Annotated in this window: 68 protein-coding genes and 2 pseudogenes; 36 read left to right on the top strand and 34 right to left on the bottom strand. The window is 42.3% G+C overall.

Annotated elements, in window-relative coordinates; translation table 11 throughout:
• Positions 1–641: 641 nt before the first annotated feature.
• The 5 genes from AC5590_RS10050 to AC5590_RS10030 all read right to left on the bottom strand — a co-directional run bounded on the left by AC5590_RS10050 (position 642) and on the right by AC5590_RS10030 (position 6,712).
• Complete coding sequence (locus AC5590_RS10050; protein ID WP_169263794.1) at positions 642–1,736, bottom strand: Gfo/Idh/MocA family oxidoreductase; 1,095 nt, start codon at positions 1,734–1,736, stop codon at positions 642–644.
• A 141-nt stretch (positions 1,737–1,877) separates the two neighbouring features.
• Positions 1,878–2,870, bottom strand: a complete 993-nt coding sequence (locus tag AC5590_RS10045; RefSeq protein ID WP_169263793.1) for a nucleotide-binding protein — start codon at positions 2,868–2,870, stop codon at positions 1,878–1,880.
• Positions 2,871–2,974: 104 nt separating this feature from the next.
• The gene (locus tag AC5590_RS10040) at positions 2,975–4,081 is read right to left on the bottom strand and encodes a precorrin-8X methylmutase (RefSeq protein ID WP_169263792.1); all 1,107 of its coding nucleotides are present in this window, start codon (positions 4,079–4,081) and stop codon (positions 2,975–2,977) included.
• A 6-nt stretch (positions 4,082–4,087) separates the two neighbouring features.
• Positions 4,088–5,158: an NAD(P)H-dependent glycerol-3-phosphate dehydrogenase gene (locus tag AC5590_RS10035; protein ID WP_169263791.1), complete on the bottom strand. Its 1,071-nt coding sequence runs from the start codon at positions 5,156–5,158 to the stop codon at positions 4,088–4,090.
• Between the two features lie 18 nt (positions 5,159–5,176).
• Positions 5,177–6,712 (bottom strand): FGGY-family carbohydrate kinase, encoded by a 1,536-nt coding sequence (locus AC5590_RS10030; RefSeq protein WP_169263790.1) that lies wholly within the window; start codon positions 6,710–6,712, stop codon positions 5,177–5,179.
• A gap of 122 nt (positions 6,713–6,834) precedes the next feature.
• On the opposite strand from AC5590_RS10030, the gene AC5590_RS10025 reads away from it, so the two are divergent.
• From AC5590_RS10025 to AC5590_RS10010, 4 genes are all read left to right on the top strand, one after another.
• Positions 6,835–8,823, top strand: a complete 1,989-nt coding sequence (locus tag AC5590_RS10025) for a heavy metal translocating P-type ATPase (protein WP_169263789.1) — start codon at positions 6,835–6,837, stop codon at positions 8,821–8,823.
• Positions 8,824–9,086: 263 nt separating this feature from the next.
• Complete coding sequence (locus AC5590_RS10020) at positions 9,087–9,311, top strand: hypothetical protein (protein ID WP_169263788.1); 225 nt, start codon at positions 9,087–9,089, stop codon at positions 9,309–9,311.
• 312 nt (positions 9,312–9,623) lie between these two features.
• Positions 9,624–9,881 carry a hypothetical protein gene (locus tag AC5590_RS10015; RefSeq protein ID WP_169263787.1) on the top strand — a complete coding sequence of 86 codons (258 nt, stop codon included), beginning with the start codon at positions 9,624–9,626 and terminating at the stop codon, positions 9,879–9,881.
• A 407-nt stretch (positions 9,882–10,288) separates the two neighbouring features.
• Positions 10,289–10,588, top strand: coding sequence for a ferredoxin (locus AC5590_RS10010; RefSeq protein ID WP_169263786.1), 300 nt, complete (start codon positions 10,289–10,291; stop codon positions 10,586–10,588).
• 450 nt (positions 10,589–11,038) lie between these two features.
• Here AC5590_RS10010 and AC5590_RS10005 read toward each other — a convergent pair whose 3' ends face one another.
• Complete coding sequence (locus AC5590_RS10005; protein WP_169263785.1) at positions 11,039–12,634, bottom strand: SpoIID/LytB domain-containing protein; 1,596 nt, start codon at positions 12,632–12,634, stop codon at positions 11,039–11,041.
• A gap of 440 nt (positions 12,635–13,074) precedes the next feature.
• Here AC5590_RS10005 and AC5590_RS10000 point away from each other — a divergent pair, with 440 nt between their 5' ends.
• The 4 genes from AC5590_RS10000 to AC5590_RS09985 all read left to right on the top strand — a co-directional run bounded on the left by AC5590_RS10000 (position 13,075) and on the right by AC5590_RS09985 (position 15,212).
• Positions 13,075–13,338 (top strand): ParB N-terminal domain-containing protein, encoded by a 264-nt coding sequence (locus AC5590_RS10000; protein ID WP_169263800.1) that lies wholly within the window; start codon positions 13,075–13,077, stop codon positions 13,336–13,338.
• 68 nt (positions 13,339–13,406) lie between these two features.
• On the top strand, positions 13,407–13,892 hold the full coding sequence (locus tag AC5590_RS09995) for a Dps family protein (RefSeq protein ID WP_169263784.1): 486 nt from the start codon (positions 13,407–13,409) through the stop codon (positions 13,890–13,892).
• A 92-nt stretch (positions 13,893–13,984) separates the two neighbouring features.
• Entirely contained in the window at positions 13,985–14,659 is a 675-nt protein-coding gene (gene grpE / locus AC5590_RS09990; protein WP_169263783.1) for a nucleotide exchange factor GrpE, read from the top strand.
• Between the two features lie 217 nt (positions 14,660–14,876).
• Positions 14,877–15,212: an STAS domain-containing protein gene (locus tag AC5590_RS09985; RefSeq protein ID WP_169263799.1), complete on the top strand. Its 336-nt coding sequence runs from the start codon at positions 14,877–14,879 to the stop codon at positions 15,210–15,212.
• On the opposite strand, the gene AC5590_RS09980 is transcribed toward AC5590_RS09985, so the two are convergent.
• The 4 genes from AC5590_RS09980 to AC5590_RS09965 form a co-directional block, all read right to left on the bottom strand.
• A complete protein-coding gene (locus AC5590_RS09980; protein ID WP_169263782.1) occupies positions 15,209–16,354 on the bottom strand; it encodes a SpoIIE family protein phosphatase in 1,146 nt (381 codons plus the stop codon). The genes AC5590_RS09985 and AC5590_RS09980 overlap by 4 nt on opposite strands.
• 72 nt (positions 16,355–16,426) lie before the next feature.
• Positions 16,427–17,200 (bottom strand): DUF1350 family protein, encoded by a 774-nt coding sequence (locus AC5590_RS09975; protein ID WP_169263781.1) that lies wholly within the window; start codon positions 17,198–17,200, stop codon positions 16,427–16,429.
• Between the two features lie 445 nt (positions 17,201–17,645).
• Positions 17,646–18,434 carry an ABC-2 family transporter protein gene (locus tag AC5590_RS09970; RefSeq protein ID WP_169263798.1) on the bottom strand — a complete coding sequence of 263 codons (789 nt, stop codon included), beginning with the start codon at positions 18,432–18,434 and terminating at the stop codon, positions 17,646–17,648.
• 141 nt (positions 18,435–18,575) lie between these two features.
• Positions 18,576–21,737, bottom strand: coding sequence for an MFS transporter (locus AC5590_RS09965; protein ID WP_169263780.1), 3,162 nt, complete (start codon positions 21,735–21,737; stop codon positions 18,576–18,578).
• Between the two features lie 1,366 nt (positions 21,738–23,103).
• On the opposite strand from AC5590_RS09965, the gene AC5590_RS09960 reads away from it, so the two are divergent.
• The gene (locus tag AC5590_RS09960) at positions 23,104–23,535 is read left to right on the top strand and encodes a CAAD domain-containing protein (RefSeq protein ID WP_169263779.1); all 432 of its coding nucleotides are present in this window, start codon (positions 23,104–23,106) and stop codon (positions 23,533–23,535) included.
• A 304-nt stretch (positions 23,536–23,839) separates the two neighbouring features.
• Here AC5590_RS09960 and AC5590_RS09955 read toward each other — a convergent pair whose 3' ends face one another.
• Positions 23,840–25,036 (bottom strand): sensor histidine kinase, encoded by a 1,197-nt coding sequence (locus AC5590_RS09955; RefSeq protein ID WP_169263778.1) that lies wholly within the window; start codon positions 25,034–25,036, stop codon positions 23,840–23,842.
• Positions 25,037–25,757: 721 nt separating this feature from the next.
• Positions 25,758–26,258 carry a hypothetical protein gene (locus AC5590_RS09950; RefSeq protein WP_169263777.1) on the bottom strand — a complete coding sequence of 167 codons (501 nt, stop codon included), beginning with the start codon at positions 26,256–26,258 and terminating at the stop codon, positions 25,758–25,760.
• A gap of 442 nt (positions 26,259–26,700) precedes the next feature.
• Here AC5590_RS09950 and AC5590_RS09945 point away from each other — a divergent pair, with 442 nt between their 5' ends.
• The 3 genes from AC5590_RS09945 to tal all read left to right on the top strand — a co-directional run bounded on the left by AC5590_RS09945 (position 26,701) and on the right by tal (position 29,091).
• Entirely contained in the window at positions 26,701–26,910 is a 210-nt protein-coding gene (locus AC5590_RS09945; RefSeq protein WP_169263776.1) for an acetyltransferase, read from the top strand.
• A gap of 700 nt (positions 26,911–27,610) precedes the next feature.
• Positions 27,611–27,940 (top strand): hypothetical protein, encoded by a 330-nt coding sequence (locus AC5590_RS09940; RefSeq protein ID WP_169263775.1) that lies wholly within the window; start codon positions 27,611–27,613, stop codon positions 27,938–27,940.
• 2 nt (positions 27,941–27,942) lie between these two features.
• Positions 27,943–29,091: a transaldolase gene (gene tal, locus AC5590_RS09935; RefSeq protein WP_169263774.1), complete on the top strand. Its 1,149-nt coding sequence runs from the start codon at positions 27,943–27,945 to the stop codon at positions 29,089–29,091.
• Between the two features lie 147 nt (positions 29,092–29,238).
• Here the strand turns inward: tal and AC5590_RS09930 are convergent, their stop codons facing one another.
• Positions 29,239–30,171 (bottom strand): DUF1338 domain-containing protein, encoded by a 933-nt coding sequence (locus tag AC5590_RS09930; RefSeq protein WP_169263773.1) that lies wholly within the window; start codon positions 30,169–30,171, stop codon positions 29,239–29,241.
• Between the two features lie 383 nt (positions 30,172–30,554).
• On the opposite strand from AC5590_RS09930, the gene AC5590_RS09925 reads away from it, so the two are divergent.
• The 8 genes from AC5590_RS09925 to AC5590_RS09890 all read left to right on the top strand — a co-directional run bounded on the left by AC5590_RS09925 (position 30,555) and on the right by AC5590_RS09890 (position 40,670).
• Positions 30,555–31,106 carry a hypothetical protein gene (locus tag AC5590_RS09925; protein WP_169263772.1) on the top strand — a complete coding sequence of 184 codons (552 nt, stop codon included), beginning with the start codon at positions 30,555–30,557 and terminating at the stop codon, positions 31,104–31,106.
• Positions 31,107–31,490: 384 nt separating this feature from the next.
• Positions 31,491–31,811, top strand: a complete 321-nt coding sequence (locus AC5590_RS09920; protein WP_169263771.1) for an NfeD family protein — start codon at positions 31,491–31,493, stop codon at positions 31,809–31,811.
• An 87-nt stretch (positions 31,812–31,898) separates the two neighbouring features.
• Positions 31,899–33,239, top strand: coding sequence for a flotillin family protein (locus AC5590_RS09915; protein WP_169263770.1), 1,341 nt, complete (start codon positions 31,899–31,901; stop codon positions 33,237–33,239).
• A 42-nt stretch (positions 33,240–33,281) separates the two neighbouring features.
• Entirely contained in the window at positions 33,282–33,518 is a 237-nt protein-coding gene (locus AC5590_RS09910) for a hypothetical protein (RefSeq protein ID WP_169263769.1), read from the top strand.
• Between the two features lie 87 nt (positions 33,519–33,605).
• Complete coding sequence (locus tag AC5590_RS09905; RefSeq protein ID WP_169263797.1) at positions 33,606–34,877, top strand: SPFH domain-containing protein; 1,272 nt, start codon at positions 33,606–33,608, stop codon at positions 34,875–34,877.
• A 129-nt stretch (positions 34,878–35,006) separates the two neighbouring features.
• On the top strand, positions 35,007–35,729 hold the full coding sequence (locus tag AC5590_RS09900; protein ID WP_246163166.1) for a sigma-70 family RNA polymerase sigma factor: 723 nt from the start codon (positions 35,007–35,009) through the stop codon (positions 35,727–35,729).
• A gap of 17 nt (positions 35,730–35,746) precedes the next feature.
• The gene (locus AC5590_RS09895; protein WP_169263768.1) at positions 35,747–36,904 is read left to right on the top strand and encodes a DUF1822 family protein; all 1,158 of its coding nucleotides are present in this window, start codon (positions 35,747–35,749) and stop codon (positions 36,902–36,904) included.
• A gap of 34 nt (positions 36,905–36,938) precedes the next feature.
• Positions 36,939–40,670 (top strand): ABC transporter substrate-binding protein, encoded by a 3,732-nt coding sequence (locus tag AC5590_RS09890; RefSeq protein WP_169263767.1) that lies wholly within the window; start codon positions 36,939–36,941, stop codon positions 40,668–40,670.
• Between the two features lie 98 nt (positions 40,671–40,768).
• Here the strand turns inward: AC5590_RS09890 and AC5590_RS09885 are convergent, their stop codons facing one another.
• From AC5590_RS09885 to psaK, 3 genes and pseudogenes are all read right to left on the bottom strand, one after another.
• Positions 40,769–41,359 carry an alpha-ketoglutarate-dependent dioxygenase AlkB gene (locus tag AC5590_RS09885; RefSeq protein ID WP_169263766.1) on the bottom strand — a complete coding sequence of 197 codons (591 nt, stop codon included), beginning with the start codon at positions 41,357–41,359 and terminating at the stop codon, positions 40,769–40,771.
• A 183-nt stretch (positions 41,360–41,542) separates the two neighbouring features.
• Positions 41,543–42,739, bottom strand: a pseudogene (locus tag AC5590_RS09880) (site-2 protease family protein).
• 381 nt (positions 42,740–43,120) lie between these two features.
• Positions 43,121–43,378, bottom strand: a complete 258-nt coding sequence (gene psaK, locus AC5590_RS09875; protein ID WP_169263765.1) for a photosystem I reaction center subunit PsaK — start codon at positions 43,376–43,378, stop codon at positions 43,121–43,123.
• A gap of 181 nt (positions 43,379–43,559) precedes the next feature.
• On the opposite strand from psaK, the gene AC5590_RS09870 reads away from it, so the two are divergent.
• Positions 43,560–44,192 (top strand): phosphoribosylanthranilate isomerase, encoded by a 633-nt coding sequence (locus AC5590_RS09870; RefSeq protein WP_169263764.1) that lies wholly within the window; start codon positions 43,560–43,562, stop codon positions 44,190–44,192.
• Between the two features lie 150 nt (positions 44,193–44,342).
• On the opposite strand, the gene folE is transcribed toward AC5590_RS09870, so the two are convergent.
• The 4 genes from folE to AC5590_RS09850 all read right to left on the bottom strand — a co-directional run bounded on the left by folE (position 44,343) and on the right by AC5590_RS09850 (position 48,842).
• Positions 44,343–45,053: a GTP cyclohydrolase I FolE gene (folE, locus tag AC5590_RS09865; protein ID WP_169263763.1), complete on the bottom strand. Its 711-nt coding sequence runs from the start codon at positions 45,051–45,053 to the stop codon at positions 44,343–44,345.
• A 688-nt stretch (positions 45,054–45,741) separates the two neighbouring features.
• Positions 45,742–46,725: an acetyl-CoA carboxylase carboxyltransferase subunit alpha gene (locus tag AC5590_RS09860; RefSeq protein ID WP_169263762.1), complete on the bottom strand. Its 984-nt coding sequence runs from the start codon at positions 46,723–46,725 to the stop codon at positions 45,742–45,744.
• A 109-nt stretch (positions 46,726–46,834) separates the two neighbouring features.
• Positions 46,835–47,854 carry a long-chain acyl-[acyl-carrier-protein] reductase gene (locus tag AC5590_RS09855; RefSeq protein WP_169263761.1) on the bottom strand — a complete coding sequence of 340 codons (1,020 nt, stop codon included), beginning with the start codon at positions 47,852–47,854 and terminating at the stop codon, positions 46,835–46,837.
• Between the two features lie 295 nt (positions 47,855–48,149).
• Positions 48,150–48,842, bottom strand: coding sequence for an aldehyde oxygenase (deformylating) (locus AC5590_RS09850; protein ID WP_169263760.1), 693 nt, complete (start codon positions 48,840–48,842; stop codon positions 48,150–48,152).
• 187 nt (positions 48,843–49,029) lie between these two features.
• Here AC5590_RS09850 and AC5590_RS09845 point away from each other — a divergent pair, with 187 nt between their 5' ends.
• Positions 49,030–49,293 (top strand): hypothetical protein, encoded by a 264-nt coding sequence (locus tag AC5590_RS09845; RefSeq protein WP_169263759.1) that lies wholly within the window; start codon positions 49,030–49,032, stop codon positions 49,291–49,293.
• A gap of 99 nt (positions 49,294–49,392) precedes the next feature.
• Here the strand turns inward: AC5590_RS09845 and AC5590_RS09840 are convergent, their stop codons facing one another.
• The 3 genes from AC5590_RS09840 to AC5590_RS09830 all read right to left on the bottom strand — a co-directional run bounded on the left by AC5590_RS09840 (position 49,393) and on the right by AC5590_RS09830 (position 53,400).
• Positions 49,393–51,261 (bottom strand): WD40 repeat domain-containing serine/threonine-protein kinase, encoded by a 1,869-nt coding sequence (locus AC5590_RS09840; protein WP_169263758.1) that lies wholly within the window; start codon positions 51,259–51,261, stop codon positions 49,393–49,395.
• Between the two features lie 97 nt (positions 51,262–51,358).
• Positions 51,359–51,871, bottom strand: a complete 513-nt coding sequence (locus tag AC5590_RS09835; RefSeq protein ID WP_169263757.1) for a hypothetical protein — start codon at positions 51,869–51,871, stop codon at positions 51,359–51,361.
• A gap of 497 nt (positions 51,872–52,368) precedes the next feature.
• Positions 52,369–53,400, bottom strand: a complete 1,032-nt coding sequence (locus AC5590_RS09830) for a hypothetical protein (protein ID WP_169263756.1) — start codon at positions 53,398–53,400, stop codon at positions 52,369–52,371.
• 291 nt (positions 53,401–53,691) lie between these two features.
• Here AC5590_RS09830 and AC5590_RS09825 point away from each other — a divergent pair, with 291 nt between their 5' ends.
• The 8 genes from AC5590_RS09825 to AC5590_RS09790 all read left to right on the top strand — a co-directional run bounded on the left by AC5590_RS09825 (position 53,692) and on the right by AC5590_RS09790 (position 60,402).
• Positions 53,692–55,230, top strand: coding sequence for a DEAD/DEAH box helicase family protein (locus tag AC5590_RS09825; RefSeq protein ID WP_169263755.1), 1,539 nt, complete (start codon positions 53,692–53,694; stop codon positions 55,228–55,230).
• 134 nt (positions 55,231–55,364) lie between these two features.
• On the top strand, positions 55,365–56,966 hold the full coding sequence (locus AC5590_RS09820) for a GMC family oxidoreductase (RefSeq protein ID WP_169263754.1): 1,602 nt from the start codon (positions 55,365–55,367) through the stop codon (positions 56,964–56,966).
• A 192-nt stretch (positions 56,967–57,158) separates the two neighbouring features.
• Positions 57,159–58,373, top strand: a complete 1,215-nt coding sequence (locus AC5590_RS09815) for a DUF790 family protein (protein ID WP_169263753.1) — start codon at positions 57,159–57,161, stop codon at positions 58,371–58,373.
• Positions 58,374–58,437: 64 nt separating this feature from the next.
• The gene (locus tag AC5590_RS09810; RefSeq protein ID WP_211178317.1) at positions 58,438–58,581 is read left to right on the top strand and encodes a hypothetical protein; all 144 of its coding nucleotides are present in this window, start codon (positions 58,438–58,440) and stop codon (positions 58,579–58,581) included.
• A gap of 77 nt (positions 58,582–58,658) precedes the next feature.
• Entirely contained in the window at positions 58,659–58,895 is a 237-nt protein-coding gene (locus AC5590_RS09805; protein WP_169263752.1) for a hypothetical protein, read from the top strand.
• Positions 58,882–59,331: a type II toxin-antitoxin system VapC family toxin gene (locus tag AC5590_RS09800; RefSeq protein ID WP_169263751.1), complete on the top strand. Its 450-nt coding sequence runs from the start codon at positions 58,882–58,884 to the stop codon at positions 59,329–59,331. Before AC5590_RS09805 ends, AC5590_RS09800 begins: the two co-directional genes overlap by 14 nt.
• Positions 59,332–59,662: 331 nt before the next feature.
• Positions 59,663–60,079: an element excision factor XisH family protein gene (locus AC5590_RS09795; protein ID WP_169263750.1), complete on the top strand. Its 417-nt coding sequence runs from the start codon at positions 59,663–59,665 to the stop codon at positions 60,077–60,079.
• Positions 60,067–60,402: a XisI protein gene (locus AC5590_RS09790; RefSeq protein ID WP_169263749.1), complete on the top strand. Its 336-nt coding sequence runs from the start codon at positions 60,067–60,069 to the stop codon at positions 60,400–60,402. The genes AC5590_RS09795 and AC5590_RS09790 overlap by 13 nt, the downstream gene beginning before the upstream one ends.
• Before the next feature lie 441 nt (positions 60,403–60,843).
• Here AC5590_RS09790 and AC5590_RS09785 read toward each other — a convergent pair whose 3' ends face one another.
• Positions 60,844–61,761 (bottom strand): methylenetetrahydrofolate reductase, encoded by a 918-nt coding sequence (locus AC5590_RS09785; RefSeq protein ID WP_169263747.1) that lies wholly within the window; start codon positions 61,759–61,761, stop codon positions 60,844–60,846.
• Positions 61,762–61,823: 62 nt separating this feature from the next.
• A complete protein-coding gene (trpS, locus tag AC5590_RS09780; RefSeq protein ID WP_169263746.1) occupies positions 61,824–62,834 on the bottom strand; it encodes a tryptophan--tRNA ligase in 1,011 nt (336 codons plus the stop codon).
• Positions 62,835–63,156: 322 nt separating this feature from the next.
• Between trpS and AC5590_RS09775 the strand changes: the two are divergent.
• Positions 63,157–65,747 (top strand): annotated as a pseudogene (locus AC5590_RS09775) (chloride channel protein).
• 70 nt (positions 65,748–65,817) lie between these two features.
• A complete protein-coding gene (locus AC5590_RS09770) occupies positions 65,818–67,080 on the top strand; it encodes a cytochrome P450 (protein WP_169263745.1) in 1,263 nt (420 codons plus the stop codon).
• A 77-nt stretch (positions 67,081–67,157) separates the two neighbouring features.
• On the opposite strand, the gene AC5590_RS09765 is transcribed toward AC5590_RS09770, so the two are convergent.
• The 8 genes from AC5590_RS09765 to AC5590_RS09730 all read right to left on the bottom strand — a co-directional run bounded on the left by AC5590_RS09765 (position 67,158) and on the right by AC5590_RS09730 (position 80,284).
• Complete coding sequence (locus AC5590_RS09765) at positions 67,158–67,445, bottom strand: protealysin inhibitor emfourin (protein WP_169263744.1); 288 nt, start codon at positions 67,443–67,445, stop codon at positions 67,158–67,160.
• A gap of 257 nt (positions 67,446–67,702) precedes the next feature.
• On the bottom strand, positions 67,703–68,782 hold the full coding sequence (locus tag AC5590_RS09760) for a M4 family metallopeptidase (protein ID WP_169263743.1): 1,080 nt from the start codon (positions 68,780–68,782) through the stop codon (positions 67,703–67,705).
• 1,127 nt (positions 68,783–69,909) lie between these two features.
• Positions 69,910–70,962 carry an N-acetylmuramoyl-L-alanine amidase gene (locus AC5590_RS09755; RefSeq protein WP_248277162.1) on the bottom strand — a complete coding sequence of 351 codons (1,053 nt, stop codon included), beginning with the start codon at positions 70,960–70,962 and terminating at the stop codon, positions 69,910–69,912.
• A gap of 1,167 nt (positions 70,963–72,129) precedes the next feature.
• On the bottom strand, positions 72,130–72,801 hold the full coding sequence (locus tag AC5590_RS09750; protein WP_169263742.1) for a PEP-CTERM sorting domain-containing protein: 672 nt from the start codon (positions 72,799–72,801) through the stop codon (positions 72,130–72,132).
• Between the two features lie 77 nt (positions 72,802–72,878).
• A complete protein-coding gene (locus tag AC5590_RS09745) occupies positions 72,879–75,635 on the bottom strand; it encodes a DUF8508 domain-containing protein (RefSeq protein WP_169263741.1) in 2,757 nt (918 codons plus the stop codon).
• A gap of 335 nt (positions 75,636–75,970) precedes the next feature.
• Positions 75,971–78,475, bottom strand: coding sequence for a type I secretion C-terminal target domain-containing protein (locus AC5590_RS09740; RefSeq protein ID WP_169263740.1), 2,505 nt, complete (start codon positions 78,473–78,475; stop codon positions 75,971–75,973).
• An 839-nt stretch (positions 78,476–79,314) separates the two neighbouring features.
• A complete protein-coding gene (locus tag AC5590_RS09735) occupies positions 79,315–79,935 on the bottom strand; it encodes a WD40 repeat domain-containing protein (RefSeq protein WP_169263739.1) in 621 nt (206 codons plus the stop codon).
• On the bottom strand, positions 79,871–80,284 hold the full coding sequence (locus AC5590_RS09730; RefSeq protein WP_169263738.1) for a hypothetical protein: 414 nt from the start codon (positions 80,282–80,284) through the stop codon (positions 79,871–79,873). Before AC5590_RS09730 ends, AC5590_RS09735 begins: the two co-directional genes overlap by 65 nt.
• A gap of 192 nt (positions 80,285–80,476) precedes the next feature.
• On the opposite strand from AC5590_RS09730, the gene rseP reads away from it, so the two are divergent.
• The 3 genes from rseP (at position 80,477) to rpsN (ending at position 82,670) form a co-directional block, all read left to right on the top strand.
• On the top strand, positions 80,477–81,580 hold the full coding sequence (gene rseP / locus AC5590_RS09725; protein WP_169263737.1) for an RIP metalloprotease RseP: 1,104 nt from the start codon (positions 80,477–80,479) through the stop codon (positions 81,578–81,580).
• Positions 81,580–82,269, top strand: a complete 690-nt coding sequence (gene nth, locus AC5590_RS09720; protein WP_211178316.1) for an endonuclease III — start codon at positions 81,580–81,582, stop codon at positions 82,267–82,269. The genes rseP and nth overlap by 1 nt, the downstream gene beginning before the upstream one ends.
• 98 nt (positions 82,270–82,367) lie before the next feature.
• The gene (gene rpsN, locus AC5590_RS09715) at positions 82,368–82,670 is read left to right on the top strand and encodes a 30S ribosomal protein S14 (RefSeq protein ID WP_169263735.1); all 303 of its coding nucleotides are present in this window, start codon (positions 82,368–82,370) and stop codon (positions 82,668–82,670) included.
• Between the two features lie 188 nt (positions 82,671–82,858).
• Here the strand turns inward: rpsN and AC5590_RS09710 are convergent, their stop codons facing one another.
• A complete protein-coding gene (locus AC5590_RS09710; RefSeq protein ID WP_169263734.1) occupies positions 82,859–83,188 on the bottom strand; it encodes a DUF8822 family protein in 330 nt (109 codons plus the stop codon).
• Between the two features lie 179 nt (positions 83,189–83,367).
• Between AC5590_RS09710 and AC5590_RS09705 the strand changes: the two genes are divergently transcribed.
• Positions 83,368–84,072, top strand: a 705-nt coding sequence (locus tag AC5590_RS09705) for an RNA-guided endonuclease InsQ/TnpB family protein (protein WP_169263733.1), incomplete at its 3' end; no start/stop codon positions are given.

Genomic DNA, 84,072 nt, shown 5'->3' with positions numbered 1-84,072 from the left:
TTATAAAGGAGAGGGGTGCCCGACAGGGCGGTTTTGCCAAAATTTAGGGTGATTCGATGAGTTGTGTATACACCGTAGAAATTACCTCACCCCTGCCCCTCTCCTTATAAAGGAGAGGGGTGCCCGACAGGGCGGTTTTGCCAAAATTTAGGGTGATTCAATGAGTTGTGTGTAAATACAACTATATCCAAAAAAAACCCCGATTTTGTCGGGGTATGCTGTGCTTTTATTTATGCAGCGTATTCCAGTGTTGTATTGTATTTTCATTTGAAGAAAACAATTTCACACCATCCTAAAGGAGTAAAACGTAAATATGTAACTGAATATACATATTTTTTTCAAGATGAAAGTTTAAGAAAAAAGCCGAAATTGTTTACTAAAAACTGGATTCAATTTTCAAAAATAGCGGGAATGACTAAATCCTATCAATTATAAAAAACCCCGAGCAAGTCGGGGTGAAGGTCTTTGCCAAAACAGGTTTCCTGTGACGTTTCTATTTTGATCTACAAACAAGCTCTCGCACCCCATCCAAAAGATAGAAAGCTGAAAATCGTGATGGTGTATACATGCTGTTAGTTTATAATTTTTTATTTAATAAGTCATGAAGTAAGGTTTACGATGAAACGTTAATTACCCTACTATTAAGCAAGAAATTCTTCCAAGCTTGGTACATTTACCCAACTTGAACTGTTATTAGATTCATGGGATAAATCCATTAATAACTGAGAGTAAATCCCTTCTCGTAAGGATGGAACGATTTGTTTTTTGGATTCAATTCCTTGCACCCATTCATCTACAACTCTCATAAACGCAGAAATGCGACCATCGGAGTGATTTTCTGGAAACAATAATCGATTGGGAATTTCAATTTCAGTTAATGTTTTACCTGGTTGAGAAGACAAAACACGAAACCCATGTACGTAATCTTTTTGATTTTCACTTCCTAATACTAAAGTCGCGCGATCGCCATACACTTCTATCCAATGAGTACGCGATGCATGAACCACAGCACTGATAGAAACTTGACAAGGTGTCCCATCTGCCAACTCTAACATCAGCATACAGGTGTCATCGGTTTCTACGGGCTTTAATTTTCCAGTGTTGGAGTCTAGTCGTTCGGCGATCGCCGTAGTGAAATGGGCGTTTAACTTGCGTACAGGACCAAACAGCCAATGAATATAATCAAAAGTGTGAGAACCCAAAGATCCCAATGCACCGCCTCCTTGGTCTTTACGAGAATACCAGTTCCAAGGGCGTCCAGCATCAGCACGAGAAGAACCTAGCCAATCAATTCTAATCAAACGCTTTGAACCCACATAACCTTGTGACAACAGTTCCGAAAATAATTGCCATCCTGGTACAAACCGAAATTCAAAATCTACAACTGCAATCACACCTGCTTTTTGGGCTAACTGGTAAAGTTCTTTAGCTTCGGCTGCATTTAGAGTTGTCGGTTTTTCGATTAATACGTGTTTTCCTGCTTGCAGTGCTGCTTTTGCCATTTCGTAATGCAAAAATGGCGGTGTGGAAATGCTTACTGCTTGGACTTCTTGCAGCCTAACGATATCTGTGATGGTGTTGCAGGCGTGAGGAATATTGTAGGATTGTGCGATCGCTTTAGCTTTATTTAAATCTTGGTTATATACAGCAACGATCTGTGTCTGAGGATGAGCCAGAAATCCAGGAATATGGACTTTCTGACCAAATCCCGTGCCAATAACAGCAACGCCAATCACAGTTAAACGAGTTCCTTTTTATATTTTTCTGAGTTATTCTACCATTAACAGGGAACAGTGAACAGTGAACAAGGAGTGGAGGAGTCCGTTTCCTACCTGATAACTGATAACTGATAACTGATAACTGATAACTGATAACTGTTAAGCTGTAGCGAGTTTGTTGCTTTGAAAGCGCTCAAATGGATTGAAACCAGGTTGAATTTGTGCTGTAAAGTTGACTCCTGCCCAATCATGTGCAGTTTCTTCGTGATGGTAAAGCATTCGAGTTAGCAGATTTTCCCAGTTATGTGAGGGAAGCTGACGCAATAAATCGGTAAGGCTATAGAATGCATCCAACACCGTGAAGCTGGCTTCGCGCACATGAGGTGGACGAGACAGAACTAATGAGTCCCGTTGGACAAAAAATGCGTCGTGGGGAATGACTGCATCTACAGTTCGCATGAGATAATTTTCAATTGCTGGGACTTCCTGACGGGAACGGATGTCAGTCGCCACGACTAGCATGTCAAGACCAAAGTTTTTGGCGTGTGCGAGAAAATCTCCTGCATTGCTGACTGACTTGCGCGTTGGTTTGACAACATAGATATTTCTGTCGAACAAGCTTGGTAAGGGTGAAGCGAAAACATCTTTCCCTGCTGACATATCAACAATAATCGCCTCGTTGTGATCTTCCCAAACGTGCTTTAAGAAAATCTCAATCGCCCCTGTTTTGCTATGAAAGCACTTCTTGCGATAATCGTCTTGTGTAAAATCACCAACCCGAATCAATTCAACTCCATCAATGAGAGTGACATAGCGTTCGCGCCACTCGGCTGGTTCTCTTAACCGCAACAAACGCGATCCTTCCCCAGGCGGAGTTGTTTTTATCATGGGTAAATCAGCAGTAATTCTCGGATTGGTACCAGCAAAGTAAGAACGCAACCAATCTAAATCATTACCAATATCTCGTGCAGTTCCCAAATCTCCCCGCTGCATTTCGACGGGCGTTGCACCCAGTTCTTCAGCTAGATGCAAATTGTGATCGCCATCAATACCTAAAACTTGGAAGTCACAGAAATAGTTCAGAAATTGCAGAAGGCAGGTACTAATAGTGGTTTTTCCACTTCCTCCTTTGCCATAAACAGCTAATCTCATCGTTTAGTTTGTTTTGTCCTAGTTTTTGATTCACAACGATATTGGATCTTATTCTCAAATGTTCAATTCGGAAACAGTGCTGGGGAAACTTTTCTATACAAGTATTAAGAGTGACGTAAGTAACAATGACAATCAGGTTTTTCAATAAGTGACTCTACCAAAGAATTCAGGACAGTCGCAGCTAACAAGCCGCCTCCCAACGTTCCTTCAACTGTAATAAAAGGCACGCTAGATTGCATCAATTGTCGCTTAGCAGCGGGGGCGTGACTAAAACCAATGGGCATACCAATGACTAGCGCTGGTTGAATTTCTTGGTTTTGGATGGCTTTACATACACAAAGCAGCACACTAGGAGCATAGCCAATCACCAACACACAACCTGGGGAGACTTGCTGTAATTTTTCCTGCCATTTTTGATCCTGCCAAAATGCTTTTTCTGCTTCTGTGGCTGTCGTAATATGAGAGTTATCAATCAACGTTTCCACTGGACATCCCAAATGAGCTAACCGAGTTGTATCCAACGCAGCAGCTACCGTTGGAATATCCGCAACTATTTGACAGCCTGATTTGAGGGCTTGACGACTTGTGGCGATCGCCTGATCACTCAATCTCACAAACGACGCTAAACTAACATCTCCACAAGCTAAAACCAGGTTTGAGATCAAGTCTTGTTCAATTTCAGAACGGCTAGAAAACTCAGGTAGCAAGCGTTCCAAGGATTCTGCAAAAGCTTCTGGATGAGCATGAACTTGAGCATCCAACCCATTCCAGAGTTTTTCCAGTCCGCCGAGTCCTGTTTGAGTATCTACCTCCAGTAGCTTGAGTTGTGCTAAAACTTCAGCTTGGATGATTTCACAATCGCGATCGCGCCCCAGTAACCCTTCTAATGCAGATGCTGTTTGCCGTAGTTGAGAAATTTGCTGTATGACTGCCCGATATTGTTGCTGCAGTTGCGTCATCAAGTTAGCAGTTGTGTCTTCTTGTGGTTCAACTTCCAGTATTTGGCGGATATGGTTGAGTTGAAACCCTTGCTGCTTGAGTGCGACGATGCGTTGTAATCTGAGTACGTCAATGTCTGTGTAGAGGCGGTAATTACTGGGCGATCGCACTGGTTGAGGAAGTAACCCCAGTTGATGGTAATGGCGAACCATCCGCGGAGTCATCCCGCCTCCCACTGCTTGAGTGAATTCTTTGATAGTCAGTGTTGTCATACCCCACTACCTAAATTCTTTCGCCGCACTGGCAAAAAATTTATCCCAAGGAATATTTGCAGGTGCATCATCACAGACAATTGCAATCATCGTAAACAATAAAGGTAAAGCTTCTCGATCTAAATCTCCTCGCTTCACCATTGCTTCCACTGTTGATCCAATCGCTAAAGCTAAAGAAGCACCTTCAATGGTATCATTTGGCATATACTCAGCTTTCGCTTGACTGTAGAGCATATCCAAACCCAAAAGCCTACCCATACGGCTATTACGTCCACCTTGACAGGTTACGTATAAATCACCAGTACCAGGAAGACTATAAACACTGTGGGATTTACCACCCATTTTTTCAACTAAATAAGCTGTCTCTTGCATTCCTTGGGCAAAGATTGCAGCGGCTAGATTATGCATATCAGCACCATTAGCAGCCTTGCCTTCTTTTTCTAAGAATCCTATCACCAAGCCCACTGCCAAGGCGTAGACATTTTTGAGGGCGACACACACTTCCAGACCAATCATGTCGGTACTTGTCCAGACGTGATAGTAATTTGTACGGAACAACCCACCTAGCTTGTCTAGTAAAGTTTGATTCGTACCAGTGAATACCACGCAAGTATGACGACGTGCTGCTAATTCTTGTGCAATGGAAGGACCACCAATAGCAGCTATTTGTACATCCTTTTGATATTTGACAGGCAACCCGGCACGGAGAACATCTGGCAAAATAGACAATTTTTCACCATCTCCTGCTAATCCTTTTGTGACTGCTAGGATGGGAATTTCTGGAGACAATACGGAACTGAGGGCTTGTGCTACCCACTCGATACCATGAGAGTTAACTCCTAAGACAACTAAATCTACACCTTCTATTGCCTCAGCTAACTTGTCATAGGTATAGGGTTTAACGCTTTGGGCAACTTCTAAGCGTAATCCAGGATGGGGATAACCAGCCTGAAGCTTAGAAATAATGTCACTGTCCAGATGGGTTCCGACTAGATGAACAATATGTCCGTTATCAGTTAAAGGGAAGCTGATAGCAGTTCCCATAACACCTGCACCCAGAATAAGAATTTTTGCCATTTTGTCAAAATTCCTTGACTATAATTTAGTGGTTGTTAAATCGGTGAGCTTGTTTACCAACGACTGAATGCTAGGAAATAATGGCTTGTAAACTTCGCTATAAAGTTTAGAGTAGATAGCCTGCCTTTCCTCAGAAGGCGTAAAACGCTCAGCAGTGTGAGTCAGACATTTTGCGGCTGTACCAATATCAGGATACCATCCAACTGCAACTGCTGCGAGAATCGCTGCTCCTAAACAAGTCGCTTCTGTGGTTGTAGAACGCACTATTGGTATACCAGTCACATCAGCTAAAATCTGACACCAAAGATTGCTTGCGCTACCACCACCCATGACGACATATTCGTTAAAACGTTGGTTTGTGGCTGACATGACTGCATCCCCTACAAGTCTTTGCTCAAAGGCAATACCTTCTAAGATAGCTCGGTAAAAATGTTCTTTACCGTGGGTACCTGTCCAACCAATTGTGATACCAGTAGCATTAGCATCCCAGTAAGGATTCATAACGTTGTTCCAGTAAGGCACTAACATTAATCCTTCAGCGCCAGGAGATACCTTTGCCGCAGCAGTTTCCAGTATCTCTAGTGGACTGAGGTTAAGATTGCAGTTGTGTAAGTCGCTGGCAAACTTTTCTACAAACCAGGTAAGAGTAAAGACACCACCAAGAAGAACAGTTTCTAGAAAATAAGAACCTGCAATGGGTGCATACATGGTGCGAAATGACGGATTGACAAAATACTCCTTACTGATTATGCCGCTTGCTATTGCCGTACCTAAATTAAGATAAGCCCGACTATTGCCCACAGCATTAGCACCTAAACCTGCACACTGCCCATCACCAGCACCCGCAATGACTCGTAAACCTTTAGGTAATCCTGTAGCAACAGCACCAGTATCGTTGACATAGCCAATAACTTCTCCTGGTGGTACCAATTCAGCAAATTGTTCTTCTCGCAATTCGAGTGACGTGAGTAAATCTGTTGCCCAGCAATGAGCTTCCATATTCATTGCTCCCATTGGATCAGCACAAGCCAAACTGGTACGAAAATTTCCAGTTAGGTGATACACCAAGAAGCCATGAACATCTAAAAATTTATAGGTGCGGGCAACATTTTCTGGTTCATGTTGGGTTAACCAGATGATTTTAGATAAAGAAGGCGTCATAGAGACGGGTTTACCAGTAACTTGGTTGTATTGTCCGCCAAATTTTTCATCTAGGAAAGTAACTTGGTTACGGCTGCGTTTATCCATCCAGGCGATCGCATTGCGAACAGGTTTACCCTCCCTATCTACTGCCACAAAAGTTTCCCGTTGATGAGTGATGCAAACTGCCTCTACTTGTGATACGTTGATTTGAGTTAGTAATTGTTGTATAGCCTCGCAGGTACTATGCCACCACCGTGCCGCATCCTGTTCGTACCAATTTGCTTGCGGTTGTAATAGTGGATAAAATGCTTTTCCAAAAGCGACAGCTTTCCCTTCCTGGTTCCATGCAATGGCTTTACAGGCTGTTGTGCTACAGTCGATGCCTATGACTAACGCGTTATTTTGACTCATTTTTTATGCGATTGTCGCCTGAATATGATTTTACATCAGATGCGACAACTTCTGTGCGTGACGCTTGACATTGACATTAATGTCAAGGTTTAGCCTGAGAGAGTGTTGATAATGTCACTCTCATGCTCTACCCACAACGTCTAACTCAATTCACCAAAGAACATACAGAAGCTTTCGCCGCCATCCTTTGTGGAGTGCTGTTGTTTTTCGGATGGTTCGCCTTACATCTCAATTTTTTAGGATGGGCGCTGCTACTATTACCTGCAGCTTACGTTATTGGTGGTTATGAAAGCGCCCGTGAAGGACTGACAACGCTTTTCAAAGAAAAAGAACTGGATGTAGATTTGCTGATGATTGTGGCGGCGTTGGGTGCTGCGATCTTGGGCTTGTGGAAAAGGGAATACCATCTTATTCTTGATGGGGGAATCTTAATTCTCATCTTTGCGATTAGTGGGGCGCTGGAAGGCTACGCCATGCAACGAACCGAGCGCAGTATCCGCTCTTTGATGAGCTTGACACAAGATACAGCACGGGTTTTGCGTTCTGGAAGGGAGGAAATCATTTCCATCAGTCAGCTAAAGGTGGGAGACGAAATTGTTGTCAAACCAGGGGAACTCATTCCCACCGACGCAATGATTGTTTCTGGTTTGAGTACCGTTAACCAAGCTGCTATCACAGGTGAGTCCGTACCTATAGAGAAGACGGTGGGTGAGGAAGTTTTTGCAGGTACACTCAACGGCTATGGTGCGCTCAAGCTTAGAGTGCATCAACCACCAGAAAGCAGTTTACTTCAGCGTGTGATTCGTCTGGTAGAACAAGCACAAACAGAAGCACCTCCTTCTCAACAATTTGTTGAGCGATTTGAACGGAGATATGCGCTGGTTATTGTGGTGGCTGGGTTGTTGCTGGCAATTTTACCGCCATTTGTCTTGAATTGGGACTGGGAAACGACGATTTATCGTGCTCTTACCTTTTTGGTGGTTGCTTCTCCCTGTGCTCTGATGGCTGCAATTATGCCCACGTTGCTTTCTGGGATTGCTCAGGGTGCAAGACAAGGAATTTTGTTCAAGAATGGTGCCCAGTTGGAAATGATTGGTAAAGTTCGGGCGATCGCCTTCGACAAAACTGGTACCCTAACAACAGGACAACTGCAAGTTTTTCAAGTCATTCCTACTAGTGGATATACAGAAGCAGATGTGTTGAAGGTGGCTGCTTCTGTAGAATCTTCTTCCGAACATCCTATAGGCGAAGCTATTGTGCAGGCTGCTCGTGATTTGAATTGGTCAAGAGCAGTTGAAGTACGAGCAATACCAGGACAAGGAATTTTGGGTATGAACGGACACCAAGAGGTTATTGTCGGGAAAGCGGATTTTGTCCAACAGTATGTAACTCATTTACCAAGTGTATTACCTCACCCCGCCCTAACGGGCACCCCTCTCCTTAGTAAGGAGAGGGGCAGGGGTGAGGTTTTAAACGCGAGTGAATTGAAGGATTCAGCAGACTTGTTACAACAGGAGGGTAAAACGGTTGTTTGGGTTGCACAAGGAGAACAGGTGCTGGGTGTGATTGTCATTGCAGATGAAGTCAGAGGAGAAGCAGCAAGAGCGATCGCCCGCTTAAGAAAACTGGGAGTCGAGCAAATTGTCATGTTAACAGGCGATAATAATCGCACTGCTCACAGCGTCGCCCAAGCAGTAGGAATTGATCAAGTGTATGCAGAACTTTTACCAGAAGATAAGCTTGATATCATCCGTCGTTTACAGAAAGAGTATCAAACTGTGGCAATGGTGGGAGATGGTATCAATGATGCCCCAGCCTTAGCTCAAGCATCTGTGGGAATTGCGATGGGCAAGATTGGCAGTGATGTCGCATTGGAAACCGCAGATATTATATTGATGGCAGATCGATTGGAGAAAATAGAAGCAGCGATGCGTTTGGGTAAAAGAGCGCAGGCGATCGTCAAGCAAAATATTACTGTTGCTTTGGGTTTTATTGTTTTGCTTTTGGTTGGTAATTTTGTAGGAGGAATTAACTTACCTATTGGGGTGATTGGGCATGAGGGTTCTACGGTGTTGGTGACTCTGAGTGGTTTACGATTGCTGAGGAAGTGACAGTTGTAGGGCGATGCTGCAAACCGCGACGCACGCGAACGCTTTCTCGTTCCCTGGCTCTGCCAGGGGATGCATAACTTGAGGCTCTACATAGGCGCAAAAACTATCAAGGTCAACTCAAACAAGGAAGCTATATTGATGGTGGTGACTACATCGAAGTTCGAGACGAAGAAAAATATAAACAGCGCTTTGCCCACTTCAGCAAATTCTATGAATCCATCAAACACCAACCTTATCCTTTAGAGTATGACGAGCAAGGCATTTTGTACCACTTCCAAGAACAAAACATCCTCATCTTGGGGCTAAATTCTGCTTGGGAGTTGGATCACCACTACAAATCTCGCCCTAGCATCAACCCCTCAGCCCTCAGCAAAGCCCTTAACTCTATCCGCCAAAATCAAGAATATCAAAACTGCCTGAAAATCGCAGTTTGGCACCATCCCCTCGACAGCCCCTACGAAGACCCTCCGGGTTCGCCAGATGCCTAGGTATCTGGTGAGACCAGCGCTGCAGGAGGGTTTCCCGACCTAGGCGACTGGCGTTCGCCCTTGGCGTGCCGCAGGCATACCCGAAGGGCGTGTGTAAGGGTGTAAGGGTGTAGGGGAAAAATAGAGGATCTTGTTTATGGTACTGTTAGTAAGTGTCGGCGTTTTGTATCACAGTTTGCGTCGTAACTCGTCAGGGAATGTAGTGAGTATAGGTGGCTGAATTTGGGAGTGTAAGCAAATGCATAAGTTGCTTTGACTCACAATTATAAAAGCATTAGAAGAAACTATTCGTCATCAAATAAGGATCTATTAATGTCAGGTACTTTAACTCTCAGGAACAATACAATTTTTAAGCAAGACCCCACTTTTCAGGACAAGGAACAGGTTACACGTCAAGCAAATGATAAAATTCCATTTTCCTGGATTGAAATTAAAGATTATAAGGGGATATCGTTTGGTCAACACCAGCACTTGGAAGTGCACATTGAGGGTAATGGAATTGTATCTGACCAAGGTAACTCTAGACAAACCTGGTTCGTTAATACCAAAGATGTAGCCAGAATAGATTAAAGACAATAATTGTGGGAGTATAACAATATTGTGCTTCCACATTGTCTTTTAGGGCATCTACGGAAATATCCGCTACCGATCTTGCGGGTAAAATTCATCTGCACGTAGTACTGAAATGCATCGTTGCCTTTTATACAATATTAATGATTAAGATTTTTAACAGAAGTTTCTGTAACTTTATTTAACAATCTAGCAACCTGATGCTGATTTTTATAAGATAAATTTATCATAATTAACTCGCAAAATTTCATTACTAATCGAGTTCAATTTCTGGTTACATCCTTTTATTTTTCTCGTAGTATCAAAGGTGAAGCTAATTATAATTCGCGGCTCTTCCGATAAGAAAAGCCGTAATTTTTGCTTCAGCATAACTTATACAGTCCATTTGCAAAACAGAGAATTACGAAATGGCAACTTACAAAGTAACACTGATCAACGAAGCTGAAGGCCTGAACGAAACAATTGACGTTGAGGACGATACTTATATTCTAGACGCTGCTGAAGAAGCTGGTCTTGACCTGCCCTACTCTTGCCGCGCTGGTGCTTGCTCTACCTGTGCTGGTCTGATCAAAGAGGGTGAGGTTGACCAAGGTGACCAATCTTTCTTAGACGACGACCAGATTGGTAATGGATATGTACTGACCTGTGTGGCTTATCCAAAGTCTAACTGCACCATCGAAACCCATAAGGAAGAGGAACTTTATTAAAAGTTAGGGTTCTCAAAAATTAACCTCTTGCAAGAGTTTTTGATGTCGTAGAGACACAAAAGGAAAAGAAGCAGAACCAACAACACAAATAGCTTTGTGCTGTGTCTGCTCCAACACCTACTTTGGCATTAAGTCTAGATTCAGGTTATATAAGCAGGAGCAGCGGGTGTCCCACGTTCCTGCTTTATTTGCCTAATTCTAGCAATCCGCTACTGACAAATATAACAAAGCTTACTTTGTTAATTATCCGTAAATTATTTGACTATTTAAGGGAACGCTTAACAGGCTTCGTCGAACCTCCGAACGGGAATATCAAATGTAGTGAGTTTTTAAGCGCAGAACACAGCCACTTTCACAAAAATCAAATATGAGTCTTATACTCTACTCCACAAAAAAGCCTCAGTTACCCTGCAAGGGTAAAAGAGGAGGATTTTGAGTATAACTAATCACTCAGTTCCTTTCGGAAATCCCGTTGCCGAGAATTTGAATTTGAGTTCCAGGATAGTAGAATTGGAGAATTTTCTGATTCTCCCAACCTAGCTGAGCGAGATTCATCGCACCGACTTGACTCAAACCAACTCCATGTCCTAAACCGCCACCAACAAAGGCATATCCCCATAGTTCTGATTCACCTTTATTTAAGGGTTTTAAGTAAAACAGTGTGCTTACAGGAGCAGCAAAAGCACTGCGAACCTCATCTTTATGTAAAGAAAAGGTGCCAATCTCTGTTTTTACATCAAGTTTAAGAATGCGTCCGCTCTTGCTTCTCTCTACGACTTTCATATCTCTGATAGTTTTAAACTTTGCGTAGGGACTGTTTTTCACTTTCAGAAATTTTTGTAAATCCTTGGTAATATCTTTCAAGCTAGATTCCTTACGCCAACGGAACAAGTCTTTCTGACTTTCGTTAAATCCTTGTTTGATACTGATAAACCGTTGAAATTGGTTTTCATCGGCTAAATTCTGTCCAGACAAGTTCCATACATTATCGCTTGGAGCATCTATGATAGGTTGCAAATAAGGACGATCATCACCATTCCAAACATCGCTAAAAGAAGCAGTGACGCCACCAGTCGTAGAAGAATATAAGGCATCTACGAGATCGTTTTTGTAGGTGAGAACCATACCCCGTGTTGTTGCGATCGCCCGATCTGTGTTTGGTGTCACTCCATTCAACCCATAATACACTTGACAGTGAGTATCAGCACATAATTGATACCCATCTATTGCAAATCTATGTAAATTACGCAAAGCATAAGTCCGGGCAAGAACCGCTTGTGCTTCCATCGCTGCAGTTGGAGCCGAAGCACCAATTTCATACGGCACAACTCCACGCAAGTATGTTTCCAAAGGCACTTTGTTCACGAGAGTATAGGAACCGTAAGCATTTGGCTGCAACTTCATCTGTCCAGCGTAAAGATGTGCTTTTTCTGGTTTTTTAGTTTCGTTGACGCGAACCAAATTTTTATCGCTACTAATTTCCAAATTATCTAAGTTGTAGCGCTTACCATTCAATTGTCCAGTGACTCGCGGAACACTTTGTAAAACTTGGCTATCTACAAAAGCAGTTTTTCCACCTGCAGATTCTACAGTCGAAAGAAGCAAACGCCTGAGTAAGGGAGTGTTATACACGTCGCGCTTTGCCCAAACTTGCCAGCGTTCTGGTTGGGCTATTTCTACCTCTATTCCCTTCTCACGCCAGTGTTTCGCGCTGTCTTCGGCTGTTTCGTAGGTGCGGTAAGTCCCTAGCACAACCCTTTCGTTGACGACAGCCACGGGTATTGCTTGCATTAAGACTTCCAGTTTGACAGGCTTGGTGGTCACTACGGTTTCCTGACGATTACCATCTTGAAATTTCAGCCTCAAGCGATCGCCTTTGGTAGGTTCTAATTCTAACTGTTCTGTGGAATTATCTCCAAATCGTTGCACTATGCCAATCCTGATTTCCACATCTTTTGTGTTGCTAGCAGGACCAGAGGCTCCTGTCAGACCTAATAAACAAAATGTGGTCAGTACGGTGTAAGAAATACGCCAGATAATTTTCATAGAACCTTTGTTCTTCCGCTACAACTGTCTAGGGGTGGATGATCCGCAAAAACAGTATGAAATCAGAAGGAGAATGGTAGATTTATTTGGTTGTCAGCCCCCCAAACCGGAAAATCCTTGGAGAAAAATTTAAACCGGAGCATCCTGAATATTAAGACCCTCGTTTCTCCTTTGGGGTTCCTTGAAGGGCTTTGATCAAAAGTATGTAAAACTGGGCAACTACAGGCAACTATGTGCGCACCACGATGACTCGTGGCAGTATCGCAGTTTTACACAGGTTCAACCCAAGGTTGACTCCCTATGTAGTTTAGTAGTTTTTGGCACAAGTTATTTGAGCAAACTAATATTAGTTTTGCCAATTTAGTTGTAGACAACTCATACTCATAACGAGTATGATATATCAAGAACCACAAGACACGACTCATGAACAAAACTTATTTATGATTAAAGTTCAAGAGATTCCTTTAAATCAGATACGGCGACCTTTGCCACGTACCAACGACCCCGACAAGGTAAAAGCTCTGATGGAATCGATTGCTGCCATTGGGCAACAAGAACCAATCGATATATTAGAAGTCGATGGACAGTATTATGGATTTTCTGGATGCCATCGCTATGAAGCTTGCCAGCGTTTGGGTAAAGAAACTATATTAGCCAAAGTTCGCAAAGCTCCCAAAAGCGTTCTGAAGATGCATTTGGCATGAATTTCATTAGCTGTTATGAGCAAGTTTTTGATAAGCGATCATTAGCAATAACTAAACAGGAGAAAAATATGCAAACTCGGGTTTTCCCAGTGAATATCGGCATTGACGAAGCAAGCAGAGCTAAAATTGCTGAAGGTTTGTCTCGCGTGTTGGCTGATACCTACACCCTGTACCTGAAAACTCATAACTTTCATTGGAACGTCACAGGACCAATGTTCCAAACTCTGCATCTGTTGTTTGAAACGCAATACACAGAGTTAGCAGGTGCAGTTGATTTAATTGCCGAACGAATTAGAGCATTGGGCTATCCTGCACCCGGTACTTACAGCGAATTTGCCCAACTTACTTCTATTTCAGAAACGGATGGCGTTCCCAAAGCTACGGAAATGATCCGCCTGCTAGTGGAAGGACAAGAAGCCGTTGTCAGAACTGCGCGGTCTATCTTCCCCATAGTAGACGAGGTTCATGACGAACCTAGTGCTGATTTATTAACTCAGCGGATGCAAATACATGAAAAGAATGCTTGGATGCTGAGAAGTTTACTTGAAGAATAAATTATAGATGGGAATTATTTGTTGGTTGTCAAAAAGTACCACTAACCACTAAACTGTAGTTCTGAGGAACCAGCAGTTAGTCATTGCCGACGATGTCCCACATCGATTTCACTTCACAGTTGCATGACTTGATGCAACGTGTGGGTATTTCTAGTTTCAAAGCTCTGAGTCGCACTGCTGGCGTCTCAGAGCATCAGCTTTTGCGGCTACGGCGGCTGGGAGTTGAGCAGATGCGGGTGGATGTTCTGTTCAAGTTAGCCCAAGCACTGCAAATAACTTTCAATGAGCTAGTTACAAAATTCTCTCAAAAAAAGTTAGAAAAAAGTAAAGATATATCAACTAACGAATCTCAACAACTGTTACAAGAAATAGCAGAATTAAAAAAAGAGTACGAGCGATCGCAACAGCAAATGCAGCAACAACGACAAGTATTGCTGCAGGAGTTTCAGCAGTCTAGTTTACAATTGTTGGAATCTTTGTTGTTGCAATTTCCAACTGCAGCACACAAAGCACGAGAAAATTCCCAATTAAGCGCGATCAACATCGTACCGTTAGTGCAAAAACCCTTAGACAGACTTTTGCAGCAGTGGGGGGTGGAAGCCATAGCACCTGTAGGAGCAGAACTACCCTATGATCCACAAGTACACCAACTTCTAGAAGGTACGGCACAAGTTGGTGAACTGGTTAAGGTACGTTACATTGGTTACCATCAAGCTGATAAACTGCTATATCGAGCCAAGGTGAGTCCCATTCCACCAAAAGCCTAGGTGTTTGGCTAAAGATGATATCAAATCTTGAGGCAATTGGTGTTGTCAAAAAATGATTTAGGTATGAAATATCAAGAACTTGTCAAGATTTTGATTTGGTGATTGACTTATTATTCGTAATTTATACATACTTATGTGGCAAGTGTTTTTGAAATGAATTACGATCAGTGTAGAGTTCATTATTGTGTCTTTTTTAATACAAAACAGTGTGCATATGATGGTAGAAGAAGTAAAAGTTGTTCAACTTAGTGGTATTTTAGATGCGGCTCAATCGCAAGAGTTTAGAAAAAAAATTGATGAAATTTTACAAAAAGAAAGTAGCACTAAAACAGTATTAGTTGATTTCAAAGAAGTCACTTTTATGGATAGTTCTGGGTTGGGTGCTTTAGTGTTAGCTTTTAAAGCTCTAAACTCTGTAGATAAAAATTTTGTGATCTGCTCGATTAATGAGCAAGTCAGGATATTATTTGAACTGACAAGTATGGATAAAATCTTTAAAATCTATTCAAATCGAGAAGAATTCAACCAAGCTGTGAGTTTTGGAATAAGTTAATCAAATTCAACCTGGATCATAGATAAATCATCATCAAAAGCTTCTTTGGAGTTTAAAGAGATGATATCATTTAAAATGTGATCCAGTTTACCCTCATATTCAAGCTGTGAGGTGACAAGCATCTGAATAAAAGCGTCTAAAGTCCAAAGAGTACCATCTGATTTGGTAATTTCATAAGCACCATCACTGAAAATATAAAGAGAACTGGATTCTTCAATCTGACAAAAGTCATCTACATATTTTACCTCTGGGAACATGCCTACTGGCATACCAGGGGTTTTCAGTCTTTTAACTTTCGGGTTGGTTGGGGAATTTCTAGATACTAAGACTGCTGGTGGATGACCTGCACTTGCGTAAATTAACTGGCGCTTAACCCGGTTATAAACCCCATACCAAATAGTAAAGTATTTATCGTTTCGATAATTCATTTGAAAAGTATTATTCAACGCTTGCAAAACATCACTGGGTTGATAATAATTCAGACCTGCAAGAGCACGCGATCGCAATAAGTTCAGCACGGAAATAGAAGGAAGAGTTGCTCTGAGTCCATGTCCAGCTGTATCTAACAGGTAAATTGCCAGATAATCAGAGTCAAGCCAGTAGTAATCAAAACAATCACCACCCAGTTGACGCGAGGGAATAAATTGGTAATTAATTTTCAAAGGATGCGTCATTGGCATAGGCAAAAGGGAACACACATATTCTGCAGCTTCTGCCAATTCTGCTTCTAAAATTTGCTTTTGAGTTTGTAAATCCTTACTAAGTTGGTGTAGACGCAATCCCGCTCTTACCCTCGCTTGCAATTCATTTTGTTCAATAGGTTTAGTGATAAAATCATCAGCACCTGCATCTAGCCCTTTAACGCGATCCGCGACCGAATCTAAAGATGTTAATAAAATAAAAAATGTGGTGGATAATTGAGGATCTGTCTTGATTCGCTGACAAACTTCTAATCCATTTAACCCTGGCATAATCCAGTCACAAATAACCAGCGCTGGAGAACAAGCTATTGCTTTTGTAATTCCATCTTTACCGTTATTGGCTACCAAGACTTTATAACCCTGTTTTTCCAGCATCCTTGTAAGAAGTATCTGTACTGCTGGATCATCATCAATTACTATAATTTTAAATGCACTATTCATTAGTCAATAGTCATTAATCAATAATCATTTAAAGTATGGACTGTTCTAAAATTCTGGGTGTTTGATGATCTCCTAGCTGATAATGGGATTGGAAAGAGGGTTTAGCCAAAAGAGGATGATGCTTTTAAGCTGATTCAGATCGCGATAGGCTTGTTGCTTAAACCACTGTCCTAAAGCGTCAAACGGTGTGAAAGATTCTCCCGTTTGCCATTTAATATCTTGCCCTAAGGGTGTGGTGTGAGTCCCGTTTAGCATCTGTGCTATCACCATCTCTGGAAAGCGTTGTTTTAATAACTCAGTTAAAGCTGTTGATTGGTCAAGGGTGTCGTTGGTAAATTTGATCAGCAAGTTACGACGAACGTTATACCTGTCTTGGACGAGTTTGTTAGTTTCTAACGGTGAGGGGGTAAACTCGACTGCGGCTAAGTTAAACTGTTCGATTAAGGGAATGGCATCCCGTGCAGCATAATTGTTGAAGGATATGAGGATATTGCCAGCGCGTTCTACATTGAAGAGGCTGCCGATAAGCAAGTGGAGTTTACAACCCATGCTATGCCCGATTCCATAAATGGGAAGGTAGCGCTTGCGTATTGCCGAATTATCCTGTAAGCGTTCTAGGGCGCGTTCAAAGTTTAAGAGGACAGATTTTGCGATCGCACTATGATCCAAAGTGTTCACAAACGGTGTCGCGATCACTACATAGCCTTTGTCTGCCAGTTGTTCTAGCAACCAACGGTACGTCAGATGGGGTGCTGTTGCAACAAATGCCCCGCCCAGAAAGTGAATCACACCAACAGGATTTCGCGGAACAAGTACCCAGTTTCCAGAAATTTCTTGCCAGTCCATGTAAACAAGGTAAAAAGTTAAAGAAAAAAAGTTTAAAAGTTAATACTTTTTCATAGTAAACCTTGTTGACTGTTCTTGTGGAATGATATCAAGCTTGCAGGTGGTGAGAATTCCTTTGGGAACGACATACCAGAGCGATCCCCAGTTAAGTCAGAAATAAACTTTGTGTCCTTCATGATAAAGTCCAGATAAACACAAGTCAATTACATGGACCAGCTAAGGCAGGACTTAGCCGCAAGCATTGCTCCTTTGTATCTCTTGAGGGAGGGAGTGAGCAAGGGAGGTGTTTCTTTCATTCGTAACAGGTTGCAATAGCTACACGTGGATCGCTCCTAAAGAAAAACTGACGAATTCCAAAGTAGTATGCCCTATGGGCATATTTGAAATTTTTCCTTTGAAAGGACACTTCGCTCAAGGCGGGTTCCCCTTTTGAATTTTGAATTGTTTATGCTCCCATTCCCGAATATCGCTTCAATCCCCGTCGCCACAGCAAACGATTCAAACCCAAAAACACCAAAATCCAACCTACTATTAATGAGAATCCCCGTGTCAAATCTACGGGTGATCCAATCAAAATATTTGCCGGGAAATCAATCATATAAGGAAATGGTGTCCAAAGTACTATCGCTCGCACAGATTCAGGAAAGACCTCTACAGGTGCAATCATTCCAGATAAAAATAAATAAAACAAAAACCAAAAATTTTCTACAGCACTAGCTCGTTCCGTCCAAAAAGCAAGCATTGCAAACGAGTATTGCATGATAAAGCGTAAAACAAAAGCAAGTACACTCGCCAACAAAAATAGTAAAATGTTTGCTATTTTTGGCACCCAAAAAGCTTGTGGATAAAGGAGAAAAAAGACGACTATCAGTAACAATGTAAAAGGGAAACGAGCCATTCTTTCAGCAATATGGGAAGCAACATGATGCCACACGGGATCAATAGGTTGTAACAAGCGCGGTGAAAGTTTTCCTTGTACTATTTCATCTTCAAACTGCCAAACCACCCAAGTTACTGTGATTTGCCTAACAATGAAAACTGCAAGAAAGTAACGAGCAAAATCCACAGGTGACAAATTGAACCGTCCTCCTTGAGCCGCTTCTATCCACACTCCCATTAAAATAATTGGTAGAGAGTTTGACAGTAGCCATAAAATGACTTCTGCACGATACTCAATCGTATAAGCGTAATACACTGACAACAATGTCAGGGCTTTTCGGAAAAATCGCTTGATCATAAAGATTAGTCGCGTTCTGATTTATGAAAGTTACGCATCCTCAGATTCCCGACTTCTAAAACAAGTTGGGAATCTTGTTGTTCACTTTAACAAAAAAGCCTCTCCAGGGAGAGGCATAACCATGAACGAGTAAAAAAATTAACCTAAGAAACTTAGACCTTTTACAGCTATCACTCCAGCTATTGCTGAAGCTACTAAGGAAAGAAAAGCGGTATTAAATAACCACCAAGCAGCACCTGCAACGGCTTTTTTAGTTTCAACTGCTTGCTTTTGAGCTTGCTCTTTAACAGCATTGAGACGTTTTTGCGTTTCCTTTTGGATGCGTTCGGCTTGATGTAACACCTTATCACGCGTCCCTTCAATTCGCTCGATAATTTGGTTTGCTTGCTCTTGGGAAATATCCTCACGCGAACTCAAGACAGCAACTAGGGTTTCACGATCAAATTGACCGAGGCGATCGCGCAAACTCTCAAATCCTGCTTGTGGATCGTCAAACAATGTGGCAAAATCTTGCTGAATGCTTTCATAGTTGAGTTCGGGACGTTCGAGTGAGTTGAGATAGTCGCGAACTTTAAGCGTGGCACCGTCAATCACCGATTGTACTTTTTGCTGAACTTGCTCATATTGTTCAACCACAGAGTTACGCACAGACTCGATTTGGTCTACAATTCGGTTGGCTTCCTCTTCTGAGATATCCTCGCGCCCAGACAGCAAAGCTACAATTGTCGAACGGTCAAATTTGGCAAGGCGATCGCTTAAAGTTCCGACTCCAGCGCGAGGAGAAGATAGCAGCAATTGCAAATCGCGCTTGATTCCTTCGGGGTTTAATTCGTCTTTGTTGGTGTTGCGCAGGTAGTTTTCCAGATTCGCTTCAAAGTCCTGAACCTTTTGAGTCGTACGCTTTGCCAAGCGTTGCGGCGCTTTGACAATCTGATCAATTCCTTGTTGCAAAGAGTCGATAGTACGGTTTACTTGCTCTTCGCTCAAATCTCCTCGTTGCGTCAGGAGTTTGACTAAGGTTTCGCGATCAACTTGGGACAGGCGATCGCGTAATGCATTCGCACCATCTTTAGGATCGGCGAGTAATTTTTGCAAGTCTTGCTGAATTCCTTCAGGATTGAGTTCTTCCAGATTCGTATTGCGCAGATACTCACCAATAGCGGTTGTAGTTTGCTCGTACTGCTCTTTGGCTTTACCCGCTACTTTTTGAGGTGCTTGCAAAACATTGTCCCGGACTGCAAGTAAAGAGTCAATGTTTTGGTTTATCTGTTCTTCGCTCAAATCTTGCCGCTGACTTAATAATTTTACTAAAGTATCGCGGTCAAATTGTGAGAACCTTCCCTTTAAAGCCTCAAATCCGGCTTGGCGATCTTCTAGCAAAGTTCCAAAATCACGCTTGATACCTTCTGGATTGAGTTCTTCTTTGTTCGTATTGCGCAAATATTCTTCTACTTTTTGCCGCAGTTCATCAGCTTTCGCTTTGGCTTGTTCTTGCAGTTCTTTTGCCCGATTTAAGACGTTATCACGTGTACGTTCGAGTTGACCAACAATATTATTGGCTTCCTCTTCGTTAATATCTTCGCGTCCAGCCAGCAGCTTCACCAAGCTATCACGGTCAATATCTGAAAATCGTTGACTCAAATCTTCAACACCAGCTTCTGGATCTTCCAGCAGCTTTGTCAAGTCTTGCTCAATACCTTCTGGGTTAAGTTCTGCTTTACCAGTCGAACGCAGGTAGTCTTCTAAGCGAGTGCGGAGGTTTTGCGATTTTTCTGTCGCGTCCGCTTGGTTAACAGTTTCTAAAACTTCGGTGCGAATGCTTTCCATCTGCTCAGCAATTTCTTTGACTTTTGCTTCGCTGATGTCTTCTCGTTGCGATAGCAAGTTGGCAAAATACTCTAAGTTGAGTTCCTCCAACTCCCGTTTTACAGTTCCGGGGTTAGCGTTGTCGTCAAAGATGACTTGTTTGAATTCATCTTTGATTGTCAGAGGGTTAAAATGCCAAGGTAAAGAGTTTTGTATGTATTCTTCTACATCTGCCTTGATAGTGTTGGATTGAGAGGAAGGCGATTTACTACCTACAGAACTACCCAACTGACCAGCTTGCTCTGTTGCTTGGTCTTTAAGCTTTTGCAGTTGTGCTGTAATTTTATCAACATCTATTTCCTTAACTTTTCCTCCTACTTGTTGTAGCAGGGGTTTAATTTTCTCAATGTCTATCTGCGAGAAGTCTACCTTTTTCAAAACTGCTGGTAAAGCCGCACCCAAACCAATTTCCACAGCTTGCTTCACTATCCCACCACTGGGATTAATTTTACCTCCAGCGACTGAGGCTAATTGCTGCAGCTGTTGACTTAATTGCTCTGGCTTCAATTGTTCCGGAGTCGCAGAGTTAAGTAAATTAATAACTTGTTCTGTGGGATTTTGCCCTTGAGCAGCTTGGTTCCAAGCACCTTGCAATTGATCTACAAGCTGATTGGCGTCTTTTTTAGATAAGTCTGTGCGACTACTAATTAAATCGACAAAAGTCTGGTGATCGATATTTTTTAGCAAGTCACTATCAGCAACTGATTCCAAATCTGCGTCTTTGAGCAGCTTGTCAAACTGAGAGCGAATTTCTTTGATATCCAACTGGGGTGATTGCACACCAGCTAAAGATTTTTGCACTGTGTTTTTGATACTATCAGCATCAAAACCTGATGTGAGTTCGCGGCGGACAGCTGCGGTAATTTCCTCAGCAGTAGAAACCATTTGATTTTTAGCAACATTAGCGCCAACAGCTGTAGTTGCTGTACCCACGAGTCCTTGGAAGCCAGAAGTCGCAGTGCTGACAACAGAACCAATTAAGGAACCTACTGCTGTTGAACCAAACCAAGTTATTAAGGAGAAGTAGGTAGACCAGATGACTACACCAATTATCCCTCCTATAAGCGCACTTTCAACCAAGCTTAGTTTGACTGCTAGAAAAGAAGCACCGAATAATGCAATGGTTGCGGTAACAACCGCCCAAAGACCTGCGGCTGTTTCAACTTTACGAATTGTTCCACCCAAGCCTTCTGAATCATCAGAACCATCACCTGTTCCTAAAGATGATATTCCCACAGCTATGGAGAAGTTTGTTAATAGTAATTGAAAGGCAAATGCCATCAATACACCAGTCACTAATGCGACTAAAAATTTAGGATCAGAAAAGACAAGCGCAGCCTGTTCTGGATTTACAAGTTCCGGATTTGCTGGGATTGGTACTGCTCCAAGTTGGTTCCACAGCAAACCCAACGTCATTTCCACACTTTTAAACATGTTATCTCCTTGATCACAACTTAAGTACACATGCCAATCTAGAAATCTCTATTAATCTTTAGGCGTTTCTACAAGCAGAGCTTAAAGATTTTTCACAAGACAACCCCTAGTGTTACCGTTCAAGTTACTGGTTAAATCGTTAGGTTGATAGCAACTGCAACTGCAACTACTGGCTTTGGGATAGCTCTACTTCTTAACAAATCCACGATAAACGCAGCACCTATACAACAGCAAGCATTAACACCCACATAGAAAAAACTATCCATCCTCTTGCTATTGTCTAAGTTTAAGTACTTAATTAGAGCCAGTGATATCGTTCACTTTCTCCTTCACATGTTCTCCTATCTCTTAGATTATAAATTTCATGATTGGGAACCATCTTCCTAGAGAATGACTTGATTTTACCGAGAGAATGATTTAAAACTTTTTAATATTTTGGTGACTCACAATTAGAAAAGTGCCAAATATTATAGATTACAAGACTATATGTATATATAGTCTTGTAATCTCCAGGAGTCTTCCTCTGAAGATGCATTATCTAGCGAGCGCTAGATGTTGACTTTTGAAGTAGTTTCTCAGAACCCTGATTACCTGTGAAAATTTGTATTATGAGCTAGTAGTATTGTTCTGACTACTTTCTGGCAAAGATTGTCAAGCATTAGATTCCTAAAAATAAAGAAATGATAAGCATTTCAAGGAAATCAGCTAGACCATTTATTGAACAATAAACAACAGAGCCGTCAGTCGCGCTTGAGTCAGTAATGTTGGACAGTGCGACGTCAAGATGAGTAATGGGTTGCTCTCCCCCCACCAAAATCTTTGATGCATGTGGTCTATAATTAGATAGCGCTCACCAATCCCTACCATAAAAATTGCTAAATCAGGAATTCCAGTATAGTTGACTTGTTGTAGAAAAACATTTTATTGGACTTTATCTAAAAACGAATAATTTTTCAATTTGATAAAGAGAAAACTTATCCCAAAAGATGGGTGAACATTTCGTTAAAAAATAGTATTAATATGATTAACTTCATTTAGAAGATTCTTGTACAAATAATTTTAGCGCTTAGGAGGAAGTAAGGATGGTCTTCGGTTTGAATCAGTGTACTGTAAGCGTATTTACTCATTACTCTGTGCAAAATGTGAGCTGTATAAATTGAGAGATTCTGGTTTGCCAATCAACAGAGTATTTGTGGTTGTGCAGGAGAAAGATCGCAATCATCAGATAAAGTGGTGCTGAAATTACAGAGTGTGTTGGCAATAAAGCTGACGAATATCCTGTAGTTGCAGCAGTTTATGACATGCTAGGCTAGTACCATAAATATAAGTAGAAAAAATTGTTGTTATTTGAGAGGGAGCAAGTATTATGGACAGCGAATTACAACAAGCTGAATACACTGATGCCAAGATAAAAGAAGGCATCAAAGCACTTGAAGCTTCAGAACCAGGAACTTTGGCAATGCTACCACCTGCGACTGAAACTGAAGAGGAATTGCAGCAGTTTGGTGGACAAATTTCTACCTTTTTGGCAGAACTACCCGAATACTTAGGTAGGTTTGTCAACGAATATAAGCTACCAGTTATTAGCTTTGCTTTACTTGTAGTGACGGTGACTCTACTCAGGCTAATATTGGCGGTGCTAGATGCAATCAATGATATTCCGCTCCTAAGTCCGCTGCTGGAGTTAACAGGGATTGGTTACACAATTTGGTTTACTTTCCGCTATTTACTCAAAGGTCCTACTCGGCAAGAATTAGGTGCAAAAGTGGACTCAATCAAAAAAGAAATTATCGGCTGAAATATCTCAAAACGTTTGAGCTAACTACAGTATAGTTCCAACAAAGTTTTTTGGTACCATTTACACCCGTTGTGGTCAAGTAGAAATTGCTTTTTCTGCTTGACCACTTTTTGAATCAATGCTTATTTGCTCATCATTGCTTCACCTAGGTGAATTAATCGTAGTTCGCTCTTAACTGAGCTGGGATCGTCGTAAATGGCGATACGCACAAGCTAAAGCCAAGGGCTTATACCACCTTTAAGTTGCTCTTTGTCAAAACCACCGCAACCAAACGCAATCACGAAGTTGAAGATATCACCTCTTCCTAAGTTCTTACTTCCAATGGTAGAATGACTGTAAAAGTAGAACCAACTCCTACTAGAGATTTGACAGTGATTTTGCCTTGCAATAACTTTACAAGTCGTGTAACTATGGCTAGTCCTAAGCCTGTGCTATTGGGGGGATGAGGTCTGTGGGAGTGTTGAGCGCGAGCAAATGGCTCAAAAATGCGCTCTTGATCTTCAGGAGGAATACCAATTCCTGTATCAGTCACTGCAAACATCCACTGACTGCTCTCTATATTGTGACACTCAATCGCAATGCTACCTGTTTGCGTGTAACGAATAGCATTGCTAATTAAATTTGTCAAAATCTGTTGCAGTCGTAACGGATCTGTGATCACTTGTTTTGGTAAATCATCACAAAGCAGTACAAGTTCTAATGCCTGCGCATCAGCTAAGGGCTGCATAGTTTCGATAACTATATTAATCACAGAACGCACATCTGTAGATGCTAAGTGCAACTGCATGTTGCCCGTTTCATACCGAGAAAGCTCTAAGGCATCATTAATTAGGTGAAGCAACTGATGAGCATTGCGCACTACACGCTCAATGTGTTCTACACTGGGAATAGTATCTCTTATTTGTTGCTGAGAGGAGCGCTGTTGACGCAAGAATAATTCTGAATAGCCAATGATTGAGTTCAGCGGTGTTTTCAGTTCATGTGCTAGCAGGCTCATGTGATCTTGGCTACTAAGAACTAACCGCCTCAATTCTTCTACAGTTAAAGTTAAATGGTTTTGTAATTTCTCCAGTTCTTGGAAACGCTGTTTAACATAACTTTTAAAGCATTGGGCGATTGCTTCATCTACAACTGTATTAATTAGTGACACCGCCCGTAAAACCTCTTCAGCCGTTCCTTGCGACAATTCAGGACGCAAATGAGAAATGATAGTTACGCGCAGCAGGTGATATTCTCGTACAACCTCCGTGGGATCAAAGCCTTGTTCTGCTCTCTCAAGACCATGTTGCAAACTCGCTTCTACAATTGTCCTGACATCACTCTGTTCAGTTTGAGCCAGCACTGTGACCAAAGCAGTAAGAACATAAGGAATATGATCTTGAATTGCTGTGCGTGAAAGGTTTTCGGTACTTTTGATTTGTCTATCTTGGGCTACGATTTCCACCCAATTTTGTGCGATTGCGTTAACTTTAAGGGACAGCAATTGACTAAAATCTTGCATGGATCAGAGGTGGTGCGTTTGCTGGTTATGTTTAACTATTACCTGTATAATAATTGATCTCTAACAGTCCTGTCATAGATACTTATTCTTACCTTAAATGATTTGTAGCCAATAATGCTTAATCAGAAAAGTTTGTATGAAATTATGGTTGGAAGAAGAAAGAGACTCGCTTGAACAATTGTATATAAGAAGTCAGAAGTCAGAAGTAAAAATCCCTTTCTGCCTGACTTTTAGACAAGAGCGTTGTACCTCAATTAGTTGCAATGCGCTGTAATCAATGAAATTTTACAATACTCCAAAGTGAGAAAGTCGCGATTATACGAAAAGCATTTGTGCAGCTATTTTGAGGTCATAACAATTAGCCATCACTAATTTTTCTGCAACTTCTTGGACTTCCGTGGTTAAAGGTTCCGATTCTGCTCAAAGCGATAGCTAGCCCCTAAGGGGCAAAGCTCGCCGGGGGGAGTATCCCCCCGGCAGACTTTGGCGCTGCGCAAACGCTGCTGCCTAAGCGCAAAGCGCTCAGCATGAGCGTTCGGCAGATCGCATCTGTTCCGGCGATGTCTTTTTCTTCTTACCCTTAATAGGGAGTACAGCTTACAGTGAGCACAAAGTCCATCTCCATGGGCGGGCTGGAGATACGAATAATGCGGAAGGCACAGCCACACCGCATTTTAGATCATGAAAGGATGTATTGCACTCAACACTGGAGGCACTATATTTAGTATGGAGCGTTTGCAGGGGCTATGTCCCTAAGAGTACGACCTGTACTACGCCCGTTATAGCCTTGGAAATCTTGATACTGTTGCGCTTCAGACTCCGTAACTTCAGCTTTAATTCCTCCAGGAGGTGGAGTTACCCACTGAGGACGGCCTTGCGCATCCCGGAAGTAAACACGTCCATTCTTTGAAAGGTAGTACTTACCTTGCGCTCCCTCTTTTTCGTTATTCTTATGTCTGTTGTAGAGGTAGTATAAAGCAGCTGCACCAGCTAATGTAATTGCTACTTTCTGCCCTGTATTTAATCCCTTTTTCGGTTTGGTTTGGTTTGCTGGCTCTGGATTATTCACTGTTCTACCAACAGTATTGTCAACAGGTGGCGGTGCTGCAGTTTTTGAACCTCCTCCACAGCTAGTAAGCAGTGGGAGTGTTAGCAAAGCTGAAAGAAATATTGCAACCGGAAAGGAAGCTTTTTTGCGTTTCGAGTGTACTATGTTAGTCATATTTCTTCTCCACCCTAATTTTAGTAAATGCTGTTTCTTCGCGTCTCTAATAGGATTTTAGATTAGCAATCCTCACAATTATTTTAAATATTATTTACGACAATAGAGTAAGTTTGGCAAACGTTCTACCAGAAGACTGAGTTGATCATATGTGGACAAGACGTTCCCCCTTTTGATATACCTCTGACGTAGCAGAACAATATTGTTAATTTTTCCACTGACAGTTATTCACGAAGAATACCATATTTCCATATTTTTAAACTATCTTTTTAGAGGCGATCGCGTAGCGGTGCCCTGCTGGCACATCGCCCTTGGCGGTTCCTAAAAGAGCATCGCACGTAGCGTGTTCATTTCTATCTTAGGGTGAGTGAAACACGTAAAACAATAGGCTATTGTTAGAAGCTGTCTAGCCAACTAATTTGTAATTCAAACCATTTTCGCCATGCTTCTTCAAGACAAGCAGACTGGTCATTTAGTAGAAATACACGACTTAGAAACACTGATTAGCCCATTGAAACCTACTGTCTCTGGGCAACTTCAAGCAGGAGAAGAAGAACAAGATCCAGAAGATTATAAAAAAGAACAATTACTTTTTCCTTCTGGTGAGAGCCTGCCACGCTGTTGGATGGATGAAAATTATAAAGACTCTTAATTTTCTTTCATCTTAGCAATCATTATAAGCAAGGTTTATCATGATAAATCATCGAAAAATCTTGCTCATAATTGTTTGTATATTGGACTTCCATCTGTTTACTACACATTTTAGCTAAAAACAGAAAATATTTCATAATATTAAAAATAGTTATTTTTGATGAAGATAAAGTATTTTTTGAAATAAAAAATATGAAATCAGTAAAAAACATACTATACAGCAATTATAAACGAGTTGTGAAGTTACTCGTTGAGATTGGGAACGCTTAACGCTTAAGAAGAATGTACAAATGTACTTTGTTTTCTAGCGCAAAGCGCAGGCACTTTCACACAAATGAAATAGGACTGCTATAGCAATCCGCTCAGTTATGAGATTCTCTGATTTTCTTACTCTGTGACACGCCAGACGCCTCAACGGTCAAAGCTCGTCGCTTGGGTTGCTTCCCCCGACAGACTTTGGGGAAACCCCCCTTCGGGTATCTCCTGCATAGCGCTGGATTCACCGCATAGGGCTGGCTGCTCTGCGTTCTGGTGCGGTTCATTTCTTAGAAATCAAATAGGAGTCCTATATATAGCCAAAATATATCCCTGAAGATGTTATTGTCAGTTTTAAAGTATCTCTCTTGAAAGAGGAGTTAATGTGTTTGTTTTTTTAGGCTTGATTTAAGAAGAGTAAGACCGTTTTCAACTTATTTAAAGCTATGAAAACTCAACAAAAATCAGAAATAGACCAGCCAGTAAGTATAAGTAAACATACGAAAGGAGAACCATCAGTCAAGGAACAGAATTTAACAGTAAATCCCGGAGATGTGATTGCTGATAAGCCGCAAAGCGTTCAAGAAAAAGCAAAGCAAATTGCTGTAGATTCACCGGATATTACAGGAGACTGGATTAAGGTTCCTACCTACTTTATTGTGGAATACCCAAATGGTGAAAAAAAAGCACTTCACCATGTAAAAGATGCTAAGCAAATCTCTGATGTGATTCGACAAGCACGAGTTGATGAGAACGGAAATCGAATTTGGTGGTAAAAATGGCAAGCAACCCGCTGTTAACAATAAAAGATTACGGTCAAAGTATCTGGATGGATAATTTGACTCGGGACTTAATTCAGTCTGGTGAACTTCAAGGCATGATTTCGAGTCGGGGTATCCGTGGGATTACTTCTAATCCTGCGATTTTTGAAAAAGCGATTGCCGGAAATGTGCTCTATGATGCTGATATCGAAGCAGGAATTCAAGCAGGTTTACCTGTTGAGAAAATTTACGAATCCCTAATCTTTGAAGATATCCGCAATGCCTGTGATATTTTCCGCCCTATCTATGAAGAGTCTGGAGGCTTGGATGGCTACGTCAGCATCGAAGTTCCTCCAACTATTGCCCACGATACAAAAGCTACGATCAAGGAAGCGCAGCGATATTATCGTGAAATTGGGCGGGAAAATGTCATGATAAAAATTCCCGGTACTCTCAGCGGCTCACCAGCAGTAGAGCAGGTGATTAGCGACGGAATTAATGTCAACGTTACCCTACTGTTCTCGATTAAAAGCTATGAAGAGGCGGCTTGGGCATACATTCGAGGTTTGGAAGCAAGAGTAAATAAGGGTCAAGATATTAGCAAAATAGCCTCTGTTGCTAGTTTCTTCCTCAGTCGAATTGACATTAAAGTTGACCAAATCGTTGAGGAAAGAATTAAGACAATTGGCACTGAAGATTTAGCAATAGAAGCTCGCTTAGTTGCCCTTAAAGGCAAAGTTGCAATTGCTAACGCTAAAATTGCTTACCAAAAATACAAAGAAATTATCCAGAGTGAGCGTTGGAAAGCTTTAGTGGATAAAGGAGCGAACGTACAGCGACTATTGTGGGCTTCTACCAGTACGAAAGATCCCACCTACAGCGATGTGATGTACGTTAACGAGTTAATAGGTTCAGATACCGTTAATACTCTACCCCCAGCAACAATAGAAGCCTGCGCAGATCACTGTGACGTTGCTAATCGGCTTGAGAGTGGGGTAAAAGAAGCATATCAGTTGATTGACAGTCTTAAAGACCCAGATATCAAGATTAATCTGGATGAAGTGATGGATCTTGTCTTAGATGAAGGGATTGACAAATTTATTCAGCCCTACCAATCACTGATGGAATCAATGGAAGAAAAAGTCAAACAATTGTCTCCCGCTTAGTGACGTTAACTATAGTTCTCTCACCGCCTATCCAATATAGCGTTTCTGATGTTGGGTGCAATACACACCAGATGTAGAGACGTAGCATGTGAGTCCACCGCTGCGGGAGGGTTTCCCGACAGCCAGGCGACTGGCGAACCCGAAGGGCTACGTCTCTACATTATTCTTATTTATATTCAACCGCGTCATTTCAAATAACTGCTGGGCATTCCTTCCAAGAAAACCATCAAACAGCACTTGCTGATCTGGTTCCACTTCTACCATATAGCGCTGGGCAATTTCATAGTAGGCATAAGTCCAAGGAAGTTGAATTTCCACATCTACATTATCTTCTAAGACTGTGACAACTTCAGTAACTGCTTGAGTTGCCGTTTGCCGCAAACCACTAGCAATGTCTCCCTCAATCTCAGCTTTCATTGGCACACCCAAGTTAGCTAAACCACGAGCAGTAGTCTCAATATCTGGGTATTTTGGGGTATTCTGACGATTAACGTAGCCTGTAAAGTGATTGACAGCATAACCGTGCACCAGCACCCAAGCACCATATTGAGTTACCTTGTTCACTTCTTCCACTACAGAACGCCGGGGAGGTTGCCAAGGGGACATAAAGATTCTATGGAGTTCTTTGGCAAGGCGTTTAGTCTCAGTAGCGAATGCCTGGAGAATTGCTGAATAATGAAATAAATTTACGCCCAAAACTGTTTGTTGGATGAGCTGAACAGTCTCTTCTGGCAATTCATCAACAATCAACTCGCTGATAAACAACTTCGGCAAATCAAATTCCTCTTGCTGAGGATGGCGATAGTGACGGGCGTAAAGATGGGTTTCTGGAAAAGAGTATTCCCCAGCCGCCTCGTAGCCCAAAGCCTCAGCAAATTGTCCTAAATAGTCAATACCCAAATTAACCTTACCCTGTGGACTGTCTACCTCCATGCGTAAAGATCGAAAAGCAATGTGATCATTAGCAACAGTCCCACCAGCATCAGTGATCATTTGTGCGTAGATGCGGGCATAACTCACCCGGATGCTGTAATCTTGCCAAAGTAATTTCCAAAGATGACGAGCAATTTCGGGGTTCATGGTGTTTGTGGCGATGCATATCAAACTTTATGATAACCTCTGGGAAGGATGCGAAACAGCATAGCTTCTTTTGTTACTGAGGTGTAGCTTCATTGTGAAGTTTTGTAACAAAAAAGAAAATCTTACTCCACTCCAACTGAAGAACATATAGAGCCAACACTAATCCAAATATCACTTAGCGTGATATTCATTTTGTTGAGCTGCGTTCCGTGACGGCAGAGATATAGCATTTGTGCTATATCCTCTGTCTTACTTATCAGTTATCAGTTAGCAGTTATCACTGTTCACTGTTTGAACAGTCTTACTGTTTCTGGGGTATTGATGATAGGAATATTTTTTAACACTCCCATGCCACGCATGTGATATTGCTAAAAGAGAAAAGTATGAATAAACGCCTGATTAAACGAATCATTTTTCCATCAATCGCTTTTTTTGTTGGATTTTTTATCACGCTTACTCATGTTGCTGCACAAGAAGTGCCATCTAAGTTGCAACCAGACAACAACCCGTCTCAACCTAATGGGCAACTAGACAACTTCTTTAACTTCAATTTTTGGATCTTTGTTGTGTTTATTTTGATCGCTATTTTGTGCCTAGCTAATTTCATTAAAAATCGACACTGTCCTCAATGCAAAACGTTCAATCTTAAACGGACTCAACAAGTTTTAGTTCGAGCAACCACTAGTCATTCAGGAAGGCGTAGGGTAATCCGCCACTGTCAAAACTGTTCTTACCATCACGAGTATGAAGAAAACATTCCAGTAATTAGGAATGATTACAGTGGCGGTGGCGGCAATGATTACAGTGGCGGTGGCGGCAATGATTACGGTGGCGGTGGCGGTGATGGCGGTAGCTGTGGCGGCAATGATTACGGTGGCGGTGGCGGTGATGGCGGTAGCTGTGGCGGTGGCGGTGATGGCGGTGGCGGTGGCTGAAATAATCTCTTACTTTTTATCGGAAGAAAACTCAATTGTAAAGTTATGTAACAAGATAGATAATTTTGTTCCACTCCAACTGAAGAACATATAGAGCCAACACTAATCCAAATATTACTTAGCGTGATATTCATTTTGTTGAGCTGCGTTCCGTGGCGGCAGAAATATAGCATATCTGCTATATCCTCTGTCTTACTTATCAAGTACCAGCCGCAGTTATCAGTTATCACTGTTCACTGTTTGAACAGTCTCACTGTTTCGGGGGTATTGATGATAGCAACATTTTATGAAATTTCAACCAATAGAGTTATACCAAACCACTCTAAGATTCTCTTGAAATGAAAAGTTTTAATTCGGATTTATTCATCAACTGGACAGGGGGAAATGAAGAACATAATCCTAATCATTGCTGTAATTGCAGTTTTTGTGGGGATTTTCAGTGGTGTATTAATAGTTGGATTAATTTATCTCCAACGACGACGCCAAGTAGTAGATAGCTTGGTACGTAGTGATAATATTATCGGTTGTTTTGCTACGGTGGAAATTCCTTTGACTCACAACAGTCCTGGAAAGGTGCGTGTGAATCTTAAAGGTTCTTTAGTAGATTTCGTTGCTTTTACTGACGAAACTCAACAACTTCATCAAGGCGAGCGTGTCGTTGTTGTTGGCATGAAGGGCAATAAAGTATGGGTGGTGTCTGTGTAGAGAGGGAGGAAAACAGGAGATCAGATATAACACAAAATACCATGCACTCAAAAGTAACAAGTAACCACTAATTACTAACTACTAACTATGAAAAGTCAGCAAAATATAGCAACAGTGCCAGTCGCACAAATTAATATCGACACACCTACTAACAAGGACAACAATAGTGTTGAAGGACTACTTTTTAGCAGTATCCCCATTGCACTTTCTATCTTTAGTGCTGTTGTATTTGTATGGTTCGTTAAGTCTTTTTTGTGTATCTGTAAACCGAATGAAGTATTGGTTCTTTCTGGACGTAGGTGGCGTACTCAGGATGGACAAGAAGTCGGTTATCGAGTGCTATTAGGTGGACGGGCTATTCGTATTCCGATTGTGGAAACTGTTAAGCGTATGGATGTCACCACTATGCCGGTACGGGTAGAGGTACGAAATGCTTACGCCAAGGGGGGAACACCTTTAAATATTCAAGCAATTGCTAATGTGAAAATTTCCACAGATCCAGCGGTTGTGGGTAATGCTATTGAACGCTTTTTGGATCGCGATCGCTCAGAATTAACTCGTGTCTCTCGCGAAACTCTAGAAGGCTATCTGCGGGGTGTTGTCGCTACCCTCACACCTGAAGAACTTAATGAAGATCGCCTGAGTTTTGCCCACCGTATCGCCTCTGATGTTAGCCGCGACCTTACAAAACTAGGATTACAACTCGACACCCTGAAAATTCAAAGTGTTTCTGATGATGTAGATTATCTCAAATCTTGGGGACGCAAACAAATAGCTCTTGTTGTTAAAAATGCGGAAATTGCTGAATCAAATGCGATCGCACAAGCAGAACAAATAGAAGCCCAATGTGACGAACACGCCCAAGTCGCCAAAACCCAAGACAGAATTATTGTGCTGGAGAAAGAAAACGAACTCCGCACAATCAAAGCAAAGCTAGAACAAAAAGCCCGTTCTGAAGAAGAGATTACCACAGCTGCTGCTCAAGAAAAGAAGGCAAAAGCTGAACAAGTTCTGCAAGCACTACGTTCAGAATTAGAACGCTTGCGCTTACAAGCGGATGAAGTCCTCCCAGCCCAAGCCCAACGCCAAGCCCAAGAAATCCGCGCCAAAGGAGAAGCCGCCCCCTTGGAAGAAAATGCTAAAGCCGCAGCTTTAGTTAACGATATTCTCTCCCAAGTTTGGCAGCAAACCGGAACAGATGCTTCCAAATTATTCCTAATCCAACAAATTGAAACTGTACTCCAAGAAGCAGTGCAGATTCCCAAGCGCATTCAACTCAAGAAAGTAAACGTGATTGACAATGGTGATGGAAAATCTTTAGCCAGTTTAGTCAACGTTTATCCTGAAATCGTGCTTCAGTTCCTAGAAAGCGTCAATCAAACCCTTGGTATTGATGTCACAGGAACTCTCAATCAAGGAAAGGACTAAGGTTTTAAGTGACTCACTATTTCCAAACTCCCGAGGTTTTTTATGAATACCCTAAAAACTTTTGCTATCACCATAATTGCGGTGACTTTGGGAACGCAGAACCCATCTGCTGCATTGGTTAACAAACCAGTATCCCATCAGAATTTAGTATTTGTAGCACCTAAGCAATCAGATCTCATTTTCGTTATCCCGTTGAACGCACCCCAGCGAAACAAGTTATGGGTAAAGTCCCCCAACTCACATCTTTTGGGTACAAAAGCAAAGGAACGCAATTCCTGAAATGAGCGATTGCCTACCCAAAGCTAATAAGGTTAATTAACCTGTTTTAATGTTCTACAAATTACACTTCAATTCGGGAGAAAAATGATGGAAATAATCGCTTTACTACTGGGAATTTTTGGTACTGGAACTGCCGCTGCTTGGTGGGTGATTCGTAACTTATACTATATTTGTCAACCAAGTGAAGTATTGATTTTCGCTGGTAGTCGCACTTCTCTTGATGATGGAAATTCCGTTGGATACCGCTTAGTGAAAGGAGGTAGTAGGATTCAAACCCCGCTATTAGAGAAAACTTTCCGCATGGATCTGACAAACATGATTATTGAGTTGCGAGTATCGAATGCATACTCAAAAGGCGGAATTCCTCTGACAGTAGAAGGAGTCGCAAATATCAAAATTGCTGGAGAAGAACCGACAATTTACAATGCAATTGAGCGACTCTTGGGTAAAAGCCGCAAGGATATAGAACAGTTGGCAAAGGAGACGCTAGAGGGAAATCTGCGGGGAGTATTGGCAAACTTGACGCCAGAACAGGTGAACGAAGATAAAATAGCCTTCGCCAAAACCCTACTTGAAGAAGCTGAAGACGATTTGGAAAAGCTGGGATTAGTACTAGACAACCTACAAATTAAAAACATCTTTGATGAGGTACGCTATCTGGATTCTATCGGACGCAAGCAGCAGGCAGAATTATTGCGAGATGCACGCATAGCAGAAGCCCAAGCGAAAGCCGAGGCAATAATTAAAGTTTCAGAAAACAACCGTATTACTAAACTCAAACAAATTGAACGGGATTTAGAAATTGCCAAAGTAGACGCGGAACGCAGAGTTAAAGACGCGCTAACAAAGCGGACTGCGATGATCGCAGAGGTAGAAGCGGTTGTCAATGCCCAAGTCGCAAAGGTGCAAGCAGAAGTTGGCGTGCAAACCGAACGCATCAAAAAGGTAGAAAACCAGTTACAAGCTGATGTGGTTGCACCAGCAGAGGCAGAATCGGAACGGGCGATCGCCAAAGCAAAAGGAGATGCAGCCCGCATTGTAGAAGAAGGTAAAGCCCAAGCAGCCGGGACGCAGTATCTCGCCGAATCTTGGCAAAACGCTGGTGCATCTGCCCGAGAAATCTTCATCTTCCAAAAACTAGAACCATTGTTGCGAATGTTAGCTGCAGGAGTCCCAGAGGTACGAGTAGACAATTTGACTGTAATTGATGCTACAAATGGTGGTAGTGTTCCCAAAATGGCGTCTTTCTTGGAGCAGTTACGCCAGACAACTGGTGTCGATGTTACCAAAGTTATCAATCAACTTAAGTCTGAAGACAAAAATAGCAAGTACGAAATCAGATCACATCTGGAAAAGTAGCTTTAAAACAGTGAACAGTGAACAGTGAACAGTAAACAGTAAACAGTGATAACTGATAACTGGTAACTGATAACTGATAACTGGTAACTGATAACTGGTAACTGATAACTGATAACGTAGGGGTAAGTTATGCCAAGACTATTGCCAGGTAACCCTGAACAATCAAATCAGACTGACGATGACAGTATGGATGAATTAGAAGTACAAATCCTCCAACTTGTGAAACAAACCTGTCAGCATCCGAGAGGTAGTATTGAACGTCAAAAAGGATTGCACAAACTTTTTTTACTAATTCAAAAAACAGGAAAACTGTTGCGGGGTACGGGTGTACCTGATGCGGAGGAAGCACTACAAAAAACCTGGCTATATTTTTGCTGCAATCTTTGTGAGGCTTGTACTGCCAAGAACCCCTACAATTCAGAAAAAGGTAGTGTCATAACATGGCTCAACGGGTATTTGAAGTTTAGGTTGGAAGATCATCGTAGGGTTGGTAGTAATAATAGAATTCATCCCATACAAGATCAAAATGGTGAAGAACTAGATCCAGTAAATTTAATTCCAGCGCGATCGCAAGCACCACCCATATTACAAGAAATTCAGGAATGGTTAAAACAAGAAGGCAATAATTTGCGTCGCATCCATATAAAAGATCGCCCAGACATTAACTGTCTAGTCTTAATTGAACGTCGTTTACCACCTGAAACTCCCTGGGAAGATTTATCTCAAGAGTTTGGCAAATCCATACCCACCCTCAGCGGTTTCTATCAACGTCAGTGTTTTCCCCGCCTTCTCAACTTTGGCAATTCCCAAGGTTATTTTGATGGCGAAGGTTATTTTCATATCGAATCCTAATTTTTGAATCTACGGCTATGAGTTACTCTACCCAAGAACAAATCATCTCTATTCCCATTCCGGCTAAATTTCGAGAAACTGCTCTGGAATTTGCCCAAGAACAACCAACTCAACCAAAAGCTAAACAAGTGTATGTAAATACTCTAGCTGTACTAGTGGTCAATAGCTACTTAGAAATGCTGGATATTACGACTGAATTAGAAGCCAGTTATAGCTGGAACCAATACGGGCGCTTGATGGCAGATGTTGCAGATTTACTGCTTACCGGAGTGGGACGTTTAGAATGTAGAGCAATCAGGACAGGCGATCGCCTTTGTTATGTTCCTCCTGATGTTTGGGACAATCGTATTGGTTATGTTGTTGTAGAACTAAATAAAACCTGCACCGAAGGAAAAGTCAGAGGATTTTTACCTGATATTAAAACATCACAAATTGACATTGAAGAGTTACAACCATTAGAAAGATTAATAGAATCTTCCCATCTCGTGCATTTGCGGCAATGGCTTGAAGGTATCTACAAATCTCAATGGCAAAGTATTGAAGAATTATCCTGTAAAAGAACTCCTCAAGTAGCCTTTCGTTTTAGAGGGGTAAGAGGATTTCAGTTAGATAGTTCAGAAGAAGTTTGGAAAGTCATTGAGCAATTATTTCCCCATCGCAGTTGGGAAAACAATTTACCTTCAGAACTTTTAGAAAAAATGTCTGGTAATCAAGTCGAAGATGTAGAATCACCTCACCATAATATTAACTCTATTAGTGTTACCGATGTACTTGCTCAGCTTTTAAAAACAACTGAAGATGAAGAGAAGCGTTGGAAGCTTGCAGAAACTTTGTGGACGATAGAACCAAAGCACCCTGCTATCAGTGCTAGACGCATCATGGATTTAGGGATGCAACTAGCAAATAATCCGGTGGCTTTAATGGTAGCAATTTTATGTAAACCTGACAAAACTGTTGCTGTTCTGTTGCGAGTATATCCGATAGGAAATCAGTCCTACTTACCACCCGGCTTGCAATTAGCTGGATTGTATGAAAATGGAGAACCGTTTCTTGAAGTCAAAGCAAGAGTTGTTGATAATTACATCCAATTAAAATTTTGTGGAGAATTTGGTGAAAGATTCGGAGTTCAGGTTAGTGTAAATAATGCAAATATTACGGAACACTTTATCATTTAGCTAGGTCAATTAGTACACGGTGAGAAAAGTGAACATGCGGGTTATCTTCGAGATTGGAGAAGGCAGTGTTGAGACAGGGTTTCCTGTCAGAGTTAGAATAGGTGAACAAGGTAGACCAGATTCTGAAAATTTTTCTGGCAGGTTACCGCCCGCATTGCTAGTTAAGAGAAACTACGAAAATTGGCAAACAATTTATCGTCATTTACCAGTCAATTGGTTAATCACCCTTCCTGAAAGTCAAATAACAAATGTATCTACTATAGAAGCTTGCAATCAAGCTGCTCAAGATTTTCTATCCAGTTTCAACGAATGGTTAAATAAACCATCAGTACGACAATTAGAGCGGCGAATTTCACGAAGAGTTGATAATTGGAAAAATACCCGTTTTATTTTACAAACGCAAGATTCTCTGCTACAGCGATTACCTTGGCATTTATGGGATTTTTTTCAGTTGGACGATGATCAGCCAGAAATTGTAGTTAGTCCAGAGTATGAACTATCCAATAAGAAGTTAAAAACACAGCAGTTAACAACTCCTGTTAAAATCCTTGCTGTTCTCGGTTACGGTCATGGTATCGATATTCAACAAGATTTGCAAGCCCTCGGACAAATATTACCTGGTGCAATCATTGAACCTTTGAGAGAACCATCATGTCCAGGATTAAGAAACAAATTGTGGACTCCATCTTGGGATATTTTATTTTTTGCGGGACATAGTTGTAGCCAACAAGATGCTAGTTGCGGAGAGATTCAAATTAATGCCAACGAGAGTTTACCGTTGGATAATCTGCGCAATACTCTCAAACATGCTGTCCAAAAAGGATTAAAACTTGCAATTTTTAACTCTTGCGACGGACTTGGACTAGCACGCAATTTGGCTGATGCGCGAATTTCCTATACAATTGTCATGCGCGAGCCTGTTCCCGATATAATAGCACAACATTTTTTGGAATATTTTCTCACCGCATTTGCGGCTGGTGAATCTTTATATGCATCTGTACAACAAGCTCGTGCACGCTTGCAAGAAGAATGGGAAAATCAGTATCCTTGTGCTTCGTGGCTACCTGTTATTTTTCAAAATACTGCAGCAGCAGAACTGAAATATCCCCGACAGCATCAACAACAAAATTGGAAAAAAGTTGCTTTGCGAACAGCTATTGTTATCAGTGCAATAGTAGGTTTTGGTATGATTTCATGGCGTGTTCTTGATGAATTTCAATCTCGTGCTCGCTTTAGCGATGGCAATAAAATCTTAGTCAAAACATTCACAACTTCCTATAAACAAGAGGGTGTAAAGGCGTATAGGCAGAAAAATTACAAGCTAGCAACAAGTAAGTTTCAACAGTCTTTACAGCAGTATCCTAACGATCCAGAAACGTTAATATATCTGAATAATTCCAAGATTGGTCATGAACTAGCACTGACAATTGGCGTTCCCGTTCCTATTGGCACTAACCCGAATGTTGCCCAAGAAATTCTCCGGGGAGTGGCGCAAGCTCAACAAGAGATAAACAATCAAGGTGGCATGAATGGAAAGTTATTGAAAGTTAAAATTGCCAACGATGATAACAATCCTGATATTGCTGTAAAGGTTGCTGATAGATTTGTGCAAGATAAAGATAATATTTTAGCAGTAGTTGGGCATAACAGTAGCGATGCTAGCCTTCCAGCCTCTGATAAATATCAGGCTCGAAAATTGGTGATGATTTCACCAACCAGTAGCTCCACAAGATTAACAGATCGCCCACATGGCACCGACGGTAACTATATCTATAGGACAGTTATCAGCTTTACGACAATTGCAGATGCTCTGGCTGAATATGCCAAAACTACTGGCAAAAACCGAATAAGTACCTGTAATGATTCTAACGCAGCAGACCAGTCATTTAAAAATGATTTTGAGAAGGCAATTGCGCAAAAAGGTGGTCAATTAATTAACATTAATTGCGATTTTGCGTCCAAGAATTTTCAGCCAAAAACGATTATAAAAAATGCAAAAGATGTAGATGCCATACTTCTGAACCCTCAAGTCAACAGAATGGATAAAGCGATTGCACTTGCCAAAGAAAATCAAGGCAAAATTACGTTATTAGGAAACCCCAGTTTACAAACCAAAAACACTCTGGCTGCTGGCGATGCTGTTAACGGTATGGTGGTACCAGTTCCTTGGCATGGAAGCGTCTCCCCCGACAAAAACTTTGTCCAAAATGCATACAAACTATGGGGTGATAAAGACTTAGTTACCTGGCGTACAGCTACCGCTTTTGATGCGACTCAAGCAATTGCCGCAGCATTTAAACAAAAGGATACTAGAGAAGGAGTACAACAAGCTTTATCATCTGGTACTTTTTCCCTACAGGGAGCAACAGGTACAATTAAGTTTTTACCTTCAGGCGATCGCGTTGGTAATGCTGTGTTAGTAGAAGTCAAACGCAATCCCAAAGCCTCCACTGGCTACAGCTTTGAACCAAAAGACTCTATGGAAAGCCGTATTAGTCTGGGTGAGAAAATTTTAGTTCAAGATAACCCTAGTAACGAGAAACAATTGGGCGTGCAAGCTTTCGCAGCAGGAGATTATGACAACGCAATAGCACATTTTCAAGCATCTGTGCAAAAGATGCCCAACGATCCCGAGTCGCGGATATACTTACTAAATGCTTCTGCTGCTCGTAGTGCTAAAATCTTGAAAATTGCTGTGAGTGTTCCAATTGGCAGTAATCTCAATGTTGCTAAAGAAATACTTCAGGGTGTTGCTCAAGCTCAAGATGAAGTCAATAAACAAGGTGGCATTCGAGGACATTTATTACAAGTAGAAATCGCTTCTGACGGTAATAATCGCAACATTGCTGAAAAACTTGCCAATTCCTTAGTGGCAGACCAGAAAATTTTAGCAGTTATTGCTCATAATGGATCTGATGCTTCTGTTGTGGCTTGCCCCATTTACCAGCAGAGGAAATTAGTAAATATTTACCCCACCCTTTTTTCTTTCAAATTATTAGGATGTGGCTCCTATATATTTCGTACTGCTCCTAATATTCGTTCTATTGCTGAGGCTTTATCTAGCTACGCTATCAACAATCTCAATCAAAGAAATTTAGCAATTTGCGTAGATGGAAGAGTCATAAATCCTCAATCTCTTCAAGACGAATTTAGTTATGCTATCAACAAAGATGGAGGAAAACTTGTCAATATAACCTGCGATTTCTCAGCACTAGATTTCAACCCAAATAAAGTTATTACTGATGCTATTAAGAGCGGTGCAGATGGCTTAGTCTTAGCTCCTCATGTAGACAGAATTAACAAAGCATTAGATTTAGCCGCAGCCAATAAAGGAAGGCTGAAACTGTTTGGCAGTCCTACCCTTTATACATCCCAAACACTACAACAAGGACGCTCAGATGTCAATGGTTTGGAGTTAGTCGTACCTTGGCATCCAGAAAAGAATTTGAAAAATAACTTTGCAAAAAATGCCCAGCAACTTTGGGGTAGTCCCGTGACTTGGCGTTCTGCCACAAGTTACGATGCAGCTGTCGCTATTATTAGCGGTTTGCAGCAAAGTACAACTCGTGAGGAACTACAAAAAGTCTTGCATAATCCCAACTTTTCTCCTGATGGTGCAACGGGGAAAATTCAATTTTCACAATCAGGCGTTAAGCGTAGCTCTGCCGTAGGCAATCGTAATATCAAAAATGATGTCGTCTTAGTTAAAATTAAACCAAGTAGCACATCTCCAACTGGTTATAAATTCTTTTTGAATTCTCCTTAAATCCAGCGAACATGCATAATTTAAGAAACAACTAAGTGTCATGAAACTGATTCTACTAACAGATGGATAACAACCTATGCTAATTCTATTCCAAATTCTTACATCACATCAAAAGCTCGAAGTGTGAGCGAAATTCTTTGACCTTGATATTTCTTTGAAAAGGGAATTTCATGAGTCCAAGCTTGATTGGTTTCATAAGGTATGACAAACACACAACCATGTTTTGTCACAAAGTCTTTATAGCCTTCCCCTTTCCAAGGACGTAATCTAAATATGCGCTCTTCTCCAAATGAGATAACAACAATCGGTGCGCCACTGAGCATATTTGTAGTACTATCGCGGTGTTTTCCCATATAGTGACCTAACTTGCCATCATACCAATTGACTACCATTCCATTGAGGTGATTATTTATCTTCTCTTTACTCCATTGTCCAAGCGGTTCAAGCAATAACGGAATAGGTAAAGCTTTGTTGACTCGTCCTGTATAGTGATAATCTACTCCATAAACCTGCTGCCAACGTGGTGCTTTAACAAAACGCCCATACATTTTGATTTCATGAGCATCACATGGATGTATATCCCAGAGATTATTTAGTTCTGCTTGATTCAAATGCAATTCATCAGGTAAAATTCCTGTCCAAAATTTATGATTCTTGTCTAATTCATGACACTTCAAACCATCATACATAGGTGTTTGACTCCTGTACTTTAAACGTCTTGGCGTTGCATAGCCTCATATTAAGACCTCACAAGAACAGGAACAATTTTATCCAGAACTATAAAATTTGTTACAAAACAAGATTTTTTTTTAAAGCATACTTGAGGTGCTTTACTTTGTTGAATGGTGCACTCCAAGTATGCTAAAAACAGTTTACGATTGCAGCGATTTTGCAATAACTCCCAATTGTAAACCAGGCGGATAACTGCCTTCCTCTTTTATCCGCTTAATCTCAGCTTCGGTGATCCGCAAATTTAACTTTTGTGCTAATTCCCGCACAATATCCCCTCGATCAATCACACCAGCCACAGCACCAGCAGGAGAAAGCACCGTGATGCGGGGTAATTGTTAATTTTCCAGCTTGTTAATCACCTCTGCTATAGGAGTTGACTCAACAACAGTGGGAATTTCTGTCAGGGGATGCACTATACTTTGCACCGTGAGGGTTTCCCATTCACTTCTTTCCACAAGGCGCAAATCGTCTATGGAAATGATGCCCCGGTAACGTCCATCAGATTCGGCAAAATAAACTCCAGGAGTGTTAGTCTCCAAAAGGTAGGAGTCGGCGAAAGAACGCAAAGTCTGATTAGCATCGACGACGCGAAACTCACGAGTCATTGCATTGGCGGCAATTAAATTGAGTAAGGTTTCTTGTAATGTTGTTATGCGGTCATAGGTGGTGGCATTGCGGATACCAAACCAACCTAACAAGGCTATCCACAAACCAGTGACTAATTCCCCTGTAAAATAATCTACTGCTAGACCTAGGGCGATCGCCCCATAACCCAAAATTTGTCCTGCTTTTGCTGCTAACCGTACAGCTTGAAAGCGGTTCCCTGTTACTTTCCAAAGTGCTGCTTTTAAAACTTGTCCGCCATCTAAGGGTAAACCAGGAATCAGGTTGAACAGTGCCAAAACTAAGTTGATTCTGCCTAAATCTCTAACCATGACGTTAGCAGGACTGTTATCAGGCAAAACATTTACTAGCAGGCTGAGGAGGACAAACAGGACAACACTCACGAATGGTCCGGCAATTGCGACTTGAAATGCTTTTCCTGGGGTTTTGGATTCTTCTTCGATAGAAGCAATACCACCAAACAGGAATAGAGTAATCGAATTGACTTTTATACCTTGCGATCGCGCAACTAAGCTATGACCCAATTCGTGCAATAATACTGAACCAAAGAGCAGTAATGCCATCACCACTCCACCACTCCAAGCTAGAGTCGTTCCCCATGTTTGGTAAGCCACCCCAAAGTTAAGGGTTGCCAACCCTAAAATCACAAACCACAGGGGGTCTAAAAACAGTGGGATTCCGAATAAAGACCCGATTTTCCAATTTGTTTGCATCACATTTTCCTAAAACTAGATATTTTTAATCGCTCAGAAATACGTTTTATATGTTCTTTTTTACACATATATCCTTTTGCCTCACTAACTTTTGCTTACTGAAATTTGGAAAATCAGCAATGGCTGGTTATATAGACTCCAATTTCTAGAATAGACAATTCTGAAGAGCGAGCAAAACTCAAACTAGGGCGCAGTTATTTAAGAGTTAAAAATATAAGTGGCAGGTCTTCTCTGCTTCAAAAGATGACTTGAAAGAGAAAAAACCTGCCGCGTCAAAGTCCAGCGAAGCCGAGGCTTTGAGTTTATGTGTACGCTACGGTACTTAAAAAAGACTATGGTCGGGGATACAGAGATGTTGTCATAAAACATCTCTCTCAAAATCTAGATGCCACCGAGATTTGTCAACCCCAGAACAATGCCAATCCCTACAATATGCCCAAAACACATAGCAGCAATGAATCCTGGAAGAGTTACGGGAAGTACGGGCAGTTTGGGACCTACCTTGGGAGATTTAGTAAACGATGTCAGCAAAAGAGCTACTAAACAGCTGACGCTGATGATGATTCCTACAGTAGGATTCCACTCAGGTGTTGCGGGAACAGTGGTGGCGGCTGCTGCTAGTAAGATAGATGAAATCAAGCTTTTATCTCCTAAATAGAAAAATTGACAAGTGGTCAGTCATTAGCATATGGCTAGCTATGCGCTGACTGCTTATTGGTAAACCATAAAGATTATAGAATCATAAAGGAAAGAACTTGAAATTGTTTATACAATTTAGGTTTGATGTAACTATTACTACTATTATTTCTCAAAAATATCTATGCGGGTAAAGATTTGCGGAATAACTCAACCACAACAGGGGAAGGCGATCGCCTCTTTTGGTGCAACAGCCTTAGGATTTATTTGTGTTCCAACCTCACCGCGCTATATCAATATAGAGCAAATTCGGGCGGTTGTGGAACAACTGCCCGAAAAAATCGACAAAATTGGAGTTTTTGCCAATACTTCTGTTCCTGAAATTACTCAAACAGTAGTTCATTCTGGCTTAACTGGCGTTCAATTACACGGAGATGAATCCCCGGAATTTTGTCAGCAGTTGCGTCAATTGCTACCAGATATAGAAATCATTAAAGCTTTGAGAATCCGTAGTTTTGAAGATACTGAAAAAGCTGAAACTTATACTTCAAACGCAGATACGCTGTTACTTGATGCTTACCATCCACAGCAACTAGGTGGTACAGGCACAACTCTAGACTGGACAATGTTGCAGCAATTCAGCCCTAGCTGTCCTTGGTTTTTGGCGGGGGGACTCACTCCAGAGAACATTATACAGGCTTTGACTCAGATAACCCCTAGTGGCATTGACCTATCGAGTGGTGTAGAACGTGCCCCAGGAGATAAGGATTTAGACAAGGTAGCTAAGTTGTTTGAAAAGCTGCATTCAAAGTGCTGAGTGTAATTAACAGTTATCAGTTATCAGTTACCAGTTATCAGGTAGGAAACGGACAAAGTCCACCCCTTGTTCACTGTTTACTGTTCACTGTTCACTGTTAAGCGTTCCCTAAAAATTCGTAATGTGACACCTGAGGGTGCGGAATGTAGGTTAGAACAACGATGATTGGTGACGAATTAAGTTGAAGAATTCTTCACGAGTTTTATGATCATCTTGAAATACACCCTGCATTGCGCTTGTCACAGTCCAAGAACCAGGTTTTTGGACACCCCGCATAACCATGCACATATGTGTAGCTTCCATCACAACGGCAACTCCCTGTGGTTCTAGAATCATTTGAATTGCTTGAGCAATTTGGCGAGTGAGCCTTTCTTGCACTTGCAAGCGTCGGGAATACATCTCGACAATACGAGCAAGCTTGCTCAATCCCACAACTTTTTGATTAGGGATATAGGCAACATGAGCTTTGCCCATAAATGGCAACATATGGTGTTCGCACAAGCTAAAAACGTTGATGTCCCGTACTAATACCATCTCATTATGACCTTCATCAAAGATGGCTTCGTTGACGATTTCTTCTAAAGATTGGTTATAACCACTGGTGAGAAACCTCATTGCCTCTGCTACCCGCTTGGGTGTTTTCAGCAATCCCTCGCGTTCGGGATCTTCTCCAACACCCACCAGTAGAGTCCGCACCGCGTCCATCATTTGCTCCATTTGCTCCTCTGTTTGCGGGTGCAACTCAGCTTGCTGCCCATTGTGAGTGTTGCGATCTGGTCTTGTAGAGATGGCTTCCGTCAAGTCTGGAATCAGAGGAGATTGTTGAGAGCAATTGGTTCCGTCGGAAGGAGCAATAGTCATGGTGTCGAGTTTTAGTTAAGGTTTGATTAGGAGCAATGAGTCAGCAGTCATGAGTCTTGTATTATTAGCAAAAACTAAAGACAATAGACAAATGACTCGCTAGAGTGTGCCAGCCCCAGGCACGATAGTCAATTCATGAATAACTGCCTGTTGTAGTAGCAAAGGAAGCTCAAGAATTAACTTTCAAATTGTTTAACGGTTTGATAACCACGTCACTACTCTGTTATATAAGTCTGGTAGTGTGGATAGATTAAACAAACCTAAGAATCCGATTAACTTTCTTCGACAATTGCTATTTTGTATTGCGAAGAGATATTTACCCCATTTCACATATTCCATAGGGTTAGAAGAAACTGTAGATGACAGTTGTAAAAGTTGTACAAACCGCTAATATCTGTACAGCATAGCCGCTCGTACTGGAATAGGTAAGACATTTGCGCTCCTACTCCCTAGAAATTCATATCATAATTCAAGGGGATAGTCAGCTTAGTAGTTTAACGAGTACGCGGTTTGTACCTCCTACTAAAAACTACAAGTTTCTATATTACCCATAGGGACAGAACATAAGGCTTAGCAGTTGACTCATGACTAAAAATACAAATGCCTATGACTTAAAAGATTGTTAAAAATCTTTAAATGACATAGGCAATTATAGCATTGCCGCTATTGTGATCAAGTAGCTGAGGTCTTATGAGTGGGACAGTTCAGTAAAGACACCAATTTTCCGGAACTTTTCGTAGCGCATTTGGCGTCGTTCACTAGGAGCCAAGCGGTTGAGTTCCTCCAAATTGTCTAAGAGGGCTTGCTTGAGAGTGGTAACTGCTCCCAGAGGGTCAGAATGAGCACCGCCAATGGGTTCAGGTAATATCTGGTCGATGATTCCCAAGTGTTTCAAATCCGGTGCTGTCATTTTCAAGACAGCTGCTGCTTGGGGGGCTTTGGCAGCATCTTTCCACAAAATAGCAGCGCAGGCTTCAGGAGTAATCACAGTGTAAACGGCATGTTCAAACATCAGCAGGCGATCGCCAATACTAATACCCAATGCACCGCCAGAAAAGGCTTCACCAATAACAGCACAAACTATCGGCACATCTAAGGAAAACATCTCACGTAGGTTGTATGCGATCGCTTCTCCTGCACCTTGTCGTTCAGCTACGACTGTAGGTAAAGCTCCTGGCGTGTCGATAAAAGTTAAAATTGGCATGCCAAACTTGTTGGCATGTTCCATCAACCGCATCGCCTTACGATAGCCTCCAGGGGAAGCCATACCGAAATTACGGGCAATATTGTCTTTTGTGTCGCGCCCTTTTTGATTACCCAGCATAACCACAGGTTGTCCGCCCAAACGACCTACACCACCAACTAAGGCAGGGTCGTTAGAACCACAGCGATCGCCATGTAACTCCATCCATTCATCACTGATAGCTTGAATATAATCAAGGGTACTAGGGCGGCGCGGATGACGAGCGACTTGTAGTCGCTGAGACGGCGATAGACTACCAAATATTTCTTCACGCAGTTGCATGGCGCGTGCTTCTAGCTGACGAATTTGACCAGAAACATCGACGCCGTTTTCTTCTGCAAGTTGCCGAATTTGCTCAATTCTAGTTGCCAGTTCTGCTAGCGGCTTTTCAAAATCCAACAGTAGCGGTTTACGCTCGGTAGTAGCCATTTTTTGACGAAAAAAGTGAAGAGTAAAAATTGAGGTGTGGGGCAAGGGGATTTTCTAGACTCATGAGTCACTAGCTCATAACTAATAACTCATGACTTATGACTAATCACTAAACCAGGAGTGGTCTAAATCCATGCTTTCTTGATACCTGACCAATTTGCTCCATTTTTTCTACAGTAATCCGATTGCGCCCCCAAGAGAAGTTAGTGTATAACTTCTCAAATTCCAATAGCATTGATTCTGCAAAACAAGCAAACAACTGGCGTGCTGGAACATCCATATTGACGATGCCCATAATTTTCCAATCAATATCCAGGGAATGTTCCACAATCCCACCATTTAGGACGTGTACACCTGGATGCTGAACTTTAGTTGCGAGATTTTTTGGATAGCCACCATCAATCAGCAAACAAGGTTGCTTTAAAACTTTGGGATCGATTTCCATCCCTTTAGGCATACTAGCAACCCAAACGACAATATCAGCTTGGGGAAGTGCTTCTTCCATAGACAGGATTTTTCCACGCCCCAGTTCGTCTTGCAGCTGTTGTAGGCGTTCTTGGTTACGGGCTACTAGCAACAGTTCCTTAACATCTGTTTTTGCATCCAACCAACGACAAACAGCACTACCAATATCTCCAGTCGCCCCGCATACAGCAACCGTTGCATTTGATAGTTCAATGCCTACTTGCTTCGACGCTTTTTCTACCTGTTGACAAATGATGTATGCTGTATGAGTGTTACCTGTGGTAAAGCGTTCAAACTCTAATTTAATATTGCGGACTTGTTTGAATTGCTCTAAATTAAAGTTTTCAAAAATTATTGAAGAAAATCCGCCTAAAGCTGTAATACTTATCCCGTGCTTTTGAGCATGAGCCATAGCGTTGAGGATTTTGCGTGTTGCAGCTTTTATGCGACGAGTTGCCAACATTTCTGGCAAAAAGCCTGACTCTACATACCGCCCTTCAATTTTTTGTCCGGTAACACTGGTAACTGTAATGTTATCGACAATTTGGGGCGGAGCGCTGCACCAAAAATCTAACCCCTGATCAGCATATTCTGGGTAGCCCAATTCTTTGGCTACTGCTTGCGCGTGTTCTAAACTAGTAAGGTGTCCGATTAGACCAAACATGAACGATGTTGTGACGCGTATCCTTCGTTAGAAGGGTGGAATAGGCGGGTTAAGATATAATTAACCCTTCAAAATACTACACAAAAACTAACCACCAAATGAGAGTCTGCTCTGGCTTTTGAGAAATTCAAAAAAAGGATGCAAGCCCCACTCGCTGCTGAAAATTCAAAATTCAAAACTCAAAGTTCAAAAAAATAATTTTGAACTTTGAATGAATAATTTTAAATTCCCCCGCAGGGGTAGATCCCTAATTCCTACTCTTTCAAAAAGTGGGAACTTTGAATTTCCTGTTCTCCTATCCGGTGATTCCGTAGGCAGACAGACGCATGAGCTCGCGGGTGGAAAAACCAATATTACTAAGGGCTTCTCCGTACTGAATCATGAAATCTTCTACTAAAGCTTCTTTTTCCATAGCTAAGGTGCGGGCATCATCCTCAACAGAGTTAAGCATTTTCCACACTATGGGCAAGTTTTGGCGATTTGCTTCTTCTAATTCCGCTTTGGATTGTTCAAAGTGTTCTTTCAACCATACTTCGCCAAAGTTGAGATGGCTGTATTCATCCTTGACTACTCCTTCAGTGATTTTACGAGCAAAATCATCAGCGACTGGGATGTAAATGTTGTATGCGGCGATCGCAAAACATTCAATAATCAAAGACTGAATCAGCAAGCAAGTAACGACTTTACCTTCAGCGGCTGCTTTTTGAAAATTTTGATGCAATGGAGCAAAAAACTCTTGAGCAAATTGCATATCTGGCGTTACCTTCAGATTGCGCCCACAAGCTTCAAATCCTTTTTTGTGGCGACTTTCCATCTTAGAAAGGCGAATGAGTTCATCTTGATTTTCGCTCAGCAACTCAGCGAGTTTGAGATAATTTGCGTGGGCTTCTTGTTCGCCTTCTATCACAATCGCATTGATCCGGCTGTAAGCGTCTTTGTATACTTCGCTCTGGAAGTCAAGTTCTGGTTGATCTACAAGCTGCTGCATTGTACATTCACTCCCGTGAAATGAATTATCTTATACAAGAATCGAGTTTTGCCCGTGAAATAAGGGCAAGGGTAACTATGATTTAATTTTACTTAACAAGTCTCTATGTTATAGATTAGCTTTTGCTGGTGGGATTAGCTCAAGCTAATTCACAAAACAAGTAGGCAATAACAGAGACAGGGGATTCATGATGGATGACGAATCCAAAATCCTAAACGCCAAGCACTCTCAACATAGACCTTTAGAAGGAGACTTCAGCAAGGGTAGCCTAGCAGCTAAATTGAAAACTTCCCCAAGGCTAGGAATTCTACTGCTAGCTGCTGTTATAGTATTATTACCCTTAGTTGTCGAGTTGTTGACATCCTTTGTTCCTAATAAGGCACTATCTTGTGTTTTAGGGGAAAATAGCTGGTTTTTAGTCCATTATCACGATACCTGGGAGACAGGTTAACTTTTACTTGCTTTTGCTAATTCTAGCTTAGTGCGCGATCGCGCGTTGTGCGTCTTTCAACAGAAGAATTGAGCAATTTATAGCAGCGCCTGTTCATCGTTAGTGACATCGCCAAATCTTTACTGCACCATCATTACTACTACTGACAATGCTCTTTCCATTTGGACTGATAGTGAGAGAATGAATCAAATCTAAATGTCCGGTAAGGGTAGCAATGAGTTGCCCATTGCCCATGTCCCACAACTTGATAGTTTTATCCCGACTTCCAGTGGCGAGAATTTGACCATTAGGACTAATAGCGACAGCACTTACCCAATCAGAATGACCGACTAAGCTACGAATCATTGTGCCATTGTTTAAGTGCCACTGTTGAATAGTTTTGTCGCGACTGACGCTAATTAATGTCTTACCATTAGGACTGATAGCAATACCAGAAACCCAGTCTGTATGCCCAGTGAAAGTGCTAAGCAACTTCCCGCTTATTAGGTTCCACACCTTAATCGTGTTATCTCGACTACCACTGACAAGAGTTTGACCATCTGGACTGATAGCAAGGGCACAAACCGAGTTAGAATGCCCCATAAGATTGCGAATTTGTTCCCCAGTGGGTAGAGACCATACTTTGATTGTGTTGTCCCTACTACTACTGGCAAGAGATAGACCATCTGGGCTGATGGCGATCGCATAAACCGAGTCGGAATGTCCTTTCAAATTGCGAATGTGCTTACCACTACCCCAATCCCAAATTTTGATAGACTTATCTAAGCTAGCACTGGCTAATGTTTGACCATCTCGGCTAAACACTAAGCAAGTAAACCAAGTTGCCTCGCGTTTCAGCAAGCCTGAGTGTGATGTCAGGGTGCGAATTAAGCTGGCGCTGCCTAAATGCCACAGTTTAATGGTACTATCATCGCTACCACTAGCAATTGTCTGACCATCTGGACTGATAACAACAGAACGCACCGAGGCAGCATGACCTGTGAGAGTGTGTAAGCACTCCCATGTCTGAGTAATGGTTGATGGTGGTGTTGGGTTAGAGATAACTGTTTCTGGAATGTTAGCAGATGAAGTTGTGGCGTGTATATCTCTTAATACTTGATCAACTGATTGGTAGCGATCACCCACTCGCTCTTGTAGTAGTTTGTCTAAGACTTCCCCTAACCTTTTGCTGATGGTTACATCTGTTTTTTCCAGGTGTTCTCGCCATAACCAACGAGATTCCCAGGAACTGTAGAGATTAGAAGGGTGGATTCCTGTAATTAAATGTAAACAAGTTGCACCTAAAGCATATAAGTCACTGGCTGGATATGCTTCACCAGAGCGGATTTGTTCATTCGGAGCATAGCCTGGAGTACCCGCCATTGTACCCCGGTTCACAGACATAACAGTGCCCGAAGCTTGTTTGGAAACTCCAAAATCAATTAAAGCAAGAGCACGATCTTTCTGGCGACAGATAATATTTTCGGGCTTAATATCCCGGTGAATAACGCCGCGTTCATGAATAAACTTCAGGACTGGTAACAAATCATTTAGAAATTGCCAAATCTGACTTTCGTTGTATACTCCATATCGTTCCAATTCCTGTAATAAATTTTGCCCATCGACAAACTCTTGTACCAGATACAAGCATTTGTTCTGTTCAAAAGAGGCGAGGAGATTGGGAATGCGCTCATGCATCCCTAGTTCGTACAGCCGAATTGCCTCTTGATTAAATAATTCAATTGCCTTGTTTAACGCTTGTGAATTTCCTTGAATTTCTGGTGACGGTGAAAATTGCTTAATGACGCAGAATTCATTCATTCTGTCTTGATCGACTGCGCGGTATGTTTTACCAAATCCACCCTCACCTAGCTGACTTATGGCACGGTATCTGTCTTTCAGCAGCAGCTTTGTCCCGCAACTTATGCAGAAATTTCCATGCTCAGGATTTTGATGTTTTTGACAATTGGGATTGAGGCAGTAGCTCATACTTTTGATGGTTATTGGGGAATGGAGTACTATGAAGCCTCTATCAAAACGCTAACAATCAACGTTATTCGCTAATCACCGCTCAACGTAGATTGACTTATGTTTTATTTCTATTCAAGTAAACATAAATGTTTGATATCCATAAAATTACACCAAATACCATCCACACAATTTCTCTACCTGTGAAAGATTCGTTGACTCGTATGTTTGGCTGTTGTTGTTGCCAATAATAATTCACTGCCTTTAATACAGTTAATAATGGAATGAAGCTTAATAACCATACAAGCTGCAGTGAATTGTGAAAATCTAGCACATAAAATATCCAGTAAAAAAACGTCACCCGAAAAGGTGAAGGCTTTTCTCTATATCCTTGTTCTTCAGCTAGGGCAAATAGTTTTTGAGATAAACTGTATAAGTAAAAAGGTAAAAACCAAGAGCGAAACCAGGCACTAATTTTTGGATTATTGCGTTCTTTGAGAAATTTCCATTGTTTATGCGCCCAGGGGAGTTGATAAATACCCAAAGTAAAAATATATAAAGTGCAAAACTTCCATAAAGGCATTATGTTAGAAAGCTCACCATTATTTATTCTATGGTTATATTGATTCATCTTTTTTCACACAATATACTGAGTAGTTAGATTAACAACACTCTCGCTAACAAACTTATCTTCGCAACTTTTTGCAAACTCACTGTATGTAATGAAATATATACATAGTAGCCTTTTTACTTAGTTTTGACTAGGAAACTTAGTAAAATGTCAGTCTTGATTGCTAGTCGTAACCCTCTAGGAACAATAACAATTAACAACAATTTTTAAACCGGTTTTGATACAGGATTCATCTACATCTACAACGTCTTGGCAGTTGATTCCTGAAAAGCAAAGCCCAGAAAGCAAGTCGTGATTTATCAAACCAAGCCCTAATCTTGCAAATTAGGTTGAGCCTACACTGCAGACTTAATTTGTATAGTAGTACAAAACTGCCTATGGAGGTAACGAAGTTCTGATTGTTGTTTCAAAAGAACCAGACGAAGCAGGGGAGGACACGGTTCGTATTCAACAGCACGCGCGTATTTGTGTTTTCTCCACTCCCCACAGCCTACTTTTTAACTAGTCTCCTGTATCTGCAAGCGGATAGTGTGTTCAGTCCCACCACTCAGTTGTAATTCCATAACTTCACCGCCAAGAGGTTCCAAGCATTCCAGAAGTTCTCGCAAGCGTGGTGTACTTGCACCCGTATCCACATACAAACGGTCTGATAGATTACCAATTTTCTTCCAACTCATGTACAATTTGGCAATCATTTGCTCTAGTTGGGATGCTTGATTTACTAAGTCTGCTGCTATGCTCAGACAGCCAACTCTTTGAGCTTCTATCAAGGCTGTTTCGATGTCAACTTCTTGAGCGTTTAGCGCTTGGACTTGAGCTGCTGCTTTGAGATATTTTGCCAGATTACGAGCATCTGTGGTGACTTGCTTGATGGTATCTATGTCAGGATTTTGGGATATTTCCTTTTGAATCGCGTTTTGGTGAGACTCTGGCAATTTCTCCATCTCCTTCACCAGTGGCGCGATGTAACGGGGAGGAAGAGAATTTTCTGCTGCTTTTATCTTGACTGGTTCGGGTAGCAACTCCGAAGACATTGCTGTCCATTCGTCGTTGATTTGACGTACTTCCCGTCTGGTGATGCGATCGCCTTTTTGGGCTGCTTCACCAACCATCTGTTGAACTTCTGGCGCTGCTTTGGCTGTTTCGATAAACGCCCGTTTGCTAAAGTTATTGATGGCTGATGGTTCTAATCTTCCTTCTTCTAAAAGGGTATCAGCACTGTTGGCTAGTTGAATCAGAGCATATGCTTGACTTTTGCCAATTTCTCGTTCTTTGAGCCATTTGAGAAAACCAGCACCTCGTCCCTCACCGCCTATTTTCTCTCTGTCGCGAACAGCGCGTAAAATTCGTCCTCGCCAAATGTCGGTTTGCAAATCAAAGCGATCGCACACCTGCCAAGCCACATCTAGCTGCGTTTGAAATTCCGGTTCAGGAATTTCCTCATCTTCGGGATCAGGTAGTTCAAATTCAAAATCAGCCGGCTGTTGCAGAAGTGCAGCCAACTCATCAATAGATTCGTTATATTGCACGATTTTATAGTTTGTTAGTTGTATGACTGTATGCGCGGTTTATTATCACACATTCCGCGTAAGCTAGATTGTATGCCTGAGTGATTTGTTCCTAGCTATGTTTATTCTGGCTTGAGTACAGCCAAGAGGCTATATTTTGTCACTAACACGCTCCGATCTCGAATTCAGCCGCTTATAGCAAACCATATTATGTTAGATGTGATCATCGCGGGGTTAGTAGTAACAGCTTTTACATTAATAATAAAAAGTGAGACAAATCTTACATTTTAAAAAAAGCCGGGAAAAGCAAAAATGGCTCGCACGCCCACACTAACTTTTGATCGTGGCACATTAATTTTGCATCCACCACCACGCGGCAGGGCTTGGATGGATTTTGCTACATGGGATGACAGAGTAGAAAAATTCCGCATTCCGGCTATTCAATACCGTGCTTTGGTGGAAGCAATGCAAGCCCAAGAAATTAATTTTATCGATGAAGCCAAGGCGTTTTATCCGATAGAATTAGTTCCCAGTCTGGAAATGGAACCTTATCCCCACCAAAGTGAGGCGTTAGCTGCTTGGAAACTCGCGGGAAGACAAGGAGTCGTCGTGCTTCCCACCGCAGCGGGAAAGACGTATTTGGCGCAAATGGCGATGCAAGCGACGCCGCGCACAACGCTGATTGTCGTGCCAACACTGGATTTAATGCATCAGTGGTATGCTCATTTGAAGGCGGCGTTTCCTGATGCTGAGGTTGGGTTACTTGGCGGTGGTTCGCGAGATAGAACACCTGTACTTGTTGCCACTTATGATAGTGCGGCTATCCATGCGGAAAGTTTGGGGAATCTGTATGCTTTGTTAATTTTTGATGAATGTCATCATTTGCCAACAGATTTTAGTCGGGTGATTGCGGAATATGCGATCGCACCCTACCGTTTGGGACTATCTGCGACACCCGAACGCACTGATGGTAAACACGCGGACTTGAATTTTTTAATCGGCAGAGAAGTCTATCGCAAAAGGGCTGAGGATTTAGCAGGAAAGGCGTTAGCAGAACATGAAGTTGTGCAAATTAAGGTGAAATTATCACAAAATGAGCGGGAAAAGTACACTCAACTGATTCAAGTTCGCAATGATTTTTTGAAGGAATCAAAGATTTCTTTGGGGAGTCTTCAAGGCTGGCAGAGATTTGTGCAAATGAGTGCGCGATCGCAAGCTGGGCGTAGAGCCATGTTAGCACACCGTCAAGCCAAAGAGATTGCTTTGGGTACTGATGGGAAGATAAGAGTTCTTGCTGATATCTTAACAGAACATTATCCAGAAAGAGTTTTGATTTTTACTGCTGATAATGCGACAGTTTACCACATTTCTCAAAATTTTCTAGTTCCAGCAATTACTCATCAAACTCCTGTCAAGGAACGGCATGAAATTTTAACAAAATTTCGAGAGGGAGAGTTTAAAACTCTGGTTGCTTCTCATGTGTTGAACGAGGGTGTTGATGTTCCTGCAGCTTCTGTTGCGATTATTTTATCTGGTACAGGTTCGACACGGGAGTATATTCAAAGATTGGGCAGGGTTTTAAGAAAAGGTAAGGATAATAAGAAGCAGGCGATTTTGTACGAGGTGGTGGCGGAGGATACGAGTGAGGAGGGGACTTCGGCGAGGAGAAGAGGTGTGGAGAAGAAAAACGAACCGCCAAGACGCCAAGAGCACGAAGAAAAGAGGGAGAAGAAAGGGAATTTACAGGTTATTTATGGGAGTGGAAAGGAAAAGAGTCTTAAGGCTGCTGAGCAGTTGGAGATAAATTATAAAGTTCAAAAGAAACCGCCGATAAATACGGATGAAAGCTGATAATGTTTCAATAGTTATCTGTATTTACAGCAGATTGCAGGTAGAAAGAGTACACTAATGTGAGTGGATCAAAGCTTGAAAATAAAACCATTATCAATCGAGTTTTGAGAAAAAATAATTAAACTGAACTTAAAATGTCTCGATATGATTATATTGTGATTGGTGCAGGCTCAGCAGGTTGCGTGGTTGCCAACCGTCTCACAGAAGACCCCCAAACAACTGTGTTGTTGCTTGAAGCAGGCGCTCGGGATACGAAACCAGAGATTCAAATCCCACGGGAAGCTAGGAATTTACCTGCCTCCGAGGTAGACTGGAAATATTTCTCGGAACCTGAACCGTACCTTAACGATCGCAAAATCTTTTGTCCCCGTGGTAAAGTCTTGGGGGGCAGCAGTTCGATTAATTACATGGCGTATGTGCGGGGCAATCATCACGACTTTGACCACTGGCAGGAAGTGGGCAACCCCGGTTGGTCGTACCAAGATGTCTTGCCCTATTTCAAGAAATCTGAGCATCAGCAACGTGGTGCTTCGGAATATCACAGTGTGGATGGGGAGTTGAGCGTCACAGATATCGTGTCTCCTGCTGCGATTTCTCAACGATTTGTAGAAGCAGCGGTGGCAATGGGATATGAGTACAATCCTGATTTTAATGCAGAGCAGCAGGAAGGGGTAGGACCGGTTCAGTTTACAATCAAAGATGGTAAGCGGCACAGTACTGCTGCTGCATTTCTCACGCCGATTCTGGATCGTCCGAACTTAACAGTGCAAACAGGTGCGTTGGTGACTCGATTGTTGTTTGAGGAGACTCGCACTATCGGGGTGGAATACCTGCACTCTGGAACGCTACACCAGGTTAGAGTCAGTCAGGAAGTGATTTTAAGTGCGGGCGCGTTCGATTCGCCCAAGCTGCTAATGCTTTCTGGCATTGGGAATGCAGAACACCTGCAAGCAATGGGGATTTCAGTCGTCGTCGATCTGCCGGGTGTGGGTCAAAACCTGCAAGACCACGTTGGCTTTCCCGTGCCCTACAAGGCAACTCAGGAGGTGCACCCTGCTGCCACTGGTAATGGTCTTAGTGAAGCTGCAATGTTTATGCATAGCCAGGGAAATCTGGATGTCGCGCCAGATTTGCTGCTTTTCTTCAATGCCAATCCTTTGTCACCTCCTGGGTATGCCCAGGTTGATTCGGGGTTCACAGGCTATGTTAGTTTGACCCATCCCCAGAACATTGGCAGTGTCGCTTTACGTTCGCGAAGCGTGGGCTTTGCCCAATCGCTTGACCCCACCGATGCCCCGATCCTTCGGATGAACTATCTGCAAAGTCAATCCGATGTGCAAAAGCTAGTGGCAGGGATTCGATTCTTTCGCGACTTGTTTCATTCAACCGCCTTTGATGAGTTTCGAGGTGAGGAAATTGCTCCCGGTGTCGAGGTTCAAAGCGATGAAGCACTCGTTGCTTATGTTCGGGAGGTTTGCGGGACTGTGTTTCATCCTGTCGGCACTTGCAAAATGGGAACTGACCCAATGGCGGTTGTAGATCCTGAACTCCGGGTACATGGGGTGAAGGGATTGCGTGTCGTTGATGCCTCGATCATGCCAACGATCACCACGGGAAATACGAACGCGCCCACCATTATGATTGGTGAGAAAGCAGCCGATCTGATTAAAGCCGCAAAGCACAGTTCTAAACAACACGGTAGTGGTAAAAAGTACAGGATACGAGAGTTGTACTAAATAGCGATTTTTGTTTATGGAAAACGAAGCGCTCGTTTAGTACATTTGCACGCTTATCAGTTCAGTTTAATTATTTTTTCTCGAAAGTCGATTGATAATGGTTTTATTTTCAAGCTTTGATGCACTTACTTTAGTATACTCTATCTACCTGCAATCTGCTGTATCTGCGTTGCTCTGCGGTTCAAAATTTCAATGTTACCAACAGAATTACTAAGTCACAGACAAAATGGGGAAGAAATTATCCCGAAGAGACTGAAGATTGATGATAATCATTTGGCGATCGCCACTGAGTTAACAAGTTGTTTTCAGGAAGCGGTAGGTAAGACTCAGGGTGCGCTTGAGCGTCAATTGTCAGAGTTGGAGGGGGATACTCCAGATTATAGAGTCAAGCGGGGTTTAGCTTATATCCTCAAAAGCAGTTTCTGTACTTTTGAGGTGGTGAGTCCTTTGGAACCTCAAATGTTACGAGAAAGGGTTTTTGCTTTGGCGGCGAAGTCTCCTCCGAGTCGCGAGTTGACAGAAACGACTTTAACTCATATTGCTGATGAATTGAGTCATGAACTTGAACGTGAAGTTTTGCCGAAACAAGTTCGTGAGGGGTTATATGCGGATTTGTCTGAGAATAAAATTTTAACTGCTTTTGATGCACCAGCACCCCATGATTTATTGCATCGCTACAATTTATCTCAGGTGCAGGGGGTGTTTTATAGAGCAAGTCAGTTGGTGATAAATGCTCATCGCAATGTGCCTGGACAATATAAGCTTTTGTTTCGCTACCTCAAGTTGTTTCAATTAATGTCTTATATTGAGGGAGATGCTGACCACGGTTTTACAATTACAATTGATGGTCCGACGAGTTTGTTTACTCCAAGTACACGTTATGGTTTGGCTATAGCGAAGCTGATTCCGGCTTTACTTCATGTCACAAAATGGAGTCTTTCCACAATATTACAAATTCGTGATCCATACACAAATACATGGAAAACGGGACGTTTTACTCTCAATTCTGAATGCGGTTTGGTGTCTCATTATTCCACTGGTAAACCATACGACAGTATGTTGGAAGAGTCTTTTGCTGATAAGTGGGAGTCAACAAAAACGGATTGGGTGTTAGAGCGAGAAGTTGACTTAATTCCTATTCCTGGAAGTGTGATGATTCCTGATTTTAGATTAGTCCATCCTGATGGGCGATCGCTGTTATTAGAAATAGTTGGTTATTGGCGACCAGAATATTTACAAAAGAAGTTTTCACAGGTGCGGCGTGCAGGACGTGATGATTTAATTTTGGCTATTTCTGAGCGATTGAATCTGGAGAAAGCCGGAGTTCAATTAAATGATGTGCCTGCTAGGATTGTTTGGTTTAAAGATAAGTTGTTGCCGAAAGCAGTGTTAGCAGTAATGGAGTAAAAAGGAGGAATGATATGAAAATTATTGAAACAATTGCTACGGTTACAGAAGATGGAAAAATGACATGACAATACAGTTACGACCAGATATTCCAGTAGGTGAGCATCAAGTGGTGGTAGTGATTGATGAACAGGTTTTACCCAAAAAACCAGAGATAAAGGAAAAGCGTCCGCCTTTAAACTTCCCAGTACACAATTATGGTTCTTGACCTGAAAATCTTTCTTTAAGACGTGAGGATATGTATGATGATTGGGGACGCTAACGTCATATTTTAGGAGAAATGAGATGAAAGCGATTACGACAATTGCTACAGTTACAGAAGATGGGAAAATCACAGTACAGTTACCACCAGATATTCCACCAGGTGAGCATGAATTGGTGGTGGTGATTGATGAAAAACCTTTGGTAGAGAAGCAGATAATTAAGGAAAAACGTCCGCCTCTAAAATTTTCTGCCTATCCTGTAGGATTAGTCTCGCAAAGCGTTACTTTCCGCCGAGAAGATTTATATGCAAACGACTGATAACCCTGTCTTCATCGACATGAATATTTTGGTTTATGCCAATTTAGCTTTGTCACCGTTTCACTTACAAGCTACGGAACGACTTCAAGCTATAGAAGAACAGGGAATTGAACTATGGATCAGTCGCCAAACTCTCAGGGAATATTTAGCAGCTATGACAAGGAAAGGTGACTTAACTGGAGAAATTCCTGTTTCTTCCCTAGTGGAAGACGTGCGGTATTTCTCCAACCGCTTTCGGTTAGCTGAAGATAACTTGCATGTGACTGAAAGGTTGTTGACGTTGATGGAAGAAATTACCATTGGTGGCAAGCAGGTACATGATGCGAATATTGTCGCCACAATGCTAGTTTACGGTATTCCTCAGCTGTTAACTCATAACACTGGAGATTTTGCGAGATTTTCTGAGTTAATTACTGTGCTGCCTTTACAAGAGTAGGTCATCTGAATATATTGTACCTGTCCCAAACTTTGTAATCCTAGGTTTGCAAGATATAAACAGAATAGCTTTATTGAATTGATGGAGAATCTCAAGTTAGCTTATCCTAAAAAAATGATGTCAGCAATTCCTGCTAATCAGAATTGTGGTTATATAGCAGTCCTAAATCATTTTTTTAAAATTAGAAACCCGGTTTCTCCCAGAAACCGGGTTTCTGGACTTCAACAATTTTCACCTATCAAATAGGATTGCTATATTTTGTCTATCAAGTACACATTTAACAGTTATCAGTTCTCAGTTCTCACTGTTCATTGTTCACCGATGAAACATTATGCCTTCACGCGATATTTATCATAACACTGTTAAAAATGCTCTGCTCAAAGATGGATGGACAATAACCCACGATCCTCTAAAACTTGAGATGGGTAAAAAAGATTTATATGTTGACTTGGGAGCAGAACAACTCATCGCTGCTGAGAAAGAAAAGTCTAAAATAGCAGTCGTAATTAAAAGTTTTGTTGGTCGCTCTGATATCGATGATTTAGAAAAGGCGCTGGGGCAGTATATTCTCTACAATGATATTCTTTCAGAAAAAGAACCAGAACGAGTTTTATACCTTGCTATCCGCAATGGAGTTTACATAGACCTGTTTGAAGAACCAATTGGTAAACTGTTATTAAGCAAAGGTCGTGTCAAGCTGATTGTGTTTGACCCTAGCATGGAGGTAATTCTCAAATGGATACCCTAGACAGCTATCGGCAGATTACTGAAAAAATTCTCTCTGAATATGCTGCTGTTCCTTACGCTTACGGTGAGATTCAAACCGAAGTCGTCTTTGATCGCAAGAACGACCGATATTTGTTGGTGAATGTGGGATGGGATGGAGAACGCCGAGTTCACGGTTGTATTATTCACATCGACATTATCAACAACAAACTCTGGATTCAGCGGGATGGTACTCAACACGGTATTGCCAAAGATTTGACAGAAGCTGGAATCCCCGAGAACCACATTGTCTTAGGATTTCGAGAGCCTGAACTCAGGCAGTATACGGGATATGCTGTGGCGTAGCGATCTACGTCTTCTACTAAAACTTGAGCCATACTTGACTCTCAATGATTTGAGCAGGTTGTTGAGATTATAGCTTGCACCAGGAGAATGCCTTACGGTGCGCATTCGCGATACGCAAAGCGTCAAGCCTCCGGCTTATCGCCCTTTATGGAGATGGGTAAAGGCAGTTATACCAATTTGAAAAAAGAATGCAACACATGGAAAAAACCCCTCCCCAACCCTAAATCAAATGACTCAAAACTCCCTCTCTACCAGACGCTACGCGAACGCAACCTCACCCTGCCCTATCGGGCATCCCTCTCCTTAGTAAGGAGAGGGAAAGATTTTAGCGCAGCTAAAAGCGAGGGTGAGGTTTTGAGTGGTGGGTTGTAGAGACGTTGCATCCGAGCGTTCGTACAGGGTTTTGATGGTACACAAACCAATCAAAACTAACGCGATAGACTACTTAGTAACTACCCCAACGCCAGCCATATCCAAAATTGGCACAATCAAATCTTCACGCTTCACCGCCATCATGTGTACACCCTGACACAATTGACGTGCTATTTGGACTTGTTCCGCAGCAATTTTCATCCCTTCCTCAAGCGGATCTTTTGCTTGCGCCAATCTATCAATAATGTGGTCAGGAATATTCACCCCCGGTACACACCGATTGATAAACTGAGCGTTTTTCGCTGATTTCAACAGAAAAATTCCTGCCAAAATTGGTTTATCACAGCCTGCAGCTATTTTGTCCATAAACTTTTCTAGCCGTTCAAAGTCTGTAATCAATTGACTTTGAAAAAACTGCGCCCCCGCCGCTAATTTGCGCTCAAACCGACTTTGTAAACCAGACCAACTTGCACATTGCGGATCGACGGCTGCACCTGGAAATAAGTCTAGCGCACCATCAGTCAGAGGTTTTTCGTTACAGTCAATGCCTTGATTGAGTTTGTGAATCAGTTGCAGCAACCGCACTCCTTCCAAGTCGAACACGCCTTTAGCGTCGGGATGGTCGCCTGCTTTCACAGGATCGCCAGTCAAAGCTAGGATGTTATAAATACCTAGAGCATGAGCGCCCATAAGGTCGGCTTGTAAGCCAATACGGTTGCGATCGCGACAAGCAATTTGACAAATCGGCTCTATGCCATTTTGTAACAAAATTGCCGACGCCACGAGTGAACACATCCGTAATACTGCGCGGCTACCATCAGTAATATTGACGGCATGAACCCTCCCCTTAAGAGTCGCCGCCATTTGTATCATGTGTTCTGGATTACCGCCTTTCGGTGGTGTTACCTCGGCGGTAATCAGGAATTTACCTGTTTTCGCAGCTGTACGAAAAGAAGTTAAAGCTGTTGGAGTTATCGTATCCAGCATAAAAAACGACCATTTCTGTCTAATGGTACAGCTATAACACAAGACAACCTGATGAGAAAACCTTATAGGGGTATAGAGTAACCCATCGCAGCTTTGACTTGATTGAGAGTTTGGTTGGCGATCGCCTCTGCTTTTTGCTTTCCATCCCGCAACACAGACTCCAGATAACCTTTGTCGTTCATCACCGCCTGATATTTTTCTTGGATGGGTTTGAGGGCTTCAATCGTCGTATCCGTTAACAAAGGTTTAAATTGCCCCCAGCCCATATCCTGACACTCAGCCGCTACCTCTTCCTTCGTTTTTCCAGAAAGCAGCATATACAGAGTTAATAAGTTGTTACTTTCAGGACGTTCTGGGTTGTCAAACTCCAAACCGCGTACCGGATCAGTTTTGCAGCGCTTAATCTTTTTTGTAATCTCATCAGGTGAATCTAGCAAGTTGATCCGACTCAACTCAGACGGATCGGACTTCGACATTTTCTTAGTACCATCCGTTAAACTCATCACCCTTGCACCTTCTTTACGAATCAAAGGTTCTGGTAACTTCAGCACTGGCTGATTTGGTTTAGCAAATTGGTGATTAAACCTGTTGACGATATCTCGTGTCAGTTCCAAATGTTGCTTTTGATCTTCACCGACGGGCACTTTATCTGGTTTATAAAGCAAAATATCAGATGCCATCAGCACTGGGTAATCCAACAAGCCAACATTCACATTTTCTCCTTGTTTAACTGCTTTTTCCTTGAACTGGATCATGTCTTGCAGCCAATTCAGGGGCGTGATGCAGTTAAACAACCAAGTCAGTTCACTGTGGGCAGAAACATGAGATTGCACAAAGATAGTAGAATGATTGAGATCAAGTCCGCAAGCCAGATATAAAGTAGCTAGAGTATAGGTATTAGCTGCCAGCGTTGCTGGTTCGTGGGGCACAGTAATCGCGTGTAAATCAGCTATAAAGAGAAAATTGTCATACTGGCTTTGGATTTCTACCCAGTTGCGAATTGCACCCAAGTAGTTGCCTAAATGTAAATTGCCTGTTGGTTGAACTCCGGAAAGAACTCGTTGCCTACCCATAAACTCCAATATAGTATTTTTAAATCCGACAATGCGGCTTTACAGCATGATTTCCATTGTTGCAGAAAATTTTTGACATTTCTTTATATTTCACGCAAATATAGCCCGGATGTTGTAGATGTTTGATATGTTGCCTTATTAACCCCACAAATAATTTATCAATAAACAAAACAGGATCATATAGCAGCTATCTTCCCTGTTCCCTGTTCCCTGCACTGAGCGGCTTGTGCTGACTGGCACTGAGCGTAGTCGAAGTGTTCCCTGTAAATTTAAAACCATAACTTCTCTATAATTCATATATTAAGAAGAGATTGCCAACAAGATGCTAATCAGGGGAAAAATTCTTTGGCTCAGGCTTTATCGGCAACTTTTGCAACCTAAACGCTTTGCTATTTTTCAAGCTTGTCTGATTGGTTTAGTGTCAGCGTTAGCAGCAGTTTTGTTAAAGCAAGGCGTGGGTTATTAGGTGGCTGGCGAGTCCATATGACTCATGTACTACCAGCTTGGTTAGTACTACCAGCAATTGGCTTAGGCGGCGGATTGCTGTCTGGTTGGTTGGTGGAACGAATGGCTCCTGAGGCTTCTGGTAGTGGGATTTCACAAGTTAAGGCAGTACTTGCCAAGGTGCCAGTGTCGCTGAATTTGCGAGTAGCAATAGTTAAGCTATTTAGCGCAATGATAGCATTAGCTTCGGGTTTGCCTTTAGGTCGGGAAGGTCCAACGCTACAGGTGGGAGCTGCGATCGCCAATCAAGTCAATCGCTTATTTCCAAGTTCCCCTGATTACCGTCGCCAAATTATTGCAGCAGGTGCAGGAGCTGGTTTAGCTGCAGCTTTCGATGCCCCTATCTCCGGTTTTCTGTTTGTTGTCGAAGAACTGCTTCAAGATGTCTCTGGCTTTACTCTAGGTACAGCAATACTCGCTTCTTTCATTGGTGCGGTGATTTCCCGATGGCTCGGAGGACATAGCTTAGTTTTAGAGTTAACTGCACTACAAACCAATTTTTCACTTCCAGAAATTCCTTTCTACCTGGCTTTAGGAGTATTAGCAGGGTTGCTGGGTGGACTGTTTAATCGAGGAATTATCGCTTCTATAAAATTTAACAACCGTTGGTTACGCTTTGGATTACCTCTGCGAGTGGGATTAGCTGGGTTAATTTGCGGTATAGTAGTCGCTCTTTTGCCAGCGCCTTTTCGGGATACAGCAGGATTACGGGAAACTTTGACTGCGGGTGATCTCAGCGCTGGTGTGACTATTATTGCTTTCGTTTCTCAGTTTGTCCTGATATTAATAGCATACGGTTCGGGGGCACCAGGAGGGTTATTAGTTCCCCCAATGCTTTTGGGAGCTGCTCTTGGTTATTTAGTGGGAATTGCAGAACATAGTTTGTTGGGAATCACTTCTCCCACAACCTATGCTTTAGCCGGGATGGGGACGTTTTTGAGTGCTGTAGCTAGAGTCCCAATCACCAGCATTATTATCGTCTTTGAAATGACGACAGATTTTAATTTGGTATTACCGCTGATGATTGGTGCGGTTATTGCTTATTTGGTGGCGGAAAAGGTGGCGGCTGGTTCGCTTTACGATCATTTGTTAGAGCTTAGTGGTATTCACATAGAACAAGAGCCAAAAAAAGAGGGATTGTTATCGCGGCTCAATGCAGTAGACGTGATGCAGCATCGTGTGGAAACATTATCTAGCCAGATGAGCGTTGACGAAGCACTGCAGGCTTTTTCTCATTCACAGCATCGCAACTTTCCTGTTGTTGATGGTCGCAAAGTTGTTGGTATGCTAACTCAGAAAGATGTCGCAAATATTGCCTCACTTCCATCAGGTGGGAATACACCAATCAGCGAAGTCATGACACCCGAACCTGTAACAGTGAGTCCACAAGATACGTTGGCTTATGTTCTACATCTACTCAACCGTCATAACCTCAACTGTCTACCAGTAACAGAAGTCAGCAAACTAGTTGGAATTATTACACGTAGCGATATCATTCGTGTAGAAGCAGAACAATTGAGTGGCAAAACCTCTAAGGTGGCATCGAAAGCGAAACCTTCGTACGTCGTTTACCAAACCCGTTCTCCAGAAACAGGCAAAGGACGATTATTAGTACCGCTTTCGCATCCGGGCACCGCACAAACTCTGCTTGAGATGGCGCTGGCAATAGCTAAAGAGCGTAATTATGAATTAGAATGCCTGCAAGTGATTCTCGTGCCGCGCGGTTGCAACCCGGCTCAAACACCAGTGCAAACCACTGATAGTCATCATCTTTTGAATCAAGCGCTGCAACTTGGGCAAGAAAAGCAGATTCCCGTTCATACACAGATACGAGTTGCTGATAATATCGCCAGAGCAATTTTAGAAACTGTCACAGAACGACACATTGACTTAGTTTTGATGGGTTGGAAAGGCAAGACTTCTACACCAGGACGAGTTTTTAGCCGAGTGGTAGATACTGTCATTCGTCAGGCTACTTGTGATCTTGTTTTAGTTAAGTTGAATGGCACAATAGCTTTTAACCGTTGGTTATTGTCAGTAGCAGGAGGTCCTAACTCCCGTCAAGCCCTTCAACTTTTACCTGCGCTTGCTTCTTTAAGTTCAACGCCGGAAATTAAGGTCTGTCAAGTTTTTCAGCCCAATGGCTCTACTCCTGATACAAAGCCATTAGAAACGTCTGTCCGCTTTCTCAAGCGTAAAGTCGGTGCTCATGTCATGGCAACTCCAATTCGCGCCGATTCTGTGTGTGAAGCTGTGATTGAGTGTGCCGAAAAAGACCAAAGTGATGTTATTGTTTTAGGGGCTAGCCGTGAAAAGCTTTTGCAACAGGCAATCAAAGGAAATATACCAGAGACGATTTCTCGTAAGAGTCATTGCACTGTGATTTTGGTGCGCAGTGCTCTTGGATGAAGCTAACTTGTTAAGATGATGTTGAGTGCACAGTGACTCAAAGCAAACCATCACTGACCACCATAGAAGCATGAAGCATCTGTCGGACTACAACTTCTTTGACCCTGAACTGCTTGTGTGCCCTTATGAATTCTACAAGCTAGCACAGGAGCAAGCACCAATTATGGAGCTACCTAGTCCCAATACTGACGCTAAGCTCTTCCTCGTTACGCGCTATGACTTGGTGATAGAAATTCTTAAAAATACAAGAGTATTCTCTAGTAATTTCTCTACTTTACTGGCTGGGAAAGAAGAACAAGATGATGAGTTGCAGAAAATCTTTGCTCAAGGCTGGCCTCAGATGAACACCTTGCTCACGGCAGATCCGCCAGAACACGAGCGATTCCGATCACTGGTGAATAAGGCATTCACCTCATCGCGTGTCAACAAAATGCATAACTTGATTCAGCAGACTGTTGATGAACTCATTGACAGTTTCATCCATAAGAGTAAGTGTGAATTCGTCAGTGAGTTTGCCGTACCCTTACCGCTCAAAGTTATTGCTCAGCAGTTAGGTGTGCCGCAGGCAGATCTGCCGAAGTTCAAGCAATGGTCTGATTCTTTTATTGCGCGCCTAAGCCATATGCTTTCTAGAGAGCAGGAGATCGAGTGTGCTAAAGATGCGGTTGCTTTCCAGCATTATTTTTATGATGTCATAGAATCACGCCGAAAACAGCCTCAAGATGATTTGATCACTGACTTGGTACAGGCAAAGGTGGCTCAAGAGCGATCGCTCGACACTGCTGAACTGCTGAGTATAATTCAGCAAATACTAGTGGCAGGCAATGAGACAGTCACCAGTGCGATCGCGGGTGGAATGTTGTTGCTGACAAAGAATCCCCAGCAGATGAAGTTGCTACAAACAGATCTTTCCCTGGTAGAGAACTTTGTTGAAGAAGTTCTACGGATGGAAACTCCGACAGCGGGAATGTGGCGAGTTGTAACACAAGATACAAAACTAGGAGACGTTGATCTAAAAGCTGGGTCTTTGGTCATGATCCGCTTCGATGCTGCTAACCGCGATCCCATAAAATTTCCAGACGATGAGCGTTTCGACGTACGTCGCCATAATGCCAGCAACCACCTATCTTTTGGTTATGGCATTCATTATTGTTTGGGCGCTATGCTTGCTCGCAAGGAAATGCAGATCGCCTATGAACGGTTGCTGCTACGGATTAAGAACATCCGCTTGGCACAAGATGATTACCAGTACTTGCCGAACATACTCATGCGGGGACTCAAGCACCTCTATATTGAGTTCGACAACGTAGCAGTTGAACAAAGTGAAACGTAATATTAAAATGAGTTTTGTAATGAGTCTATTTTTTCATCTGTCTACAGAATGAAAAACAAAAATATTGTTTCTTTCTTCTACTTTTGTTGCAGCCATTCAATCAAAGGTCTTAACGTTCCTGGTAGCGCAGTTTCACTCACAGTGATTGTGTGTTCTCTGTTTTCATCTTCTACCGTGAGTTTGTACTGAAAGCGGTCAGGTTGTGTCGTAGAAGCTGTGATCTTTTCAGGTAAATTAAAGAAATCTGCGGCTTGTATTAATGAAGGTAATTGATCAGCTTCATTTGCCGGAATGCTTGCCGTATCTACAGTTTTTTTTCTACTTATCCCTGCAAAACCACCCGTGCGTTCAAATGATATCCGCATTTTGTTGTTCTCCGTCTTGCTACATCTTGCAAGAATGAATAAAAACTGGGAAGATAACAATATATTTCCCAGTTTATCAAGAAAAACAACAATAACAAGAAGTCAAAAGTCAGAAGTTTTTGAGGCTATAGCCCACTTACAGACAACACACCTGTGTGTTTACTAATTTGGTGGGTACGTTTCTGTGTAGCCCGTTGCGAGTGGATGCGTTGCAATCTGCGGATGACTCCAAATTGTTTTGTCTGTTGAATAGTTCTCTAGAGAACTCCTACCTTTTGCCAACCATTCTTCACTGCTTTTTGTTCTTTACTTCCTTGACCGTAAAGTTCTTCAGCAACTTTGATAGTGATATTAGCAGCCTGTTTAAAATTGGCTTTGGATTTGAGGCGATCGCGTAAACTAATGTACCAGATTTTCCCAGCTTTTTCCCAAGCATAGCCGCCAATTTCCATAGCCGCTAAATAAAAGGCGAGATTAGGAATACTTGAGTTGATATGTACTCCCCCATTATCATCTGTACCAGTGTATTTGTTTTTCATATGCGCTGGTTGGGGGTCTTTGCCCATTACTGGATCATCATACGCTGTTCCAGGTGCTTTCATTGAACGAATGCCTACACCTTTTGTCTTCAGTGTCAATAGACCTTCCCCAATTATCCAGTCTGCCTGATCTGCGGCCTGATTTTTGACTCGCTGTTTCACCAGAGAGCCAAATACATCAGAAAATGACTCATTGAGTGCTCCAGATTCTCCAAAATAGATGAGACCAGCTTCATGCTGAGTAACCCCATGAGTTAACTCATGCCCAATAACATCTATACATTTGGTGAAGCTCTGAAACATTTCTCCGTCACCATCACCGTAAACCATTTGGTCGCCATTCCAAAAGGCATTGTCATATTTAACGTTGTAATGGACGGTAGAATCTAAACGCAGTCCTTTGTCATCAACAGAATTGCGCTCAAAAATCTCTTTGAACAAGTCATAAGTTGCACCGGCTGCATCGTAGGCTTCGTTGACTGCTGGATCTTGGCTTGGGGGATCGCCTTCTGAACGGACGAGTACGCCAGGAAGTTGTTCAGTATTTTTAGCATCATAGATAGTACGACGCTTCTGACCTGGGGAAACCCCAAAATTCACAGCACCTACTACGTTCCGCCGTCCACGAAATTGTGCCGAAACATTTAATGTGCGAAATGCCCACTTACGCTGCTCTTCGTTACCATTGACTGCAACGTGTTCCAGCATATGAGGTGGAATAATACAACAAATGGGGCATCTAGTGTGAAGTTGATGCTCTAATTGAGACGCAACAGATTTTTTCTTTTTTTGAGCCATCTTTTAAGATATTCTCCTTTTTCAGATAAGTAATAGTAAACAGTATCTCTTACTGTATACAACAAGCTGTAGAGTCATTATTCCAAACAGGAGGGTCAAACAAAGCGATGGGGCAAAGCCCCCGCAATCATCCGATGCTCCGTTCGCCGTTCGCCCAAGCCGCGTGCGCTCTGCGCTCAGGCGTGGCGTAGCCATAGGAGCCTTCATGGGCGATCGCCAAGACTTTAGGACTTACGCATTGACATAAAGCTCGCCCGGGAAAGTTTTATCCGGCAGACTTTACAAAAATCTGATTATACGCATCAGACGATTTGCTTTCCGTTCTTCTTTTATTAAATGCAAGCAAAATCAACTTATGCACTTTTGAGATAGAAATGGGAAATTTTTGCGCTCATCTGACTATTGTAAAACTGCACAAAACTAGACACGCTAATCGTTATACACACAATAGTTGATTTGTAAAGTGCGTAAATCCTAGATTTTATGAGCGCGTTTTTCAATCTTGACCTACTCATCTAAGTAACTCCGGGCAAATATCAGTGTCAAAATTAGTATTCCTGGTGAATCTTTGTCCCCTGAATAGCTGTTCTATAAGAATTGGCACTGATGGTTCCACTTAATAATAATGCTTAATTTCAGACTTTACGCTTATTTATAAAAATATTTTTAAACATAGAAAATTGTAGACAGGAGATATCACCAGTAAAAATCTAGACCAAAATCATAAGATTGTTTAACATAATAAAAGACCCCACTAAATTGTGTGTGGTTGTGTGTTGTAAAACTTGGTTGATACATGGTCAGGGGGTTAGTTCCCTCGTGACCATTTTATTTTTGATTGCACATTCAGGGCCTTAAACTCTCATGCATCATAATTATTTAGAAAAATCATATTCAGAGTCATTAATTATGACTTGATACTGGGTAAAATGTTGCTTGAAATACACTTTTTCGGTATATTAAGTATTTTAAAGATAAAACTTCTATTTAATTTTTGTGAGAGTGCCTGCGCTGTACGCTTAAAAAACTCGCTACACTTTTATTCCTTCTTCGGTATTCTCTGTTTCGTGTTAAGCGTTCCCTACCTCAACTATGTTTCTATGTCAGCAATATATTGATATAGATTATCAATTAATATAAACTATCTTACGGAAAGAATGAAGTATCTTAAAAAACTTATTGAAATCAAAACTTCTGGGATCAATTCTTTGACCGGAACGATCCACACTTCGATGGGTCGTAATCCTCTCATCTGGAACATTACTTTGAGCCAGAAGCCAAGCCAGAGATTGGTATTGAGCCTCTGTATAGCCGGTGTGAGTAGGTTCGTTGTTCATGACGCCAGATGGTGGTGTTTCTAAACTGACGTGATAAGCGAAATTATTCACAGATGGAAAGAGCTGAGAATTTGTCTGAACAGTTTCTGCACCAAGCGCCCCATCAAACACCGAATGAGCCGCACCAAAGGCTCGCTTTTCTGGTGGGACTATGTAAACAACTGTCCCATCTAGGTTAATCATGGCGTGGTAGCTTGCTTGAATATTACTATCATCGTGAGGAGTTTGAAAAAAATTAATTACACTGGAGGCAGGTGCAGCGGTTTCATGAAGTACTATGATTGGTGAATTGTTGACTGGTTGACCATTAACGTCTGTTGCGAAGCGCTCTCCATAGTTAGTTGAGTTTGCCCAAGCAATCTCATATCTAGGTTTGTAAGCCCTAAAAGCTGCGGTAGTTTTGACTGTGGAAATACGAGCCTTCTGCAATTGGCTCTTTTGGCTGCTCTTGTGTTGAGGTTGAGACGTTGAATTTTGACCAGACAAAGGCGTCTTTGGACTTGGCGTTTTCGTTTGAGGTACGGGTTGGCTGTTTTGGTTGATTTTTTGTTGAGGTTGAGATGTTGAATTTTGACCAGACAAAGTCGTTTCCGGAATCAACGCTGGCGTTTTGACTTGGCTGGGTGATTTTGAGTTTTTACTAGAGAGATCTGTGTTTTGATTTGCTGTTAGTGCTTTAACATGAGGTTGAAAATTAGAATAGTCACTAGAAATAGTGCTTTGTGGATGTGATGTTGTCTTCTCCTGCCAAAACTCGCTTTTTCCAATAAGCAGCCCCAATAACAGACCAACAAACACCATAATAACTAGGTGCCATCTAGTTGTCTTTATCTGAAATTTCATTTTTTTTATGATTCTGATAAATATTATTTATATCAATTGAAAGTTATTTCAATTGCCAAAAATAAGTTTGAATATGGTTTATGAATACACAATGACATACAAAATATTTATCTGTCTAGAGGTTTTTTTCCTAAAAATGCTGGGATCATATCGGTTTTACAAATACAGAGCTTTGCAGGGGGCATCCCAAATGTATAAATTTATTTTTCTTTTGTAGTGCCCAAGACAAAACCGGGGTGCGTTGTGTGGGATTTACAAGCAATTAAGCGAACTTGATATAGCAGTCGTCAGGTAGATTAAGACACGAAGTAATGATAAAACACGCTCACCAAGAGACTTGAAAGTCTGTTAAGCGTTAAGCGTTAAGCGTTCCCTGCTATATAACTAAATATACTGAAAGCGAGGACAAATTTACAGGTAGAAAAAAAGAAAAGGAGCCTGTATTTGACGACAGACTCCCAGCAACTGAAAATTACACAAGTGCTAACAACTCTGATTACCGTTATGGAACCATTCGCACGACTCAAAGCATAAAGTTCGTGCTGCATATGAAAATTTGTGTCGATCCCATGATGCGATATTTGAGCTAACAGATGGGGTGACACTCAATACGGTTCGGTTAAAGGGAAAAGGAAAAGGGGAAGAAAAAACCTTTAACCCAAACCCAGTAACCTTTTGCCCAAACCCAATTCGCAAAGTGAAAAATGCTTATCACCAAGCGTATTGCGGTGACACTGACGCGCAAAGCTTACTGCTTGGCGGGGGTACCGTTTCACTTCAGGGTTGATGCAAATATACAGCACCTTCCCCCTCTCAGGGCTACGGTGTACACACAAGTTATCGAATTACCCAAAATTGTGGGAAAACCTCACCCTGCCCTGTTGGGCATCCCTCACGCCAGGTGCTACGGGCGGCACGTTATGTTCCTGTGCTTCCCCCCAAAAACTGCGAAGTCGAGCCAGCGCCGTGCCAAGAGTTGTCTGAGCGGAGAGCAGCGCTGGATTCACCGCAACGCACTGGCTCTCCTTATAAAGGAGAGGGAAAAATTTTAGGGAAGCGAAAAGCGAACGTGAGGTGAAAAGCCAGATGTGTGTACACGATAGTCTCTCAGGGGGAAAGAATTTAAGACCAATCATTTGTATCACACATTTCAAGCAGTATCAAAACTTACCGAGCCTTACCAAATCTTCGGCGCATATTCGCACCCAATCCCAGTGCTGTCAGAGAACCCAAGATTGTGAGAGGTTCGGGAACTGGCGCTACGTTTGCATTACTGACAATCAATCGTGATGAGAAAGTAGCATCAGGTAGCCCATTAAAAGGACCATCGACAACGCCAATGCCGATGGTGTAGTTGCCCGCAGTTGAGAAGGTATAGTTGAAAGTAGAATTACCAAGCGTTAGAGGGGTGATGACTGAACCCGTTGTTGAGTTAACAATCGACACAAAGGCACGGTCAATACCTGGATCATCAAAGGTTTGAAAGTTTGAGTTAAAACTAAAAACATCTCCAGCTTGGAAGTTTCTCAAAATACTGATAGCAGACCCCTCAGCAATATCAAGACCAAGAGATCCCGGACTTAGACCCAAAAAAGTTTCTAACTGGTACGGAAAAAGTGGCTGATTTCCCGAGACATTATAGTTCGTACCGCCATCATCACCGCCATCTGCGTAAGCGTTAGTGATTGTAGCTTGAGTTGGAGTTACATTACCAACATCACCTCCTCTATTGAAACTCCTTAGGTCAACACTGGCAGCAAAAGATGGTTTTGCAATCGTGATACTACTTAAGCTGAATAAGCCCAAAGCTACAGTTTTCCAAAAAGTTTTAGCTGACATTGAAAACTCCGTTAATTTAGTTGATGAACTTTGTTGGTAGATGCCAGCACAAAAATGGTAATTGCAACCTTAAGCTTTTAAAACACGAAGTTACTAGAACTGTTGAGGTTACCCGTACCCAGAAGATTAACCGTGATAAATGGTCGGAAGATGTCTGCGCCTGTAGAACCATCTGCATCAATTTGTACGCTGAAGTTATTGGAACTAGTGCCTTGGACAACTTTGACATAGTTATCGGCAATAGCGTCAGTACCACCGTAGCCTCCTGAAATCAAACTACTTAGTAGTTGGGTGAAGACAATCTTGTCTTTGCCCACCTCAAAATCATTAATAGTGTCACCTTGGTCGCGTATACTTGTGTATACAAATTTGTCGTTGCCAGCACCACCAGTGAGGGAGTCTGCACCCGAACCACCGATCAGGACATCATTTCCAGAACCTCCAGTCAATGTGCCACGACCTGTTGTTGATGTATCCTTTATAGCTGGCAAATTAAAGCGAGCTACACTTGGGTCATGGTCACTCACTTGATCTGTAAACTCTGAGTTAATGTGAACAACATCGAACTCTGAGTTATTGTTCAAATTGCTACTAGCCAGAATGTGATCCAAAACTTGGGCGTTACCTTCAAAGTTGTAGGTGTAACGTTCGTTTTCAGGCAGGTTTTCAACGAGATCTGTGAGTCCAGCACTTTTTAGGATATTGAGTGGGTTAGAGAACTGGTAATCGTTCAAGTCACCCGCTACAACCACATTGGCGTTGGAGTCAGCAGCCAGAATGTTCTGAACAAAGTTTTTCACTATTGTCGCTTGCTGGTTGCGCTGTGTCTCGCTAGAGAGGGTTGGGGGTTGATTTGGTCCAAACAGGGGTTGGTCGCCACCTTTAGAGTTGAAGTGGTTAGCAATAACATATACACTTTGACCGTTGAAGGCAAATTCCCCAACTAAAGGCTTACGACTGCTGTTGAAGGCGGAGTTGGTGGGGTCAATGAGACCGGGACTATCAGAGAGTACAGGAACACCATTGACGTTGCTGACTGTAGTGCTGGAGGTAGAAGTCCCACCAGGACGATCTATAAAAGCGACGCGGTTGGGATTGAACAGGAAACCCACCCGGATATTACCACCCGGTTCACCACCATTGGTGTCGTCTACTGGATTAATCTGGCGATATTGGTAAGTGGGACCGCCAGCAGATGCGATCGCATTGATTAAAGTCTGGTAGGTTGTGCTAGCATCTACCACACTATCATTCGTTGGTCCGTTGTTGTCCTGAATTTCTTCTACACTAATGATGTCTGGAGTCTTCAGGTTATTGACAATTGCACTAGCCAGACCGTTGAACTTAGCCGCACCATCACCAGGATCGAGGTTTTCGACGTTGAAGGTGGCAACTGTGAGTTTGTTGGGATCGACAGAAGTTAAACCAGTGACTTCTCTTGTGAGGTTGTTGGAAATGACAGTTGGTGCGGTGGTTGGCAATACTTCAAAGTTATTGAAGCTGTAGTCTAAAACACCTGTAATTGTGCTCAGTTGAGCACCAACGTTAACAGTAGGCAGGTTGACCAGGGTGTCATCAATCTGAATCCGTTCTGGATTAAAATCATTTTGACTGATGATGCTACCGCCACGCGCAGTGCGTCCTGTGGCATTCACACCATTATCCGCCAGTACCCAGATTTCACCAAAACTGTTGGTAGGGCTAACTGTTACAGGATTGTTAACCTGTACCAGCATCCCTTCCAAGCTTTCGTAAAAGTCGATGCCATCTTGGGCTGGGTCGAAAGTTCCACTCGTTTCTACGTTGCTAGCATCGTTTTCAATCACCATGTTTGGAATTGTCCTGCCGCCATTACCTAGAACAATAGGACTAGGCAAAGGATTACCAGTTGAGACTGTGGTAATCGTCGGGTTGGTAATTTCGGTGATAGTGAGGTTGTTTGCGCCAGTAGAACCACCAGGGCGAAACTCGGTTACTGTACCACTAACCAACACAGAGTTTCCGACAGCGACTGTTGGTGCAGAGTTGGTGAAGACAAAGATCCCTTCTGAGGTGGCATCATTTGTATCTGGGTTGGGGTCTTGGTAGTAAAAGCCGTTGGAACGTACAGTTGTGACTATACCAGGAACGTTACTAACCGTTTGACCGTTTAAAGGTGAGATATGTGCTGCACCTTGAATGTCATGGATGCGAGTAGAAGATGTGGGTGGTGGAGGAGGAGGGGCATTGGTTGCAGAGACAGAGAAGTCATCAATTCCCAAGCCGTGATCATTTCCAGTATCGTTTAAGTCTTGCCAGCGCAGCCAGATTTCTTGATTTGGGGCAAGGGTAAAACCACTTAAAGTAGAAGACAAAACAGTGCGACCGCCCGCTGCGTTACCATCTAATGCACCCGCAGTTGCTGTGGCAATGGGGCTGGTAAAGTCTAGTGTATTAAAGTCAGTCCAGCTACCCGAAGTGATATTGGTTGCGCCAATTTGATATTGAAAATCTAGTCTTTGTGGAGTTGTATTGCCGCCATTTCTCCACTCCTCACCCGTGTAGTTAATATTGAGTGCGTTAATTGTGTTACTGGTGTTATTGAGAAGACGAACTCCATAGTAAATCGTATCTGTGCTGCCAGACGCCACCGATCCCAAAGCACGTTCTGTACTGGCAGCATTACCAAAACTATAGAGTGACCCTGTATTGCTTGATCCAGTGCCTGCTGTGTAAGCTATTCTGTTAGAGTACCAGCCAGAAATAGTGGAGTCATCAGTCCATGTATTACTACCTGAGTTGGCTAACGAATCAAAGTTTTGAGAGTAAACACTACTCAAGTTAATTGGCGGCATGAAAAAACCTCGCTCTTAAGAGTGAATAATGGGACTTACGCAAAAACCCTTTTAAACTTTCTTACCTTTGTGCTCTTCGCGTCCTTTGCGGTTTATTTTTTTTATTAAACGAACCGCCAAGACGCCAAGGACGCCAAGAAAAGAGAGAAGAGGAAATTTCACGAATCATTTAGGACTGCGATATTAACCCAAGTTGCTAGTTATCAAAAAGCGCCTTATTTTAAGTACTAAATTCAAAAAAATGGTATTCTAAAGTACTCAAAAAGCTGCTTTATGTATCCTAACAATACGGTTTAGGATCACTAACTAGCAACTTACGTTATTAGTTTGAGTTGTTAGAAAAGGAAGTTTCTTGGATCGTTCAAAGTACCCGTACTTGTGGATGCCAAATTAACTGTAATAAAAGGTCGGAAAATATCTCCGCCTGTAGAACCATCTGCATCAATTTGTAAGCTGAAGTTGTTGGTACTACTGCCTTGGACAACTTTTACATAGTTATCGGCTATGGCGTTGGTGCCGTTGTATCCTCCAGAAACTAAGCTATCAAGCAGTTGAGTCAAAACAATCTTGTCTGTACCAACTTTAAAGTCAGTAATTGTATCGCCACTATCACGAATATTTGTATAGACAAATTTGTCATAACCAGCGCCGCCAGTGAGTGTATCTCCACCTACACCACCAATGATGGTATCGTTTCCTTCTGTACCAATGATGGTATCCCGACCGGAGGTGCCGTTGAAGACTTGACCAACGGTGTCGCCCAAGGTAACAATATCACTACGGAACTTTTTGAAATTGTTCTGCCCTAAATCTTTAGCGGCTGTTCCGTTGTTGTAGAAAACAGTATCACCGTTATCTGTCAACAACTGTAGTTGGCTGGTGCTTGTGAGATTATCGGGAACTGCAACAATAGACTCAAAACTACCACCAGTATTTAGTCCTGTTAAATTTGCACTACGCAGTTCGGGAGCATCTGTTGGGTTACCTGTCCAAGTGAACAGGCGGAAATCATTGGGAGCAGTTCCTGTGGCAGAACCAGTAGAACCAGCAATAATGACGTACTGGTTACTCGCATTGCGTTGAATCTCGCGAATCCCGCGACCACCCAAGTCAAGTAAAATGGGAGCGCCAAAGGTTGCAGATCCTTGTGTACCGCCACCAGTGGAAGATAATAAGGATGTAAAGTTTGTGACTGGAACAATCAGCGCGTCGCTGCGGTTACTTGCAGGTTCAAGGGGGGCACGAAAAGCTACGTAAGCAGTGGTGTTATCAGGTGCGATTGTCAAACCTTCAATATTGTAACCGTTTATACTTTCAGGAATCACCCCAGGCGTAGCACTGGCAGTCAGTCCCAAGTAATTAGCACCCAATCCGTGACCGTTGTTCCTATCCCATGCTGTCACGTCTTGTTCTAGAAAGTCGTAACGTCCTTGGTAGCTGAGGGTAGTATTTGCACCTGTGCCTGATATCTGCGTTGCAAATAGGCGATCGCGGTTCGGTCTATAGTCACCGCTGGAGGAGTTGCTGTTGGAACCTGTCCAGTATATTGTGTTATTCAGACGGGTTGCAGCTTCGATGTCTACTTCTCTGAGTGCACCGCTACCACTAGTATCTGTGAGTCCCAGAGATGACGTGAAGTCGAAGCCATTGAGTGCTAAACCAGATTGATTGCGATCGTACAGCCGAAGCACTTGACTTTCATCATCGCCCACAAGCATGTAGTTGGAATCAATGGCGATCGCCGTCGAGGCATCACTTGCACCCGTGTGAAAACGGGTGGTGTTAGGGGTAACTGATGTTGCCGAAGCTGCGTAATTAACTAAATAAGAATTGGTGTTAGTGCCATCGCTAACAGTGACTGTAACATCGGCAAAGCCTACACCAGTCGGATTAATCTTCAGATTGCGACTTGCACCGGTGCCACTGAGAGTTAAGTTAGCATTGATGACAACGTTTTGATTGTTGCTAACTGCTGTGACTGTTAAGTTATTGAGTGGGGTATCGGCGTCTGCAATCGTGAAATCAAGTCCCAACGTTTTTGCTGGATCTGTAGGATCTGCGATCACACCGCTTACCGCCCCAGCAATTGTTGCTGGAAGATTCACAAAAGGTGAGGCAGTTGCTTCCTGAATAGTTGGTGCTGCACCACTACCACCACCACTGGTGAGGGTAATGGCAGAGGAGTTATTAGTTGCCGGACTGATGTTCCAACTACGTGCTGTAGTGAAGGTATTTGTCGTCGTATTAAATGTACCATTAGCTACTATGACCTGGTTTGAACCAGGATCTGGTGCTAAGAAGCTGTTAGACTGAAGCTTTCCACCAGAATAGCGATCGTTCACAGGCAACTGATACCCTGCGGTACCGCCACTGACAACTGCATTACCCCCAGCAGAACCAAAAAAGATAGCGTCGGTAGGAACAGTAGAATTTGTGATGTTGCTGATATCGACATTAAACACTCCAACAGCATCAGCGTTGCTACCGCCATTACCCAGTACACCTCCTGAGTTAGCGTTACCAAAGCGATCGCCATTTGTTGTTCCCGTATTGATCGTGCGTAGTTTTGTGCCAGTCGGTGCAAGTGAGGAACCACCAACATAAACAACATCACCCGCATTCACGACACCGCTTGTAATGTCAAAGCCATAAGTAAGATTACCACCTGCGATCCAGCCACTGGAAGTAGCAGTGCCATTGTCGGCAAAAACAACGCTATAGGGATTTGCTGAAAAATCAATCGTCTGAGTTGCTAGTAACTCGACATACTCGAAAGGTGAATCGTTTCCAGACGGGTTAGTAAATATTTCCGAAATTAATAAACCTGGGTTCGACGCCATAAGTGATCCTTGTTTGGTGTGTATAAGCGGGAGCGATCGCCTTAAAAAGCTACGGTGTATACACATCTCGTTCAAAACCTCACCCTCGCTTGAATCGGCGCTAAAATCTTTCCCTCTCCTTAGTAAGGAGAGGGATGCCCGATAGGGCAGGGTGAGGTTTTGCGCGAATGAGTGGGTAATTCAAGAACTTGTGTGTACACCGTAGCCTTCCTTAAAAAGGGGATAAATAGGTAAACGGGTTGATAGCCCCCCTTTTTAAGGGGAGCCACTGCGTTGGGCGGGTTTCCCGACTTGAAGCAAGTGGCGTGGGTTGGGGGGATCTTCTAACAGGAGTTGTAATCTCCCATATCAGCAGATTTCAATCACGAATTTGCTCAGACAATGACAACAGACGCCCAAGTAGCAGCAGATGTTATCGCTGCTACAAGGCGATCGCCAATCATCGAAGAATAGTGGAATTTTGGTAGAGGCAGTCAACTGGTAGTTTCCAACTTTGCCTGGTTCTGGAGGTATAGATCCCTGTAGTTACACTAATACTTCCTAGTGTCAACTCATTTAATGTTTCAGTAAGCTACAAAGATTACGTTGTTTAAAATCTTACTGTATATAAAAGTGGGTAAGACTAACAAATAACATCTGTAGAGCTTTGGTAAACGCAATTACGTGTTATCACTTGCACAGTATAAAACTAATAGAAACAATTTAAGATTAACTCTGAGTTAAGTTAGTTTTAACAGTTAGCAGCTAAAAAATCAGTACCAAATTTGTCATAGCTTCACATCAAAAGCTAGTGGCGATACTTACATAGTTCGGGGAGTGTCAATCTTGCCGTTTATCCTTTAATTCTGAGTGCCAATGCCGTTGCAGAGAGTGCGATCGCGATCGCTAACATTAGGATTGGTTCTCAAGTAACCCCGGATTATATCACAATCGCGTCTCATAAGATTATCAAAATCTAAATTAGATAAAATAGAATTTAAATCCCACAAAATCACTGTGTTATCGGCACTCGCAGAAGCCAAGGTTTTGCCATCTGAGCTGAATGCTACGCTATAGACCACATCGCTATGCCCGATAAGGGTGGTCTTTTCTTGACCTGTACCCACATCCCACAGTTTGATGGTTTTGTCAAAACTTGCAGAAGCTAAGGTCTTGCCATCTGGGCTGAAAGCTATGCTCTTGACCTTATCGCTATGCCCAGTGAGGGTAGTCTGTTTATCTGTAGCCACATTCCACAGTTTTATCGTCTGGTCAAAACTCGCAGAAGCCAAAGTCTTGCCATCTCGGCTAAAACTCACGCTATAGACCGAATTGCTATGCCCGTTGAGGGTGATCTTTTGTTTACCTGTAGTCACATCCCATAGTTTGATGGTAGTGTTCCCTGTTCCCTTATCTCTAACTAATATCGCCTTGAGTGATACTTCCTCCGCTAATGTCGTATGCAGAAACACCTTTGACATCTCCACCAATATTGATGTTTCCACGACTTTGGGATGCTTCGGCTTCAGCCAGAAGCTGAGTGACTTCGCTTTCTAACGTTGGATCTTCCTTGAATAACTTCTTAAGCTGCAGACGCAGTGCGGCTAAAGCATCTTCATCCTCAGGCGCTTGCGCTACATCTTGGACAGCTTCTTGGGCTGATGGTTTAGCTTCCACTTTAGGATGGAGTTTAACCCAAATCGCTTTCGCTTTTTCCCACGTATCTGCACCAAGTTTTTTTGCTGCTTCCTCTGCTGCTTTATCTCCTAGTTTGAGTAGGTAAGGCAGCAAAGGAGATAGAAACTTAGTTAGAACAATAACATCTATCATTAGTAAGAGATTTTACAGAGCATAGATAGTACTATTTAAATCTACACCTGCGTAAGTTGTGCTTTCGGAAAAGTTATAGCAATTTCCCTCAATTTGATGGGCGGTTTTTTCGTCCTTTGCAGCGTCGTGTCCTCTGGACACACCTTAAAATGAAAAGAAGTATCGCCCAATCAGTTCATTCATTGTTTATCTATGTCATTTCTTGCGGGTTTAGCAGCGATCGCAGTCTTGGCTGTTTTGATCCTGGTGCATGAGTTTGGACATTTCATTGCAGCAAGGTCCCAAGGGATTTACGTCAATCGCTTTTCTCTGGGCTTTGGTCCGGTGATTTGGAAGTATCAAGGAGTACAAACGGAATACGCTGTTCGTGCTTTTCCTCTGGGTGGGTTTGTCGGTTTTCCTGACGATGATCCAGATAGTGATATTCCTCCCAATGACCCAAATCTTTTACGTAACCGCCCTGTTTTAGATCGGGCGATTGTGATTAGTGCAGGAGTGATAGCAAATTTAATATTTGCCTACTTCCTGCTTGTAACACAGGTGGGTGTTGTAGGTGTAAACATACCGCAACCGGCTCAAAACGGGATTCTCATCCCAGAATTAATTTCACAACCAGTTTCAGTTGCTGCTAAAGCAGGTCTTCAGGCTGGAGATGTCATTTTAGCTGCTGATAACAAAACTTTTGGGACTTCTGAGCAAGAATTAAAAGCTTTCACAGAAATCGTCAAAAGTCATTTAGGCAAGCCAATTAATTTGACAATCGCCCGTGGCGATCAAAAACTGTCTGTGAATCTGACTCCTGAAGCTAATGCGAACGGAGAAGGTAGCATAGGTGTCCGTCTTTCTCCTAACCAGAAAATCGTGCATCGTCGCGCCACAAACCCCGTGGAAGCATTAAAAATTGGCGCTACACAATTTCAGCAGATTCTCATCAAGACATCTCAAGGTTTTGGACAATTAGTTACTAACTTCGGCGAAACAGCAAGCCAAGTCGCAGGTCCAGTTAAAATTGTCGAGATTGGTGCAACCTGGGCTCAGAATGATATCAGCAATTTGTTGTTCTTTGGTGCTTTGATCAGCATTAACTTGGCTTTCATCAACATTTTGCCTTTACCAGCTTTAGATGGAGGACAACTCGCTTTTCTGTTGATTGAAGGTTTGCGCGGTAAACCCTTACCGAATCGTATTCAAGAAGGTGTCATGCAAACTGGTTTGGTGATACTTTTAGGACTAGGAATTTTTCTCATCGTTAAAGAAACTACCCAATTGGAGTGGGTGCAAAGATTATTCCAGTAATGAGTATCCGCAAAAAGTCATCTCAGAAGCAACGGGCGCTAGAAATCCTAGTTCGCCTGAAGCGTCTTTATCCAGATGCAACTTGCTCTTTAAACTACTCAACCCCAGTACAGTTGCTGGTGGCTACGATTCTCTCAGCTCAGTGTACCGATGAACGGGTGAATCTAGTCACACCAGCCTTGTTTAGTAAATTTCCAGATGCAGCAAGTTTGGCGAATGCTGATTTAACAGAGTTAGAAACAAGCGTACGTTCCACTGGGTTCTATCGCAATAAGGCAAAGAATATTCAAGCTGCTTGTCGGATGATTATCAATGAGTTTGGCGGTCATGTCCCCAAGCAGATGGAACAGATGGTGCGCCTTCCAGGTGTGGCGCGAAAGACAGCAAATGTTGTGCTTGCTAATGCTTATGGAATTAATGCTGGGGTGACAGTGGATACTCATGTCAAACGTCTGAGTGAGCGTTTGGGGTTAACTGAACACACAGACCCCATCCGGATTGAACGAGATTTAATGAGTTTATTGCCTCAACCAGATTGGGAAAATTGGTCTATTCGGCTGGTTTATCATGGTCGTGCGATTTGTAAAGCGCGATCGCCTGCTTGTGATGCTTGTGAATTAGCTGATCTGTGTCCTTCTGCTTTTAACGTACCACAAGTCACTGTCAAGGCAAAAATTAAGGAATTTTAGGAACATAGCCAAAAGACCTATCTAAAAGAGACTTTGGTCACTAGACGCGGGATTATATAGAATGGAAAATGCTGTCTTTAAAATGAATCACTGACATTATGGCAAAAAAGAGTTTGATTGAGCGCGAGAAAAAACGCGCCAGATTGGTGGCTAAATATGCTGAAAAACGCCAAGCACTGCTCGAAGAATTCAGAGAAACAGAATCTCCTGTTGATAAGCTCGAAATTCACCGTGAAATTCAACAGCTACCCCGCAATAGCGCTCCTACCCGCCACCGTAACCGTTGCTGGTTAACAGGTCGTTCCAGAGGAGTTTACCGCGACTTTGGGCTATCTCGCAACGTTCTGCGCGAATGGGCACACGAAGGTCTTTTACCCGGAGTTGTTAAGTCTAGTTGGTAGTTACTTAGTCATTAGGAGGCAGTGCGTTGCGGAGCCAGTGCGTTGCGGGGGTTCCCCCCGTTATAGCACCTGGCGTCGGGTTAAGCGCGTTGTAGCACCTGCCGTTCATTAGTCATTAGTCATTAGCTTTAGACAAAGAACCAAGGACTAATGACGAAGGACAACAGACATCAATTATTTATTGCCTATTATTGCCCACAACACTTGTCAATCCCCAAACTTTCTAGGAGTAAGTCGCTAACGGCGTTAGCAATAGCAAACTCTCCGTAGAAACTTTTGGAAAAATCAAACGACTGCATCTCTGTAACAATGGCAATAACCAGAGAACCCAAGTCGTTTTCTCCTTCCATACGTTGACGTACAAAAATTTGTCCAGCCCTTTCGGCGATTGTCTGATTAATTGCTTCCGGGATAAATTCTTCATCCAGCCACTGATGCAAGCGTTGCTGTAACCATTTTCCCTCAAGCATCGGATCTTGAGGTGGTGGTAGGGTGATGGGTGGAATGGGTTGCGTCATTTTCTTGTTTTTATATTAAAGATGTTCGTAGTACTCGCTTCAGCGCTGACTACAAACTATGTATTGGAAAACTGAAATCAGATTATAGACAAATAAGATCATATATAAACAATTCTATACGTGAATTGACTCGGTGCGGAAGTCAATGATAGTATTTGCGTACTAAAAAGATTCGTAAGATGCAGCTAGTCGAGCGCCACGTCATTAAGTCTAACCATCCTCACTATCAAGAAATTGATCAGTTATGTTTCGCAGCAAAAAACCTCTACAATTTTGCCAACTATCACATTCGTCAAGCTTTTTTGAATGAAAAGAAATATCTCAACTACAATACAATAGATAAACAACTGCATTCGTCCGAACCTTATCGAGCATTACCAGCAAAAGTATCTCAACAGGTTTTATTAAGTTTGCATCGTGCTTGGTTAAGTTTTTTCGCAACAAATAATGCTTACCTGGAAAACAGTCAAGCCTTTTTAGGTAGACCAAAATTACCAAAATACAAACAGAAAGAAAAAGGTCGATATTTTCTTGTTTATACTGCCCAAGCTGTAAGTAAAACCCTCTTAAAAAAAGGTTTTATCAGTCTCTCGAAAACCGGGGTAAAAATTCCAACCTTCGTTGAAAGTGGTACACTGTGTCAAGTGCGGATTGTCCCGAAGTTAAATTATTACGTGATTGAGGTGATTTATGAAAAACAGGAAACTCTTCTAAATTTCGAGCAAAATCTGATTGCTGCGATTGATATTGGAGTTGATAATTTAGCGGCTGTAACTTCAAACAAGGTAGGGTTTGTCCCACTTTTAGTTAACGGCAGACCGTTGAAGTCATACCAAATCCGCTTTTATAACCCCCTTTTAACCCAAGCGATTAGAAATCGCAGC

The sequence above is a fragment of the Brasilonema octagenarum UFV-OR1 genome, from assembly GCF_963888615.1.
Lineage (GTDB): Bacteria > Cyanobacteriota > Cyanobacteriia > Cyanobacteriales > Nostocaceae > Brasilonema > Brasilonema sennae.
The sequence above is the reverse complement of the archived record's forward strand: the minus strand, read 5'-3'. Positions and strand labels throughout refer to the sequence as shown.

What these genes read in the sequence shown, in the direction of transcription:
- AC5590_RS10045 (WP_169263793.1), bottom strand. Translation starts at nt 2,870, where the DNA reads ATGAGATTAGCTGTTTATGGCAAAGGAGGAAGTGGAAAAACCACTATT.
- AC5590_RS10040 (WP_169263792.1), bottom strand. Translation starts at nt 4,081, where the DNA reads ATGACAACACTGACTATCAAAGAATTCACTCAAGCAGTGGGAGGCGGG.
- AC5590_RS10035 (WP_169263791.1), bottom strand. Translation starts at nt 5,158, where the DNA reads ATGGCAAAAATTCTTATTCTGGGTGCAGGTGTTATGGGAACTGCTATC.
- AC5590_RS10030 (WP_169263790.1), bottom strand. Translation starts at nt 6,712, where the DNA reads ATGAGTCAAAATAACGCGTTAGTCATAGGCATCGACTGTAGCACAACA.
- AC5590_RS10025 (WP_169263789.1), top strand. Translation starts at nt 6,835, where the DNA reads ATGCTCTACCCACAACGTCTAACTCAATTCACCAAAGAACATACAGAA.
- AC5590_RS10015 (WP_169263787.1), top strand. Translation starts at nt 9,624, where the DNA reads ATGTCAGGTACTTTAACTCTCAGGAACAATACAATTTTTAAGCAAGAC.
- AC5590_RS10010 (WP_169263786.1), top strand. Translation starts at nt 10,289, where the DNA reads ATGGCAACTTACAAAGTAACACTGATCAACGAAGCTGAAGGCCTGAAC.
- AC5590_RS10005 (WP_169263785.1), bottom strand. Translation starts at nt 12,634, where the DNA reads ATGAAAATTATCTGGCGTATTTCTTACACCGTACTGACCACATTTTGT.
- AC5590_RS10000 (WP_169263800.1), top strand. Translation starts at nt 13,075, where the DNA reads ATGATTAAAGTTCAAGAGATTCCTTTAAATCAGATACGGCGACCTTTG.
- AC5590_RS09995 (WP_169263784.1), top strand. Translation starts at nt 13,407, where the DNA reads ATGCAAACTCGGGTTTTCCCAGTGAATATCGGCATTGACGAAGCAAGC.
- grpE (WP_169263783.1), top strand. Translation starts at nt 13,985, where the DNA reads ATGTCCCACATCGATTTCACTTCACAGTTGCATGACTTGATGCAACGT.
- AC5590_RS09985 (WP_169263799.1), top strand. Translation starts at nt 14,877, where the DNA reads ATGGTAGAAGAAGTAAAAGTTGTTCAACTTAGTGGTATTTTAGATGCG.
- AC5590_RS09980 (WP_169263782.1), bottom strand. Translation starts at nt 16,354, where the DNA reads ATGAATAGTGCATTTAAAATTATAGTAATTGATGATGATCCAGCAGTA.
- AC5590_RS09975 (WP_169263781.1), bottom strand. Translation starts at nt 17,200, where the DNA reads ATGGACTGGCAAGAAATTTCTGGAAACTGGGTACTTGTTCCGCGAAAT.
- AC5590_RS09965 (WP_169263780.1), bottom strand. Translation starts at nt 21,737, where the DNA reads ATGTTTAAAAGTGTGGAAATGACGTTGGGTTTGCTGTGGAACCAACTT.
- AC5590_RS09960 (WP_169263779.1), top strand. Translation starts at nt 23,104, where the DNA reads ATGGACAGCGAATTACAACAAGCTGAATACACTGATGCCAAGATAAAA.
- AC5590_RS09955 (WP_169263778.1), bottom strand. Translation starts at nt 25,036, where the DNA reads ATGCAAGATTTTAGTCAATTGCTGTCCCTTAAAGTTAACGCAATCGCA.
- AC5590_RS09950 (WP_169263777.1), bottom strand. Translation starts at nt 26,258, where the DNA reads ATGACTAACATAGTACACTCGAAACGCAAAAAAGCTTCCTTTCCGGTT.
- AC5590_RS09945 (WP_169263776.1), top strand. Translation starts at nt 26,701, where the DNA reads ATGCTTCTTCAAGACAAGCAGACTGGTCATTTAGTAGAAATACACGAC.
- AC5590_RS09940 (WP_169263775.1), top strand. Translation starts at nt 27,611, where the DNA reads ATGAAAACTCAACAAAAATCAGAAATAGACCAGCCAGTAAGTATAAGT.
- tal (WP_169263774.1), top strand. Translation starts at nt 27,943, where the DNA reads ATGGCAAGCAACCCGCTGTTAACAATAAAAGATTACGGTCAAAGTATC.
- AC5590_RS09930 (WP_169263773.1), bottom strand. Translation starts at nt 30,171, where the DNA reads ATGAACCCCGAAATTGCTCGTCATCTTTGGAAATTACTTTGGCAAGAT.
- AC5590_RS09925 (WP_169263772.1), top strand. Translation starts at nt 30,555, where the DNA reads ATGAATAAACGCCTGATTAAACGAATCATTTTTCCATCAATCGCTTTT.
- AC5590_RS09920 (WP_169263771.1), top strand. Translation starts at nt 31,491, where the DNA reads ATGAAGAACATAATCCTAATCATTGCTGTAATTGCAGTTTTTGTGGGG.
- AC5590_RS09915 (WP_169263770.1), top strand. Translation starts at nt 31,899, where the DNA reads ATGAAAAGTCAGCAAAATATAGCAACAGTGCCAGTCGCACAAATTAAT.
- AC5590_RS09910 (WP_169263769.1), top strand. Translation starts at nt 33,282, where the DNA reads ATGAATACCCTAAAAACTTTTGCTATCACCATAATTGCGGTGACTTTG.
- AC5590_RS09905 (WP_169263797.1), top strand. Translation starts at nt 33,606, where the DNA reads ATGGAAATAATCGCTTTACTACTGGGAATTTTTGGTACTGGAACTGCC.
- AC5590_RS09900 (WP_246163166.1), top strand. Translation starts at nt 35,007, where the DNA reads ATGCCAAGACTATTGCCAGGTAACCCTGAACAATCAAATCAGACTGAC.
- AC5590_RS09895 (WP_169263768.1), top strand. Translation starts at nt 35,747, where the DNA reads ATGAGTTACTCTACCCAAGAACAAATCATCTCTATTCCCATTCCGGCT.
- AC5590_RS09890 (WP_169263767.1), top strand. Translation starts at nt 36,939, where the DNA reads ATGCGGGTTATCTTCGAGATTGGAGAAGGCAGTGTTGAGACAGGGTTT.
- AC5590_RS09885 (WP_169263766.1), bottom strand. Translation starts at nt 41,359, where the DNA reads ATGTATGATGGTTTGAAGTGTCATGAATTAGACAAGAATCATAAATTT.
- AC5590_RS09870 (WP_169263764.1), top strand. Translation starts at nt 43,560, where the DNA reads ATGCGGGTAAAGATTTGCGGAATAACTCAACCACAACAGGGGAAGGCG.
- folE (WP_169263763.1), bottom strand. Translation starts at nt 45,053, where the DNA reads ATGACTATTGCTCCTTCCGACGGAACCAATTGCTCTCAACAATCTCCT.
- AC5590_RS09860 (WP_169263762.1), bottom strand. Translation starts at nt 46,725, where the DNA reads ATGGCTACTACCGAGCGTAAACCGCTACTGTTGGATTTTGAAAAGCCG.
- AC5590_RS09855 (WP_169263761.1), bottom strand. Translation starts at nt 47,854, where the DNA reads ATGTTTGGTCTAATCGGACACCTTACTAGTTTAGAACACGCGCAAGCA.
- AC5590_RS09850 (WP_169263760.1), bottom strand. Translation starts at nt 48,842, where the DNA reads ATGCAGCAGCTTGTAGATCAACCAGAACTTGACTTCCAGAGCGAAGTA.
- AC5590_RS09845 (WP_169263759.1), top strand. Translation starts at nt 49,030, where the DNA reads ATGATGGATGACGAATCCAAAATCCTAAACGCCAAGCACTCTCAACAT.
- AC5590_RS09840 (WP_169263758.1), bottom strand. Translation starts at nt 51,261, where the DNA reads ATGAGCTACTGCCTCAATCCCAATTGTCAAAAACATCAAAATCCTGAG.
- AC5590_RS09835 (WP_169263757.1), bottom strand. Translation starts at nt 51,871, where the DNA reads ATGAATCAATATAACCATAGAATAAATAATGGTGAGCTTTCTAACATA.
- AC5590_RS09825 (WP_169263755.1), top strand. Translation starts at nt 53,692, where the DNA reads ATGGCTCGCACGCCCACACTAACTTTTGATCGTGGCACATTAATTTTG.
- AC5590_RS09820 (WP_169263754.1), top strand. Translation starts at nt 55,365, where the DNA reads ATGTCTCGATATGATTATATTGTGATTGGTGCAGGCTCAGCAGGTTGC.
- AC5590_RS09815 (WP_169263753.1), top strand. Translation starts at nt 57,159, where the DNA reads ATGTTACCAACAGAATTACTAAGTCACAGACAAAATGGGGAAGAAATT.
- AC5590_RS09810 (WP_211178317.1), top strand. Translation starts at nt 58,438, where the DNA reads ATGACAATACAGTTACGACCAGATATTCCAGTAGGTGAGCATCAAGTG.
- AC5590_RS09805 (WP_169263752.1), top strand. Translation starts at nt 58,659, where the DNA reads ATGAAAGCGATTACGACAATTGCTACAGTTACAGAAGATGGGAAAATC.
- AC5590_RS09800 (WP_169263751.1), top strand. Translation starts at nt 58,882, where the DNA reads ATGCAAACGACTGATAACCCTGTCTTCATCGACATGAATATTTTGGTT.
- AC5590_RS09795 (WP_169263750.1), top strand. Translation starts at nt 59,663, where the DNA reads ATGCCTTCACGCGATATTTATCATAACACTGTTAAAAATGCTCTGCTC.
- AC5590_RS09790 (WP_169263749.1), top strand. Translation starts at nt 60,067, where the DNA reads ATGGATACCCTAGACAGCTATCGGCAGATTACTGAAAAAATTCTCTCT.
- AC5590_RS09785 (WP_169263747.1), bottom strand. Translation starts at nt 61,761, where the DNA reads ATGCTGGATACGATAACTCCAACAGCTTTAACTTCTTTTCGTACAGCT.
- trpS (WP_169263746.1), bottom strand. Translation starts at nt 62,834, where the DNA reads ATGGGTAGGCAACGAGTTCTTTCCGGAGTTCAACCAACAGGCAATTTA.
- AC5590_RS09770 (WP_169263745.1), top strand. Translation starts at nt 65,818, where the DNA reads ATGAAGCATCTGTCGGACTACAACTTCTTTGACCCTGAACTGCTTGTG.
- AC5590_RS09765 (WP_169263744.1), bottom strand. Translation starts at nt 67,445, where the DNA reads ATGCGGATATCATTTGAACGCACGGGTGGTTTTGCAGGGATAAGTAGA.
- AC5590_RS09760 (WP_169263743.1), bottom strand. Translation starts at nt 68,782, where the DNA reads ATGGCTCAAAAAAAGAAAAAATCTGTTGCGTCTCAATTAGAGCATCAA.
- AC5590_RS09755 (WP_248277162.1), bottom strand. Translation starts at nt 70,962, where the DNA reads ATGAAATTTCAGATAAAGACAACTAGATGGCACCTAGTTATTATGGTG.
- AC5590_RS09750 (WP_169263742.1), bottom strand. Translation starts at nt 72,801, where the DNA reads ATGTCAGCTAAAACTTTTTGGAAAACTGTAGCTTTGGGCTTATTCAGC.
- AC5590_RS09745 (WP_169263741.1), bottom strand. Translation starts at nt 75,635, where the DNA reads ATGCCGCCAATTAACTTGAGTAGTGTTTACTCTCAAAACTTTGATTCG.
- AC5590_RS09740 (WP_169263740.1), bottom strand. Translation starts at nt 78,475, where the DNA reads ATGGCGTCGAACCCAGGTTTATTAATTTCGGAAATATTTACTAACCCG.
- AC5590_RS09735 (WP_169263739.1), bottom strand. Translation starts at nt 79,935, where the DNA reads ATGTCAAAGGTGTTTCTGCATACGACATTAGCGGAGGAAGTATCACTC.
- AC5590_RS09730 (WP_169263738.1), bottom strand. Translation starts at nt 80,284, where the DNA reads ATGATAGATGTTATTGTTCTAACTAAGTTTCTATCTCCTTTGCTGCCT.
- rseP (WP_169263737.1), top strand. Translation starts at nt 80,477, where the DNA reads ATGTCATTTCTTGCGGGTTTAGCAGCGATCGCAGTCTTGGCTGTTTTG.
- nth (WP_211178316.1), top strand. Translation starts at nt 81,580, where the DNA reads ATGAGTATCCGCAAAAAGTCATCTCAGAAGCAACGGGCGCTAGAAATC.
- rpsN (WP_169263735.1), top strand. Translation starts at nt 82,368, where the DNA reads ATGGCAAAAAAGAGTTTGATTGAGCGCGAGAAAAAACGCGCCAGATTG.
- AC5590_RS09710 (WP_169263734.1), bottom strand. Translation starts at nt 83,188, where the DNA reads ATGACGCAACCCATTCCACCCATCACCCTACCACCACCTCAAGATCCG.